Annotated in this window: 120 protein-coding genes, 1 tRNA gene and 7 pseudogenes (2 of these 128 running past the window's edge); 59 read left to right on the forward strand and 69 right to left on the reverse strand. The window is 59.1% G+C overall.

The window, feature by feature from the left end:
- From H0O22_RS07060 to H0O22_RS07075, 4 genes are all read left to right on the forward strand, one after another.
- On the forward strand, positions 1 to 871 hold the 3' portion of the coding sequence (locus tag H0O22_RS07060) for a site-specific integrase (protein WP_185186033.1). It extends 236 nt beyond the left edge of the window; only the last 871 of its 1107 coding nucleotides appear in the window; its start codon lies beyond the left edge, outside the window; the stop codon is at positions 869 to 871.
- A gap of 296 nt (positions 872 to 1167) precedes the next feature.
- Positions 1168 to 1374: a hypothetical protein gene (locus H0O22_RS07065; RefSeq protein WP_185186034.1), complete on the forward strand. Its 207-nt coding sequence runs from the start codon at positions 1168 to 1170 to the stop codon at positions 1372 to 1374.
- A gap of 347 nt (positions 1375 to 1721) precedes the next feature.
- Positions 1722 to 2399 (forward strand): hypothetical protein, encoded by a 678-nt coding sequence (locus tag H0O22_RS07070; protein WP_185186035.1) that lies wholly within the window; start codon positions 1722 to 1724, stop codon positions 2397 to 2399.
- Entirely contained in the window at positions 2396 to 3850 is a 1455-nt protein-coding gene (locus H0O22_RS07075; protein WP_185186036.1) for a VapE domain-containing protein, read from the forward strand. The genes H0O22_RS07070 and H0O22_RS07075 overlap by 4 nt, the downstream gene beginning before the upstream one ends.
- On the opposite strand, the gene H0O22_RS07080 is transcribed toward H0O22_RS07075, so the two are convergent.
- Complete coding sequence (locus H0O22_RS07080) at positions 3847 to 4563, reverse strand: hypothetical protein (protein WP_185186037.1); 717 nt, start codon at positions 4561 to 4563, stop codon at positions 3847 to 3849. The two genes, H0O22_RS07075 and H0O22_RS07080, sit on opposite strands and share 4 nt — an antisense overlap.
- Positions 4564 to 5216: 653 nt before the next feature.
- On the opposite strand from H0O22_RS07080, the gene H0O22_RS07085 reads away from it, so the two are divergent.
- On the forward strand, positions 5217 to 5999 hold the full coding sequence (locus tag H0O22_RS07085; RefSeq protein WP_185186038.1) for a phage major capsid protein: 783 nt from the start codon (positions 5217 to 5219) through the stop codon (positions 5997 to 5999).
- A gap of 114 nt (positions 6000 to 6113) precedes the next feature.
- Positions 6114 to 6317: a hypothetical protein gene (locus tag H0O22_RS07090; protein ID WP_185186039.1), complete on the forward strand. Its 204-nt coding sequence runs from the start codon at positions 6114 to 6116 to the stop codon at positions 6315 to 6317.
- A gap of 159 nt (positions 6318 to 6476) precedes the next feature.
- Here the strand turns inward: H0O22_RS07090 and H0O22_RS07095 are convergent, their stop codons facing one another.
- Positions 6477 to 7022 (reverse strand): hypothetical protein, encoded by a 546-nt coding sequence (locus H0O22_RS07095; RefSeq protein ID WP_185186040.1) that lies wholly within the window; start codon positions 7020 to 7022, stop codon positions 6477 to 6479.
- Between the two features lie 77 nt (positions 7023 to 7099).
- Between H0O22_RS07095 and H0O22_RS07100 the strand changes: the two genes are divergently transcribed.
- From H0O22_RS07100 to H0O22_RS07110, 3 genes are all read left to right on the forward strand, one after another.
- The gene (locus H0O22_RS07100) at positions 7100 to 7489 is read left to right on the forward strand and encodes a thermonuclease family protein (protein ID WP_185186041.1); all 390 of its coding nucleotides are present in this window, start codon (positions 7100 to 7102) and stop codon (positions 7487 to 7489) included.
- A gap of 200 nt (positions 7490 to 7689) precedes the next feature.
- On the forward strand, positions 7690 to 7977 hold the full coding sequence (locus H0O22_RS13425; protein ID WP_370521511.1) for a DUF805 domain-containing protein: 288 nt from the start codon (positions 7690 to 7692) through the stop codon (positions 7975 to 7977).
- A 147-nt stretch (positions 7978 to 8124) separates the two neighbouring features.
- Positions 8125 to 8469: a hypothetical protein gene (locus H0O22_RS07110; protein WP_185186043.1), complete on the forward strand. Its 345-nt coding sequence runs from the start codon at positions 8125 to 8127 to the stop codon at positions 8467 to 8469.
- Positions 8470 to 8593: 124 nt separating this feature from the next.
- Here H0O22_RS07110 and H0O22_RS07115 read toward each other — a convergent pair whose 3' ends face one another.
- The 3 genes from H0O22_RS07115 to H0O22_RS07125 are packed head-to-tail and all read right to left on the reverse strand — an operon-like array spanning position 8594 to position 10213.
- On the reverse strand, positions 8594 to 8863 hold the full coding sequence (locus H0O22_RS07115; protein WP_185186044.1) for a hypothetical protein: 270 nt from the start codon (positions 8861 to 8863) through the stop codon (positions 8594 to 8596).
- A 42-nt stretch (positions 8864 to 8905) separates the two neighbouring features.
- The gene (locus H0O22_RS07120) at positions 8906 to 9145 is read right to left on the reverse strand and encodes a hypothetical protein (protein ID WP_185186045.1); all 240 of its coding nucleotides are present in this window, start codon (positions 9143 to 9145) and stop codon (positions 8906 to 8908) included.
- Between the two features lie 57 nt (positions 9146 to 9202).
- Positions 9203 to 10213 (reverse strand): DnaJ C-terminal domain-containing protein, encoded by a 1011-nt coding sequence (locus H0O22_RS07125; RefSeq protein ID WP_185186046.1) that lies wholly within the window; start codon positions 10211 to 10213, stop codon positions 9203 to 9205.
- A gap of 147 nt (positions 10214 to 10360) precedes the next feature.
- Between H0O22_RS07125 and H0O22_RS07130 the strand changes: the two genes are divergently transcribed.
- Complete coding sequence (locus tag H0O22_RS07130; RefSeq protein WP_185186047.1) at positions 10361 to 10798, forward strand: hypothetical protein; 438 nt, start codon at positions 10361 to 10363, stop codon at positions 10796 to 10798.
- Here H0O22_RS07130 and H0O22_RS07135 read toward each other — a convergent pair.
- Positions 10768 to 11022, reverse strand: a complete 255-nt coding sequence (locus tag H0O22_RS07135; RefSeq protein WP_185186048.1) for a Nif11-like leader peptide family RiPP precursor — start codon at positions 11020 to 11022, stop codon at positions 10768 to 10770. The two genes, H0O22_RS07130 and H0O22_RS07135, sit on opposite strands and share 31 nt — an antisense overlap.
- 63 nt (positions 11023 to 11085) lie before the next feature.
- Between H0O22_RS07135 and H0O22_RS07140 the strand changes: the two genes are divergently transcribed.
- A complete protein-coding gene (locus H0O22_RS07140) occupies positions 11086 to 11271 on the forward strand; it encodes a hypothetical protein (protein ID WP_185186049.1) in 186 nt (61 codons plus the stop codon).
- A gap of 378 nt (positions 11272 to 11649) precedes the next feature.
- Here the strand turns inward: H0O22_RS07140 and H0O22_RS07145 are convergent, their stop codons facing one another.
- Positions 11650 to 12090, reverse strand: a complete 441-nt coding sequence (locus tag H0O22_RS07145) for a VOC family protein (RefSeq protein WP_185186050.1) — start codon at positions 12088 to 12090, stop codon at positions 11650 to 11652.
- 10 nt (positions 12091 to 12100) lie between these two features.
- The gene (locus tag H0O22_RS07150) at positions 12101 to 12259 is read right to left on the reverse strand and encodes a hypothetical protein (protein WP_185186051.1); all 159 of its coding nucleotides are present in this window, start codon (positions 12257 to 12259) and stop codon (positions 12101 to 12103) included.
- A gap of 160 nt (positions 12260 to 12419) precedes the next feature.
- Between H0O22_RS07150 and H0O22_RS07155 the strand changes: the two genes are divergently transcribed.
- The 10 genes from H0O22_RS07155 (at position 12420) to H0O22_RS07200 (ending at position 20154) form a co-directional block, all read left to right on the forward strand.
- A complete protein-coding gene (locus tag H0O22_RS07155; RefSeq protein ID WP_185186052.1) occupies positions 12420 to 12590 on the forward strand; it encodes a hypothetical protein in 171 nt (56 codons plus the stop codon).
- A 57-nt stretch (positions 12591 to 12647) separates the two neighbouring features.
- A complete protein-coding gene (locus tag H0O22_RS07160; protein ID WP_255439196.1) occupies positions 12648 to 12833 on the forward strand; it encodes a hypothetical protein in 186 nt (61 codons plus the stop codon).
- Between the two features lie 52 nt (positions 12834 to 12885).
- Positions 12886 to 13716 carry a VapE domain-containing protein gene (locus H0O22_RS07165; RefSeq protein ID WP_185186054.1) on the forward strand — a complete coding sequence of 277 codons (831 nt, stop codon included), beginning with the start codon at positions 12886 to 12888 and terminating at the stop codon, positions 13714 to 13716.
- A 79-nt stretch (positions 13717 to 13795) separates the two neighbouring features.
- The gene (locus H0O22_RS07170) at positions 13796 to 14221 is read left to right on the forward strand and encodes a hypothetical protein (RefSeq protein WP_185186055.1); all 426 of its coding nucleotides are present in this window, start codon (positions 13796 to 13798) and stop codon (positions 14219 to 14221) included.
- A 265-nt stretch (positions 14222 to 14486) separates the two neighbouring features.
- Complete coding sequence (locus tag H0O22_RS07175; protein WP_185186056.1) at positions 14487 to 14720, forward strand: hypothetical protein; 234 nt, start codon at positions 14487 to 14489, stop codon at positions 14718 to 14720.
- A gap of 1106 nt (positions 14721 to 15826) precedes the next feature.
- Entirely contained in the window at positions 15827 to 16552 is a 726-nt protein-coding gene (locus H0O22_RS07180; protein ID WP_185186057.1) for a VapE domain-containing protein, read from the forward strand.
- Between the two features lie 146 nt (positions 16553 to 16698).
- On the forward strand, positions 16699 to 17478 hold the full coding sequence (locus tag H0O22_RS07185) for a GTP-binding protein (protein ID WP_185186058.1): 780 nt from the start codon (positions 16699 to 16701) through the stop codon (positions 17476 to 17478).
- A 5-nt stretch (positions 17479 to 17483) separates the two neighbouring features.
- Entirely contained in the window at positions 17484 to 18299 is an 816-nt protein-coding gene (locus H0O22_RS07190; RefSeq protein ID WP_185186059.1) for a metallophosphoesterase, read from the forward strand.
- Complete coding sequence (locus tag H0O22_RS07195; RefSeq protein WP_185186060.1) at positions 18299 to 19009, forward strand: phosphoesterase; 711 nt, start codon at positions 18299 to 18301, stop codon at positions 19007 to 19009. Before H0O22_RS07190 ends, H0O22_RS07195 begins: the two co-directional genes overlap by 1 nt.
- Positions 19010 to 19128: 119 nt before the next feature.
- A complete protein-coding gene (locus H0O22_RS07200; RefSeq protein WP_185186061.1) occupies positions 19129 to 20154 on the forward strand; it encodes a GTP-binding protein in 1026 nt (341 codons plus the stop codon).
- Positions 20155 to 20229: 75 nt separating this feature from the next.
- On the opposite strand, the gene H0O22_RS13430 is transcribed toward H0O22_RS07200, so the two are convergent.
- Positions 20230 to 20352, reverse strand: a complete 123-nt coding sequence (locus H0O22_RS13430; protein ID WP_370521415.1) for a hypothetical protein — start codon at positions 20350 to 20352, stop codon at positions 20230 to 20232.
- 173 nt (positions 20353 to 20525) lie between these two features.
- On the reverse strand, positions 20526 to 20738 hold the full coding sequence (locus tag H0O22_RS07210) for a hypothetical protein (protein WP_185188454.1): 213 nt from the start codon (positions 20736 to 20738) through the stop codon (positions 20526 to 20528).
- A 569-nt stretch (positions 20739 to 21307) separates the two neighbouring features.
- Here H0O22_RS07210 and H0O22_RS07215 point away from each other — a divergent pair.
- A complete protein-coding gene (locus tag H0O22_RS07215) occupies positions 21308 to 22918 on the forward strand; it encodes an iron uptake porin (RefSeq protein ID WP_185186062.1) in 1611 nt (536 codons plus the stop codon).
- A gap of 85 nt (positions 22919 to 23003) precedes the next feature.
- Here the strand turns inward: H0O22_RS07215 and H0O22_RS07220 are convergent, their stop codons facing one another.
- Both H0O22_RS07220 and H0O22_RS07225 read right to left on the reverse strand, forming a co-directional pair.
- Positions 23004 to 23234, reverse strand: coding sequence for a hypothetical protein (locus H0O22_RS07220; RefSeq protein ID WP_185186063.1), 231 nt, complete (start codon positions 23232 to 23234; stop codon positions 23004 to 23006).
- Between the two features lie 67 nt (positions 23235 to 23301).
- Complete coding sequence (locus H0O22_RS07225; protein WP_255439199.1) at positions 23302 to 24003, reverse strand: Fe2+-dependent dioxygenase; 702 nt, start codon at positions 24001 to 24003, stop codon at positions 23302 to 23304.
- 86 nt (positions 24004 to 24089) lie between these two features.
- Here H0O22_RS07225 and H0O22_RS07230 point away from each other — a divergent pair, with 86 nt between their 5' ends.
- Positions 24090 to 25091 (forward strand): extracellular solute-binding protein, encoded by a 1002-nt coding sequence (locus H0O22_RS07230; RefSeq protein ID WP_185186064.1) that lies wholly within the window; start codon positions 24090 to 24092, stop codon positions 25089 to 25091.
- Positions 25092 to 25185: 94 nt separating this feature from the next.
- Here the strand turns inward: H0O22_RS07230 and H0O22_RS07235 are convergent, their stop codons facing one another.
- The gene (locus H0O22_RS07235) at positions 25186 to 25476 is read right to left on the reverse strand and encodes a tyrosine-type recombinase/integrase (RefSeq protein WP_370521512.1); all 291 of its coding nucleotides are present in this window, start codon (positions 25474 to 25476) and stop codon (positions 25186 to 25188) included.
- A 221-nt stretch (positions 25477 to 25697) separates the two neighbouring features.
- Between H0O22_RS07235 and H0O22_RS07240 the strand changes: the two genes are divergently transcribed.
- Together H0O22_RS07240 and H0O22_RS07245 are read left to right on the forward strand one after the other, a co-directional pair.
- Positions 25698 to 26357: a glycosyltransferase family 2 protein gene (locus H0O22_RS07240; RefSeq protein WP_185186065.1), complete on the forward strand. Its 660-nt coding sequence runs from the start codon at positions 25698 to 25700 to the stop codon at positions 26355 to 26357.
- 432 nt (positions 26358 to 26789) lie between these two features.
- Positions 26790 to 27572 (forward strand): glycosyltransferase family 2 protein, encoded by a 783-nt coding sequence (locus H0O22_RS07245; protein ID WP_185186066.1) that lies wholly within the window; start codon positions 26790 to 26792, stop codon positions 27570 to 27572.
- Positions 27573 to 27912: 340 nt separating this feature from the next.
- On the opposite strand, the gene H0O22_RS07250 is transcribed toward H0O22_RS07245, so the two are convergent.
- The 3 genes from H0O22_RS07250 to H0O22_RS07260 all read right to left on the reverse strand — a co-directional run bounded on the left by H0O22_RS07250 (position 27913) and on the right by H0O22_RS07260 (position 30582).
- Positions 27913 to 28959 (reverse strand): carbamoyl-phosphate synthase, encoded by a 1047-nt coding sequence (locus H0O22_RS07250; protein WP_255439200.1) that lies wholly within the window; start codon positions 28957 to 28959, stop codon positions 27913 to 27915.
- A gap of 496 nt (positions 28960 to 29455) precedes the next feature.
- Positions 29456 to 29626 carry a hypothetical protein gene (locus H0O22_RS07255; RefSeq protein ID WP_185186067.1) on the reverse strand — a complete coding sequence of 57 codons (171 nt, stop codon included), beginning with the start codon at positions 29624 to 29626 and terminating at the stop codon, positions 29456 to 29458.
- The gene (locus H0O22_RS07260; protein WP_255439202.1) at positions 29626 to 30582 is read right to left on the reverse strand and encodes a tyrosine-type recombinase/integrase; all 957 of its coding nucleotides are present in this window, start codon (positions 30580 to 30582) and stop codon (positions 29626 to 29628) included. The genes H0O22_RS07255 and H0O22_RS07260 overlap by 1 nt, the downstream gene beginning before the upstream one ends.
- Positions 30583 to 31027: 445 nt before the next feature.
- On the opposite strand from H0O22_RS07260, the gene H0O22_RS07270 reads away from it, so the two are divergent.
- Together H0O22_RS07270 and H0O22_RS07275 are read left to right on the forward strand one after the other, a co-directional pair.
- Positions 31028 to 32197, forward strand: coding sequence for a class I SAM-dependent RNA methyltransferase (locus H0O22_RS07270; protein WP_185186069.1), 1170 nt, complete (start codon positions 31028 to 31030; stop codon positions 32195 to 32197).
- A gap of 37 nt (positions 32198 to 32234) precedes the next feature.
- Positions 32235 to 33527, forward strand: coding sequence for a cation:proton antiporter (locus H0O22_RS07275; RefSeq protein ID WP_255439203.1), 1293 nt, complete (start codon positions 32235 to 32237; stop codon positions 33525 to 33527).
- On the opposite strand, the gene H0O22_RS07280 is transcribed toward H0O22_RS07275, so the two are convergent.
- Both H0O22_RS07280 and H0O22_RS07285 read right to left on the reverse strand, forming a co-directional pair.
- On the reverse strand, positions 33493 to 33903 hold the full coding sequence (locus tag H0O22_RS07280) for a phage holin family protein (protein WP_185186071.1): 411 nt from the start codon (positions 33901 to 33903) through the stop codon (positions 33493 to 33495). The genes H0O22_RS07275 and H0O22_RS07280 overlap by 35 nt on opposite strands.
- Complete coding sequence (locus H0O22_RS07285) at positions 33900 to 34421, reverse strand: hypothetical protein (protein WP_255439205.1); 522 nt, start codon at positions 34419 to 34421, stop codon at positions 33900 to 33902. The genes H0O22_RS07280 and H0O22_RS07285 overlap by 4 nt, the downstream gene beginning before the upstream one ends.
- A 91-nt stretch (positions 34422 to 34512) precedes the next feature.
- On the opposite strand from H0O22_RS07285, the gene smc reads away from it, so the two are divergent.
- Positions 34513 to 38118 carry a chromosome segregation protein SMC gene (gene smc / locus H0O22_RS07290; protein ID WP_185186072.1) on the forward strand — a complete coding sequence of 1202 codons (3606 nt, stop codon included), beginning with the start codon at positions 34513 to 34515 and terminating at the stop codon, positions 38116 to 38118.
- 35 nt (positions 38119 to 38153) lie between these two features.
- Positions 38154 to 39077 carry a PRC-barrel domain-containing protein gene (locus tag H0O22_RS07295; RefSeq protein WP_185186073.1) on the forward strand — a complete coding sequence of 308 codons (924 nt, stop codon included), beginning with the start codon at positions 38154 to 38156 and terminating at the stop codon, positions 39075 to 39077.
- A gap of 12 nt (positions 39078 to 39089) precedes the next feature.
- Here H0O22_RS07295 and msrB read toward each other — a convergent pair whose 3' ends face one another.
- The 3 genes from msrB to H0O22_RS07310 all read right to left on the reverse strand — a co-directional run bounded on the left by msrB (position 39090) and on the right by H0O22_RS07310 (position 40911).
- The gene (gene msrB / locus H0O22_RS07300; protein WP_185186074.1) at positions 39090 to 39491 is read right to left on the reverse strand and encodes a peptide-methionine (R)-S-oxide reductase MsrB; all 402 of its coding nucleotides are present in this window, start codon (positions 39489 to 39491) and stop codon (positions 39090 to 39092) included.
- Positions 39492 to 39520: 29 nt separating this feature from the next.
- The gene (locus H0O22_RS07305) at positions 39521 to 40807 is read right to left on the reverse strand and encodes a glycosyl transferase (RefSeq protein WP_185186075.1); all 1287 of its coding nucleotides are present in this window, start codon (positions 40805 to 40807) and stop codon (positions 39521 to 39523) included.
- A gap of 22 nt (positions 40808 to 40829) precedes the next feature.
- Positions 40830 to 40911 (reverse strand) — tRNA-Leu (locus tag H0O22_RS07310).
- Between the two features lie 212 nt (positions 40912 to 41123).
- Between H0O22_RS07310 and accC the strand changes: the two genes are divergently transcribed.
- On the forward strand, positions 41124 to 42476 hold the full coding sequence (gene accC / locus H0O22_RS07315; RefSeq protein WP_185186076.1) for an acetyl-CoA carboxylase biotin carboxylase subunit: 1353 nt from the start codon (positions 41124 to 41126) through the stop codon (positions 42474 to 42476).
- Here the strand turns inward: accC and H0O22_RS07320 are convergent.
- The gene (locus H0O22_RS07320) at positions 42473 to 42757 is read right to left on the reverse strand and encodes a YggT family protein (protein WP_185188357.1); all 285 of its coding nucleotides are present in this window, start codon (positions 42755 to 42757) and stop codon (positions 42473 to 42475) included. The two genes, accC and H0O22_RS07320, sit on opposite strands and share 4 nt — an antisense overlap.
- Before the next feature lie 137 nt (positions 42758 to 42894).
- Between H0O22_RS07320 and psbX the strand changes: the two genes are divergently transcribed.
- The 4 genes from psbX (at position 42895) to H0O22_RS07340 (ending at position 44988) form a co-directional block, all read left to right on the forward strand.
- Positions 42895 to 43017: a photosystem II reaction center X protein gene (psbX, locus tag H0O22_RS07325; protein WP_185186077.1), complete on the forward strand. Its 123-nt coding sequence runs from the start codon at positions 42895 to 42897 to the stop codon at positions 43015 to 43017.
- Between the two features lie 65 nt (positions 43018 to 43082).
- Entirely contained in the window at positions 43083 to 43961 is an 879-nt protein-coding gene (locus H0O22_RS07330; protein WP_185186078.1) for a Ycf66 family protein, read from the forward strand.
- Between the two features lie 5 nt (positions 43962 to 43966).
- Positions 43967 to 44506 carry a Tol biopolymer transporter periplasmic protein gene (locus H0O22_RS07335; RefSeq protein WP_255439206.1) on the forward strand — a complete coding sequence of 180 codons (540 nt, stop codon included), beginning with the start codon at positions 43967 to 43969 and terminating at the stop codon, positions 44504 to 44506.
- Positions 44503 to 44988 (forward strand): hypothetical protein, encoded by a 486-nt coding sequence (locus H0O22_RS07340; RefSeq protein ID WP_185186079.1) that lies wholly within the window; start codon positions 44503 to 44505, stop codon positions 44986 to 44988. Before H0O22_RS07335 ends, H0O22_RS07340 begins: the two co-directional genes overlap by 4 nt.
- Positions 44989 to 44995: 7 nt before the next feature.
- On the opposite strand, the gene H0O22_RS07345 is transcribed toward H0O22_RS07340, so the two are convergent.
- Genes H0O22_RS07345 through H0O22_RS07355 form a run of 3 tightly spaced genes read right to left on the reverse strand, consistent with a single transcriptional unit; the run spans position 44996 to position 47569 of the window.
- A complete protein-coding gene (locus H0O22_RS07345; RefSeq protein ID WP_255439207.1) occupies positions 44996 to 45178 on the reverse strand; it encodes a chlorophyll a/b-binding protein in 183 nt (60 codons plus the stop codon).
- Between the two features lie 7 nt (positions 45179 to 45185).
- The gene (locus tag H0O22_RS07350) at positions 45186 to 47177 is read right to left on the reverse strand and encodes an ABC transporter ATP-binding protein/permease (protein ID WP_185186081.1); all 1992 of its coding nucleotides are present in this window, start codon (positions 47175 to 47177) and stop codon (positions 45186 to 45188) included.
- A 38-nt stretch (positions 47178 to 47215) separates the two neighbouring features.
- Positions 47216 to 47569: a histidine triad nucleotide-binding protein gene (locus H0O22_RS07355; RefSeq protein ID WP_185186082.1), complete on the reverse strand. Its 354-nt coding sequence runs from the start codon at positions 47567 to 47569 to the stop codon at positions 47216 to 47218.
- 60 nt (positions 47570 to 47629) lie between these two features.
- Between H0O22_RS07355 and H0O22_RS07360 the strand changes: the two genes are divergently transcribed.
- A complete protein-coding gene (locus tag H0O22_RS07360; protein WP_185186083.1) occupies positions 47630 to 49159 on the forward strand; it encodes a YifB family Mg chelatase-like AAA ATPase in 1530 nt (509 codons plus the stop codon).
- Here the strand turns inward: H0O22_RS07360 and H0O22_RS07365 are convergent.
- From H0O22_RS07365 to def, 5 genes are all read right to left on the reverse strand, one after another.
- Complete coding sequence (locus H0O22_RS07365; protein ID WP_185186084.1) at positions 49156 to 49299, reverse strand: hypothetical protein; 144 nt, start codon at positions 49297 to 49299, stop codon at positions 49156 to 49158. The genes H0O22_RS07360 and H0O22_RS07365 overlap by 4 nt on opposite strands.
- A gap of 104 nt (positions 49300 to 49403) precedes the next feature.
- The gene (gene rpsU / locus H0O22_RS07370) at positions 49404 to 49574 is read right to left on the reverse strand and encodes a 30S ribosomal protein S21 (RefSeq protein WP_010304532.1); all 171 of its coding nucleotides are present in this window, start codon (positions 49572 to 49574) and stop codon (positions 49404 to 49406) included.
- Between the two features lie 53 nt (positions 49575 to 49627).
- The gene (locus tag H0O22_RS07375) at positions 49628 to 50245 is read right to left on the reverse strand and encodes a DUF3747 domain-containing protein (protein ID WP_185186085.1); all 618 of its coding nucleotides are present in this window, start codon (positions 50243 to 50245) and stop codon (positions 49628 to 49630) included.
- A 59-nt stretch (positions 50246 to 50304) separates the two neighbouring features.
- Positions 50305 to 50502 carry a hypothetical protein gene (locus tag H0O22_RS07380; protein WP_185186086.1) on the reverse strand — a complete coding sequence of 66 codons (198 nt, stop codon included), beginning with the start codon at positions 50500 to 50502 and terminating at the stop codon, positions 50305 to 50307.
- A gap of 10 nt (positions 50503 to 50512) precedes the next feature.
- Positions 50513 to 51115, reverse strand: coding sequence for a peptide deformylase (gene def / locus H0O22_RS07385; RefSeq protein WP_185186087.1), 603 nt, complete (start codon positions 51113 to 51115; stop codon positions 50513 to 50515).
- Between the two features lie 59 nt (positions 51116 to 51174).
- Between def and H0O22_RS07390 the strand changes: the two genes are divergently transcribed.
- Entirely contained in the window at positions 51175 to 53079 is a 1905-nt protein-coding gene (locus H0O22_RS07390) for a prolyl oligopeptidase family serine peptidase (protein WP_185186088.1), read from the forward strand.
- Entirely contained in the window at positions 53079 to 54464 is a 1386-nt protein-coding gene (locus H0O22_RS07395; RefSeq protein ID WP_185186089.1) for a sodium/glutamate symporter, read from the forward strand. The genes H0O22_RS07390 and H0O22_RS07395 overlap by 1 nt, the downstream gene beginning before the upstream one ends.
- Here the strand turns inward: H0O22_RS07395 and H0O22_RS07400 are convergent.
- From H0O22_RS07400 to H0O22_RS07410, 3 genes are read right to left on the reverse strand one after another with little or no spacing between them, the layout of a single operon-like run.
- A complete protein-coding gene (locus tag H0O22_RS07400) occupies positions 54434 to 55111 on the reverse strand; it encodes a class II aldolase/adducin family protein (RefSeq protein WP_185186090.1) in 678 nt (225 codons plus the stop codon). The two genes, H0O22_RS07395 and H0O22_RS07400, sit on opposite strands and share 31 nt — an antisense overlap.
- Positions 55104 to 56192 carry an S-methyl-5-thioribose-1-phosphate isomerase gene (mtnA, locus tag H0O22_RS07405; RefSeq protein ID WP_185188359.1) on the reverse strand — a complete coding sequence of 363 codons (1089 nt, stop codon included), beginning with the start codon at positions 56190 to 56192 and terminating at the stop codon, positions 55104 to 55106. Before mtnA ends, H0O22_RS07400 begins: the two co-directional genes overlap by 8 nt.
- A gap of 48 nt (positions 56193 to 56240) precedes the next feature.
- Positions 56241 to 56786: a DUF1543 domain-containing protein gene (locus H0O22_RS07410; RefSeq protein WP_185186091.1), complete on the reverse strand. Its 546-nt coding sequence runs from the start codon at positions 56784 to 56786 to the stop codon at positions 56241 to 56243.
- Between H0O22_RS07410 and H0O22_RS07415 the strand changes: the two genes are divergently transcribed.
- Positions 56785 to 57474: a trans-aconitate 2-methyltransferase gene (locus H0O22_RS07415; RefSeq protein WP_185186092.1), complete on the forward strand. Its 690-nt coding sequence runs from the start codon at positions 56785 to 56787 to the stop codon at positions 57472 to 57474. The genes H0O22_RS07410 and H0O22_RS07415 overlap by 2 nt on opposite strands.
- Here the strand turns inward: H0O22_RS07415 and H0O22_RS07420 are convergent.
- The 5 genes from H0O22_RS07420 to H0O22_RS07440 all read right to left on the reverse strand — a co-directional run bounded on the left by H0O22_RS07420 (position 57471) and on the right by H0O22_RS07440 (position 62660).
- Positions 57471 to 58748 (reverse strand): SufS family cysteine desulfurase, encoded by a 1278-nt coding sequence (locus tag H0O22_RS07420; RefSeq protein ID WP_185186093.1) that lies wholly within the window; start codon positions 58746 to 58748, stop codon positions 57471 to 57473. The two genes, H0O22_RS07415 and H0O22_RS07420, sit on opposite strands and share 4 nt — an antisense overlap.
- Positions 58745 to 59983, reverse strand: coding sequence for a Fe-S cluster assembly protein SufD (sufD, locus tag H0O22_RS07425; RefSeq protein WP_185186094.1), 1239 nt, complete (start codon positions 59981 to 59983; stop codon positions 58745 to 58747). Before sufD ends, H0O22_RS07420 begins: the two co-directional genes overlap by 4 nt.
- Entirely contained in the window at positions 59983 to 60780 is a 798-nt protein-coding gene (sufC, locus tag H0O22_RS07430; RefSeq protein ID WP_185186095.1) for a Fe-S cluster assembly ATPase SufC, read from the reverse strand. The genes sufD and sufC overlap by 1 nt, the downstream gene beginning before the upstream one ends.
- Positions 60781 to 60854: 74 nt before the next feature.
- Positions 60855 to 62297 (reverse strand): Fe-S cluster assembly protein SufB, encoded by a 1443-nt coding sequence (gene sufB, locus H0O22_RS07435; RefSeq protein WP_185186096.1) that lies wholly within the window; start codon positions 62295 to 62297, stop codon positions 60855 to 60857.
- 9 nt (positions 62298 to 62306) lie between these two features.
- Positions 62307 to 62660 carry a ferredoxin-thioredoxin reductase catalytic domain-containing protein gene (locus H0O22_RS07440; RefSeq protein ID WP_010313046.1) on the reverse strand — a complete coding sequence of 118 codons (354 nt, stop codon included), beginning with the start codon at positions 62658 to 62660 and terminating at the stop codon, positions 62307 to 62309.
- 217 nt (positions 62661 to 62877) lie between these two features.
- Here H0O22_RS07440 and sufR point away from each other — a divergent pair, with 217 nt between their 5' ends.
- Positions 62878 to 63513: an iron-sulfur cluster biosynthesis transcriptional regulator SufR gene (sufR, locus tag H0O22_RS07445; RefSeq protein WP_185186097.1), complete on the forward strand. Its 636-nt coding sequence runs from the start codon at positions 62878 to 62880 to the stop codon at positions 63511 to 63513.
- A gap of 4 nt (positions 63514 to 63517) precedes the next feature.
- On the forward strand, positions 63518 to 63868 hold the full coding sequence (locus H0O22_RS07450) for a hypothetical protein (protein ID WP_185186098.1): 351 nt from the start codon (positions 63518 to 63520) through the stop codon (positions 63866 to 63868).
- Here the strand turns inward: H0O22_RS07450 and H0O22_RS07455 are convergent.
- A complete protein-coding gene (locus H0O22_RS07455) occupies positions 63849 to 64733 on the reverse strand; it encodes a DMT family transporter (protein ID WP_255439209.1) in 885 nt (294 codons plus the stop codon). The genes H0O22_RS07450 and H0O22_RS07455 overlap by 20 nt on opposite strands.
- A gap of 38 nt (positions 64734 to 64771) precedes the next feature.
- Between H0O22_RS07455 and H0O22_RS07460 the strand changes: the two genes are divergently transcribed.
- The 5 genes and pseudogenes from H0O22_RS07460 (at position 64772) to H0O22_RS07480 (ending at position 69104) form a co-directional block, all read left to right on the forward strand.
- Entirely contained in the window at positions 64772 to 65377 is a 606-nt protein-coding gene (locus H0O22_RS07460) for a phycobiliprotein lyase (protein ID WP_185186099.1), read from the forward strand.
- 99 nt (positions 65378 to 65476) lie between these two features.
- Complete coding sequence (locus H0O22_RS07465) at positions 65477 to 66235, forward strand: phycobilisome rod-core linker polypeptide (RefSeq protein WP_185186100.1); 759 nt, start codon at positions 65477 to 65479, stop codon at positions 66233 to 66235.
- Positions 66236 to 66388: 153 nt separating this feature from the next.
- The gene (locus H0O22_RS07470) at positions 66389 to 67453 is read left to right on the forward strand and encodes a DUF4912 domain-containing protein (RefSeq protein WP_185186101.1); all 1065 of its coding nucleotides are present in this window, start codon (positions 66389 to 66391) and stop codon (positions 67451 to 67453) included.
- A 13-nt stretch (positions 67454 to 67466) separates the two neighbouring features.
- Positions 67467 to 67640 carry a hypothetical protein gene (locus tag H0O22_RS07475; RefSeq protein WP_185186102.1) on the forward strand — a complete coding sequence of 58 codons (174 nt, stop codon included), beginning with the start codon at positions 67467 to 67469 and terminating at the stop codon, positions 67638 to 67640.
- A gap of 44 nt (positions 67641 to 67684) precedes the next feature.
- Positions 67685 to 69104: pseudogene (locus tag H0O22_RS07480) on the forward strand (phosphatidylserine/phosphatidylglycerophosphate/cardiolipin synthase family protein).
- A 50-nt stretch (positions 69105 to 69154) separates the two neighbouring features.
- Here the strand turns inward: H0O22_RS07480 and H0O22_RS07485 are convergent.
- Positions 69155 to 69421, reverse strand: a pseudogene (locus H0O22_RS07485) (DNA-3-methyladenine glycosylase); the annotation flags it as partial.
- Between the two features lie 126 nt (positions 69422 to 69547).
- On the opposite strand from H0O22_RS07485, the gene H0O22_RS07490 reads away from it, so the two are divergent.
- Together H0O22_RS07490 and H0O22_RS07495 are read left to right on the forward strand one after the other, a co-directional pair.
- Complete coding sequence (locus tag H0O22_RS07490) at positions 69548 to 70531, forward strand: carbamoyl-phosphate synthase L chain (protein WP_185186103.1); 984 nt, start codon at positions 69548 to 69550, stop codon at positions 70529 to 70531.
- A 745-nt stretch (positions 70532 to 71276) separates the two neighbouring features.
- On the forward strand, positions 71277 to 72266 hold the full coding sequence (locus H0O22_RS07495) for a carbamoyl-phosphate synthase L chain (protein WP_185186104.1): 990 nt from the start codon (positions 71277 to 71279) through the stop codon (positions 72264 to 72266).
- Between the two features lie 812 nt (positions 72267 to 73078).
- Here H0O22_RS07495 and H0O22_RS07500 read toward each other — a convergent pair.
- The 3 genes from H0O22_RS07500 to H0O22_RS13435 form a co-directional block, all read right to left on the reverse strand.
- Positions 73079 to 73591 (reverse strand): hypothetical protein, encoded by a 513-nt coding sequence (locus H0O22_RS07500; protein WP_185186105.1) that lies wholly within the window; start codon positions 73589 to 73591, stop codon positions 73079 to 73081.
- Positions 73592 to 73677: 86 nt separating this feature from the next.
- Positions 73678 to 74043: an AbrB family transcriptional regulator gene (locus H0O22_RS07505; protein WP_185186106.1), complete on the reverse strand. Its 366-nt coding sequence runs from the start codon at positions 74041 to 74043 to the stop codon at positions 73678 to 73680.
- A 79-nt stretch (positions 74044 to 74122) separates the two neighbouring features.
- On the reverse strand, positions 74123 to 74548 hold the full coding sequence (locus H0O22_RS13435) for a DUF805 domain-containing protein (protein ID WP_185186107.1): 426 nt from the start codon (positions 74546 to 74548) through the stop codon (positions 74123 to 74125).
- Between the two features lie 131 nt (positions 74549 to 74679).
- Between H0O22_RS13435 and H0O22_RS07515 the strand changes: the two genes are divergently transcribed.
- Positions 74680 to 76683, forward strand: coding sequence for a tetratricopeptide repeat protein (locus H0O22_RS07515; RefSeq protein ID WP_185186108.1), 2004 nt, complete (start codon positions 74680 to 74682; stop codon positions 76681 to 76683).
- A gap of 631 nt (positions 76684 to 77314) precedes the next feature.
- Here the strand turns inward: H0O22_RS07515 and H0O22_RS07520 are convergent.
- Together H0O22_RS07520 and H0O22_RS07525 are read right to left on the reverse strand one after the other, a co-directional pair.
- A complete protein-coding gene (locus tag H0O22_RS07520) occupies positions 77315 to 78145 on the reverse strand; it encodes a hypothetical protein (RefSeq protein WP_185186109.1) in 831 nt (276 codons plus the stop codon).
- A 41-nt stretch (positions 78146 to 78186) separates the two neighbouring features.
- Complete coding sequence (locus H0O22_RS07525; protein ID WP_185186110.1) at positions 78187 to 78396, reverse strand: hypothetical protein; 210 nt, start codon at positions 78394 to 78396, stop codon at positions 78187 to 78189.
- Positions 78397 to 79396: 1000 nt separating this feature from the next.
- On the opposite strand from H0O22_RS07525, the gene H0O22_RS07530 reads away from it, so the two are divergent.
- Complete coding sequence (locus H0O22_RS07530) at positions 79397 to 79762, forward strand: hypothetical protein (RefSeq protein WP_185186111.1); 366 nt, start codon at positions 79397 to 79399, stop codon at positions 79760 to 79762.
- A gap of 398 nt (positions 79763 to 80160) precedes the next feature.
- On the opposite strand, the gene H0O22_RS07535 is transcribed toward H0O22_RS07530, so the two are convergent.
- The 3 genes from H0O22_RS07535 to H0O22_RS07545 all read right to left on the reverse strand — a co-directional run bounded on the left by H0O22_RS07535 (position 80161) and on the right by H0O22_RS07545 (position 82360).
- Complete coding sequence (locus tag H0O22_RS07535; RefSeq protein WP_185186112.1) at positions 80161 to 80730, reverse strand: hypothetical protein; 570 nt, start codon at positions 80728 to 80730, stop codon at positions 80161 to 80163.
- 52 nt (positions 80731 to 80782) lie between these two features.
- A complete protein-coding gene (locus H0O22_RS07540) occupies positions 80783 to 81019 on the reverse strand; it encodes a hypothetical protein (RefSeq protein WP_185186113.1) in 237 nt (78 codons plus the stop codon).
- A gap of 267 nt (positions 81020 to 81286) precedes the next feature.
- The gene (locus H0O22_RS07545; RefSeq protein ID WP_185188361.1) at positions 81287 to 82360 is read right to left on the reverse strand and encodes a site-specific integrase; all 1074 of its coding nucleotides are present in this window, start codon (positions 82358 to 82360) and stop codon (positions 81287 to 81289) included.
- A 175-nt stretch (positions 82361 to 82535) separates the two neighbouring features.
- On the opposite strand from H0O22_RS07545, the pseudogene H0O22_RS07550 reads away from it, so the two are divergent.
- Positions 82536 to 82781, forward strand: a pseudogene (locus H0O22_RS07550) (phospholipase D-like domain-containing protein); the annotation flags it as partial.
- A 65-nt stretch (positions 82782 to 82846) separates the two neighbouring features.
- On the opposite strand, the pseudogene H0O22_RS13350 reads toward H0O22_RS07550, so the two are convergent.
- Positions 82847 to 83119: pseudogene (locus tag H0O22_RS13350) on the reverse strand (DNA-3-methyladenine glycosylase); the annotation flags it as partial.
- Positions 83120 to 83245: 126 nt separating this feature from the next.
- Here H0O22_RS13350 and H0O22_RS07560 point away from each other — a divergent pair.
- Positions 83246 to 84214: a carbamoyl-phosphate synthase L chain gene (locus H0O22_RS07560; protein WP_185186115.1), complete on the forward strand. Its 969-nt coding sequence runs from the start codon at positions 83246 to 83248 to the stop codon at positions 84212 to 84214.
- 272 nt (positions 84215 to 84486) lie between these two features.
- Here the strand turns inward: H0O22_RS07560 and H0O22_RS07565 are convergent, their stop codons facing one another.
- The 4 genes from H0O22_RS07565 to H0O22_RS07580 form a co-directional block, all read right to left on the reverse strand.
- Complete coding sequence (locus H0O22_RS07565) at positions 84487 to 85272, reverse strand: transposase (RefSeq protein ID WP_185186116.1); 786 nt, start codon at positions 85270 to 85272, stop codon at positions 84487 to 84489.
- A 25-nt stretch (positions 85273 to 85297) separates the two neighbouring features.
- Positions 85298 to 85831 (reverse strand): hypothetical protein, encoded by a 534-nt coding sequence (locus H0O22_RS07570; protein WP_185188455.1) that lies wholly within the window; start codon positions 85829 to 85831, stop codon positions 85298 to 85300.
- Positions 85832 to 86096: 265 nt separating this feature from the next.
- The gene (locus tag H0O22_RS07575) at positions 86097 to 86294 is read right to left on the reverse strand and encodes a hypothetical protein (protein WP_185186117.1); all 198 of its coding nucleotides are present in this window, start codon (positions 86292 to 86294) and stop codon (positions 86097 to 86099) included.
- On the reverse strand, positions 86291 to 86431 hold the full coding sequence (locus H0O22_RS07580) for a site-specific integrase (protein ID WP_255439212.1): 141 nt from the start codon (positions 86429 to 86431) through the stop codon (positions 86291 to 86293). The genes H0O22_RS07575 and H0O22_RS07580 overlap by 4 nt, the downstream gene beginning before the upstream one ends.
- Positions 86432 to 86742: 311 nt before the next feature.
- Between H0O22_RS07580 and H0O22_RS07585 the strand changes: the two genes are divergently transcribed.
- Positions 86743 to 86955: a hypothetical protein gene (locus H0O22_RS07585; RefSeq protein WP_185186118.1), complete on the forward strand. Its 213-nt coding sequence runs from the start codon at positions 86743 to 86745 to the stop codon at positions 86953 to 86955.
- Positions 86956 to 87753: 798 nt separating this feature from the next.
- Here H0O22_RS07585 and H0O22_RS07590 read toward each other — a convergent pair.
- Together H0O22_RS07590 and H0O22_RS07595 are read right to left on the reverse strand one after the other, a co-directional pair.
- The gene (locus H0O22_RS07590; RefSeq protein ID WP_185186119.1) at positions 87754 to 88122 is read right to left on the reverse strand and encodes an AbrB family transcriptional regulator; all 369 of its coding nucleotides are present in this window, start codon (positions 88120 to 88122) and stop codon (positions 87754 to 87756) included.
- A 350-nt stretch (positions 88123 to 88472) separates the two neighbouring features.
- A complete protein-coding gene (locus H0O22_RS07595; RefSeq protein WP_185188363.1) occupies positions 88473 to 89537 on the reverse strand; it encodes a site-specific integrase in 1065 nt (354 codons plus the stop codon).
- A gap of 186 nt (positions 89538 to 89723) precedes the next feature.
- On the opposite strand from H0O22_RS07595, the pseudogene H0O22_RS07600 reads away from it, so the two are divergent.
- A pseudogene (locus tag H0O22_RS07600) lies at positions 89724 to 89960 on the forward strand (phospholipase D-like domain-containing protein); the annotation flags it as partial.
- Between the two features lie 537 nt (positions 89961 to 90497).
- Here H0O22_RS07600 and H0O22_RS07605 read toward each other — a convergent pair.
- Entirely contained in the window at positions 90498 to 92588 is a 2091-nt protein-coding gene (locus H0O22_RS07605) for an acyltransferase family protein (RefSeq protein ID WP_185188364.1), read from the reverse strand.
- A gap of 442 nt (positions 92589 to 93030) precedes the next feature.
- Here H0O22_RS07605 and H0O22_RS07610 point away from each other — a divergent pair.
- Positions 93031 to 93267 (forward strand): annotated as a pseudogene (locus tag H0O22_RS07610) (phospholipase D-like domain-containing protein); the annotation flags it as partial.
- A 116-nt stretch (positions 93268 to 93383) separates the two neighbouring features.
- Here the strand turns inward: H0O22_RS07610 and H0O22_RS07615 are convergent.
- The gene (locus tag H0O22_RS07615) at positions 93384 to 93644 is read right to left on the reverse strand and encodes a Nif11-like leader peptide family natural product precursor (RefSeq protein ID WP_185186120.1); all 261 of its coding nucleotides are present in this window, start codon (positions 93642 to 93644) and stop codon (positions 93384 to 93386) included.
- A gap of 91 nt (positions 93645 to 93735) precedes the next feature.
- Between H0O22_RS07615 and H0O22_RS07620 the strand changes: the two are divergent.
- Positions 93736 to 93948 (forward strand): annotated as a pseudogene (locus tag H0O22_RS07620) (phospholipase D-like domain-containing protein); the annotation flags it as partial.
- Here H0O22_RS07620 and H0O22_RS07625 read toward each other — a convergent pair.
- Both H0O22_RS07625 and H0O22_RS13440 read right to left on the reverse strand, forming a co-directional pair.
- On the reverse strand, positions 93945 to 94286 hold the full coding sequence (locus H0O22_RS07625) for a hypothetical protein (RefSeq protein ID WP_185186121.1): 342 nt from the start codon (positions 94284 to 94286) through the stop codon (positions 93945 to 93947). The pseudogene H0O22_RS07620 and the gene H0O22_RS07625 overlap by 4 nt on opposite strands.
- Positions 94232 to 94441 (reverse strand): hypothetical protein, encoded by a 210-nt coding sequence (locus tag H0O22_RS13440; protein ID WP_370521513.1) that lies wholly within the window; start codon positions 94439 to 94441, stop codon positions 94232 to 94234. Before H0O22_RS13440 ends, H0O22_RS07625 begins: the two co-directional genes overlap by 55 nt.
- Here H0O22_RS13440 and H0O22_RS13355 point away from each other — a divergent pair.
- On the forward strand, positions 94385 to 94546 hold the full coding sequence (locus H0O22_RS13355; RefSeq protein WP_255439215.1) for a hypothetical protein: 162 nt from the start codon (positions 94385 to 94387) through the stop codon (positions 94544 to 94546). The genes H0O22_RS13440 and H0O22_RS13355 overlap by 57 nt on opposite strands.
- 83 nt (positions 94547 to 94629) lie before the next feature.
- On the opposite strand, the gene H0O22_RS07635 is transcribed toward H0O22_RS13355, so the two are convergent.
- From H0O22_RS07635 to H0O22_RS07660, 6 genes are all read right to left on the reverse strand, one after another.
- Positions 94630 to 94821 carry a hypothetical protein gene (locus H0O22_RS07635; protein ID WP_185186123.1) on the reverse strand — a complete coding sequence of 64 codons (192 nt, stop codon included), beginning with the start codon at positions 94819 to 94821 and terminating at the stop codon, positions 94630 to 94632.
- A 7-nt stretch (positions 94822 to 94828) separates the two neighbouring features.
- Positions 94829 to 95698 carry a LysR substrate-binding domain-containing protein gene (locus tag H0O22_RS07640; protein ID WP_185186124.1) on the reverse strand — a complete coding sequence of 290 codons (870 nt, stop codon included), beginning with the start codon at positions 95696 to 95698 and terminating at the stop codon, positions 94829 to 94831.
- A 131-nt stretch (positions 95699 to 95829) separates the two neighbouring features.
- Positions 95830 to 96003, reverse strand: coding sequence for a hypothetical protein (locus H0O22_RS07645; RefSeq protein WP_185188456.1), 174 nt, complete (start codon positions 96001 to 96003; stop codon positions 95830 to 95832).
- 336 nt (positions 96004 to 96339) lie between these two features.
- Positions 96340 to 97971: a hypothetical protein gene (locus H0O22_RS07650; RefSeq protein ID WP_185186125.1), complete on the reverse strand. Its 1632-nt coding sequence runs from the start codon at positions 97969 to 97971 to the stop codon at positions 96340 to 96342.
- Between the two features lie 113 nt (positions 97972 to 98084).
- Positions 98085 to 98459: a hypothetical protein gene (locus tag H0O22_RS07655; protein ID WP_185186126.1), complete on the reverse strand. Its 375-nt coding sequence runs from the start codon at positions 98457 to 98459 to the stop codon at positions 98085 to 98087.
- Positions 98460 to 98508: 49 nt separating this feature from the next.
- The gene (locus H0O22_RS07660) at positions 98509 to 99279 is read right to left on the reverse strand and encodes a hypothetical protein (RefSeq protein WP_185186127.1); all 771 of its coding nucleotides are present in this window, start codon (positions 99277 to 99279) and stop codon (positions 98509 to 98511) included.
- Positions 99280 to 99912: 633 nt separating this feature from the next.
- Between H0O22_RS07660 and H0O22_RS07665 the strand changes: the two genes are divergently transcribed.
- Complete coding sequence (locus H0O22_RS07665) at positions 99913 to 100290, forward strand: hypothetical protein (protein WP_255439219.1); 378 nt, start codon at positions 99913 to 99915, stop codon at positions 100288 to 100290.
- A gap of 65 nt (positions 100291 to 100355) precedes the next feature.
- A complete protein-coding gene (locus H0O22_RS07670) occupies positions 100356 to 101996 on the forward strand; it encodes an alpha-D-glucose phosphate-specific phosphoglucomutase (protein WP_185186129.1) in 1641 nt (546 codons plus the stop codon).
- Between the two features lie 6 nt (positions 101997 to 102002).
- Here H0O22_RS07670 and H0O22_RS07675 read toward each other — a convergent pair whose 3' ends face one another.
- The gene (locus H0O22_RS07675) at positions 102003 to 105266 is read right to left on the reverse strand and encodes an efflux RND transporter permease subunit (RefSeq protein WP_185186130.1); all 3264 of its coding nucleotides are present in this window, start codon (positions 105264 to 105266) and stop codon (positions 102003 to 102005) included.
- A 12-nt stretch (positions 105267 to 105278) separates the two neighbouring features.
- Complete coding sequence (locus H0O22_RS07680; RefSeq protein ID WP_185186131.1) at positions 105279 to 106400, reverse strand: efflux RND transporter periplasmic adaptor subunit; 1122 nt, start codon at positions 106398 to 106400, stop codon at positions 105279 to 105281.
- Positions 106401 to 106485: 85 nt separating this feature from the next.
- Between H0O22_RS07680 and H0O22_RS07685 the strand changes: the two genes are divergently transcribed.
- On the forward strand, positions 106486 to 108669 hold the full coding sequence (locus H0O22_RS07685; protein ID WP_185186132.1) for an AAA family ATPase: 2184 nt from the start codon (positions 106486 to 106488) through the stop codon (positions 108667 to 108669).
- A 59-nt stretch (positions 108670 to 108728) separates the two neighbouring features.
- On the opposite strand, the gene H0O22_RS07690 is transcribed toward H0O22_RS07685, so the two are convergent.
- Positions 108729 to 109409, reverse strand: a complete 681-nt coding sequence (locus H0O22_RS07690; RefSeq protein WP_185186133.1) for an alpha/beta hydrolase — start codon at positions 109407 to 109409, stop codon at positions 108729 to 108731.
- A 102-nt stretch (positions 109410 to 109511) separates the two neighbouring features.
- Positions 109512 to 110032 carry the 3' portion of a 4'-phosphopantetheinyl transferase superfamily protein gene (locus tag H0O22_RS07695; protein WP_185186134.1) on the reverse strand. 115 nt of this gene lie beyond the right edge of the window, so 521 of the gene's 636 nt are visible here — the last part of the coding sequence; its start codon lies off the right edge, out of view — the gene reads right to left on this strand; its stop codon occupies positions 109512 to 109514.

A 110032-nucleotide genomic window follows, 5' to 3' on the forward strand; every position in this document is an offset into this window, starting at 1 on the left:
CCTACAAGCCCTCGTCGACCGACTTGAGGCAAAGGTGGTCAACGAGCGCGTCGTCCCACGAACCTGGAAACGGACCTACGTCCAGTACTTCCGACGCCTGCTGGAAGTCGCCGGAAGCAGAGCCTGGCAGTCAGACACGGACCTACTGACTGAGACGCTGCGCCACTGGAAGCCCAACAGCCGGTCGCGGCAGCAAGCTCACGACCGCTTTCGCACCCTATTTAAGGAAGCCGGCTGGGGATGGCCCGAGAGCGTCCTTGAGATGCGCGGCAACGGAAAGGCAGCCGCACCCGTAGCAGGGGTGAAGGGCTTCACCGCCGCCGAAAGCCTCGAACTACGAGAGCGGATTAAGCGGAGCAAGCTCGGCCCCGAGTCCGCAGTGGCGTGGGACCTCATGGCGGCCTTCGGGATCCGCCCAGCCGAACTAAAAGGAATAACCCTGCGAAAGCACGGCGCCTCTCTGGTTGCAGTGGTGAAGCGCGAGAGGACCACCCTGAGAGGGAAGGAGGCCTACAGGGAAGTTCCCGCCGCTCCCCCAGAAGGGTGGCCCGCCGACTGCTTTGACCTCGCGGCGCGACTCGAAAAACACGGTCTTCCACCGCGATGGATGAACATGCCCGACCCCAGCGATCCGATGGGGCAGCAACTGAAGCGCCTGCACAAGCGGGCCGCCGTCAACGTCGAGATCGACCCCGATCTCACTCCGTACGGGCACCGTCACGCCTTTGCACTTCGGCTGGCGACGCTTGGATGCAGCTACAGGGAAAGCGCGGACCTGATGGGACACAGCCCAGCGACCCACCTACTGATTTATGGCCAAGTGCTTGACACCCCGAAGCTGATCGACAAGGTCCTCGCAGCCCAGGCCTGAGATCCCGAGCGACTAAGCACAGAGAATTAAAGACATACTTAATCGAGTTGTAGTACATCCTATTTCGAGACGATTGAGGCCCCAGAAATAGGTCTCGCCGCTTTGCATTTGCTCTACTTATTGAAGGACTCAGACGGCTTCTGAAGGCCTCTGAAGGTGCTTACTCTTATCGCAGCCACTAGAGCAATCATCTCTGCTCTGAATTACCAGAAGGTGGCGCCCTTCCGAACTGGTTCTTCCAGGGGTTATCGCAAGTTGCTTCACATGCTGCCTCTAGCAACCCTCTCGGAGACTTCATGTCTTTCTCGTCCACAACAGCGGAGTTAATTAGGAAAACCGGCCTAAGTGACTCAACCCTCTATCGCCTCCGTAAAGAAGGCGTACTGCGGCCTGGCCGGGATTACCGCGCTAACGGCTATGGCACCAAACAGCCAAAGCTGGCCTGGGATCCCGAGGCTGTCGATAAGACCCTGACCCTGCGAAGCAAGCGCGTCCTCGCATGAAAAAGCCCCCTATCCCGGGGGCCAATTCGACTCCTTGCCGCCAAGCCGTGGAGTCTGGTGCCCCGAAGGACAAATGCCACCCCAAATCTAGTGGGGTCCTTGATGCTTCATCGACACTATTGAGCCATGAGGGAATCGAAGCCTCAGAACTCGACCGCCTCGATTGCTTGCTTCCATTCGGGCGGGAGCTGCTGCCCCTAGGGGGACATAAGAACCCTGTTGAGACGAACTGGCCAGAACGAGAGGACTACCCACCGGCACGGCTTCGATTCGATAAGCGGACAAGGGCTGTTGGCCTAAAGACAACCGGGCCGTTGCTCTGCTTTGACCTCGATGGTCCAGAGGCCGTGGCTTACGCCCAGCAGGAATTAGGGCTCGGCTGGCCTTGTTGGCACGTCGGTCGAACTGATACGGAGGAACGCTTCAAGCTCGTCTGCGTCCCGAGCCCAGAGCAGTGGGCGCAGTTGCCTGCCCCCGGGCTGATCCTCAAAAAATCAGTTGCAGCGCCGGTGCGCGATGCCGACAACAAGGTCGTCTTTAAGGGGCAAGCCATCGAAGTTTTCTCCGATCGGCGCCGTCAGATCGCTGTATGGGGTGAGCACCCTGATGGTGGTCGTTACTGCTGGCCCACGGGCCGAGGTCCCGAACTAGCGATCAACCCGCCGCCCGCACCTTGGTGGGATTTGGTTCTGGAGCTGCATCGGGAGCGAGCCCAACAGGCCCAGCCCAGTTCCGTACGTTCAGGAACAACCCGCTTAGACCCTTGTCCAATCTGCGGCCGTAACAGCTCCGATACCGGGCTGTGGTGTGAGGAGACGGCAGAAGGCTTGGTTCTCTGTATGCCAGGCCAAACCTTCAATGCCGAGCTGAGTCACGGCCGTCTTGAGCTCGGCTCTGTTGTTGATGGCTGGGCTCTGAAGAAGCGAACTCCGATCGCAGAGGGAGACGTTCTGACCTTCGGGCTGCATCAACCGAGCTTCATCGAAAACCTTCGTCGGCGCATGCGCGCTGCTGCCCGTACATGACCTACCGACATCCTCTTCTTGAGGGCTTCCCTGAAAGTGAGCAGGATCAGACGAACCCGCCTCACCCTTTACAGCCGGGCGAGCTGGCTCAGCACCTGAGAGATACGTTTGGGGAAAGGCTCCGCTTCAACTCTCTCATCGATGGCGTTTGGCTTGATGAGCGCCCAGTTACTGCAATAGAGCTTGACTGCTTTTTCGTCTACCTGAGTGGATTGGGTTTCAAAATTGACCCCAAAAGAGCCTCGTCAACTGTTGTAACTGTTGCTAGAGAACACACCTTTTCCCCAGTTTGTGAGTTTCTCAAGCAGCTCAAAGACGACCCCGGTATCGATCCAATTAACATCGCTACCGTTGCTAAGGACTATTTAGGTCTCGAGGATCCGCTCGACTCTTCAATCCTCCGGACAATGTTGATTGGAGCGGTCGCGAGGGCACTTAATCCAGGTTCCAAGTTCGACACCGTTCTCGTTCTTGTTGGTCGACAGGGCATACGTAAGTCGACATGGCTTCGCAATCTGTTCTCTGATGCGTGGTTCAACGACACTCCACAGCGGGATGACCGCGACATGCGCATGGCGATGCACAGCTGTTGGGCAATGGAGCTGGCAGAGCTTGAAACCGTCACCGGCAAAAGAGCTTCTGGAGAGCTAAAGGCCTTGATCAGTAGTCCTACAGATCGCTTCCGCAAGCCTTATGGCGCTGTGGTTGAGGTCTTCCCACGTCCTTCAATCCTGGTGGCGTCATGCAATCGAAACGACTTCCTTCCCGACACGACAGGTAGCCGTCGATTTCACGTCGTCTCGCTGCCTGACACTCCACTCGATACGGAGAAGGTCGCTCGCGATCGCTGCCGTATCTGGAAGGCAGCACTGTTGGAATACGAAAAAGGCACACAGCCTTATCTTGGATCGGCGGAATCGGCGCTTATCGAGCGTCGCAACTCCAACTTCAGTACAGAGCTGATGTTTGAGAGTCAGCTTTCAGCTTGGCTTGACGGGGTCTATACGATCGCCAGTGGCATCACTCACAAATTCCCCCCAATAACCAAGCCTTTTTCGACCGAACAGGCTTTACAGCGATCAGGTTGTCGCCAATCACCGAGCATTGTCGAGCTCAGGCAGGCTTGTGAGGCGCTCCGGAGTCTTGGCTGCGTTCAAGAGCAGTTTCGTTACCAAGGCGTTAAGGGCAGATGGTGGAAGCGGCCGTCACTCGTCTCCGCTGGCAGCCCTGGGGGTGGGACACCCCAAAACGAAGGCCAAACCAGCAATCTGGGCTTCTTGTCCCACTGTCCCAACACAAATCAAAAAGAGAACTCAAAGAAAGTTCCTGGTACGGAAGAAGGTCGAGAGTTGGCTCCCGCCGGCGGGACACCCGGGACACGGGACATATGGGAGGCATTCAGCCCAGTCGACCCCCCTGCTGATTGGAGGCTTGGCCGAGAGGGCGATTAGCGGCCTAAAGCCTGCTTCAGCCGCTTGCTGAGCATCGTTGGGATGTGATCGGCGGCTTCCTCCTCGATCAGCTTCGCGAACGGGAACTTCGGCGTCACGGTTGGCGGGGTGTCGGCTAAGGCCATCAGCTGGCTGAGGGTCTTTGCTTTGCGGTGATACACGCCGGGTTGGAGGTGTCCGCCCGGCTTTTCACTTGGTACGACAAAGAATTTGTGGGGGCCTTTGCTGGGGCCGGCCATTTCGAGTGCGTTGAGGCTGCCAAGGACGCGGGTGTAGACGCTCGGCCTCAAATTGCCGCGACTGGTCAGCCCCAGCAATTGCGCCGCACGGCTTCGCTCGTTTGGGATAGCTACGCCGCGGGTGATGCCCCGCCGATCCAGTGCGCCACTGAAGCGGCCGATCTTGATCTGCTTCCGTGTCGCACCGCCTTCAGCAACTTGGGGGAACAGATAGGCCGCCGGTGACGTGCCTTTAACCGCAACGTCGTTTACACCGATCGTGACCTCAAGATCGCCCATCTTGAAGTACGGGCTGCGGGTAGTGAATGGGACCGGGTTGTCGAACTCCTTGCGCATCTCCTCCGCGAGGAACCGCTTGGCATAAAAGCCAAAGTCCTTCAGGGCACGGTTCGCAGCGTAGGGCAGCTGAACTTTTTCGAGGACATCAAGTTCGTGCAGGATGCCCTTGAGGTCGAATTCGACATGTTGTCGCATTGTTTCCTATTGTTTCTTCAATACTAGGAACAAATCAATGACGTTCTTTGACGACGACACTCCTATCCAGTCGGGTCCTGTTGATGATTCCTTGCTGAGCCCTCAGGCAAGGCGCTACCTGGCTTCTCTAGCCGCCGACCGCAAGCGCAGTGCGGTGTTTGAGAGCAACTTCAACTGCGCTGGGATTCCACATCAGCGGAGCCTTAGCGCCTGATCCGCGCTTGATAAAGTGAGCGCCGGGCAGCAGGATTCCTGCTTCGCGCATCCTCAGAAGACTGCGAGGGTGACAACCCAGGTGCACACTCATCTCGTCATTGGTCAACCAATCAGTCATCTCTAGTCGCCGATACTGTCATTTCTATTATGGCTCGCTCGCTATAGTAATTGCATTGAAGTCGGCCCACCTGGCTTGATCAATGAAAAACGCATATAACGGCGCATTCGATATCTTCGCTTTGGTCGAGAGTCAGCGTCGTGGTGCTGACCCTTCCCTGGCCAAACGAGAGCGCGGAATTCTCGAAGTATTGGCCCAAAACAACCCTGAGGTGCGCACCCGTGGAGGCGTTCCGCTCCCTACGCAAACTCAGGCTCGTGATTTGCAGCTGTCGACTGCAACTTCTGGCGGCAACCTTGGCAATAGCGCTTTGCTCGATGTGGCTGGCGCTGCTCGCCCCGCGACTGTTCTCGAACGGTTAGGCGCTCCGGTGGTGCAGTTGCGCCAAGCCGCGGAGGGTGCTCTGCCTGTGTTGGCGGGTACGCCCTCCGGGATGTGGATCAGCGCCGAGGGTGGCGCCATTCCACAGTTCGATCCCACCATCAACAGCGCGCTCCTAACGGCGCACGAGGCCAGCGTCCGACTCAGCTACAGCCGCCGACTGGCTGCAATGAGCGAGGACCGAGCTGCTCTGCAGGCTGATTTGCTGCGGGAGCTCGGCCAGATCATGGCTTCCACGCTCGAGGAAGGCTTCATCAAAGGCACGGGCAGCGAGGGGCAGCCCCTCGGCTTGCTGAATGTGACCGGCCGCCAAACCAAGAGTTTTGCTGGCGCGACCCCCACTTGGGCTGAGCTCACCGCGATGCTCGAGCAGCTGGGTGATGCCGATGCCCGGCTTGAGAGTGCGGCGTGGCTCCTGCACCCCTCCACGGCGGCCGACCTGATGGCGACCGAGAAAAGCTCGGGCTCTGGTCAGTACGTCCTGGAATACGACGGTGGCTACCGGATCGCAGGCCGCCCGGTCGGCATCACAAGCACGATCACGGAAGACACAGTCCTCTTGGCCGACATGAGCAAGCTGCGGCTGGTGTTCTTCGCGGCACCCCAGCTTCTGGTGGATCGCTACAGCCACAGCACGACCGGCGCCGTCCAGCTGGTGGTCTCGAACTACACGGATATCGCAGTGACTTCAGGGCCAATGATCGTGGTCGGGTCCATATGACCTGATCACCGCCCGCCAGGCGTGTCGGGTGAGTGCGGCCGATCCATTGCGGGGGTGGGCCAACCGGGGGCTGGTGTCGGCTGGCCCCCACCACACATTCCTTTGGGGCGAACCATGTTTCAACGAGCTGAAACCCTCCGTCAGGGCTGGATTGCCGACCATGTGGCCCGTACTGCCTTTGGGCTGTCCAACGCTGAGTGGAAACGCGCCGCCGAGCTGATGGATGCCGACGGTGCGATCAGGTGCCCAAGGAAGGGGTGGCCCGTTGAAGCGCTCGGCCTCGCAGTCCGTCGGATCAAGTTGGAGCGGGGGCTGTGAATTGGGTCACCGCCTACTGCGATCAGCAGCAGAAGCCAGCTCGTTTCGAGAAGCCCGATCCTGCGGTTGAGCGCCTACAAGAGAACCTCAGCCGGTGGTCAGGCTCAAGGCTCTGGGCAGGGTTCCAAAAAATCGGGCTGATTGCGAGGGTTTGGGAGGTCACTCACCTCTCATGAGTTGTTCGACGTTCGACTTGTCGGTTTCATTCCTTCCGGAATCGACAACGTAACCGCCCGGATCACAGGCTTGGAAAGCAAGTTGATCGGTGTATTCATAACCAGGAATCGTTTCTGTTTGGCAAATGCCCTGCCTGAACCACCTATACCGCTGCAAAAAGCCGTTCTTGTCAGGTGCATTCTGTGTAATGCTGCCACCATTCTTGATCACTTTGCAGCCTCTATCGCTCCAGAAACGACCTTCCTGCCATAGCTTCTTGTCATTCCCTAGGTCAACTACATAACCCTTATTGTTCTTTGAAGTGGCCGTGAGCGTTACGAATTTGCCTCTCAAGGACGTAATGCAGTTTGTAATGCTTTTCTTTTTGCATTCCTTGTAAGCCAGGTCAGGCGAGAGCCCCATCTCGCCGGCCATTTCTGCCATGCACGCCTTAAGCGCAGTCAAATCGGCGGCAAGTACCGGGGTACTTATCGCGGCGGCTGTCACTAGCGGCGTGACAAGCAATGTCAGCTTTCCTCTGGCGCTCATGGTGGATCCAGCTCAGATTTAAACGCTACACAATTAGCTCTGAGCGCCCTAGAGGCCGGCAGGGTCAGGCTGATCTGATGAAGCGTGCTCCTCTCCTTCTGGTTTTGGCCCTGGTGGGGTGCGGAGGCCAAGCCAGCGCTCTGCCCAGCGTCACCATCAGCAGTTGCTACGACGGCGATACCTGCCGCACGACCGAAGGCGAGAAGGTCCGGCTGGCTTGCATCGACACCCCGGAGCTGAGGGGCAGAAATGCTGATCCTTTGCCGGCCAAGGCTGCTCGCGACTATCTCCGCAGCAGGGTGGTCGGCAAGACCGTTCTGATTCGGCGAGTCGACACTGACCGCTACGGCAGGACCGTGGGCGATCTCTACCTGAAGCCCTTTGAGTCAGTTGGGCTTGATCTGGTCCGCAGTGGCCATGCGGCTGTCCTTCAGCGCTACGCCAAGCAGTGCCCGTGGGCTGATTGATCTAGCGCTAGCCACCGTCAAGACTTTTGACGTTCACTGCTGCGTCTTTCGACTGCGAGCTAGATAAACATCACTAGTAACGCTTAGCCATGGGCTTTATTCGCTGGAGCTGGGAAAACTACTGGCTCATGTGGAGGAAATCTTTCGACTTCCGTGGAGTAACGCCTCGGAACCAGTACTGGGCGTTTTTCCTCGTAGAGATGGTTTTGATATTTGGTTGTCTTCTATTGTTCGGCCTCGCGACCTATGTAGTTGGGCAAGGAGAGCCAATAACTGGGACCCCTTGGGAGCCGTTCTTCCAATTCCTCTTTGTGATTTACTTCATCTTTTTTATTGGTTCGTTTGTGCCTTTTCTTTCTTGTCAGGTAAGGCGCATTAGGGATGCGAGTGGCCGCGGACTCTGGATACTGCTTGGCCTCATACCTTATGCCGGAGGCCTTGCCTTGACAGTCATCACGCTTTATCCAACCCGCAAGAGTCTTAAGTAGGGGGAAGTGCTGGCGAATCTGCAGCTACCTTGTAGCCGTAAAACATGCGAGGTATGTCGAGCCGCGCCGTTAAATCAGATATTGCGCCGACAACTACTACAAGTGGCGCCGACTAAGCTATAAAAACCCCTTCCCCAATGTAATTCGGTGCAACTGATCACCATTACTGAGGCTGCTGCAATCCTGGGGCGCGATCCATCGACAATTAGCCGCGCGGTTGCGTCGGGGCGGCTGTCCTTCGCTTCTGGTACTCGGATGCTGGAGCGTGATGGCATCGAGCAGCGCTTCGCGGCCCGCACCCGTCCCCGGATTGACCGTCCCTTGGCCAGAGGCCCTGAAAGGCCCCTCGAAGGGCTCGAGTGGTGGGATGCGTGCGCCGCCAGGCTCAGCGGCTACCTGGACCCTTCCTGCGGCGTGTGGCCTCGCCTGAGCGGCGCTCAGCTGGCTGTCTTTGTGGGCTGCATAGAAATGGCCGCCGATGAAATCCCGTAATTTCACGCAGATTTCACGCAACCGGCTCGACACTCAGTGAGATCCACTGCTCCACAGCGGGTTTGCGCTTAGAGAAGCTGCCTTCTAAGCAGCCGGTCGTTGGTTCGAATCCAACAGGGGGCGTCTAGAGCTCGTATTCCTCCTCGAAGCGCGCCATCAGGCCGTTGTAGAGGGCGAGGGTGCCTTCGGTTTCATCGCAGAAGCCCTTGACGCGGTAAGCCTCAATCAGATGGCTCAACGAGGCATGCACCTGGGCAAAGGCCTGGGCGAATTCGTTCTGAATATCTACGTCGCGGATGTCTCGGATCTTGGCTGTCATCAGCTCAACCTTGCGCTGAGCGACGACCATCTCCGCCTCCATCTCCTTGTTGAGTTTCCGGCGCTTGGCAGCCATCAATCCCGCTCTGGTTGAGCCCCACATCTACACCAGTGGGCACTAGCGGTAGGGGATGCAGTCAAATCCGCGAGATGTCTTGCCATCACTGGGTGCTGCCGCGACCCAACGGCGACCAGCCACGATGCAACCCTTGAGGGTCGGCATCGGGACCTTGGTCACGGCGACGTCCCTGGGGCCGACCCTGTGGGGTTCAAAGGTCGAGCGCACCAGCCAGGCCTCGTAGGCCATCGCGGCCGGCATGGAGGCCCCAACGAACGCGACCAGCAGCAGACGCCTCACAGCTCGACAGGTGCTCCGCGCACCCTGCCATGGGTGCCCGAGACGCGCCCGACGTCGTTACAAACGAGCAGCGCTCATCCAGTCCGCCCGGGGATCCACACTGCGGGCCGCCCGGAGTTGCTCCAGTAGCTGACGTTCCTGGTCGCTGTAGCGGGCGGGTTGCTTGAGGCTGAGGCTGAGCAGCAGGTCCCCGCGGCCGCCCTTGGCCGGCCATCCCTTGCCCTTCAGGCGCAGGCTTCGGCCCACGGCCATCGCCGGGGGCACCGAGACGGTGGCTTCTCCGTCGGGCGTTGCCACCCGCACTTCGCCGCCCAGGGCCAACTCGTCGAGGCTGAGGGGAAGATCCGCCTTGAGCTGATCCCCATCGAGGGTCCAGACCGGGTGCTCCTGGACCTGCAGGGTCAGATAGAGATCGCCGCGGCGGCCGGTTCCAGGCTGCAGATTCCCCTTGCCCTTCAGGCGCAGGCGACTGCCCGGCTTCACGCCAGCGGGGATGCGGACCTGAACGCGTTCGTCATTCACCGCCAGGGTCCGCTCGCAGCCGCGGAAGGCCTCCGAGAACGACAGGGAGATGCTGGCCTCGGCATCGAGGTTGACCGGCGCGGCCTGACGGCCCGGGCCTCCCGCAAAGCCGCCACTGCCAAAACCACCGGGGAAGCCCGAGCCAAAGCCACCGAAGCCGCCCGGGGCTCCAGCAAATCCACCACCAGGGAATCCAGCGCCGCCACCACCGGGGCCGCCAAAGCGACCGAGGAGGTCATTGATGAAGTCGTCGAAGTTGCCATAGCGGCCGAAGTCCACATCGACACCACCGGGGCCAGGGCCCGCACCCGCCTGACTCCAGTACTGGCCGAACTGCTCGTAACGCCGGCGCTTATCAGGATCCGAGAGGACTTCGTAGGCCTCACTGACTTCCTTGAACTTCGCCTCGGCGCCCTTGTCCCCGGGATTCACATCGGGGTGGTATTGGCGGGCGAGCTTGCGGAAGGCCTTCTTGATCGTGTCCGCATCGGCACCACGCTCAACGCCCAGAACTTTGAAATAGTCGCGGTAACCGTTGGCGCTCATCGCAGCAGCGGGGAAGGACCGATCAGCGGCCCCTCAAGTGTCCCAGCCCTGGGGGGAATTGAGCGAGGGGTCAAACAGGCGGAAGGCCGAACGCGTGACCTGCCCCGTCATCGCCCTTAGGGTGCGGCGCACCATTCACAAGCAGCCATGGCCGGCCTTCGCAGCGTCCAACTCCTGGGACGCCTGGCCCTGAGTCTCGGACTGCTGATCTCTGCACCAGCGCTGCTGCCGGCGGCCCAGGCCGCCGAGGAACAACCGGCCGCCGCCAGCCCCTCAACGACGCGGCAGAAAGAACTGGCCGAGCACCTCAAGACCCGGGGATTTCTGGTCTATGGGGCCTGGTGGTGCCCCCACTGCAATACCCAGAACGAGCTCTTTGGCGTTGAAGCCGTTGAGCTCCTGCCCTATGTCGAATGCGACCAAGAAGAGGAGGGCCGCCAACGCTGCATGGCCGCCAAGGTGCGGGCCTACCCAACCTGGGACTACCAGGGAGAGCGCCGCGAAGGCGTGATGAGCTTGGAGGAACTCGAGGTCTGGAGCGGCTTCCCCGCCGCTCAATCCGAGTCGGTGACGCCGAAGCAGTGAATGAGGGCGTCGCCCCAGGTGTTGACCCGCTGAAGCTGAGCATCGTCGGCCTGAGCTAAGGCCTCCCCATGGGCCCGGAGCACGGCCGGCTTGCTCAGGTTGAAACCGTGCTTCTCCGCAATCGTGAGGATGTCGTCCACACCCGTGGCGGCGTGGATGTGGTCGCGAATGGCCTGGTTATTGCCCACCTTGGAGAGGAAGGCCCGGAGATCGGCGGCGGACACGCAGCGCAACGCGAGAGTCCTCTCCATGCTGAAGAGGACGTCGTCTTTTGGCTGCGACTGCCCATGAAATTGCATGTCGCCAATGCGGTCGCGGTGTCGCTGCTGTCGACAGCCGTCTTGGTGCTGGCCTTTAAGGAAGACCGCTGCGAACCCCCAACCCCAACCGCGGCGCCCCAAGCCACGGCCCAACCCACGCCCCAGCCGGCAGCGCAAAGACCAAGAATTCGACGGGAGCTTGGGAAGTTCTAACGACAACAAAGCCGGCACCCAAGGGCACCGGCTTCGGAGAAATGGTGGGGTCGGAGCTTCTGAAGGAGGCACACCTGGGGCCAAAGGTCCAGGTGTCGAGCGGTGGGTCTCCTGGGGCACCTCAGGCGGTGCAGACGGAGTGCCGACAGCTCAGACGTGCAATTGGTGTCCGATCTGACGGCCCGCTCACAAGCGGTAGAAGACTGTTGGAGCAGGGGCCTTCGGTCAGCTCGCTCCTGGTGACTGGTTCGGTGGAGTGTCGGTCAAATCCGCCTCCGAGATCGATGAACCCAGCATCAAGGGAACCGAGGCCAAGGGCAATCGGGGTTCATACCCATTGCGTCCAGCTCCTCTCCGATTGAGAGTGGGCGATTGCCGTCAGCGCAGGTCCTGGTCGCCGACTGAGGCCTCATCGGTGCGGCCCAACACCGCCTCGCCATCGGTGTAGTGCTTGAACTCCAGCCAGTTCGCGCTGGGGTCTTGCACAAAGAAGGTGTGATGCTCCAGCGGCCCTCCGGCGTAGCGGCACTTCGGCATCACCGCGAACGGACATCCCTGCGCGACCAGCTGATCGCGGAGCTGCTCCCAACGGGCCAACGTCGCAAAGACCAATCCGAAATGACGGGGATAAATCCCGACCTGCGGCAGCTCCTCGAGCCCCGGCGTGGATTGCAGGACCAACTGATGACCCTCGAAGTCGAGGATCGCGGCCTGATCACTGCGGCGTCCCGGCCGGCAGCCCAAGGTCCCGACGTACCAGTCGTGGCTGCGTTGCAAATCGACCGCCGGGATCGAAAGGTGAAAGCAAGGGCGCTCCACCGTTCGCGGCCTAGCCCAGCACCGGCTTACAGAAGCGACCGCTGCAGCCCTGCCAGAACTGGGCATAGGGACTCAGGAGCGCGCCATGCAAGCTGCAAAATCCATGGCAGCTCGGATCCCCTTTGAGATAGGGACAACCCGAGCAGTGGAGCTGCAGTTGAGAGCGCATGGAGGCGAGATGAAGATCTCCCTTGGTGCCATGGGCAGGGACGGCGTGGGGAGAGTGGAACACGAACTTGTCCCCTTCAGGTGCGTATCCCCGGTCTAGGAACGCTCTTGGGTTCCGGCCAACGGAAAGGAGGGAATCCAGACGCGAGCCTCCAGCCGGGGTGGCCGCAGTCCGGATCGATGGCTACGACGGAACCAGTCGAAGCGATGCAGTGGAAGACGGACTCTTAGGGCTCGCCGGGCTCGTGATCCTCTTGGCCCTGGCCGGTTTTGGACTGCAGGAACTGGCCGTTGAACTCCGCAATGCCCAGGACCACCCCTCCACGGAATAACGCCGCGGCCGACTGGGGCACCTCGGCGCTAAAGGTGGGATGGATGCCGCCCGATCCATGGCCCTTCAGCGACTGCGCTCGATCAAAAAGCGCCTGATTCAATCAATGGACCGCCTCACCCAGGGGGGCTCCAAACGGGCCAAGACCAAACGGATCATCAGCCAGAAAAGCCAGGAGGCCTACGAGGTGGTCTGCGGTGTGGCCGGTTGCGTCCTCAAAAAACGAGACGCGCCCAAGACGTAAGTCGACCCATCGGACTGTTCACCGCGGCGGGAAGCCGCGGTTTTTTTTGCCGATGACGAAGATCACAGCGGCCTTCTTCAAGCGGTACCTGGTCTCTGCAGTGCAGCGGGTCTACGAACCCGGTTGCCCGCAGAGGATCTTGCCCGTTTTGGTCGGGCCGCAAGCCATCGGGAAAACCAGCTTGGGCACTGCATTATTCGGCGAGTTCTATGGCGATGCCGTCAGCGGCAACGCATCACTCGACGTTGATGACATCACAGCCATGTCTCTGACGTGGTGCACCGAACTGGCCGAGCTAGACGGCCTAACTCGGAAGGCTCAAACGTCTTCGCTGAAAGCCTTCGTCTCTCGCACGCACGACCTCATCAGGAGGAAGTACCACCACAGTTCGGAGCGCATCCCCAGACGAAGCGTGCTCTTTGGAACTTCCAACCTGTGGCCGCTGAATGACCCAACAGGGTCGACGAGGTTCTGCCTGATCTCGCTGGGCAAAAAACCACTCCCCTTCAACGAAGTCGCTCAGCTGCGCGACAACATTTGGGCGAGGGCTTTGGTCCAGTACCGCGACGGCTACCAGCCATTTCCAACCGCTCAAGAGGCCAAGGAAATTGCTGAACGCAATGCCTGTTACGACCCTGAGGATCCGCTTGAAGGCAAGCTCAGGCGCCTAGTCGAGCGAAAGGCGAGCGCGCCATACATCACGTTGGACGAAGTGCTCGATTTCATCGGCGCAGATCCAACAGGCTCGCCACAACTAAGCGCACGGCTCAATGTCGTTATGGCGCAACTGGGCTGGGACAAAAAGCGCCTCAGGTTAAACGGCCAAGGGAAAGTCTCTGCGTACTGGCCTACGGCCAGGGAGGGCAGGGATGAAAGCGCATAACTCCCCTCACTACCTACCCCCTCTCTCTCCAGTTATGGACAAAACCCCTGTCCACCCTGTCCACCAATCAACTAATCCCATGAACTCAGAAGCACCTCTCATCAACCACCACCGCTTCACGGACTGCATCGGATCCCCCAGCCGCTACCGGCCAATCGATTCACGGCATCAGCTCATCGATCTCTACTTGGCGGTGAATAACCCCAACGCCAAATGGGAGACGGAGGAGAAATCAGCAGCCGACGATCGGCTAGACGCCTGGGAGTTCGACCTTGAGGAATACATCAGCAAGCATGACCGACTGCCCTGTGGATGCGAACACCGTCGACCAGGCTGGTTTGAGTACATGGATGAGCTGGTCATTGCGATCGGCCACAAGGGCAACTACCTGTGGAGGGTGGACCTAGATCGCAACGGCAACACCAAGGACAGCGAGGTGTTCACGTCGCTTGAGAATGCCTGCATGTTTATCCAGGGCTTCAAGTACGAGGCTTCTCATTACTAGACATAGGGCCATCTGGCCCTAGTCCCTACCCCCGGGGTTCGACCTCGGGGGCTTTCTTGTGACGTAACCAGCCTTACGGACCAGGCGTCTCAAAACCGCTGGCACAACAGCTCACCGACCCACTGCTCAGTAGCGGGGAGTGTTGAGGTGGGGGAGTTTGGCACTCCCCCGTCTCGGATCACGTAGGAACGACCACCGTGTCCTCAGCGGTTATGGCCTTAGTGTTGCCGTCAGTGCAAGGGGGTGGCACATCCACAATGAAGAGATGACCAAAGTCGCTGCTGCTGTACTGCTTGCTTCGTCTCTCATTGCTACAGGCGTTCGAGCAGAAGAACCGGACGGCAACTACACCTTTGCCACTAAGGCAGAAGCCCTGCAACGGGCAAAGGAGACGGGCTGCGAAGGCGCTTACGAATGGTTTGGTGTCTGGTCACCCTGTGAAGAAGACGGTGGCGAAGACGATCACAGCGGCCATGACCACAGCGGTCACAGCCACTAATCCGCAGATCCCTGCCGGTGGTTCTGAAGACGAGGAGTAGGGCCAAAAAAAGAGGCGGGTTCCACCCCGCCCCAGGTTCTCCCTTGAAACCCATTCGAAGGTCTCGGATCGATAGTGCGGCCAGCACTTAGTTGGTGACGTCTCTTTGGTCACCAATTGAGCGTTGTGTGTGGGACTACGGACTAGGCCTGAGGTTCTCGAAGCAGCCAGTCGTAGGCGACCCGTAGGCGACCAGTCAAGAAAAAACCTCCCTGGGATGACTAGCCACGGAGGTTTGCGCTCACAGCGACTGCGTCAGCGCTGCGTAGGTCTAAGAGCTTCGAGACCGGCGTTGGGTGGGTGGAAACCGTCCCATTGATAAGGGCGGCAGCTGGCTAATGGTTTGATACCGCCGATACGAAGTAAGTCGTGCCCTGATGACTGCACACTCACTTGATAAAACCGGGATGAATGCGCTGCTTGCATGCTCCCAGGTGACTGGTTAATGCTTAAACCTGTTCATTACTTACCTGACATCGACTACAGTAGTCCAAATGCTTGAAAAAGGACATACCATGAACCTACGCCCGCAATCGTGGATAAAGCTATTGTCTGCTAATCATATTCCCACCAACCAATCAGCTTGCTGGTGTAAAAACCGGCCAAAGCGCTAATATTGACTCGCAGGAAAAGTGCAGCCAGTAAAAATAAGACTACTTTCTTGAGTTTCCGCAGGACTGGATCTGCGTGCTCATTCGCAAGCAGGTATACGGCAAAGATGCAGGCGAAGGTAATAGCGATTACCGGAAGCGGGATGCATGTATTCATTTCGAGGAGGCTGCCTTCTGTTTAGTATGAGTTGTATCTGAAGCGAACATCGTTAATTGGTGTCTTCTTGAGATCTGGCATTTCCTGAAGGCGAGATAACGAGAGGCTCCATCAGACTTCTTCCGCTAACACGGGGTTAGCGAACTCGTATCGCATGGCATTAGCTCCTCATCTTCGCCAGGAAAGCGCACACCGAGAAGGGCGGCGTCCCCACCGCCCCCTCGGCACCTAACCCGTCAGAACGAAGGCAGGCTTTGTAGGTGTCGGCCCCCTTGATAGCTCGGTCGCTAGCTACTGCCATGAGCAGAAGCACCTGCAACCGAGACGACTTCCTCAGGGATGCCACCGGCCACCGGCGCTTCCTAGTTATCGAGACCGGCCAAATCGATTGTGATCGGATTGAGGCTGATCGCGACCGCATCTGGAAAAGCGCTGCCCTGGCCTATCAGGCGGGCGAGCGTCCGTTCCTGACAGCGGAAGACCAGCAAGCCAGCAACCAGCGAAACAAAGGCTTCGAACTGGAGAACCCGTTCGAGGCAACCGTCGGTCGTTGGCTCCGGTACGGCACGATCCCGGGTGATCAGTTCACCTTCGATGAGTGCCTGGCGGGCATCGAACGGTGCAACCTTCAGGCGCCCGATCGCCACTACGTCAAAGAGGCATTGAAGGAGCACGGCTGCAAGCCGCCCAAGCAACAGACACGCCGCCACGGCGTGAAGGTCAGGCTGTGGACTCACTACCGTGCCGCCTCGGCAGCCTCACCATCTGCAAGGGGGCGTGAGGCGCCTCAACCAGCAGCGGCAGCAAAGAGTCCGGGCGATTTGTCTCATGCCTCACCTCCTTTTAGTGAAAGGAGTGAAGGACAAGAAACAGGGAGGCATCAACAGTCCCTGCCCGGTTGTGCGGAAAAGGGTGAGGCGGCGAGACAACAGCTCAAACCCCCTGTGGGATCTGGGTTCGACGTTGACTCGGACAACTCCAAGCCCGAGACAATCCCGCCGCTCAACCTCGATTGCTCGTTCTGAGAACTGACCAACTTGCTGAGACAGAACACCTAGCGGAAGATGCAAGCAACGCTCATGGCAAGCGACACCAAACTTCCATGGGGACGAGACAGGGCAGCGACGGAGGCCAATAATAAGAATGATTCTCGGATGTCGAGGAGGTTGCGATGGGCCAGGTGTGCCTGATTTCAGGCCCTCCGGGGTGCGGGAAAACAACTTGGGCGCTCCAAAGGCTTCAGCAGCATCAAGGCCCCTGCGCCTACCTGCGGCTGGAGGGAGAGAAGGCAGCGGGGCTTGAACAGGGGGAAGACAGCGGAATCGACCTGACCTGGCTCAAGGACCAGGTGCCCAGGCTTGAGGAACCGGCAACAGCCAACGCAACGGATCTGAAGCAGGACAACGATGGGCTGACCCTGATCGAAGTGCAGCAGTTCCATCCCCCCAGCAAGGAAGGAGTTGAAGGGCTGGGAGACGACGTTCGCTCCAAGCTGGAGGCCTTGCAGCTGCACCCCGACATACTCCTGCACTTCGGGCGAGACCCTGAATTGCCTGCAAAGGACACCCTGGAGTTCAGCAAGCTCGAGGCCTGGCACACCTCTCTTTCGGGTTGTGTTTGGGATCCCAACAGCCTGAGCAGCTTTTGGTTTGAACTCGTGAACGGTGCCTACGGCGATGTGTACCGCGCCAAAGGCCTGATGAATCTTCCTGACGGGCGGGCGTTTTTCTGCAATTGGATGGTGAGCCAGGAGTCGTCCCAGTTCCTTCCCCTGGAAGCCACAGCACCACCTCAGGGTCGCCCCAGTCGAACCTCAGAGCTCGTTGTTCAGGGCAAGGCACTCAACCCTGAAGCCATTCAAGCCACCATCAACGACTGTCTGCTCGCGGATGACGTGCTCGCCATGCAGCAACAACAGCTCCAGCAACAACAACCCACTTCGCAAGGCTGATTGACATGAACCACGCCGTCATCTCCTGTTTGCACGCCAACCTTGCCGCCGTGGAGGCGGTGCTCGACGACATCGACTCCCAGGGCATCCAAACCATCACTTGCCTTGGCGATCTTGTGGGCTACGGACCCCAGCCCAATGAGGTGGTGGAACTGGTACGTCAGCGCGAGATTCCCACCTGCCAGGGCTGCTGGGACGAGGACATCATTGACGGTCTGAATGCCTGTGAATGCAGCTATCCCTCCCAGCTGGCAGAACGACGAGGTCATCGCGCCCATCACTGGACAGCCGATCTGCTGACGGAGGAGAACAAGGCCTTTCTGGCTGAACTTCCGATGACACTGCGGCGCGACAAGCTGTTGTTTGTGCATGGAAGTCCGAACAGTCAGCACGAATATCTGTTGCCCGACATGAATGCCTTTGCGGCCCTTGAGCGGGTGGAAACAGCAGGGGCGGAAACCTTGTTCTGCGGCCACACCCACCAGCCCTATGTGCGCGAACTACGCCAGGGATCCATTCGGGTGAAGGTGCAACAACGTGATCAAGGCGCACCAACAGAACAGGAGATGGAACTGCCGATGCGGCGGATCGTTAACGCTGGTTCTGTGGGGGAACCGCGTCATGGAAGCACTAAAGCCACTTACGTCATCCATAACGACAACACCGGAGAGGTGACGATTCGTGAGGTCGACTACGACGTCGCCAAAACCTGTCGAGCGATCGTTGATGCGGGTCTACCGGAGGTGTTTGCCTGGAGGCTCAGCCACGGCTTCGAATATGCCGAGCGGGCTGAAGACGCCAGCCACGTGTGTGAGCGCTGATGGAACGCTGGGCCCTGGTGAGTGGTCTCCAAGGAGACCTGGATCTGTACGAACAGATTCAGAGAGAGTTGAAGCAACAACGGGGTGTTGCCAATCTCTTCGTTCTCGGTGATCTGATCGGATCACAACCCAAGTGCAATGCACTGCTCGAGCGTTTGAGGCAGCCGAAACGCGGTGATCTTCAGCCCGACTGCATCTATGGCTGGTGGGAAGAGCAACTTCTGGCGGAGTGTGGTTACCGCGGCGAACGGAAGGCTGAAGGCCTCAGAGCCGAGCAGGGCGAGGCGGCGGTTGGCGAGCTTCTTGCTGCGGTGGACCCCGATCATCTCAACTGGCTGGCATCGCTGCAGTTCGGCTTCATCGAACTCGACTGCGCTTTGATTCATGGCAGCTCTGCTGACGTCGGCGACCGGCTGACGGAAGACACTTCAGCCCTGGTGCTGCTGGATCGGCTGACACGGCTAGACGTGAACCGTCTGTTTACAGCGCGGTGTCGTCGTCAGTTCCGACTGGAGCTTTCCGGTGGGTCCATCCAATCCCACGTCAAAGACCATGCCGGTGAACAGCAAAGTGAGCAGGCTGTTCCCAAGCGAAGCGTGATCGGCATTGGCGGAGGGAAGCACTACACCCTCTATGACCCCGCCACAGATCACATCGAGTTTCGAATTGCGGGAGAACCTTCCAACGCTTCGGGGCGGGGCTTTGGCTGACAGCCATGTCTCGAGATGTTTAGTCGCACCAACTGCTGAGTGAGTTGCTCTCCTGATCACGAAAAAGTCATTTCACAACCTTTGATCTCAGAAATCACCTCTGTATTTTTTCTGACCCAATGACCACTACACCCGCCACTGCCAACGTCCCCGTCACCATTCTCAGCGGCTTTCTCGGAGCGGGAAAGACCACGCTGCTGAATCACATCCTGAGCAATCAGCAGGGGGTGAAGACCGCGGTGCTGGTGAATGAGTTCGGTGAAATCGGAATCGACAACGATCTGGTCGTCACCACCGATGAAGACATGGTGGCGCTGAGCAACGGTTGCATCTGCTGCTCAATCAACGACGAGCTGATGGAGGCGGTGGAACGGGTGATTGAACGCCCAGAACCACTCGATTACATCGTCGTCGAAACCACCGGTCTGGCCGATCCCCTGCCAGTTGCGATGACCTTCCTCGGCAGTGAGCTGCGGGACCAAACCCGCCTGGATTCGATCATCACGTTGATCGATGCAGAAAACTTCGACAACGTCGTGCTCGACACGGAAGTTGGCCGGGCCCAGGTTATTTATGGCGACATCCTGCTGCTGAACAAGTGCGACCTCGTCTCAGAGGAGCGGCTTGAGGCTGTCGAGCAGCAACTCAGGGACGTAAAGAACGACGCTCGGATCCTGCGGTCGGTAAAAGGAGATGTGCCTCTGCCCCTGCTGCTCAGCGTTGGACTGTTCGAATCCGACAAGGTGAGTTCCCCTGCTGACGATCCGAGCCTGGATCACAGCGACTGCGACCACGACCATGGCCACTGCAGCCATGACCATGGGCATGACCACAGCCATGAGCACGGTGACCATCAGGACATCGAGGGATTCACCTCCGTGTCCTTCCAAAGTGATGACCCCTTCTCCCTACGCAAGTTCCAGAACTTCCTCGACAACCAGATGCCCCAGGAGGTGTTCTGGGCCAAGGGAATCCTCTGGTTCAACGAAAGCGAACGCCGCCATGTGTTCCATCTGGCAGGCAAACGCTTTTCCATCGACGACACCGACTGGACCGGTGATCGCAAAAATCAATTGGTGCTGATCGGCCGCGACATCGACCACACCACACTGCGGGAGCAACTCCAAGCGTGTGTGGTGTATTGAGTCAGAGGCGTCGGTACTGGTGGTTCGAGTGACCGCGGAATCCTTTCTGGTCAGCGCCCAGGGCCATCATTCGATTTAGCGCCGTAGGTGGCCGCGGTGGGAGTTGTATCCGGTGCCGGTCATGTGATCGAGCTGCCGGATGCAGGCCACCACAGCGCCCGGGTTCTTCAGCTGCATCGCCTGCCCAGCTGCTGCCATCAACGTTTGGATTGACCAGGACAGCAGCTCCTGCCGGTCGATACCGCTCCCATCGATGTCGTCTTTGATCTGGGCCCAAGCCTTCTTCAGCAGCCGATAGCCCTGGCTTCGTGAGACCCCCCACTGTTGTCGCGCAAAAGAGACACAAGAGGAGTTGGGGTTGCCTTCCAGGATCAGTCGGTGCAGCTCGTCGACTCGGTCTCTGGTGACTGAGGCGGTCGATCGAGTTGTGCCATTTCCAGGTCCAGGACGTAAAGCAGCATTTCCCTGTGGGCCAAGGCCGTCATCCCGACAAACATCGGCACGAGCTTCTGCAGAACGCCCGGGTGGTGGGCTGCTGTTGCCGCAATCGCTTTTGCGACCGCCTGGACTTCGGAACTGATCATTCATTACAGCGCCAAAAGTCAGTCAGCTCTACAAGATTATAATGTTTTCATGCTAGATTTAGTCCGAGCAAGGGTCGGCTTAGCTCTACAGAAGGGATAGCTGGCTATTCACCACTAGCCCGCAAGAAGGGGGGCAGGTATTAACCACCCCCCCCCATTTTTGTTGGCCGTGGACGGCGCAAGAAGATTTAACGCAATAACGATTACGACCGAATGGACTCCAGTGCCACTCAGTCGTCATAGACCCGATCACAGGCCCGCAGATGTTCTGCTTTTCGTACGAAAAAGATTCCGCCGTCAGGCAACGACAGAGCCTCGGCACCTGCCGGCCATGTATTTATGGGACGCTAACGACAGTGCGGTGCGGTGGCCGCTGATCGAGGCGTGGGAAGCATGAACACTGCCTCTGCCTCTTCCTCAGGACAGGAACGGCTGCGAAGGCCATGCTGTCGCGAAGGACAGACAAATACCCGCCAACGTCTCTTTTGATACATCATCTCGCGTCATTGCGACCAACTCGCTTAATTGAAGGCACCAGACTTGCGAGAGCCTCTTTGGTGTGAGGACCAATGAAACTGTTCCAGAAGCTTCTTCTGGCGCCTGCAGCTCTGGGCCTTCTGGCTCCTGTCGCTGCAAACGCCTCTGACGTCAACATTGCTGGCCTGAGCCAGTACGGCACCGAAGAGCAGGTGACTTCGATCACCCAGTTCTCCGACGTGCAGCCCACCGACTGGGCTTATCAGGCACTGAGCAACCTGATCGAGCGCTACGGCTGCGTCGCTGGTTACCCCAACGGCACCTACCGCGGCAACCGTGCGATGACCCGCTATGAAGCGGCCGCACTGCTGAACGCTTGCCTCGACCGGGTCACTGAAGTGACCGATGAGCTCAAGCGCCTGATGAAGGAATTCGAGCGTGAGCTGGCTGTGCTCCGCGGTCGCGTGGACGGCCTCGAGGCCCGCGTCGGCGAGCTGGAAGCAACCAAGTTCTCCACCACCACCAAACTTCGCGGTAAGGCCGATTTTGTCATTGGCGGCGGAGCCTACACAGGGGACACTTCGGGGCTCACGACTTCGAGCGGTGCCTACAACGGTCAGGACACTGTCACCTTTAACTATCGCCTGACGCTAAACCTCGACACCAGCTTCACAGGCAAAGATCTGCTGTACACACGACTGCGTACAGGAAACTTCGGCAAAAACCTCTTCTCGGGTAAGGGTTACACCGGCAATCAGACGATGCTGGATGTTGCGAAGGAGACTGGCAATGTTGTCAAGGTAGATAAGCTTTGGTATCAGTTCCCCGTTGGCAACAACCTAAAGTTTTGGGTTGGTCCGCTAATCGAGAACTATTACATGGTGGGGAGTACGCCTAGCGTCTATCGCCAGATACTTAAGCAATTTAAGCTTGGTGGCTACTACGGCGTATATGGAGCAAGCACGGCACCTGGTGCTGGTGTTAGCTGGAAGCAATCCTACAAAGGCCGCAACACCCCCCGGTTCAGCGTCAGTGCGAATTACACCGCTAAGAACGGGACCAAGGGGGATAGCGGTATTGGTACTGCAGACTCGAAGGGTAAGTTTTTGGCTCAGGCCGGATACGGCACCAGCTCGTGGAACTTGACAGCCGCCTATGCCTACATTCAAAAGGGTGCAACGGTCGGCTATGGAACGCCACTGGGCGCAAACACCACTGTTGTAAGCAGTGGTGATGTTTCTGTTTCTCGTGGGTTCGACTCTGCCAATGCTGTTGCACTAAATGCATGGTGGAGACCTCAGAACCGAGGCTGGATCCCAAGCGTTAGTGCAGGCTGGGGGTTAACTGCATTCGAAAGCTCTGAAACCGAATTCAGCACTGGTGAAAAATTTCAATCTCAAGATTGGATGATTGGCTTGAATTGGGCTGACGCTTTTATCGAAGGAAATCTTCTAGGCTTTGCTATTGGTCAGCCCCAATTCGAAACGGTACGATCTGGCGGCACTACACCTGAAGACGGCAATTATGCCATGGAGCTCTACTACCAATTTGCAGTTTCAGATAACGTCACTGTGACGCCTGCGGTCTTCTATCTTTCTCGTCCCTTCGGTGAGCTGACTGGCACGAATGACACGTACGGTGGAACTGGCGCTAATTCCTTCGGCACTCTTGGAGCTCTGGTAAAAACAACGTTCAAATTCTGAACCTCACAAAATCATTGGCCTCCGAAAGGAGGCCTTTTTTTGGCCACAAAAAAGCCCTCGGCTAGGAGGGCTTCTGAAATAAGAACTACCAACAATTTTCACCTTCTCCAATCGGCACACAAACCTCTTCTTGCTCGGCTTGCTTCTTAAAGGCTTTCAGTTCAGCATCTGGCTTGGCCTCATCATCAACTTCTTGGTCAGTCGTCCACTCTTGAAAACCGCCTTGAGGCGAAGACTGGGAGAATGCAGGAAAAACTGGCTGGGTCGCGAGAGCTGCTGTCGCCGCCAAAAGAATTGCAGCAGGGGATTTTTTCATTGGGGTCATTGGATTGCCATAATTATAGACTTTATTGACTCATATGGAGCCCCTTGATACATCACTATCAGCTTGAAAGTCGTCTCATCGCATTCGTGTAAGCCTGAAACACAAGATCAAGTTCGTCACTCCTCCCATACTTTGCAAGGAGCGCTTTTGCACCCGCATTCAGAGAAAATAAGAGTTGACGGTCTTCGGCTGATTTGACGTAGCTTTCGATCCAGCCAACACAAGCGTACCTGACTCCTTCTTCTACTGTGGTGACCCGATGAATAGATGCACTTGAGTAGACAACTACATCACCCATACTCGGACGATAGCTTTCAGACGATTGAATACCTTGAATCTCCAGGCGCCCACCCTCATAAGCATCAGGATCGCTCAAGAAAACCGTAAACGAAAGATCTCTTCTGCCATAAGAAGTAAATGGGTTGTCCACATGCCAACCATAGCCATCACCAGGCTCATACTTCGAGAGCATCATGCTGTGAATTCGCCTGGGTATTGAAAATGCCTGAACAAGAGGGTTGGTCAGCAGCTTCTCTTTGATCGATAAGCAAATCCTGCGGGAAACCTCGCTCGATGGATCGAGCTGCTGGTTCTTTTTGACGAGTGACGCCTGAGGACCGGCACTCAAGACTCCATCGCGCCAACTGTCAAAGGTCTCAGCAAGTTCTTCATTGAACTTTCTAGACTCACCGCATGAGATCAGCTCTGCAGAAAGGACATCCATACGAGTATTGCCTTTCCTAAAGTTTAGTGCAGTCAAGGTGGAAGATCAGACCCGAGCAGGTGACATAAATCACCAGTACCCAGCCTGCCCTGATCTAAAATGAAGCAAGCAAGGTCTTTCAAGTGAAAAAATACATCATCGCCCTCCTTTCTCTTTGGGTGACTGCTCCAGCCCTGACCCAAGCAGCGGAGGTTCGTGTTTATTCTGGTCGTCACTATAATTCAGACCGAAAAGTCTTCAAGCAGTTCTCTGATCTGACAGGCATCCGTGTTCGCCTTCTTGAGGCAACAGGTGTCTCGTTAGTTGAACGCCTCAAACGCGAAGGAGATCGCGCCAATGCCGATGTGATCATTCTGGTCGATGCTGCACGAATTCAGTCAGCAGCAGATCAGGGCCTTCTACAGCCATCAGCTACCAGCGCCCTGGTTCGTCAGGTCCCAAGTGAGTATCGAGATCCCAAAGGAAGGTGGTTCGGAATGACGCGGCGCATCAGGGGAATTATTGTTAATCCAAGTCGTGTGGATATTGGATTGATTCGAAGCTACGAAGATCTTGCTTCTCCGGAACTTAAAGACAAGCTCTGCTTGAGAAAGAGACAAAATGTCTACAACCAATCGTTGGTAGCAAGCCAAATCGCTCTAAAAGGACCGACCAAAGCCAAGCAATGGCTTAATGGGATGCTCCGAAACGTTTCCGAGCCGTTCTTTTCTAGTGATACAGCATTGATACGGGCAGTCGCCCAAGGCAAATGCGGTGTTGGTGTTGTCAATCACTACTACTTGGCGAGGATGCAAGCTGGTGGGAATGGAAAACGAGATGCTGAATTGACGAAGAATGTCAGACTGATTCTACCCAGACCTGCACATGTCAACATTAGCGCCATCGGAATTGCTACCTCTGCCAAGAACTATAAGGAGTCAATCCAGCTAGCGGAGTTCCTAACCTCAAAACAGGGAAGTTCTGCTCTCGCGAGCTCTACCTATGAATACCCCATAATGGGAAGCAGTTCTTCTAACAAGCTCAGGGAATATGGAGACTTTACATCGGACGGGGTATCGATTAGCAATCTCTCGAAGCAGTTAAAACCAGCACTGGCTTTGATGACTCAAGTCGGCTGGAAGTAACTAAATACGAATTCAATCAACCCAAAGATTGGAGGAGCGATCCTGCGCGGCGCGTGAATCAAAGATTCACGCACTGCAAATCTCTACAGACGCTTCAGCTCAACCGCAGCGACGAACTATCTACAGGGTTAGCGGCAACGTACCCACCAGTCGTCGATGCCGACGACTGGCCCAGCGTGCACTGCAGCGTGAACACGTCGCACCCTCTGCGAATGGCATGGGTCGCGTGGGTGTGCCTGCACCGGTGCGGATGAAGCCGGACCCCAGCCTCTTGGCCCCACTTCGCCATTCGACCGGCGACTGCCTGACGGGTCAGGGGGCCGTCCCGACGGTCAGAAGGAAACAGCCATTCCTCCGCCTCGCCGCGGCCGAGCGACTCGAACAGCGCGAAGGTTTCACGTTATTTAGCGATTGATGTCAGCATGTTCTATTTAAGCATTTGAATGAATGCAGTCAGAGTTCAACGTAAAATCAGTACAGATTTGAAGCAACGACATGCATGTCCACTTCCTCATTCCCTGCTTTGGGGGTCAGATCTCGGAAGCTACCTTCACCAGTTTTGTGAGGTTCATATCCAAAGCACCACTGTGGGACCTGGAGTGGAGTATGGATACTTTGGTTAATGAAAGCCTGATTCCGAGGGGAAGAAATACTCTTGTAGCCAGAGCAATGCACAACACTCGTGCGACTCATCTGATGTTCCTAGATGCCGATATAGGCTTCGATCCAGAGTACATCCAGATGCTCCTTCAGGAGGATGTAGACGTAATTGGAGGTGGCTACCCAAAAAAGAGCCTACCAATCGATTACGTGCTTAATCCAATCAAAGATGGGGAGACTGACGATTCAAAGGCTGAAGTTAAACGCATTGGGACAGGCTTTCTTATGATTAAAAAAGAGGTTTTTTTTCGCATGGCAGAAAGCATGCCAGAACTAAAATATAGCGATGATTGCGGTCTTAACCCTGCAATCAATAAATATCTGTATGCATTTTTTGAATGCGGACTATTTGGGGAAAAAGTTTTCATGAGTGAAGATTGGATATTTTGCAATCGCTGGCGAAAACTTGGAGGGCGCATTTATATCTCGAAGCGATTTGTGTTAACGCACGTAGGAAACTATGCCTTCTCAGAAGCATCTCAGGCCGCTCTGATAACCAAGTTATGTTCTCAGTCTTCGGCTCCTACAATCACAACAGCAAATACCACCCCACAAACTACGCCATCTGCTTCCACCTCAACTTATACAGATTCGAATAATGGATAAACTAAGATCTCGAATACAATCAAAGCTTTAGATATTAAACAGCAAGCAAATCATATGGTAGTCAAAGGGTAAATTCATGCCATGTGTAAAACCACCAGCAAAACCAATATGCAAAGACTTTTACTCATCGCAACCGGAGATCTAAGAGTTCACCGCACTAGCTCATGCAAGATCACCGCAACATTGTCAGATCATTAGCAAGAAGTGTAAGAGCAGATATATCACTAACTCTCAAAGCGCAATGTGTGGATACCTATCCACATAGTAACAAGAATTGAGGAGAGACTATGCCTAATAGGGATACCATATTTTCGCAATCCTGGATGAGGGAAATAGCAAATAAGATTAAATCAATGCCTAGGGGATTTAATTTTGATCTCAGTCTTATAATCGTGGTGAGGATGATACCCTTTAAAGCTCCAATCCACTGAGATGCAGATTCCTAATACCGAGAGTGATGAGAGAATGAAAGGAGAGTGCATCGCCGTGATGGGCCCTAAAGGTGCAGCTGTAATCACGCCTTACCACAAAGAATCAATCCAAGTGCTTTGGAGATGCCACCTCAGCTGTTTACGGCAATATGGAGATTGGAGGTTGCGGCATGTGATGGTGGCTGATGGCCATCCACGTGAAGAAGTTGATGGGTGGGATGTTGATCACATCATCCTCCCCATATCGCACGGAGATAATGGCAACACTCCGCGATGCGTTGGAGCAATTTCCGCTATTAATCAGGGCTATTGGCCAATCCTCCTCCTAGATGCTGATAACTGGTTTCAGCCTTGGCACATCAACACGATAGAAAAACTCAGACAGCAGCACCCCAGTGCAGATGTTTTAGCAATGGGTCGGGTGTGTGCACTACCCGATGGCACACAGATTCCGGGCGTGTCCGAAGAAGATCTAGAACATCGCCATGTAGATACATCCTGTTATGTGTTTTACCCATCGTCGTTTCGTGTATTACCGATCTGGGGAATGATGCCACCATATCTGGGTCCAATTTGTGATCGGTTTATTCGGAAGTCGATCATAGAATTTGGCCTTGTTTTAGCAGGTACACATCACCCCAGCGTTGTCTTTACTGCTCACTACAGCTGGGCATATGAAGCGCTAAGTCGGCAAGCCCCAAATGATGTTCACGACATCGACTGGAAACAACTTCAAAGTGCATATAACGCCGATGAAGTTTATCAGCGCACGGGCTTGCACTAATCACTCACTCATGACTGACTCAAAATCCCTTAGAAGGCCAATCGCTTCGGGCATTAAACAAAGCGGGCGTATTTTGAAGTTATATGAATAGCCAAAAAGCCTCCGACATTGCATGGGTCTCATTTCATTAATCTCACCAATCAGTCAACACTTAAGTCAGGCTGAATCAACTCCATAAGCGCAAACTGCGAACGCTTGATCTTACTGAGGAGAAGCCTGAGGAGAAGCATTGGAGGTGATCACGCCACCTGGCCCGCCGCCGCCGCCGCCAAGGCTTTGCAACAACACCCCATACGAACTAATCCCACCGTTCGAAAAGCTCGAAACGGCATAGCTTTAATTAGGATGATGTTAGATTCCCTCCAGCAGCTGCATTGTTTACGCTCCCGCCTGGCCCGCCGCCGCCGCCAATGCTTTGCAAAAACACAGCCCAAGCGTTATCGGGATCGTCAACGGGACCGTCATGAACTCGTACATCCCTATTGCTTGGTGTTGATGTTAGGGCATTGATTACGGTGTGTCGATGAACATCTTTGCGCTTCACTGTTGTAGATGCACCACCAAAGCGAACCTTAAGATCTGCTGAAACTCTTGTATCAAATGCCTCGTCATAGGAGATATTCACTCCTGCCGTTAAGCCATTACTGATCTCATAAGCCAAGCGACCAAGAACGCCAGCACCATCAACCTCGCCCATATCTCCATTTTGGTAGTAGTAACCAACAGAAGCATTAACGGCTGGAGTGATGAAATAACCAACATCAAGGCCATAGGTATCCAGTGCACCACCTTGATAGAACCAGTTCAGTTTCTGCTCAGTATCACCAACAGTAATCAAGGCATAGGCATTAAAGTTCCAGTCATTAGAAACAGCTTCTGCATTAACAGCCACCTGCTGGAAGAAAGCACTCGTCTCAGCACCGCTGACATTGACGCCTGTATCGGTTCCACCTGTATTCATCGGACGGCTGTCATAGCCACCGTTAATACCAAACATCCAGCTGCGATCACCATTCAGCCAGCGATAACCAAGCCTTGAGGAGGTGCTGATCGTGGTGCCAGCAACATCGGTGTTGATGATGCTGCTCTCACCCTCACGATCAGCGAAGTTGATGTTGGCAAGGGCATCAAGAAACCAGACGCTGTTGTCACCAACAGAAAGCGGCCAAAACCCACCAATACCTGCTTGGTTTGGTGTTCCTGCTCCTTGCAATGCCCCTTGAATCCCAATGGTGGGCTTGACCACATCCTCAAGGCTGATGCTCATCACACCAAGGTCTTCTGCACCACTTGCTTCCTGGGCCGCTGCAGGCAGCAGTCCGCCATTGGAGAGTAACAATGCAGCAACACCACTCAGCGATAACGACAAGTGCAATGAACGCTGCATTGAAAAAGGTTGTTTAATTGCAGAATACCTGGCCTTGATGGCAGATGAGAGCTGAAATAGACGGTGTCAGCTTTGCCCTCACAAACGGACTAAAGGCTCACACCCAGCCGCGGCCATCAGCGTCTGAATTATACAGCTGGACGATCAGTTCGCGGTGGGCGATCAACACGATCCCCGCGAACAACGGCAATGCGTCGGGGTAGCTCCTGTGAATGGTAGAAAGCACTATTGAAACTTGCAGGAGCCGAGAATAAATCATTCATCTAGCAGCAACTTTCTATCCACTAAAACTACAGAGCAATCAGATACTACTGGCAAAATATAGAAGCGAGGAACGCCCTAGCATTCAATGAACAAGGGGCGCTGGCTTCCAAGGCCGCCCCCTTTTTTTAATGCTCGATTGTTACCGCGAGCGACCGCCCGGCGCCGTCAAAAATCAACTAAAGGCAACCAACAACAGCTGTTGATATAATTAGGGTTTTGATTGTTGCGAGAATCAAGCCCGGGCCTGGCGGAATTCCACCCACGCCTCACGATGAATTGCACAGCACTGCATACACATGCAGACGTAATTGGCATCAATGCCGATAAAGCCACCACCTCTCCAGTGGGTGTGCAGGGTGGTGCCCGGGAAAAGCCGAGCCAACTCGTCGTTAGAACGGCCCATCAACCCAGCCGGAGAGATGAACTCTCGCCAGGCTCAGCAAGAACGTAATTAGACGTGGTTCCCGTTGAGCTGTGGCCGAGCGTCGCCGAGAGCGTGAAAACGTCCACCCCCCGCCGAATTGCATGAGTGGCATGGGTGTGACGGCAACGGTGCGGGTACAGGTGCACGTCGGCAGCCTTTCCCCATCTGGCCATGCGAGCGGCCACCCCCTGCCGGGTCAATCGCCCATTCCTTTTATTACTTGGAAAGAGCCAGTCCTCGGGAGCGCCGCGGCCCAGCGACTCGAACAGCTCCAGCGTGGGGGTGCTGATGCGAACGGTGCGGGGCTTGCTGCCCTTGCCGAGGAGGTGAACCTGGCCAGCGCCATCCAGCGGCTCGATGTCCTTCCACTGCAAGCGGCACAGCTCGGACACCCGGCAGCCCAGGAGATAACTGCCCTTCACCATCACGAAGTCACGGCGGGCGGTGGTGCTGGTGGCGGCAGCTCTGGCGATGGTGGCCAGCACCATGCCGAGATCGTCCTCTGACATTGGCTTGGCCAGCTTCGGGACCATGTAGGTGGCGCGGCGCGGCATCGGATTCCGGGGGATGCCGGTCACGGCTGACCGCGTGGGCTCCGAGGCCCAGCGGTAGAGCGAGCTGATGGCAGCGATCCGGCGGTTGTAGGTCCGCGGCTTCATCAGGCCAGCGGCAACTTGTTCCCGCAGGGAGGACACCCAGTCATCCACCAGGGCCGGGTCCAACTCCCGCAGGTGCAGGTGGGGGTGCAGCTCATCTCGCCAGCGAACGAAATGGCGCAGCTCTCGGGCGTAGCCGTTGATGGTCTCCTGGCTCCCGGTGCGGCTGCACTGTTCGAGAAAACGCTTCAAGAGAAGGTCGTCTCCCCAGAGCACGGCCCCGGCCATGGCGGCGTCAAACAGACGCGAGACGTAGGCCAAAGCCTCCGCTTTATCCATGCCGCTGAAGACCGGCGGGATCTTGTCTAGATTTTTGTCTGGAAGCGAATTTGGAGGATCTGGCGTAATACCAAGATCCCCTGCACTGGAATGATTTGAAGGGGCCTCCCAGCCCCCATGGATCATTTGGTTGATAAGGCTGATCTGACCCCATCTCCCTTAATTAGGGTCAGGCAGCCACAGGGGCGGTCTGACGGGAGAAACGAACGATGTTGTTCGCTGTTACGGGTTCGCTCTAACCGAGCAGGCTTCAGTCACCCTCCTCATGCCCCGTCGAAACCATTGCAGCCCCTTGGAGTGGAGCTGAGCGGAATCGAACCGCTGTCCGAAACACTGGTGTGAGCCACCTAGTCCGGTCAAGACCGGACCCCCTCATTCTGCAGGGTGAACGCACAATGAGAGAGACCGCCCGATGGACGGGTGACCGACCGCCTTCATCGATGACATGACAGAGGCCTGGCGCCAGCAGTCCCATCGCCGCAGCGGCCTCATCCAAGGGATTGCGGTGCTCCCCCAGGGCCTCGAGGAGATTGGCGCTGAGGAGCTCATCAAGCTGGGGGCCAAGCAGGTGGAACCCCTGCGGCGTGCCGCGGCCTTCGAAGCGGACATGGCTTGCCTCTATCGGCTGCATCTGCAATGCCGTTACCCCTTCCGCTTCCTCCGGGAAATGGCGCGGTTCCCCTGCCATGACCGCGAGTCGCTCTACTTCGGCATCCAGAACGCCCTCGACTGGGAGCGCTGGCTGCACCCCTCCATGAGCTTCCGCGTCGATGTCAGCGGCAGCAATCCAGGGCTCAGCCATAGCCACTACACGGCCCTGCAGGTCAAAAACGCTGTTGTCGATCTGCAGCGGAACCTCTGGGGTGAGCGCTCCTCCATCGATCTTGAGGAGCCGGACCTCTCCCTCCATGTCCACCTCAACCGCCAGGAAGCCCGGCTCAGCCTGGATGGCTCCGTCGGCAGCCTGCATCGCCGGGGCTACCGCAGCGCCATGGGCCTCGCCCCCCTCAAAGAAAACCTGGCCGCCGGCTTGGTTCGCCTCACTGGCTGGGATGGAACGACTCCCCTGGTGGACCCCCTCTGCGGCTCGGGCACCCTCTTGATCGAAGCCGCCAGCTGGGCCCTCTCCCAAGCCCCCGGCCTGCATCGCCCCTTTGCCCTCGAGGGCTGGGCCGACTTCAACGCCGAGCTCTGGGAGGAGGAACAACGGCGCGCCCAGGCCCGGGAGCAACCCCTCAGCACCCTGCCCGTGCTGCTGGGCTGCGAGCAGAACGCGAGCGTCGCCGATCAGGCCCGCCACAACGCCCAGGCCGCCGGCCTGGACGAGGCGATCACGATCCAAACCGGCGACTTCCGGACGCTGGAGCCCCCCAGCGGCCCCGGGGTCCTGGTCTGCAACCCGCCCTATGGCGAGCGGATCGGCGAACGGGAGGAACTCGAGCAGCTCTACGCCGATCTGGGGGCCATGGTGAAAGAACGCTGCAGCGGCTGGAGCCTCTGGCTGCTGAGCGGCAACCCGGAGCTCACCGGAGCGCTGCGGATGAAAGCCAGCCGGCGCATTCCCGTGAGCAATGGCGGCATCGATTGCCGCTGGCTCCACTACGAGATCCGTTAACACCATGGGGCATGTGCTGGCGAGTACCCAGGGGCTCATGAGCGTCCCGCTTGAGATTCAACTGCTGTTTATCGGCGCGGTGTATCTCGGCACATTGATCATCAGTCGCTTCTCGATTCGGATTGGCCTTCCCGCCGTCCTTGGCGTCCTGCTCTTAGGGCTCCTGATCAATCTCCAGATCCTGGATGTTCATCCCTCGGAGGTGGAGCGTCTCCAGACCTTCTCCCTGGCCCTGCTGCTCTTTTATGCCGGCCTGAAAACAGACATCCAAGCCATCCGGGGCTTCCTGAAGTACGGACTCGTCCTCGCCATTGCCGGGGTCGCCATCTCGACCCTGGTGCTGGGGGCCGCCATCGTCTGGCTGACCTCCCAAAGCGGCAGCGCGATCACCCCGGGACTCGGCAACGCCATCCCCCTGGGGGCCGCACTTCTAGTGGCCGCCTGCCTGGGGTCAACGGATGCCGGCGCGACCCTCGGGGTCCTGCGCCAAGTCCAACGCCATGTCCCTCAAAAGGTGCAGGACCTGATGGAATTCGAGTCCTCGGTGAATGACCCTTCGGCGCTGATTTTGTTCAGCGTTGCCGCCAGTCTCTTCACCGTTGGCGTGCAAGGCCAAGCCTTGCCAGAGGTGATCATCAGCGCCTTCTCCAGCTTGCTGCAAAAGACCGGCTCTGGCGTCTTAGTGGGCCTGGGCTTCGGCTACATCGCCCGCTTGATGATTAACCGCTTAGTGGTCGATCGCGAGCAACTGCTGATCGTGGCGATCTCCATCGCCTTTATGGATTACGGCTGCACCCAGATTCTCGGTGGATCTGGATTTGTCGCGGTCTATATCACCGGTCTCCTAATGACCAACGAGCACTACAACCAACCGGAGATCAATCACCAAAGCATCCAAGACGTATTGCTGCCGTTCAACACGATGACGGAGATCAGCATCTTCTTCATTTTCGGCTTGCTGGTGAATCCGAATCAGCTGCTGCCGGCCCTTCCCGCCGGCCTAGCCACCGCCGCGGTCCTCATGCTCGTCGCCCGCCCCTTGAGCGTCCTGGTCTTCCAACAAATGTCGCCCTTCAGTTTTAAGGAGTCGCTATTGGTGGCCTGGTGCGGCCTGCGCGGTGCGGTGCCCCTGGCGCTCTCCTTCAACGTCATGACGGCCATCCCGATGCTGCGGGGCGTGCCCAGCGACACCAGCGCCGTCCTGCTGGCCCAGAACTGCCAGGCCATCATCTTCATCACGGTGATGCTGAACCTCAGCCTGCAGGGACTGTCCCTACCGAGCCTCTGCCGTTGGCTCAGCGACCGACCAACGCCCGCGTCGTCTTCGTAAGCCCCGCCAGCGTTTCAGGCAGGTAGGGGCCCTTCGTCATCAGGCCGCCGATCCGCAAGAAGAGTCCGCTCAAGAGCAGGTTCATGCCCATCACCCCGAGGGCGGCATGGATCCAGCTCCAAGCCCAGCTCTGATGCAACCAAACCAGGAGCGCCACATCGGCCGCTAACCAGGCCATCAGCAGCGCCGAGAACCCGGCCATCAGCAGGACCACACCGCCGATCAGGCGGCGCTTCTCCCGATCGGCCTCCTTCAGGGCGATGCGGACATGCAGGTCCATCACCGAGGCCACCAGACCGGTGATCCGAGACGCCGCCTTCAGGGGCACCCCACGCCGCGGCGCATCTTGCGGGGAAGAAGAGTCGGAGCTGGTCATGACGAACGGCGGCCGGAGAGCATCAGACCCAACAACAAACCCACTCCAGCAGCCAAACCCAAGGCCATCAAGGGGCGCTCCCGCACGGGTTTCTCGATGCGCGGCCGCAGATTCGTATTGAGGTCGTCGAGTAACTGCTCCAGCTGCTCCTCCAGGGGCCGCAGGGAATCCGCCCATTGCTGGGCCTGGTCCTCGCCGAGGGTCAGCAGATCCAAGAGCTGATCCTTCACACCGTCACTGGTGCGTCCGGTCTGGCGAGCGATCACCTCGACCACGGTGTCCAAGCTGCCGCGGGTGGCCTCCAGGGTGTGACGAGCCACCTCGGGCCACTCCCGCTGAATCGTCGGCAGGAACTGCTCAAACTGCTCGCGGAACAGGGTCGCGACCGGGGAAACGGGCTCGCTCTCAGGCTGCCCGGTTTCAGGCGGCTCGTCTGGTTCCGGCTCGATCTTGGCCCGCCAGGGCTGCTCCGGCATCGGCTCGTGGGGGACACCGTTGCTGGTCGTGCCTGAGTCCATGGGGCCTTGGGACAGCCACCACACCGTAATGACCATGCCTTGAAATCGACAGCGGGTCGGCTACTTTTCTGGTGCTCGACGCTCGGGCCTGTTGGTTCACATCAATCAGGTAGAGCTGACCCACTTCAAGTCCTTTGGCGGATCGATGTCGATCCCACTGGACGAAGGGTTTACGGTGGTCACCGGCCCTAATGGTTCGGGCAAAAGCAACATCCTCGACGGCGTCCTCTTCTGCCTGGGCCTCGCCAGCAGCCGCGGGATGCGGGCTGAGCGACTCCCTGACCTCGTCAACAGCTCCAAGCTGAAGCAGGGCAAGGCCGCCGAAACGGTGGTCTCGGTTCGCTTTGACCTCAGCGACTGGCAGCCCGATGAGGCCGAACAGGGCCTTGAGGCGCCCCAAGAGGGTCCCTGGATCAAACCCGGGCAAACCGAGTGGACGGTGACCCGCCGGCTGCGCATCGCCCCAGGCGGCACCTACGCCAGCACCTACAGCGCCGACGGCGTCCCCTGCAATCTCCAGCAGCTCCAAACCCAACTCCGGCGCCTGCGGGTGGACCCCGAGGGCAGCAACGTCGTCATGCAGGGCGACGTGACCCGCATCGTCTCGATGAGTTCCCGGGACCGCCGCGGAATCATCGATGAGCTGGCCGGGGTGGCCCTCTTTGACTCCCGCATCGAGCAGACTCGCTCCAAGCTCTCCGACGTCCAAGACCGGGAAGAGCGCTGCGCCATCGTCCAGCAGGAACTGCTGGTCTCCCGCCAGAAGCTCGAGCGGGACTGCGCCAAGGCCCGCACCTATCAAGAGCTGCGGGACCGCTTCCAGCGGGGCCGGCTCCAAGAGCAAGTGCTGGGCTTTGAGCAGGCCGAGAGCCAGTTCAAGCAACTGCAAAGCCGCCAGGAGGCGCTGAAACGCCAGCAAAAGAGCGAGCGCCAAAGCGTCAGTGAAGGCCGCACCGCCCTCGAAAGCTCAGCCAAGGCCCTCGAGGCGCTGCAAGCCGAGGTCAAGGCCCTCGGCGAAGACCAGCTGCTGGCGGTGCAATCGGAGCTGGCGGGTCTGGAGGCCAGCGCCCGGGAGCTCAGCCGCCAAGCCGAGAAGCACCAGCAGGGCGCCGAAGAGCTGCAGCGCCAACGGATGGAGCTGGGCCGCCAGCAGGCCGACCTCAAGCAACAGCAGAGCCAGCTGAACAGCGCCGACGACCAAGCCAGCCTCGAGCAGGCCGAAGCCAACTGCCGCAGCGCCGAAGCCGCCGTCGAACTCTCCCGCCGGCGCCTCGGGGAAGTGGCCGGCCGTAGCGGCAGCTGGCTAGAAGAACAGAAACAGCGCAGCCGCCAGCGCCAGGACCTCCAGGCCAAGATCTCCCCGCTCCAGGCCGAGCAACAGCAACTCGTCGAGCGCCTGCGTCAGGAGCAGGAGCGCCTGGGCGAACTCCAGGAGCAACTCCAACAGGACGCCGCCAGCAGCGATGGGGTCTCCAGCTCCCTGACCGCACTCGAGCAGGAGTGGCAACAGCTCCTCGACGACCTCAAGACCCAGCAGACCCGCGCCCAGGAGCTCGCCGAAGCCCTCGCCCTCCAGCAACGCACCCGCCAGCGGCTCGAACAGGAACAGGTCAACCTGGAGCGGGAGATCGCTCGGATGGAATCCCGCCGCGAGACCATCCAGGAAAGCCGCGGCACCGGGGCCCTGCGCCTGCTGCTGGAGGCCGGACTCGAGGGCATCCATGGTCCCGTCGCCCAACTCGGCGACGTGGAGGAAGCCCATCGCCTCGCCCTCGAAGTGGCCGCCGGGGCCCGCCTCGGCCAGGTCGTGGTCGATGACGACCGCATTGCGGCCCGGGCGATCGACCTGCTCAAGAGCCGCCGGGCGGGACGGCTGACCTTCCTGCCCCTCAACAAGATCCGCGGTGGCGGTGGGGCGATGCGCAATGGCGCCGCCTTCGAGCGGGGCGGTGGTGCCGTCGGCGGCGACGGTTTGGTGGGGCGCGCCGTGGAACTGGTGCGCTTCGAGCCCGTCTATGGCGAGGTCTTCCGCTACGTCTTCGGCGACACCCTGGTCTTCCGGGACCTCGCCAGCGCCCGCCGCGAACTGGGCCGCTGCCGCGCCGTCACCCTCGATGGCGAACTGCTCGAGAAGAGCGGGGCCATGACCGGCGGCTGCTTCCAGCAGCGCGGCAACCAGCTGAGCTTTGGCGCGGCCAGCGACGCCGATGAAGCCGAGCCCCTGCGCCGGCGCCTGCTGGAACTCGGTGAAACCCTGCTGGCCTGCAAGCGCAAAGAGGCCGAGCTCGGACGAGCTCTTGAGGAACTGCGCCCGCAGCTCAGCCGCCTCGAGCAGCGCAAAGCCGCCCTGGAGGCCGAACGCACGGCAGCCCAACGGGCCCATGGCCCCCTGCAGGAGCGCCGCGATCAACTGACGGCACGGATCAAGCAGATCGAGACCGACCTCAGCGGCGGTCAGCAGCGCCTGCAGACCATCGCCACGGAACTCAGCCCGCTGCAACAGGCCCTGCAGGAACTGGAGGCCAGCGAAGCCAGCGCCCAGGCCAGCGGCGACAGCGAGCGTTGGCAAGGGCTCCAGCAGGATCTCGAAGCCGCCGATGCCGCCCTGACCCAGGCCCGGCAGGAACGGGACAACTTGCTCGCCGCCCGCCGGGAGCGGGGACTGGCCGCGGAGCGGGTCAGCAGCCAATTGCAGGCCCTCGGCGGCGAAGAACAGCGGCTCGCCCAGGCCGTGAACGCCCTGATCGCCGAGCGCAGCCAATGGAAGGAACAGCACCAGGCCGACCAGCAGAAGCGCAGCGAGCTCGAGGCCAAACAACAGGAGCTGCAAACCCGCTTCGGGGAACGGCGCCGCGCCCGCGATGAAGCGGAGGTGCAACTCGCCAAGCAGCGCCAGGCCCTACAGCAGCAGGAGTGGGAGCTCCAGCGCCTCGGCGAAGAACTCCTGGCCCTGGCCGAGGAGGAGCGCAGCAGCGGCAGCCGACTTGAACAGCTGCAGCGGGAACTGCCTGATCGCTTGCTGGAGATTCCCGATGAGGTGCGCGAGAACGGCCTCGAGGCCCTTCAGGCCGAACTGAAGAGCCTGCAGCAGCGGATGGAAGCCCTCGAGCCGGTCAACATGCTTGCCCTGCAGGAGCTCGAGGAACTGGAGACCCGGCTGGCGGACCTGCAGGAGCGCCTGGATGTCCTCTGCAAGGAGCGCGAGGAATTGCTGCTGCGGATCGAGACCGTGGCGACCCTGCGCCAGGAGGCCTTCATGGAGGCCTTCAACGCCGTCGATGGGCACTTCCGCGACATCTTTGCGGGCCTCTCCGATGGTGAAGGCTTCCTCCAACTCGAGAACCCCGAGGCCCCTCTCGACGGGGGCCTGAACCTCGTGGCCCACCCCAAGGGCAAAGCGGTGCGCCGCCTGGCCTCCATGAGCGGCGGCGAGAAGTCCCTGACCGCCCTGAGCTTCCTCTTTGCGCTGCAGCGCTTCCGTCCCTCCCCCTTCTATGCCCTCGATGAGGTCGACAGCTTCCTCGATGGCGTCAACGTGGAGCGCTTGGCCGCCTTGATCGCCCAGCAGGCCGATGCCGCCCAGTTCCTCGTGGTCAGCCACCGCCGTCCGATGATTGGAGCGGCCACACGCACCATCGGTGTGACCCAGGCCCGCGGTGCCCACACCCAGGTGGTGGGATTACCCCAAGCGGCGTAACCAAGCCCGACCCGCTTTTCGGTCACAATGCGCCCATGACAAGCACCCCACCCGGAAGCGACCCCGCGGCCACCCCGAGCGATCGCCTTTGGCTGCGCTCGGAGCTGATGGGCACCCAGGTGATCACCCGCGACACCGGACGGCGTCTGGGTGTGGTGGGCGAAGTCGTCGTCGATATCGACCGCCGCGAGGTGGTCTCCCTGGGCCTGCGCGACAACCCGCTGACCCGTTTCCTGCCGGGCCTGCCCCGCTGGATGCCCCTGGAGAGCATTCGCCAGGTGGGCGACGTGATCCTGGTGGATTCCGCGGACTCCCTCTCCGAGAACTTCGATCCGGACCGCTACTCCCGGGTGATCAACTGCCAGGTGATCACCGAATCCGGCGAACAGCTCGGCCGGGTGCTGGGCTTCAGCTTTGACATCGAAACCGGCGAGCTCACCACCTTGGTGATCGGGGCCGTCGGCGTCCCCCTGCTCGGGGAAGGGGTGCTCAGCACCTGGGAGCTGACCGTTGAGGAGATCGTCAGCAGCGGACCCGACCGGATCATTGTTTACGAGGGCGCCGAGGAGAAGCTGAAGCAACTCGGCACCGGTCTGCTGGAGAAGCTGGGCGTCGGTGGCCCCAGCTGGGAGCAGGAAGAGCGCGAGCGCTACCGCCTCAACATGGTTCCGGTTGAGAACCAGCTGGCCGCCGGCCAACCCACGGCCCAAGAAGAGCAGCGCCGCATTGAACCGGCCACCAACCGCCGCTTCGAGCCGGAAGAGGATTACGACTACGTCGAGGTCGAGCAGCGCCGCGAACGGGAGCCCCTGCGCCAGCGCCGCTATCTGGACGATGAGCCCGCGCCACGCCGCTACGTGCGCGATGAGTCCCCGCTGGACGTGGAGCCCTATGAGCCCTACGACGAGCGGGCACCCATGCCGCGGCGGCGGGAGCCCTCCGGCGGCGATCCCTGGTAATCGGGGAAGGGCCTAGCCCTTCTCCTCCTCGAAGTTCAGGGACGCCGAGTTCACGCAGTAACGCAGCCCGGTGGGTGTGGGTCCGTCGTTGAAGACGTGGCCCAGGTGGGCGTCGCAGTTGGCGCACTTGATCTCGGTGCGGACCATGCCGTGGCTGGTGTCCGAGTGGGTGCTGATGGCGCCCTCCTTGGCACCATCCCAGAAGCTCGGCCAGCCGGTGCCCGAGTTGAACTTGGTCTCGGAGCTGAAGAGCTCACTGCCGCAGCAGACGCAGCGGTACATGCCCTTCGCTTTGTTGTCCCAATAGACCCCGGTGAAGGCCCGCTCGGTCCCCCCCATCCGGGCCACCTGGAACTGCTCAGGGGTGAGCTTCTCGCGCCATTGCTCGTGGTCGTGCTGGGCGGCGTCAGCCATCGCTGGGGATCCTGCGGATTGCGCTCAAGCTAGGCAGCGTCCCGAGGGGCCGGCGGCAGCAATTCCCGCACCATCCCGGCCAGGGCCGCCACGGCACCGGGCTGCCCGCGCAGGCTGCGCAGGTCCTCTCGCATCCCCTCCAACCGCTGGGGATGGGCCAACCAGTCGGCGGCTTCCGCGGCGATCTCCTCCGGTGTGATCGCCCCTACCCGCTCGGGCACCACCTGACGTCCCGCCGAGATGTTCGGCCAGGCCAAGAAGCCGTGGTTGCGCATTCGCCAGGCGGTCAAGGCCGCCCCGAGCAGCCAGCGCAATAGGGGCAAGCGAGCCAGGATCCCGATGCCCCCATCCCAGGCCTGCATCACATGCAGGTGCTGCGTGGGCACCAGAACGATCATCGGGACCCCCAGGGCCCCCAACTCCGCCGTGTTCGCCCCGACCGTGGTCAGCGCCAATTGGCATTGACTTAGCACCCCATGGGCGGGCTGCTCCTCCACCAAACGAATCCGTGAGCCGGCGGGGGTGACCAGGTCCTCGCCCTCGAGCCGTGGCTCCCCGGAGCCGTAGTGCTGGGCAATCGGATTGGCGGCGCTGCCATAGGCCAGCAACTCTTGAACGCTCGTGGTGGGGGCTACGGGCAGCAGAAAGCGGCAGCCGGGCCGCTGGGCAGCCAGGCGATCGGCGGCCTCCAGCAGAAACGGCATCCCCACCTGGAGCTTTGCCCGCTTGGATCCGGGCATCAACGCCACCCATTCCCCCTGGGGCAGGGGGCGCTCCGAACGGGCGGCGTCCGAGAGGTCGGCCATCAGGTCCCCCACCACTTGGCACCGGGGCTGCCAGCGGCGGGAGAGGCGATCCGCGGCCGCAGGCCCCATCGCCGCAATCCGGTCGTTCCAGCGGGGCCAGCGGGCCACCCATTCGGCATAGGTGATGTGGCGATAGCCCAGGCGGGCCGAGAGCAGCACCGTCCAGAACTGATCACCGCCAAGGAAGACCACGACACCGCGCCGGGGCCAACGCCCCGGGCGCAGCAGCAGGCTCCAGAAGCGTTTGGCGGGGCTGATCCGCTCAAACAAACCCATCCGGTCCGCCACCTGGTGCTCAATGCCCGTGGCGTTCGGGCAGGGAACCAGCACCAGCTGGAGGGCCATCTCCGCCCCAGGTGTCACCGGGCGCAGGGCCAATTCACGGTGCAGGCGCTGGGCCAGCGGGCGCACCCATGTGGCCAGTTCGCCAGGGCCATTGCAGACCAGGACGATGCAGGCAGAATCGCTCCCGCCAGGGAACGAAGGCTGGGGCTCAGCGGCGGCAGGCATCACGCTGCGGAGCTTTCAACAATGCGGATGGCGAGACTTGAACTCGCAAGACCGAAGTCACACGCCCCTCAAACGTGCGTGTCTACCAATTCCACCACATCCGCGTGGTAGTGAACGTCCATGCCAGAACGATGTTCTGGGCTGGATTCTCGGGGGGAGTCCACCACCGCAGAACGGTGGCGTGAGGGGTGCAGCGCTGATGCACTGCCCAGGCAATATACCCATCGCCTGACCCCGCTCAGCAAGGGGAAGGGCTCGGTCATCACTGATACAGTCCCACCGGCCCGCCCTGCCGGATTCGCCGGACTGCCACTGGATGCCCATCGGCAAACTGCTGATCGCCAACCGCGGCGAAATCGCTCTTCGAATCCTGCGCACCTGCCGGGAATTGGGCATTCCCACAGTGGCCGTCTACAGCACGGTTGATCGCAACGCCCTGCACGTTCAGCTGGCCGACGAAGCGGTCTGCATCGGCGATGCACCGAGCAGCAAGAGCTACCTCAATATCCCCAACATCCTCGCGGCAGCGACCTCGAGGGGCGCCGACGCCATCCACCCCGGCTACGGCTTCCTGGCTGAGAACGACAAGTTCGCGGAAATCTGCGCCGACCACGGCTTGACCTTTGTTGGCCCCTCGCCCGAGTCGATCCGCTCGATGGGCGACAAGTCCACGGCCAAGGCCACCATGCAAAAGGTGGGCGTCCCCACCATCCCCGGCAGCGAAGGCCTGCTGGAAAACGTGGAGGAGGCCCGCAGCCTGGCGGAGTCCATGGGTTATCCCGTGATGATCAAGGCGACCGCCGGTGGCGGTGGCCGCGGGATGCGCCTGGTCCCCTCAGCGGACCAACTGGACAACCTCTTCAAGGCGGCCCAAGGGGAAGCGGAAGCCGCCTTTGGCAACCCCGGCCTCTACATGGAGAAGTTCATCGACCGGCCCCGGCACGTTGAGGTGCAGGTGCTGGCCGACCGCCACGGAAACGTGGTCCATGTCGGGGAGCGGGACTGCTCCATTCAGCGGCGTCACCAAAAGCTGCTCGAGGAAGCCCCGAGCGTGGCCATCGACGCCGAACTGCGTCGGCGCATGGGCGAGGCCGCCGTCGCCGCAGCCCGCACCATCGGCTACGAGGGCGCCGGCACCGTGGAGTTCCTGGTGGATCGCACCGGCAACTTCTATTTCATGGAGATGAACACCCGGATTCAGGTCGAGCATCCCGTCACCGAGATGGTCAGCGGTGTGGACCTGATTGCCGAGCAACTGCGCATCGCCGGCGGTGAGCCCATCTCGGTCAGCCAGGACCAGATCAAACTCACCGGCCATGCCATCGAGGTCCGGATCAACGCCGAGGACCCCCGCCAAAACTTCCGGCCTGCGCCCGGCAAGATCACCGGCTGGCTTCCCCCCGGCGGTCCCGGTGTGCGCTTCGACAGCCACGTCTACACGGGCTATGAGATCCCGCCCTTCTACGACTCCTTGATCGGCAAGCTGATCGTCTGGGGCAACGACCGCGATCACGCCCTCAAGCGCCTGCGCCGCGCCCTGGCGGAATGCGCCGTCACCGGGATTCCCACCACGATTGATTTCCACCTGCAACTGCTGGAGCGTCCGGAGTTCATCTCCGGTGACGTGCACACCAAGTTCGTGGAGCAGGAGATGCTGCCGAACGGCTAGGCCGGCAGCACGCTCAAGCGCATCACCATCTGGGTGAGCAGCCCCTGCTGACCCACCAACAGCTCTCGAATCAGGCTGACCAGCCCCACCCAGATCACCGGGGTGACGTCCACGCCGCCGATCGGAGCGATCAACTTGCGGCTGACGCCGAGGACAGGCTCGGTCGGAATCGCCACCAGCTTCCAAACCCCCTGGCTGAGATCCACCTGCGGATACCAGGTCAGAACGATCCGGAACAGGAACAGCAGGGTCCAGGCCGACAGCAGCAAACCCAGGCCCATCGCAAAGGGCGGCAGCACCAGACGGAGCAGTTCCAAGCTGGAGCCATCAGTTCCCGTCACAAAGCCCTAAGCAGCGGCTTCTCAATCGTAGGAAGTTGCCATCACTGCCTAGGATTGCCGGCGGATTCGGCACTGTCATGACCCCTTCCCTCGCCAATTTTCTGAGCAGCCTTCTCTGGGGCGCCGTGATCGTGGTCATCCCTGTGGCAGCTGCCGTGGTCCTGATCAGCCAGAACGACCGGGTCGACCGCAAGCTCTGATTCCCCTTCAGCTAGGGGCCGGTCTCGACGCCCGCCCTAAAGTGGCCTGAAAGGGCAATCGATCTGTGGTTAACGCCAGCCTGAATTGGGCCAGCATTGTCGGGATCGTGCTGGCCGTCGGCGGGGCTCTCCTCTATTTCATGAGGAGCTTCAAGCCGGCTCTGGCTCGCGACTACGACGTGTTTTTTGCCGCCGTCGGCCTGCTCTGCGGCGGCATTCTCTTTTTCCAGGGCTGGCGCCTGGATCCGATCCTTCAGTTCGGTCAGTTCCTGCTGGCCGCCACCACCGTCTTCTTCGGCTACGAGAGCGTGCGGCTCCGGGGTGTGACGACAGAACAGGCCCGCCGCTCCTCCTACTTCGACGACGACGACGAACCCAGTCCGAGACCGCGCATGGGTGGCGGACGGGACTTCCGCGACGACGCCGACCGCTTTGACGATCCCCAGCCCCTGCGCCGGCGGATCCGCTCCCGCGAGGACAGTTACGGCGAACGGGAGGAAGATGATTTTTACCGTCCCCGTCGCCCCGCCCGTGCCGCCATCCCTGAGCGCGCCGCGTCCCGTGATGACTGGCAAGGCCAAGGTGGCCGCTCCGAGCGGGACCCCGAGCCCTCCAGCCGCTTCCGCGCTGGCGGCGCCCCAGCCTCCTCTCCTTCGGAATTTGGCAGCCGCCGCCAAGGCCGCGAGGAGATGCGCCGCGGCAGCCGTCCGGCGAGCCGCCCGGACGACATGCCCCGCTCCAGCCGTCGCGGCAGCCCCATGGGCGCAGCCCCCTCTACTGAGAATCCGGGAGTGCCCCAAGGGGCTCCCTATCAAGCCAACGCCAAACCCGAAGCGGACACGGGCGTGAGTGATGCCGAGTTCCGGCCGGTCCGGCCGGCCCCGGGTGGCAGCGCCAACGGATCGCCCCGTCCCCGCGACAACAGCTCCCGCTTCGACGACTGAGGCCGTTGCACGCCCGAGCACTGGTGATGGCTGGCGTCCTGCTGGCCATCGGTGGATGTGGACTGCGCCGGCAGACGGCCAGTCCGATCGGCCTCAACGGTGCTGAGAACCGCGAGCAGCCTGCTCTGAGTGGCGATGGTCGTTTGCTGGCTTCCCTCGTCGAGCGCGGCGGCCGCACCACCGTCCTGCTGCAGGAGCGCCGCAGCGGCAAGGTGCTCCCCCTGCGGCACCTGCGGAGGCATCAACCCCACAGTTCCCCCTCCCTGAGTTGGAACGGCCGCTACCTGGCCCTCTTGATCCAACGGGGGGCCCGCCGGGAGGCCGTCATTGAAGATCGGGCCAGCGGCGCCCTGCAGCCCCTCTTTCTACCCGGGAATGCCGAGCCCAGGCGGCTCAGCCTGGCGCCGGATGCCCGACAACTGGCGGTGGAGCTCACCAGCCAGGGCAGCACGCGGCTGCAGCTCTACGACCTCAGCGGCCTGCTGGAGCCGGACCTGGCCCCGGGTCTGCGCGAGAGCGGCGGCGGACCGGGGGGGCCGCCGTGACGCGGCGTTACTTGCTCACGGCCAGCGCGGCACTGCTGCTGCTCAGTGGCTGCGGCGGTGGACGCCTGCGGCCCCTCCCGGGGCTCAACCAGCAACTCAATCAACTCGGCCAAGGCCGGAGCCCTTCCCTCTCCGGCGGCTGGCTGGCTTTGATCGCCGCCCGCGGCAGCGGCCGCGTCCAGGTGCAGCTGATCGACGTCAACCGCCGCAACCCCGTCCCCTTGCCCGGGCTGAATCGGCCGGATGCCCTACCGATCAGCGTGGCCGTGGACCAAAACGCGGAACGCCTCGCCGTCGTGCGCCAACGGGAGGACCGCACCGAGTTGGTGCTCTACAAGCGCAGCCTGCAGGCCACGCAACTGCTACCCATGGAGCCCGCCGGTGTGCCGCGCCAGGTGAGCTTCAGCGCCGATGGGCGCGTGCTGGCGGTGGAGGTCAGCCGCGGCGGGCTCTGGCAGATCGATCTCCTGGAGATCCCCTAGACGGGCCTCAGCCGACGAAGCCGGCCCAACGCAGGAAGGTCTCCCCGCTGATGGCTTCCACCACCAGGATCGCCACGAAGCCGACCATCGCGAAGCGACCGTTGACCCGCTCGGCATAACCGCTCCAACCGAAGGCCGGAGCGTCATTGGTGGTGGCACTGGTGGCGGGGACGTCGGGCGTCTCGGACATCGTGGGATCAGGCTCCTGAGCTGAAGTCATAGCTGGTGGCGGGAATCAGCTTCCATCCCCCCTGGCCGTCGAGCTCGAGCACCAGGTCGTGGAAGCTCTTGAGGCTAGGGCGGTGGCCCACGCTCACAAAGGCCATCTCCCGTTGGGAGAGCAGCTCATAGAGGTGTTTCTCCGTGCCCACATCCAGCGCACTGGTGGCCTCATCCAGCACCACAAAGCGCGGGGAATTCAGCAGCAGACGGGCAAAGGCCAAGCGCTGCTGCTCACCCAGCGAGAGCAGCCGCGGCCAGTCCTGCTTGATGTCGAAATCGGGGTAGCGCTGCACCAGGGCCGACAGACGCACTTCGTTCAACACGCTGCGCAGATGCTCATCGCTGAAGCGCTGGGGCTCCTGGGGATAACAGAGCTGCTCCCGCAGGCTGCCCAAAATCATGTAGGGCTTCTGGGGAATGAACAGCAGCTCGGAGAGGGGCGGACGCTGAACCTCACCGCGGGCGGCCGGCCAGAGGCCGCTGACCAGACGCAGGAAGGAGGTCTTGCCGCAGCCGCTGGGGCCAACCACCAACACCCGCTGCCCGGGACCCACGTCAAGGCTCAAATCCTGGATCAAGCGCCGCTCGCTGTTGGGGGGCACCAGATCGACATGGCGCACCAACAGTGAACCGGAGGCCCCGGTGCTGGATTGCACCTCGCTCAAGCGCTGCTGCTCGGCGTTGACCTCACTGATGGCTTCGACCTTGCCCTGGAAGCCCTCCAGTCGGCTGATCGATGCGGAGAAGGCCGCCAGGCGGTCGATGTTGTTGACGATGAAACTCACCGAGAACAGCACCTGGGAGAAGGCAATCCCGGCCTGGGCGAAGACCCCGAAATCCACCTCCTTGGCGAAGTAGATCGGAGCGATCACCAGCCAGGGCAAAAAGCGGGAGAAATAGTCATAGGAGCGCTGAATCACGCTGATCAGCGCCTCCCAAATGATCAGCTTGTTGTAATTCTGAATCGCCCCACCCAGGCGCCGCTCCGCCTCCCGTGATTCCTGCTGCTCACCGCGATAGAAGGCGATCGATTCGGCGTTATCGCGGATGTGCACTAGGCCGTAACGGAAGTCGGCCTCCAGGCGCAACTGGTCGTAGTTCAGGGCCACCAGCTTGCGGCTGGCGAACACGATCACGGCCGTTCCACCCAGGGAATAGATCAGCAGCCAGAGGGCCAGGGTCGAGCTGATCGTCCACAGCACCACGATGAAGCTGAGGAAGGTCAAGACGGCCGACACCACCTCGACACTGACGCTCAGGCTGGTGCCCGTGAAGCTGGCGGTGTCCTGGGAGATCCGTTGATCCGGGTTATCGATTTCTTCGGCCGCCTCATCGTTGGGATTGAGGACGTAGTAGGCGCGATTGGTCAGATAGCGGCGCAAGAGGCGGCCACTGAGCCATTCCCGCCACAACAAACCCAAGCGGGGAATCAAGTAGCTCTGCAGGGCCCGGATCGGCAACGCCAGCACCAAGCAGAAGGCGTAGATCGCGACGATCTGCCAGAACTCTTCGACCTTGTAGGTGACGAGCGCGTTTTCAACGTTGCGGGCGACGTAGCTGATGCCGACGTTGATCCCGTTGATCACCAGGATCAGCAGGGTGATCACCCCAAGCATCACCCAAGGGAGCCAACGCCCCTGCCGCAACTTGCTGCGCAGGGAGACAAAACTGCCGACACCCGCGGCAAACAGGACCATCACGATCGGGCCGGCCGGACTGGCCCAAATCGAGGCCACCTGCTCGGGAACCCCCGGCAGGAAACGGGCCTGGAACTCAGGAACCAGTGCACCACTCAGGGCGATGACCCCACTGAGCAGCAGCAGGGTGCTGCCGGCTACGACCGCCAACAGGGCCAGGATCAGCAGCAGGAACTGCCAACCACTGGTCTCCTCAACGGGGAGGAAGTAGGGCTGCGCCAGCCGCTGCAGCTTGATGAGCTGACGGCGGAAGGCCTGCAGGGGATTCATGACGGCGCTCGGATGCCGTCATTCTCGCCGCTCGCAACTCAGCCTGGAGGCCAAGCCAAGGGACGGCCACCAATCACGTGCACATGCAGGTGGAAGACGGTCTGCCCGGCCTCCTCGCCGCTGTTGATCACCGTGCGGAAGCCCGTCAGACCCTCCTGCTTGGCGACCTTGGCCGCCACCAGCAGGAGATGACCCAGCAGTGACGCCTGGCTGGCCTCCGCCTCCGCCAGGTTCACCACGTGCTCGCGGGGGATCACCAGGATGTGGACCGGGGCCTGGGGAGCCACGTCGCGAAAGGCCAGGCACTGCTCATCGGCATAGACCTGATCGCAGGGAATCTCCCCCCGCAGGATCCGGCCAAAGATCGTGTCGTTGTTGGCGGCGTCGGCCATGGGTTCAGGCGGCTGGTGAAACAGCGGTGGAACTAATCAACCAGCGCTGTCCTTAAGCCGATGCTGGCACGATCAAGCACCGCGGCCCTGGCGGGGATCAAGGCCTATCCCGTCCAAGTGGAGGTGGATCTCGCCCCCGGCCTGCCGGCCCTGGTCATCGTCGGCCTGGCCGATGCAGCGGTCCAGGAATCCCGGGAACGGGTGCGCTCCGCCCTGCGCAACAGCGGCCTGCGGCTGCCGCTTTCGCGGGTGGTCGTCAGCCTGGCGCCGGCCGACCGCCGCAAGCAGGGACCCAGCTTTGATCTCCCCATCGCATTGGCCCTGGCCTGCGCCAGCGGACAACTCCAACCCGAGCAACTGGAGGGGATCTGGTGCTGCGGCGAACTCGGCCTCGATGGCCAGTTGCGGCCCATCCGCGGCGCCCTCTCGATCGCCTTAGCCGCCCACCAGGCCCGGGCCCGGGCCCTCCTGGTCCCCGAGGGCAATAGGGCGGAAGCCGCCTTGGTGGAGGGGCTTGAGGTCAGGCCGGCCGGCAGCTTGAAGCAAGCCCTCGAGGCGCTGCAGCCGAACTACACCCCCAAGCCGCTCCCACCTCAAGCTCCCCCGCCAAAGCCCAGGGACAGGTCCGTCGATCTGCAGGAGGTGCAGGGCCAAGCCCACGGCCGCCGTGCCTTGGAAATCGCCGCGGCCGGCGGCCATCACCTCCTGCTCGTGGGCCCGCCCAGCAGCGGCAAAACCCTGCTCGCCCAGAGCCTGGCCGGTCTGCTGCCACCCCTCAGCCCGCCGGAGCAACTGGAGATCACCCAGCTCTATTCCGTGGCCGGAGAACTCGAGCAGCAGAGCGGATTGGTCAGCGCACGCCCCTTCCGCAGCCCGCACCACAGCTGCTCCAGCGCCGCCCTCTTGGGGGGCGGCCGCGCACCGCGACCGGGGGAACTGGCCCTGGCCCACCGCGGCGTGCTCTTCCTCGATGAGCTGGGGGAATTCGGCCGGGATGTCCTCAACCAACTGCGGCAACCGCTCGAGCAGGGCGCGCTCAGGCTCGGCCGGGCGCAACAACCGTTGCACTACCCCTGTTGCATCTGCCTGGTGGCGGCCACCAACCCCTGCCCCTGCGGCTGGTACGGCGACCTGGAGCACGACTGCAGCTGCACCAGCTCCGAGCGCCAGCGCTACTGGGGGCGCCTTTCCGGACCCTTGCTCGATCGCATTGACCTGCAGGTGGTCATGCAACGGGTTCCGGCGGAGATCCTGCGGCAGGGTTCTGGGGAAGGCGGCCGTGACGCACCGCCAGAATCCACGGCCCACGTCGCCCAGCGCATCCAGCGGGCACGGGCGCGGATGGTCCAGCGCAATCCCCCAGGGACCAACAACCACAAGCTGAGCACCCGCGATCTGCGCGAGCGCGCTCAGCTGAGCCAAGACGCCCTCAGCCTCTGGGAGCAAGTCATGGCGGCCCGGGCCCTCTCCGCCCGCAGCGGTCAACAGCTGCTGGGCGTGGCCAGAACCATTGCCGATCTCGATGGCGACGCTGAGGTCGGGACCTCAGCGGTGGCCGAAGCCCTCACCTACCGCAGCTTTGCGCCCTAGTGCTTGTGGGGCGGTATATCCCGGTAGGGCTGCACACCCACGTTCGGGGGCTGGTGCTGGCGCTCTTCGAGGGGATTGCCAAAGGCATTGCCCACGCTCTTGCCAAACCAGCGGTTAATGGCACTGATTAACTCCTTCACAGCGCACCTCGACGGAGACCTTCTCCATCATTGGTAGCCATGAAAAAAGCGGAAATCGGTGTTTCTACCGATTCCCGCTGAAGGGATTGCGCTGAAGCCGAAGCTCAGCGGCGGCGGCGGCGCTGCTGGGCCTTGCGCTTGTACTTCTCGACGGGGGTCTCGTGGTGACGGAGACGCTTGAGATCGGCAAAGATCCCGGCCTTGGAGACCTGGCGCTTGAAGCGGCGTAGTGCCGACTCAATGCCCTCGTTCTCGCCGACGGTGACCTGGGTCATAAAACCGATCTAGGAATTTTGCAGTTTGAAGATGGTAGCAAGGGGGGAGCAGGTCACCAGAGACCAGGGACCGCGGGATCCGTAGCCGGCTGATCACCGGTGGCAGCGGGCTGCTCCGCCACCGGCCAGCTGTCCCGATAGATGTAGACGTGGCCGAGGTTCCGTCCACCGAACTGGCGGCGCATCAGCTTCCAGCCGGGTTCGGGCTGCAGCAGGAGGTAGTCGGTGTTTTGGCTGTGGCCGCCGGTGCGGGCGATCACCATCTCCGGGCCAGCGCTGGGCTTGGAGGGGAAGGCCATCAGCACGTTGTCGCCCTTCTCGCGCACCACGCTGATGCGGTAGGTGCTGGCCAGGTCGTCCTCGCCAACCCGAAGGGAATAGCCGTTGCCGTCGATGTAGCGGCTGCAGATCCCCGTGAAGTCAAAGCTCGAGAGCAGGGGGTCGACCTTCACCGGCCCCTCCTCCACCAAGGCGAAACAAGGACGGGTGTCCTTGCGTTGCTCGTAGATATTCAGCTGGGCCCGCTCGCCCGTCCCAATCGGGGCGGCGACGATGACGAACTTGGTCTGGTCGACCTCCACGGCGTCAAACAACGCTTTGGCCTGCACGGGCGCAGCCATCAGGCTGGCGACCGGAAGCAGGGCAGCCAGGGTTCGGACCAGAGAAAACACAGAGTCGCTTCGGTTGGCAGGGGCTGATCGTAAAAGTGATCGGCAGCGGCGCCAGTCCCTCAGGCCGGCTTGTTGATCCGGATCGCCACCAACAGGCTGATCAATGTGCCGGGCAGGGAGAGCCCCAGGATCGTGCCGGTGGCGGTCACCCCCAGCTCGGGGTCGCCGTAGGCCAACTCGAACACCGATCCGGTGGCGGCAATCCCCAAAACGCAGGCCAGGGCAAGGAAGAGTCCCGCCAGGGGTTTCATCGGCATAACAAGTGGCTCAGGCGATGGTGTGGACGTCGGAGCGGTCAAACCCCTTTTCCTTTAAACCCTCGAGGAGCTTCTCCTCGTCGGTGACTCGATCCACGAAGAGAACCCCGTTGAGGTGGTCCATCTCGTGCTGGATGCAGCGGGCCATCAGGCCATCGGCCTTCATCCGCTTCGGGCGACCGAAGGCATCCCGGTAGCTCACATCCACCACGCTGGGGCGCACCACATCGAGGTAGACGCCGGGGATGCTCAGGCAACCCTCTTCATAGGTGCACAGCCCACCACCCACGGAGGTGATTTCAGGGTTGATCAGCACCAGGGGAGGGCTATTGGGGTCGTCCAGCTCCAGGTCGATCACCAACAGCTGTTGGTTCACCCCAATCTGCGGAGCGGCCAGGCCAATGCCTTTAGCGGCGTACATGCTCACAAGCATGTCGGTGGCCAGCTTGCGGACCGCGTCATCCACCTTGCCGATGCGCCGCGCCGGCTCCCGCAGGGCCTCATCACCCAGCTTGTGGATGTCGTAAGGAGGATTCTCGATGGGCTCCTTGGACACCTGCAGGCGTCCCGAGAGCTCAGCCGAGCGCGCCAACTTGGCGAAGCTATTGGCCAAGACGTGTCCTCAACGGCGTTGCGAACAGCGATTCTAGGAGGCCTGATCGGCCTGTTCCGTTGAGCCTGACCCCTCCAGCCACGCTCACCCCCCTCTCCGCCCAACTGGTGCTGGGGAAAACCCCCAGCCTCAAGGAGCCCGTGCTGTTGGCTGGGGCGCTCTATTGGCTGGAGCAGCGGCCGCACGAACAGGGACGCACCACCTTGATGGGGCGATCGGCCCCCGGGCAGGAGGCCCGCGAATACACCCCCGGGAGCTGGAATCTGCGCTGCCGGGTCCATGAGTACGGCGGCGGCGCCTGCGCGATCGGCCGCCGGGCCAGCGGGGAGGCCGTGGCGGTCTTCTGCCATGACGTGGACCGCAGCCTCTGGCGCCTGGATCTGGGTCAAGCCGGGGCCGAACCGCAGCGGCTGCTCCAGCCCCAGGGGGATCGCTTCGAGGGAGCCCTGGGGGGCGGCCTGATCGACCCGCACCAGGACCGCTGGATTGGTGTCCTTGAGCGCGACGGGATCGACCAGTTGGTGGCCCTGCCCCTGGCCGGCGGGGAACTCGAGCTGCTGCATCAAGCGGCCGACTTCTGCGGCTACCCCGCCCTGAACCCCGACGGAGCGCGGCTGGCCTGGGTGGAGTGGCAGCAACCGGCCATGCCCTGGGACCGCAGCAGCCTCTGGCTGGCGGAGGTCGAGGGTTCCGGTCCGCTCAAGCGGGCCCAACGGGTGGCCGGCGCCTCCCCCGAGGACGCCCAAGCGATTTCGGTCTTTCAGCCCATCTGGGCGGGGCAGGACCTCGTGGTCGCCAATGACCGCAGCGGCTTTTGGAATCTGGAGGGCTGGTCCGGCGCCGACCAAGCCCCCCTGGAGACGCCCCACTGGGCCCCGCTGCTGACGCTGGAGGCGGAGTTCGCGATGCCCCAGTGGGTGTTTGGCATGAGCACCCACGCCTGGGATGGCGAGCGGCTGCTGGCCATCGCCTGCCGACAGGGCCGTTGGGAACTCGGGGAGGTCACCGGCGGAACTTGGCGACCGATTGAGCAACCCTGCAGCGACCTGGCGGGACTGTGCGCTGAAGCCGGACAGCTGGCCTGCATCGCCAGCAGCCCAACCCATCCCTCGGGTCTGCTGGAGGTCGCACTGGAGGGCGGCCAGTGGAACCATCGCGCCGCGGCCCCCTGCCCGATCGCCCCGGAGGCCATCAGCCAACCCGAAGAACTGTGGTTTGACGGCCATGGCGGCCAGCCCACCCAGGCCTGGTACTACCCCCCTGCCGGAGGCGGCCACGGCGAAGCACCGCTGCTCGTGAAGAGCCACAGCGGCCCCACCGCGATGGCCCGCACCGGCCTGAATCTGGCGATCCAGTTCTGGACCAGCCGCGGCTGGGGGGTGGTCGATGTGAACTACGGCGGATCCACGGGCTTCGGCCGGGCCTACCGCGAACGACTCAACGGCCAGTGGGGCGTGGTCGATGTCGCCGACTGTGCCGCCGCGGCCCAGGCCGTGATCGACCAGGGGCAGGCCCACCCCAAGCGGGTCGCGATCGAGGGGGGCAGCGCCGGCGGCTTCACGACCCTGGCGGCCCTCTGTTTCACGGACCGCTTCAGCGCTGGAGCGAGCCGCTACGGCGTCGCCGACCTGAGCGCCCTCGCCGAGGACACCCACCGCTTTGAGGCCCGCTACCTCGATGGCCTCGTGGGCCCGTGGCCGGAGGCGCGCGCGACCTACGCAGCCCGCTCCCCCCTCAACCACGCCGAGCGAATGGGCTGCCCGGTGATCTTTTTCCAGGGGCTCGAGGACGTCGTGGTGCCCCCCGAGCAAACCGAGCGGATGGCCGCCGCCCTGCGCGAGAAGGGCATCCCGGTGGAGGTGCGCCTCTTTCCAGAGGAGGGCCACGGGTTCCGCAAGGGCAGCACCCAGATCGAGGTGCTGGAGGCCACGGAAGCCTTCTTCCGGATGCACTTCGCCCTCTGATGGACGGGCTTCTGCCAGGACTCTGGGGCCCTGATCTCTTCGATGGGATCAGCTGGCTTGTCCTGGCCGGAGGCGTTCTGGCCGCAATCCTGGCGACCGGTCGGGCCATCGGCCGGCGGCTGCAGCTGCAGCTCTGGGGCATTCCTGAGGCCTTGGTGGCCGGTGTTTTGGGCCTGCTGGTGGCCCCCAAGGGACCCTTCCCGCTGCTGCCCGAGCACCTGATGGAGCTCTGGGCGCAGCTGCCCTTGGTGCTGCTGACCTTGGTCTTCGGCTCCTTGATGCTCGGCAAACCCCTGCCCAAGCTCGCGGGGGTGCTCAAGCCGGTGGGCGGCCACGTCACCCTGGCCTTGGTCCTGGCCTTCGGCCAGTACGTCGTGGCGGGGTTGGTGGTGCTGCTGGTGCTGCAACCGCTGCTGGGCTTCAGCCCGGTGATGGCCTGCCTGATCGAGGTGGCCTTTGAAGGCGGCCATGGCTCCGCCGCGGCCATGGGGGCGAGCTATGCCGCCCTGGGATTCGAGAGCGGCCAAGACCTCGGGCTCGCCCTGGCGACGGTGGGACTGCTCTCCTCGACCTTGATCGGCGGCTTGGTGGTGGTGCTCGGGCGCTCCCGGGGGTGGCTCGTGGCGGACCTCGCCCCCGAGGCGATCCAGCCCCCCGCGACACCCACCGAGGCCAGCGACGGCCCTGGACATCCGCTGGCCGCGTGGCTCTGCAACCTCGGCCTGGTGGGCGTCGCCGTTGGCGTGGGCTGGCTCCTGCAACTGCTGCTGCGGCAGCTGACAGGCTGGATCGGGGGCGGGGTAGCCACAGTGGGACAGGCCCTACCGGTGTTTCCCCTGGCGATCCTTGGGTCCCTGCTGGTGCGCTGGCTGCTGCAGCGCAGCGGGCGGAGCCAATGGGCGTCGGCGCCCATCCAAAGCGAAGTCAGCACCCTGGCGGCCGATCTACTGATCGCCTCGGCCACCGCCGGTCTCAACCTGCAACTGCTGCAGGCGAACTGGCTACCGATCAGCCTGCTGGCCGGGGCCGGCTTGGCCTGGAACCTCCTGATCAGTCTCTGGCTCGCCCCCAAGCTGCTGCCCAAGGACTGGTTTGAGCGGGCCCTGGTGGAATTCGGCCAGGCCACCGGCGTGGCCGCGTCGGGCCTGCTGCTGCTGCGCATGGCGGACCCGGAGGACCACAGCGACGCCCTCCCGGCTTTCTCGCTGAAGCAGCTGCTGCTGCAACCCCTGCTGTCGGGCGGGGTGATCACCGTGGTGGCCCCCCTGGCCGTGACGGGCTGGGGGCTGCCCCTCTGGACCCTGGTCTGCGCCGGCGTGATGCTGCTGGCCGCGGGCGCGGGCCTCTGGATCGCTCAGCTGCCGGAGCTCGAGGAGGCCCGGTAGAGGAGGGTGCGGAACTGATGGCGCACCTGCTCCATCTGCTCAGCACTCAGCAGCGGCGGCTCGCCAAGGGCGAGGGCCTGCAGGTAGATCCGCGCCAGGGTTTCCACCTCGACGGCCAGGGCGAGAGCCTTGTCGAGGGTGGGGCCCACCGAGACCTGACCGTGCTGGGCCATCAGGCAGGCCAGCCGTCCCTCAAGGGCTTGGACCACACCGTCGGAGAGCTCCTGGGTTCCAAAGGTGGCGTAGGGGGCACAGCGGATGTCGTGACCGCCGGCCACCGCCGTCATGTAGTGGAAAGGAGGAATGTCCCGGCCATGGCAGGCCAGGGCGGTGGCGTGGATGGAGTGGCAGTGCAGCACCGCCTGCACCTCCGGGCGGCTGGCCAGGACGTCGGCATGCAGACGCCACTCCGAGGAGGGCCGGCGTTGGGGACGGCCATCGGCGGGGATGAAGAGGGGCTCACCCTTGAGATCCAGCGCCACCAAGTCGTTGGGCTGCATCTGCTCATAGGGCAGGGAGCTGGGGGTAATCAGCATCCCGCCGGGGATGCGTACCGAGAGGTTGCCGGAGGTGCCCTGGTTGATCCCGCTGGCCTGCATGCGCCGGGCGCAGTCGACGAGTTGCTCGCGCAGATCCAGATCAGACATCGGCGTAGAGCTCCTGGAGACCTTCGGCGCTGGCGGCGACGACGCCGCGCTCGGTGATCAAGGCCGTCACCAGGCGGGCCGGGGTGACATCAAAGGCGGGGTTAAAGCCAGGGCTGCCATCGGGGCTGAGCTGCACGCTGGTGATCTGCCCATCGGGGCTGCGGCCCTGGATGTGGGTGACCTCCTCAGGGCTGCGGGCCTCGATGGGAATCTCGGCGACCCCGTCATCGATCTGCCAGTCGATCGTGGAGGCCGGCAGGGCGACATAGAAGGGGACGTTGTTGTCGCGCGCCGCCAGGGCCTTCAGGTAGGTCCCGATCTTGTTGCAGACATCGCCGCGGCGGGTGGTGCGGTCGGTGCCGACGATCACGGCATCCACCTGGCCGTGCTGCATGAGGTGCCCGCCGGCGTTGTCGACGATGACGGTGTGGGGAACCCCTTCGCGGCCGAGCTCATAGGCGGTCAGCGAGGCGCCCTGGTTGCGGGGGCGGGTCTCATCGACCCAGACGTGAATATCGAGGCCAGCGCGGTGGGCCTTGTAGATCGGCGCGAGGGCCGTGCCCCAATCGACGGTGGCCAGCCAACCGGCATTGCAGTGGGTCAGGACGTTGAAGGTCTTACCCGGCCGAGCCGCGGCCAGCTCCTGGAAGATCGCGAGGCCGTGGTCGCCGATGGCCTCACACATCGCCACGTCCTCATCGGCGATGGCCGCTGCCTCGGATTGCGCCGCCTCCGCCCGCTGCTCAGGGGCCAGCGGCGCGACACGATCCCGGACCCGCTCGAGGGCCCAGCGCAGGTTCACGGCCGTGGGGCGGGTGGCATTGAGTTGCTCGAAGGCGGCCGCCAGGGCGGCATCGCTGGGGTCCACCTGCAGAGCGAGCATCAGGCCGTAGGCCCCGGTGACCCCGATCAGGGGGGCGCCGCGCACCACCATCGTGCGGATGGCCTCGGCGGCCTCATCGCAGCTGCTCAGGCGGCGGGTGGTGAAGCGGTGGGGCAGCAGGGTCTGATCGATGACCCCAACCGAGCGACCACCCTCTTCGAGCCAGATGGTGCGCCAGGCCTGGCCGTCGATCTTCATGGGTGCTGCCCGCGCAAAGGACTGCACCGATCATCTCCTCCAGCCCCCTCAGATCGGGCGATAGCCCTGCCAATCGGGCACCTGGGGCTGACTGACGCCCGCCGGGTCGGGGCTGAGCTGCACATGCCAGCGCTCGCCTCCGAGCAGGTCCAACTGCTCGAGGGCCAAGCAGTCATCGACCGCACAGAGGTCGTCCTTGTGTTGCTGCAGGGAGCCCTGGAGCCACTGGCGTTTCGCCGCGGCCTTGGCCGCCTGGGGGCTGCGGGCCACCACGAGACCGAACTGGTGCAGTTCCGCGAGGGAGTCCGGGCGGTAGGCGCCCAGGTTGACGAACCAGAGCTTCTCGGGCCGGGGCGCGGCGGGCTCGCGCCCCAAGCGCACCGTCCAGCCATCGATCGCGCGCACCGCCATGTAGGCATCCAGGTGCAGACCCTCACGCCTCCCGAACCACTGGCGCTTCAGCTCCGGGATGGTGGCCTCGAGGGTCGATCCAGCCACAAAGCGGACGTCATGGAGCTCGATCAGGCTGGAGGCAGTGCGCCCACCTAGGACCACCAGAAATAGGGTTGGGGCGCTGGGGGATGGCGGCGTCATGGACCTGTTTCAGCAGCAGTGGGCCACCTACCGGGCCGTGCTCGATCACGACCTGATGGAGCACCAAGCCATGAGCGCGGCCTGCGGGCAGCAGCTGCGGCAGTGCTGCGCGGAAGCCGAGGCCCCCAGCCTGGTGGATTTGGGCTGTGGCGATCTTGCCTTGCTGGCGCCGCTGCTGCGGGAGCTGCCCTTAGCGAACTACACCGGCTTGGATCTCTGCGCCGAAGTGCTGCCCCTGGCGCAGGCGGCCCTGGAGGGGGCGGCCTATCCCCGCCGCTGGATCGCCGGCGACCTACTGGGCTGGGCCTGCGATCCAGGCGGGGCCGCCGTGGACGTCATCCACAGCAGCTACGCGGTGCACCACCTCCAGGACGCCGAGAAGGAGGAGTGGCTCGCCGGCTGCCGGCGGCGCATCGCCCCGGGCGGGTGCTTGATCTGGATCGATGTCTTCCGCGAGGCCGGGGAGAGCCGGTCGGACTACCTGGCCCACTACGGGGCCCGGGTGGGGAGCTGGAGCGACCTCAGCCCGCAGCAACGCCAAGCGGTCCTGGGACACATCCAGCGCTTTGACTACCCCGCCGAGCGGGGTGCCATTGAATCTATGGCGGCGGCCGCCGGCTGGTCATGGCAATGGGCCTGGCAAGGGCGCCACGGCGCCGAGGCCATGGCCGTGCTCAGCCCCGTTTAGCTGTGCTCGCGCAGGAAGCTGATCGTTCCCTGGAGTTCATCGGCGAACCGATCGATCTCCTCGAGCGTCGTCGTAAAGCTGAGGCTGGCCCGCGCTGAAGCGCTGAGGCCGTAATGGCGGTGCAGGGGCTGGGTGCAGTGGTGGCCGCTGCGAATGCAGATGCCCGCGGAGTCGAGCAGGGCCGAGATGTCGTTGGCATGGACACCCTCCACGTGGAAGGCCGCCAGCGCCGCCCGATCCGGCTGTTGCTCGGGTGTTGGCCCGAGCACGGTCAGGCCATCAATGGTCTGCAGCCGTGTAAAGAGATGGGCTGTGAGCTGCTGCTCCCAGGCGTGGATGCGATCAAGGCCCAAGGCCTGGAGGTAATCCAGGGCTGCCCCCATGCCGATCGCCTCGCCGATGGCGGGGGTCCCGGCTTCGAACTTGTGGGGCAGGCCGGCCCAGCTGCTGTGGTCCAGGTAGACGTCCTGAATCATCTCGCCGCCGCCGAGGAAGGGCGGCATCGCCTCGAGCAGGGCCTCTTGGCCCCAGAGGAAGCCCATGCCCGTCGGGCCGCAGAGCTTGTGGGAGCTGCCGACCAGGAAGTCAGCGCCCAAGTCTTTGACGTTGACCGGCAGGTGCGGAAGGCTCTGGCAGGCATCCACCAGCACCAGGGCACCAGCGGCATGGGCGAGGTCGGCCACCGCACGGATCGGGTTGAGGCAGCCCAGGGTGTTGCTGACGTGTACCAGGCTCACCAGCCGGGTGCGCTCGTTGATCTTGCTGCGCAGGTCCTCGAGATCCAGTTCACCGCTGCCTGTCAGTCCGGCGTGGCGCAGGACGCAGCCGGTGCGGTCCGCCAGCAGCTGCCAGGGCACGAGGTTGCTGTGGTGCTCCATCACCGTCAGCAGCACCTCATCGCCAGGGCGAAGGTTCGCTTCCCCCCAGCTGCGGGCCACAAGATTGATGGCCTCACTCGCATTGCGGGTGAAAACGATTTCGTTCGGGGTCGAGGCGTCCACAAAGGCAGCAGCTTTGGCCCGCGCACCCTCAAAGCCCTCGGTGGCCCGGGCACTCAGCTGGTGGGCGCCGCGATGGACGTTGGCGTTGTCGTGGTCGTAGTAGTGCTGCAGCGCCTCAAGCACCTGGCGGGGCTTTTGGCTGGTGGCGGCGTGATCGAGGTAGATCAAGGGCTGGCCCAGGCAGGCCTTCTGCGCCAGCAGGGGGAAGTCCTGGCGGGTCTGGGCCGCCAGATCCACCGCGGGAACGCTCATCAGGCCGGCGGAGCTGCTCATGCCGACTCCAGCTCCAACTGATCCAGGGGGCACCACTGGCGAGCGGGCTCCGGCAGGGTGCGCAGGACCTCTTCGCAGAAGGCGCGCTTCAGCAGGCCGGCGGCTTGCTCGGCCCAAATGCCGCGGCTCTGGAGGTAAAATAGCTCGTCGGGGTGCAGGCTGCTGACCGTGGCGCCGTGGGCGCACTTCACGTCATCGGCCACGATCTCGAGCTCGGGCTTGGTATCGATCCGCGCCCGGTCCGAGAGCAGCAGGTTGCGGCTCAACTGGGCCGCATTGGTCCGCTGGGCTTCACGGGGAACCCGCACCGCACCGTTGAAGACGCTCCGGCCTTGGCCGGCCGCCACGGCCTTGTGCACCTGATCGAGCTCCCCTTCCGGGCCCGAGAACTGCACGAAGCTGTGGGTGTCAGCGATCTGCTGCCCCCCGACCAATTGCAAGCCCCGCAGGGTGGAGTGGGCCTGGCCGTCCACCTGCACCAGCCGGGGTTCATGGCGGGCCAGTCCCCAGCCCGCTGCGACGTTGCTCAGGGCCGCTTGACTCTCCGGCTCTTGCTCAACCGCAATGTGGCTGAAAAGGGCGGCATCGCTGTTGCCCAAGGCCACCAGGCCATGGCGCAGCTGGGCGCTGCGGGCCAGATGGGCTTCGATCACCACGCTGACCAGCCCCGCCCCCTGGGCCTCAATCAGCTGGGAGAGGTCCAGCTCGGCCTTCTCCTCCAGCACCAGGAGGATGCGCAGCGGGAGCATCCCGCCGGCGCAGGCACTGACCAATTCCAGGGCAACCGACGTGCGGCTTTTGACCCGCAGGGCGAGCAGCTGTGTGGCGCTGGCGTGGTTCAACTCCACCGGCCAGTGCTGCTCGCAGCTGGTGGCCGCCAGGGTGTGGCCCAACCCTTGGGCCACCTCGGAGGCGCTCAGGGGCTCCAACCCCTCCGGCAGGGTCGCGCCAGCGAGGGGATCGCTGGACCCATCCAGCTGGAGCTGAAGACCTGAGCCGCTCGCGCCAGCGCTCGGCTGGGCCGCCTGTGGGGCACCCAGGGGAAGCCCCTTCAAGAGGCTGAGGTCGGTGAAGCGCCAGTCCTCCATGCGCGAGGAGGGCACACCCTGCTGGGCCAAGGCATCACGGCCGCGCTGCTGCACGGCAGCCAAGGAACCCGAGGCTGGGGGGAGCTCGGAGAGCCAATGCTCCAGCCAAGCTGACCGCTGGGTGGGGGCGCTGAGGCTGGCGGTCATCAGGCCACCTCCGCTGCGGCCAAGGCGGCCAGCTCCTGGTCGACCCAGTCGTAACCGCGCTCTTCCAGTTCCAAGGCCAGCTCTTTGCCGCCCGTGCGCAGCATCCGGCCCGCGGCCATCACGTGGACGTAGTCCGGGGTGATCGCATCGAGCAGCCGCTGGTAGTGGGTGATCAGCAGGGTCGCGTTGTCGGGGCTCGCCAGCTGATTGACGCCACCGGCCACGATCCGCAGGGCATCGATGTCCAGGCCGGAATCGGTCTCATCGAGGATCGCCACCATGGGATCCAGCAGAGCCATCTGCAGAATCTCGTTGCGCTTTTTCTCGCCGCCGCTGAAGCCCTCGTTGACGGAGCGATCCAGGAAGGCGGGATCCATCTGAACCACCTGGAGGCGCTCGCGAACGAGGTCCTCAAAGGCAAAGGTGTCGAGCTCCTCGTCGCCCTTCTCGGCGCGGCGGGCATTGGTGGCGACCCGCAGGAACTCCAGATTGCTCACGCCTGGGATTTCGACCGGGTACTGGAAACCCAGGAAGACCCCTGTGCGCGCCCGTTGTTCGGGGTCCAGCTCCAGCAGGTTCTCGCCGCGGTAGGTGACGCTGCCGCCGGTGACGGTGTAGGCGGGATGACCCGCCAGCACCTTGGAGAGGGTGCTCTTACCGCTGCCGTTGCGGCCCATCACCGCGTGGATTTCGCCGGCACGAATCGTCAGATTGACGCCCTTGAGGATCTCCTTGTCCTCGACGCGAGCGTGGAGATCCCGGATCTCAAGCAGCACTGGAGCGTCAGGGCGAATCACGGAGGAAGGGAGACGAAGGGAAACAGAGAAAGGAATGGGAGCGGCCGAACCGGGGCCGCCCTCAGCGTTGGGATCTAGCCGACCGAGCCCTCAAGCTTCAGGGCTAGAAGCTTGTCCGCCTCGGCGGCGAACTCCATGGGCAGCTGATTGAAGACATCGCGGCAGAAACCGCTGACCATCATCGAAACCGCCTCTTCAAAACCGATGCCTCGGCTTTGGAGATAGAAGAGCTGGTCCTCGGAGATGCGACAGGTGCTGGCCTCATGCTCAACCGCGGCCTGGGGCTGTTGGGAGCGGATATAGGGATAGGTATTGGCGGCGGCCTGATCGCCGATCAGCATCGAGTCGCACTGGCTGTAGTTCTTGGCGCCCGTGGCCTTCGGACCGATCTGAACCAAGCCGCGGTAGCTGTTCGAGGAGCGTCCGGCGCTGATGCCCTTGCTGACAATCGTCGAGCGGGTGCGCGGCCCTACGTGAATCATCTTGGTGCCGGTGTCGGCCTGCTGCATGTTGTTGGTCAGGGCCACCGAGTAGAACTCGCCGACCGAATCGGCACCCTGCAGCACGCAGCTGGGGTACTTCCAGGTGATGGACGAGCCGGTTTCCACCTGGGTCCAGCTGATCTTGCTGCGCTCACCACGGCACTGGCCGCGCTTGGTCACGAAGTTGTAGATGCCACCGACCCCGTTCTCATCCCCGGCGTACCAGTTCTGAACCGTCGAGTACTTGATCGACGCGTCATCGAGAACCACCAGTTCAACCACCGCGGCATGCAGTTGGTTGGTGTCAAACATCGGGGCCGTGCAGCCCTCGAGGTAGCTGACCGAGGCGCCCTCTTCGGCCACGATCAGGGTGCGCTCGAACTGGCCGGTGTCCCCGGAATTGATTCGGAAGTAGGTGGAGAGCTCCATCGGGCACTCCACGCCCTTGGGAATGAAGACGAACGAGCCGTCGCTGAAGACCGCTGAATTCAGGGCGGCGAAGTAGTTGTCATTGCTGGGAACCACGGTGCCCAGGTAGCGCTCAATCAGCTCGGGGTACTCCTTGACCGCTTCGCTGATCGAGCAGAAGACAACTCCGTGCTCAGCAAGCTTTTCCTTGTAGGTCGTAGCGATCGAAACGCTGTCAAAGACGGCATCCACGGCCACATTCGAGAGCCGCTTTTGCTCACTCAGGGGGATCCCGAGCTTGTCAAAGGTCTCCAGCAGCTTCGGATCCACCTCATCGAGGCTGGCCTTTTTGTCCTGCTGCTTGGGAGCCGCGTAATAAATGATGTCCTGGTAGTCGATGGGCGGGAAGCCCAGTGCGGCCCAGTCCGGCTCCTCCATCTGGAGCCACTGGCGGTAAGCCCGCAGGCGGAAGTCCAGCAGGAACGACGGTTCGTCCTTCTTGCTGGAGATCAGACGCACCACGTCCTCGCTGAGGCCCTTGGCGATCTTTTCGGTTTCGATGTCCGTGACGAAGCCGTACTTGTACGGCTGACTCACTAAGTCACCAACAGCCTGCGCGTTACTCATTGGCGAGCCTCAACCACCGGTGTGGGCTTTGACGTCTTCCATGGAGATGGTCTGGTTCTCGCCGCGGAAGGGGTTGTCCTCGGTCAGGAACAGCATGCAATGGCACTCCTTGCGCTCACGCATGGGCACACAGGGGCAGTTCCAGAAGGCTTGGGCGACTTCGGCTTCCTTGTCTTCGTAGTGGCGGCAAGGGCAGAGAGCGCCGCCCAATTCATCCTTGTGACGGGCCAGCCCCTCGAGCACAACAGCGGTGACGCTGGGATCGCTGCAGAAGTAGGTCCCCGTGCGCTGCGCGTAGGTCTCCGCAAACTTGCGGATCACCTCAAGGCTGTCGCTGGCTGACGGGGAGGGGGCTGCAGACATGAGCGCAGGGACGAAGCTTGAACGTGCGGACCGGCGACCCGTCCACCACCAACTTACGAAACACCACGGTTTCGTAATTCGACGATAGAGACCAAGGGCGTCGCCAGTGAAAGGCCATTGTTGCGCGTTGCCGGCGCCAATCGGGGCCTGGAGCCGTCAGCCCACACTCGCCAGTGCCCGTTGGGCCGTGGCATGGTGTGGTTGACCGCCTCAAACCATGAGCGTCTCCGCCCAGGCACCTACCCGCGAAGCCGCTCTGAGCCTGATGTTGCGGCAGGGTGAGCTCACGGCAGCCCAGCTCGCCGAGACCCTGCAGGTGTCCGTCCAGGTCATGCGGCGCCATTTGCGCTCCTTAGAAGAAGAGGGATTGGTCGAGGCCAGTCCATCCAGCGAAGGCCAGGGCCGGCCCAGCAACCGCTGGCGACTCACCACCCGTGGCCGCGGGCATTTCCCCAACGGCAGCGAGCACTTCGCCTTGGGTCTCCTCAGCTCGATGACCGCCAATCTGCCCAGCGGCATGGTGGAAGAGCTGCTCGAGCGGCAGGCCAGCGAGAAGGCCGAGGACTACCGCCAGCAAATCGGAGAGGGCACGGTTCCCGAACGGCTGGAGCGGCTGGTGGAGCTGCGGCGGGGCGAGGGTTACGTCGCCGAATTCCACGCCGAACCCGGGCAGAACAGCTGGGTGCTCAGCGAGTTCCACTGCTCGGTCCAATCCATTGCCCAGCAATTCCCCTGCGTCTGCGAGCAGGAACTGGAACTGATTCGCCACACCTTCCCGGACTGCCAGGTCGATCGGGTGCACTGGTTACTCGAAGGCAACCAGGCCTGCGGCTTCCGGCTCGCGCCGAGCTGACGCCGTGCTGAGCGAACAGGACCTGAGCGAGCTGGAGAGCACCCTGCTGCCCGCCCTCGAGCGCCACCACCTGCGCCTGCTGGCCCACAGCCTGCGCTGCCTCCAGCAGGCTTCTGCCCAAGCGGGTGAGCAGCCCGAGGGCGAGCGACTCAGGGCCTGGGCGGAACGTCAGCCGAACCTGGCGGTGGATCCCACCTTTATTCCGGTCTTGGTGGAGCAGCTCGGCAAAGCCTCCGCCCAGCTCGAGAGCATCGGCCAGGCCATCGGCAAACCCTCCCTGGAGCTGGACATCGCCGACCTTGTGCGCTGGGGGCAACAACAAGCCGACGAGCGGCTCAAACCACCACACAACTGACACCCGCCAGGCCCATCAGGGCCGCGCAGACCCCGCGCCAGCCAGGGTGATCCCCCTCGAGGGAGGCCAGCGGAAGGGCCATGACCGGAGCCGTGGCCAAGAGGGCAACGGCGAGCGCGCCCGGCAGATGCAGCAGCGCCGTCTGCTGGAGGGCGATCCCGGCCGTTGTTCCCAGCAGGGTGGCGAGCAGGCCGAGGGGCCAGCGCCGCTCAAGCGGCCGAGGGCCCTGGGGTCGATGCAGGAGTGAGGGCAGCAGCGGGAGCAACACCAGGGCTGCGGCCACCAGGCGCAGGGCGGCCGCATCCAGCGGAGCGATGGCACCGGAACGCAGCGCCGCCCGGGCGAGCACGGCCCCGCCGCTCCCGCAGGCCAAGGCCCCAAGGGCGAGGGCGATCCCGAGACCCCAATCCCTAGAGCGCGGCCCCTCCACATCGCGTCCCGCCACCAGCCAGAGGGCGGCCGTGATCAGGGCAATGCCAAGCCATTGCAGCGGGCTGGGGCGCTCCGAGAGGGCCGCCATCCCGAGCAGCGCCGTGACGGCTGGACCGCCGGCGTCCAGGGTCAAAGTGCGGCGGGTGCCAATCCGGCGGAGCGCCGCGAAGAAGAGGCTGTCGCCGAGCGCAATCCCCAGAACCCCACTGGCGGCCAACAGCAGCAAGGCCCGGGGCTCCTGACCCCAGGCCGCCTCACCGGAGCGCCCGACGAGCGGGAGCAGGAACAGGAGGGCTAAGCCGTTTTTGAGCAGGTTGAGCTGGCTGGCGCTCAGGGCCGTGGGCAGGCGCCGCCAAAGGCTGCTGGCCAGGGTCCAACAGAGGGCACCCGCCAAGGCCGCCAGGACTCCGCTGAGCACCGCTGCAGGGAACATCTACGGCTTGCGATCATCGCTGCAACTGCTCCGGCGCCGTGACCCTTGCGATTGAGAATGCCCTCAGCTTTTTCCAGCTGAGCTGCGGTCGCTGGCGCTCCCAGCGCAGCGTCCATCACCTGCTGCACCGTCGCGCCGAAGCCGGTGGATCGCTGATCGTGGTCGAGGAACTGGAGCGCAGCGACAAGCGCCTAGCTGACATTGCGGCACTCCACGGTCAAGATCCCGCTCGCCTCGTGGGGGGCTGCTGGGTGCGCTGGAGCGCCTCGATGGCTTGGGACAAGGCCGGCGAAGACCACACCGGAGAAAGCCTCTTTGGCCTGATCCCCACCGATGAACGGGGACGCTCAGGGATCCTGCTGCGCGATCAGGGCTACGCCGAAAAGGCTCCAGCCAGCTCGGAGTTCTCGATGGATGAACGGGACGGGCTGCTGCTAATCACCGGCTACGAAACCATGAGCGTTTGGGAACGCTTCTCGTTCTCCGGCCCTAACGTCCGGGTTCGCAGTAGCACCGTCGAGGGCCTCTCGAATAACGCGTCCTTCTGCGTCGAGATCCGATGCGACGACGAGACGGTGGCCCCGCCAGATTCGAACCCCAGTGAACAGAGGCCTTTCGAGGCCATCTCCCCCCTGGGCTGGTGAGCCCTCAGAAACGTTACGGACTGTGATCCCTCGCTCAGCGCAAGCGGTATCTGAAACGACACCCCGCTTAGGGTCGCATCGTTGGATTGCGAAGCTCGAGTGGCCATCCCTCTTCTGGAGTACGCCCCCACTACTCAAAACAACAGGGTTGCTCCCATCCGAGTGAATTCGGATGAGACAGCGCGTGCGAATTCAATGGAATTCGCCAGCGATAGCGAGAACTGCAAGACCGTTATCTACAGCGCCTATCGCCAGGTCTTCTTCCACGCCTTCAAGTCGGACCGCAATCCATACCTGGAATCCCAGCTCAAGAACGGTCAGATCACCGTTCGCGACTTCATCCGTGGCCTGTGTCTCTCCGACACCTTCAAGCGCAGCTTCTACGGGATGAACAGCAACTACAAGGTGGTTCAGCACCTTGTTGAGAAGTTGCTGGGCCGCAAAACCCATGGCAAGTCCGAGGAAATCGCCTGGTCCATCGTGATCGCCACCCGTGGCGTCGAAGGCCTAGTCGACACCATCCTCGACAGCGAGGAATACCTCGACAACTTCGGCTACCACACCGTTCCTTATCAGCGCGCCCGGGTTCTGCCCGGCCGCGACCTGGGCGAAACCCCCTTCAACATCACGAGCCCCCGGTACGACGAGTACTACCGCGGCATCCTGGGCTTCCCCCAAATCGTCTACACCGGCACCGCCAAGAGCGTTCCCGCACGCGCCAAGCAGCGCCGTGGTGGCTACATCCAGGACTACACCGATTGGGTGCGTTCCATGCCCGCAGCACGCGGAGCCAGCCCCCGTGGCAACAGCGACATGGATTACCTCTCGAAGGTCCCTTACCGCAGCATCGGCCGCTGATTCGCGGACCCAGAGCTCTAAAGCGGCGGTTCATCCGCCGCTTTTTTTGTGTTTCAACAGCAGAAGCAGTCACGGGATCCTGACCCCGACTGCCGATTGCCTTTGGGATCGGGGAGAGTGAGCCCATTGATCCCGAAAGGAATCCGAAGAGCTGTGACGCAAGCCCTGTCTTCACTGGCCCGCATGACCCTGCGCCAACTGCGGCAGGTGGCCAGCGAACTCGGGGTGACGCTCTACAGCCGCAAGACCAAGGCGGAATTGATGAACGCCATCGGCGAGCGCCAGGCGGACATCAGCAGCGTCGAGCAGGAGCACAGCCCCCCGCCCAAAAGCATCGACAGCACCCGCGTGGTGTTTCTGCCGCGTGATCCCCAGTGGGCCTACGTGTTCTGGGAAATCTCAGAAACGGATCGCCAGAAGGCGTTCAAGGACGGTGCCAACCAGCTCTGCCTGCGCGTGGCCGACGTCACCGGCGTGAGCGACGGTGGCGTGCACCCGCACACCCTGCAGGAAGTGCCGGTCGATAGCCATGCCACCGAGTGGTACCTGCCGGTGCCCCTCAGCGATCGGGACTACCGCGTCGAACTCGGCTACCGGGTCAACGCCGGTGGCTGGATCTCCCTGGCCTACTCCTCGGTGGCCCGCGTTCCGGCGCTCCATCCCAGCGAGCAGATCCTGGATCAGTTCGTTCCCTTCTCCCTCGATGCCCCCCTGGGCTCGAGCGACGCTGCCGGGATCACGACCCAACCGAGCAGCGGTCCCGACAGCGGGCTCCACGAGCGGCTCTACCAGACCGCAACGAGCTTCGGGCGCACCATGGGGCGCGGCTCGGAGGCCTTCCACGAACTGGATAGCGATAGCAGCGCCGGCCTGAATGCCTCGGGTGCCGGCCTCTGGGCCAGCGGCCGCAACGAATCCGGCAGCGGCATGGTTGGTCAACGCAAGCGCGCCTTCTGGCTCGTCGCTGATGCCGAGTTGATCGTCTACGGCGCCACCGACCCGTCGGCTCGCCTGAGCATTGGCGGCGAGGACGTGCCCCTCTCCAGCGACGGCACCTTCCGCGTCCAGGTGCCCTTCCGCGACGGCGAGCAGGTCTACGCGATTGAGGCGATTGCGGCCGACGGCGAGCAGAAGCGCAACATCACCTTGAATTTCGATCGCAGCACACCGGAAGACAACAGCAACCCCAGCGACCAAGCTGTGGCCGAGTGGTTCTGATCACCGATCCGCGATGAAAGCCGTTGTCGCCTTCACCCCGCTTGCAGGAGCCGTTCTCCTTCCCATCGCCGTCCCCCTGTTGATGGTCAAGGTGAGCATCGGCGCCGGGGTGTTGGCGGCGGTGGTCCTCAGCAGCCTTTGGTTTGGCTCGATGCTGCTCACCTCGGAGATGCCGGAGCACGGCTGAGCCCGACCGGGAACACTGGTCCTGAACCCGTCTTGGCATCCCCCATGGCGCCGTGGCCCAGGTTGAACGGGATACTCGCCCTGGCGGCCCTCCTCCAGGGATGCAGCACGGCGGGCCAACTGATCGGTGCCGAGCGTGTCCCCTCCCTCCACCAGCACCCGCAGATCCAGGTCGTCTTTAACCAACGGGAAGACAGCCATTACCGCAGCCCCATTAGCGGCCAATGGCGAGCAGGGGACAACCTCGAGGCCCTGATCCTCGAGGCGATTGGCGCCGCTCGATCCGAAATTCTGGTGGCGGTTCAGGAGCTCTCCTTGCCCGCCATCGCCCAAGCCTTGGCCCAACAACACCAGCGGGGCGTCCAGGTGAAGGTGGTGCTGGAGCACCTCTACAGCCAACCCTGGAGTGGGGAGCATGATGCGGCGCTCACGCCCCATCAACGCCAACGCAAACGACAGCTGATGGCACTCGCGGACCGCAACGGCGACGGCCAGCTCTCCGAGGACGAGCGCCAGCAGGGGGATGCCATCGCGATCCTTCAGCGGGCAGGGGTGCCGCTGCTGGATGACACCGCCGATGGCAGCAAGGGCAGCGGGCTCATGCACAGCAAGTACGTGGTCGTGGATGGCCGCACCGTCATCACGGGATCGGCCAACTTCACGGCCTGCGGGATCCATGGCGACCCCGGAGCGCCGCAAACCCGGGGCAACGCCAACCATCTACTGCGGATCGAGAGCCCGGAGCTGGCCGCACGCTTCCGAGAGGACTTCGAGCAGATGTGGGGCGACGGCCCAGGCGGGCGAAGCGACAGTCGCTTTGGCCTCGCCAAGGGCCAGGGCGGAGCCGAAAGCCTGCGCGTCGACGACACCCCGGTTCAACTGCTCTTTGCCCCCCCATCGCCGCAGTGACCCCGGCAACGGCCTCGCCCTGATCGCCTCGGTCTTGGCGGAGGCGCAAGAGCAGATCGATCTGGCGCTCTTTGTATTCTCCGCCCAATCGCTCACCAACCAGCTGGCCGAGCGCTTGAACCACCAGGTCAGGCTGCGACTGGTGGCGGATCCGGGCTTCGCCAGCCGACCCTTCTCGGAAGTTCTCGACCTGCTGGGGGTGGCAATGGCCGATCGCGACTGCAGGATCGAGCGGGACAACCAACCGCTGCAACGCGGAGCCGAAGGAGTTGGCACGCCGCAGCTGGCCCGCGGCGACAAGCTCCACCACAAGTTCGCTGTGATCGATCGCAAGACCGTGATCACCGGCAGCTTCAACTGGAGCCCAAGTGCTGCCCATCAAAACGACGAGGTGCTGCTCGTGATCCGCTCAGCGCAGGTCGCTGCCCACTTCAGCCGCGAGATGGATCGCCTCTGGCGCAGTGCCGATCTGGGCATCACCGAACGGTTGCGGCGCAAGCTGGAACGCAACCGCCAGCGCTGCGGCAATGGGATTGAGCCAGGGCAGAGAAGCTGAGTGGCTTGGGGAGTGGCTTCGGTGGGCATCACCAAAGACTTATCCACTCTTTTCACGCAGTGGTGAATGCCATAGCTCACATAGACGTAAAAACGCCCTGGCTCACCAAAGAGCGTTTCGTTGCTGGGGGAGCGGCGGCGGTAGCCGTGGCAGGCGGGGTCGTCCTGGGAATACGCCTCCGTTTCCACCACCACACCCCAGAGCAGGCTGCCGCCTGTTTGGCGTTTCACCAACTTGCAGCCAATCAGCTCAGGGGCAACAACCTCCGCTGGACGGCAGAAGAAGGCGTGGGGCAGGGCTGGGAAGTCCTTTGTGATGGGCTGGGTGGCTACGGGAGTGGCTTGTCTTCTCCCAGCTTGCCGCCGCAAACCGAAGTGCTCTAAGCCCAGTTGCAATGGCGGATTTCCTGGCGAAACTCCCGCCAGAAGTTGAGCGTGTCTGTGATGCGGCAGTCCCTTCGTTTATCGCTGGCGGCACTCGGCACCGCAGCTCTCTCAATCGCCTCACTGCCTGCGGTCAGCGCCAAACCTGCTCAAGTCGCCCAAGGGTCTGCCAGTGACCTGGGCGTGATGAGCATTCAGCTCAAGGACATCGTCACACCACAAGTTGGTGTCCAGGCTCAAACCCAAGCGGCTGGCACCCCCAACCAAGCAGGTCTGGGTGGCTTCCTTCCCCTGGTCATCGGCAGCAACAGCGTCTTCTATGCCGATGTCCTGGCGAATGCCAACTTCTCGGACTGGGGTAACAGCAGCAGCATCATCAACACCACCGTTGCTGGCACCACCATCTCCACCTCATCCCGCCTGGGCTATCGCTGGCTCAATGGTGACCGCAGTTGGATGTATGGACTGAATGCGGGCTATGACACCCGACCAATGAGCACGGGTCCCTCTGACACAGGTATCCCTGTTTATGCCTCACGCACGGCTTTCTTCCAGCAGGCGGCTGTCAATGCAGAAGCTGTTGGCGAGAAGTGGCGTTTTAACGCTTACGGGCTCATTCCAACTGGCGAAGTCGACCAACAGCTCAACTCCGTCTACAAGGGAGGCGTGCTGACAACTGTTGGTTTAGACGCTGGCTACAACGTCACTCCGTCACTGTTGGCATCACTCGGTGGCTACTACCAAAACGGAGACGTTGATGACGATGGCAATCCAGAGGTGGACAACGTCGGCATCCTGGGACGCCTGGCTTACGCCATCAACAACGAGGTCTCTATTGGTGCCAACCTCTCCTACGACGCATCGTTTGACACTCGCTTCTCAGCTGACATCAAGTGGCGCTTTAATACCAATGGTGGTCCTGGCAAAGAAACACCGAAATCCAATGCTGCAATTGCTGCCCTAACATCAACACCGAGCAATCGGGATGTGCGGGTGCACGATTATAGACGCCTCATTAGAGGTAGACACACGAAGCGAGGTTAACTTCTGTTTACAAAACTACTTATTAGTGTTGTCTAGGCTAACCACACAAAGCCCCTGCAGCCGCAGGGGCTTTTTATTTCTTCAATCAACCTCAACCAGCCCCAAAACTCCATCCAATACCTGGCACCACCTCCCACCTCCACCGCAGGCATTGAGCCGCTTTCTCCGCCAAAGTAAATCCCAAATATTTCAACCCACAGCAAAGCCAGGCGTCTCCATCTCTTATCACTACTGATACACCTATCTCCTTAACACCACTACTAGATACTTCGCTCTCTATCACCATCACGGATGCCATTGGCGCGTCTAAATCTCACTGCTATCTGGTGCCACTCGTCAGGGATTTGGTTGAGCCGCACATCAAACGCAAACGGTAGTTGCTGCTGCCCAGGCGATACACGCTTTTTCTTGCTTCTTTGATGACCTCTTGCCTCAACCAATCGCTGCAGCATCCTTGAGCCCCAGTGGCACTTGGCTGCTCCTTTGGCGTGATGGCGATACCGCTGGCAAAACCGCTCATAACGCTTGGAGCATCCCTGCCGCCAATCAGCTCAGGGGCAACGACCTCCGCTGGACGGCAGAAGAAGGCGTGGGGCAGGGCTGGGAAGTCCTTGGTAATGGGTTGGGTGGCTATGGGAGTGGCTTGTCTTCTCCCAGCTTGCCGCCGCAAACCGAAGTGCTCTAAGCCCAGTTGCAATGGCAGATTTCCTGGCGAAACTCCCGCCAGAAGTTGAGCGTGTCTGTGATGCGGCAGTCCCTTCGTTTATCGCTGGCGGCACTCGGCACCGCAGCTCTCTCAATCGCCTCACTGCCTGCGGTCAGCGCCAAACCTGCTCAAGTCGCCCAAGGGTCTGCCAGTGACCTGGGCGTGATGAGCATTCAGCTCAAGGACATCGTCACACCACAAGTTGGTGTCCAGGCTCAAACCCAAGCGGCTGGCACCCCCAACCAAGCAGGTCTGGGTGGCTTCCTTCCCCTGGTCATCGGCAGCAACAGCGTCTTCTATGCCGATGTCCTGGCGAATGCCAACTTCTCGGACTGGGGTAACAGCAGCAGCATCATCAACACCACCGTTGCTGGCACCACCATCTCCACCTCATCCCGCCTGGGCTATCGCTGGCTCAATGGTGACCGCAGTTGGATGTATGGACTGAATGCGGGCTATGACACCCGACCAATGAGCACGGGTCCCTCTGACACAGGCATTCCTGTTTATGCCTCACGCACCGCTTTCTTCCAGCAGGCTGCCGTCAATGCAGAAGCAGTGAGCGATAAGTGGAACTTCAATGCCTATGCACTCATTCCCACTGGCACCACCAACGCCCAACTCAACACCGTGTATCAAGGCGGCTCGCTTGATACCTATGGCTTGGATGCGGGCTACAACCTCACGAAAGCTCTAAAAGCTTCTGTTGGTTACTACTACCAAAACGGCGATGCAGGCGATGCCGATGGCTCTGGTGTCTTGGCTCGCCTTGCTTATGCCATCAACAACGGACTAACGGTTGGCACCAACCTGTCTTATGACAGTGCCTTCAAGTCACGCTTCTCGGCAGACATCAAGTGGCGTTTCAATACGAATGGCGGTCCTGGCAAAGAAACACCGAAAACCAATGCTGCCGCTACTGCCCTAACATCAACGCCAAGCAATAGGGACGTGCGGGTGCACGACAACGTATGCCAAACAGACAATTGGCGGTGCGGACACCGGAGATCCATAAACGTAGTTAGGTAGCCTAACCACCCAAAGCCCCTGCAACCGCAGGGGCTTTTTATTTCTTTATTCACACCAGTAAGCCAACAAATCAGCCTCCAATACCTGGCACCATCGCCCTCGGCTTAGCCCAATGGCAGGTCACTCACGGCATTCTTTACCTCATCGCAAGACCGCAAGACACACCAAAGCCTCCCTAGCCTCCCTCAATATCTCTTCTCCCTACTTCTATCCTTATTGCCTCAACGCATTCACCAGCCACTTCGCTCTCTATCGCCATCACGGATGCCATTGGCTCGTCTAAATCTCACTGCTATCTGGTGCCACTCGTCAGGGATTGGGTTGAGCCGCATATCAAACGCAAACGGTAGTTTCTGCTGCCCAGGCGATACACGCTTTTTCTTGCTTCTTTGATGACCTCTTGCCTCAACCAAAGTGCAGGGGCAACAATAAGAAGCCATTTATCAATCAGCATTGATCGCCTCCAGCGCAGTGTCGATCTAGGCATCACTGAACGGTGGCGGCGAAAACCCGAGAGCACCCGCTAGCACTGCGGCATTGGAATTGATTGTGAGTAAGCCGGAAGGGTCTCGAGCTCCGGGCAGGCTTAAACTATGGCTATGCCATAGAATATCCGAACGAATAAGTCCCTTCCATGAAAAACAAGAGACTATGGAGGAGATTTTCATACTCGCAAATGACGGCGTCCACCCACTGAGCTTGGGTATAGGCGTTAGCCATGAGTTTTTTCGCCGCATCAGAGTAGGACAACTACAGTAGCGAACAATCATTCAAAGTCAGAGAATGATAGGACTACCGAACCTTCGCGATTATCAGCCATCAGCCCAACTAGCCACACAAACGTCAACACTTGATTCATCTAGGAGTTCGACAGGGAAGTCACACCACCAAGCAACAAAGCCTTTATCTCCGATTTGACCATGCGGAGTCATACTGTGATAGCCACTATTGCTGCGATCACTTGTCAGCGAATATCCAGTACAGTGATCGATGATTATCACCTGAGACCACTTAGACTTCATTTCTTCTAGATACTTGAGCTGCTCTTCATCGTCCTCATACTCAATCTGCTCCTCATACCATTTTTCGATAGGGGTATGGTCAAGAGAGTACTTGTCTACCATTCTTTGAGAGACGAAAACCGTTCCAAAGTGCTCTGTATCTTCAAAGTAATAGCCACTTTCGTGACGTCGATACACATCAGTGAATTCGAGAACCTCGTCGATTCCACCATCCCAAACCACTACTTCAACAGGCTTTCCTGTGAGGTTATTAGATGAACGATCATCATCGGATAAGCCGAGTCGATCAGCGGCAGCCGCCATTCGCTTGATTAAGTCACTCAAACCACAAACCTCTCAAGAAGAACTGATACATCTTGCTCAGTGAGTTCATGCAGTAGCGATTCGAATCAAGCCTCATCACCGGAAGAGCCCACCGGAATCAGTCGGATTGACTTCCTGCCCAATTTGATTTCAAAGTCGTCGCCTGGTTTCAGATCAAGCATGGCGGTGTATGCCTTGCCGACCATGAGGTTGCCGTTGAACTGAACTTTTGATGTGTAGGAAAGCTTCCTGCCACCCTTCCCAACACCCTTGCCTCCAGCACCGAGGTCGATGCCCTTCGCATTCAGGAGTGCCTCATAGAAGGCAGTGAAATTCACACGGTCAGAACCGTCCTTCTTCTTGGAGACGTATCCACATGCGGTTGCCAGCTCCGTCTTTGGAGCATCACCCATCTCCTTGACCTTGGCGAGCAGCTCTTGTCCGGTCAGCATGGGCTTGGGTCATTTATGACCACAACATATCAAAGATACTGTGGGGGATCAAGAAAGAGTGAGGGGTTAGAAGATATTCCTACTTATAAGACGACATCCCAGCATAGTTAACATCTCTGGTCGGTCCCATGAACCAGATCCACAGCACCAGTGAACCAAAAGGTACGAATACAAGGAGAAGCCAGACTGTAGAGCGTGCGGTATCCCTTAGCCTTCTAACAGCCAGTGCAATCCTGGGAAGCATTGTAAGAAGCAAGAGAATGACGAACAGAAAGGATGAACTCTTCTCCATCAAAGAAGCAACATCTGTAAAGAGCGCGAGATTCGGATTGGCTCCTTCAGCTTTCAAGGAAGAAAGGGATAGATGATCAAATGCAGATACCGACAATAGAAGAATCAGCAGAATCAAGCAGTCCCAAAAGACGAACCACCAGAACTGGTTTCTTCCGCTTCGTCCTTTGAAGTCAAAAGACTTACGCCATCCTTCAAAGTAATACCTAATCATGCGCTCGGATTTTCTAAGTTGCAGTATCGCAAGACCCTTGTGTTGATTCAACCAAAAGAAAGAACTCGCTACAAAGCAGGGCAAGAATATCGCACACGTGATAAGATTAGCTCTCAAGAGTAGTCGCACGCATGAAAGCACCGGCACTTATAAGGCTGGCTTGTATAGCTTGTGCTGGCATGTTGACTGCTAGCCCTGCGTATTCAACAGCTTCAAGCCCAAAGGCGACAATCAAGACAGAAGATGTTGGTAAAACACGAAAGAAGTCAACTGAAGAGGAGACCAAGAAGGCGAAAAGCTATGTAAGTGATGTCAATATGATGATCCTCTTTCTTTGGAAGAATTCGCGCTTTAAGGATCAGCCAATTCCTCGTGGAGTCATGAGTGACAACGAAGATGGTCGCTACAACTTTTCTTATTATGGGAAGTCTGCATCATCCTTTTATACGGTAGACAGCAAAGGGAGGCTTACGACAAAAGGGACGACGGAAACAAGCGATCTTACAAACACCTCGGAGAAGTATGCTGTCGCTATCAATATATTATGTGAGATCACTCAGGCAGACTGCGCTGAACTTACAAAAGAAATCACCTCTTCATTTCAGGATATAGTCTCAGAATCCATAGCCGAGCATAATAAAGACCAATGGCGAGAGGCTATTGAACAAAACTCAGCACTCTCTGCACTAGTAGGAGAAGCACGAAGACTAGAAAAGTCAGGGAAGCTGGTCGAGGCAATAACCAACTACACCAAGGCATTAGAGATAGATCCAGATAATCCTTACAACCTCAATAGCAGAGGGGTTGTTCTTTCACGGAGTGGTGATCCAAAGAATGCAATAAAAGACTTCAATAAAGCACTTGAGATTGCTCCAGGGGACACCCTTATCTTGATGAATAGAGCGTTGGCTTGGGATAGGTTATTCAACTATAGAGAGGCGATTAGGGATTTAGACAAGCTCTTAGAGGTCAACCCTGAAGATGCACAAGCTTTGGCATATCGAGCCTCTCTGTACCTAAAGGTTGGCGAGATAGATAGAGCTTTTTTAGACTTTAAGAGGGCGAGACGGCTTGAGAATGTAGAGGCATACTATAAGTTGTATGACTACATTGATTCCCTTACAGACACCTCTCAAAAGCAAAGACTCTTATCCAAGATAATTCGTGATTCACCAGAGGAAACCCCTGCCTACTTTGACAGAGGGAATCTCCATTACCAAAAAGGTGACTATAAGAGTGCTCATAGAGACTTTAAGCAGGTCACTCTGGCTGCGTCAAAGTTTGCCCCTGGATTCATGATGCTTGGGATGGCTTCGCACAGTCTTGGAGACACAAAGAACGCACTGGTTAACCTTGCCAAAGCCGTAAGGATCAAGCCAGACTATGCAGACGCGATCAACAATAAAGGCATTGTATATATGGCTCTTGGCGATTACAAGGCTGCAATCTTAGAGTTCACAACTGCAATTGAAATCAATCCTGATGACAGCGCATACTACCGAAACCGTTGTGATACCTACCTTTTAATATCAGAGCATGAGAAGTCTATTGCTGACTGCTCGAAAGCAATCTCTATCGATGGCGATCAGTCTGGTCCGTATCTTGCCAGAGGTAGGGCGCAGCTTGCCCTTGGTAATCATAGAGATGCCAAAAAGGATATAGACAGATCTATAGAGAATGGCAATGAGACGCTGGAAGTATTCTACTGGAGTGGAATAACTGAATACCAATTAAAAGACTATAAGAAAGCTATCCGACGCATGCATCAAGTCCTTCGTCTTAACCCACGTGCTGATGGTGCATTAGTTGCTCGTGCTCAGTCCTGGCTCCAGCTTAAAAAGCTTGATTATGCACTAGAGGACCTAAGACAGGCGATAAAGGTGAATCCTCAGAGTCATTACGCTTATGCAAATGAAGGGTATATACTAAAACAACTGAATAGATTCGAAGATTCAATCCTCTCTTACGACAAAGCCATCAAGATTGCTCCCCGGCATGCAGATTCCTACACTGGCAGGGGCGCTTCAAAATATGAACTCAGTCAAACAGAGTCAGCCTGCAAAGATTGGCAGATTGCCAATAGTCTTGGCAGCAACGAGGCTAGCGGATTATACGAGAAGTACTGCTCTAAGTAGATCACAACCACGCACTGTCTGTGCTCAAAGCAATGTACACGGTTAACTTAAGAAACCGGATCTGCTCTCGTGCATTTCTTGGGTTAGCCTTACTCTTCTCAGTAACGTCATTACCACCATCTTCTATAGCATCTCTTCCCCCTCTCATCCTCGACTCATTATCCTGGCGTGATCTGCCTATCGGATGTAGCCTTTACTTCTACCAGAAAAGCCTCAACAGCCCACTTCTTTGGACATACTATTCCCCTAGCACCAAAGGCAATACTTTATTACTTCTCAATGTAAATGGTATCCCCACACAAGCAGACATCTTTTCTTATTCGAATCTTCAGCTTAAAGCACGTTTTGACGACTATTCTCTTGTTTTGTCCACTCCTCAATGGGTTCGGATAGGGTATGAGTTGCAGAAGTCAAAAGGTCGTCTATCGATCTTTGATAAGACAGGGAAGATGATTCTCTCTCTTGCTGGTTCCGCAGAGCGGGGATGCTAGTACTTGTTAAGCAGATACTTCCTCTAGAATTAGAATATCAACTTATTTCGTAGAACCTAAGTCTGCAACGTCATTGGCTCAAGCAAGCTGATGTTCAAATGTACCCTACAATAGAACGAATCAATGCTTGGATAGCATTTCTATTGTTGCGTGTCAGCTCTCTTTTCTTTTACAGCCTGTTCAATATTCCACTTGTCGAACAACTCTGACTCTTCGCGTTTCCCTCTTGGGATAGAAAAGACAGTCTGGTAGTAGACCACGCAAAGACTAATCCCAAGCAGGAAATACCACCAAGGTGCAGCCGCTATCGTTAGTAATACGCCAATAGTAATCGTGGGCAAGTAAACCAGTAAACCGCCTCCCCTAACGGCAAACCCCATGGAGAATACAGATATAGGAAAGAGCAATAAGAGTAAAAGCTTCAGTGGATCACCTAGCACCATCGCATAGTAAAGCGGTAGAGCAATTGAAGCTAAAGCCAACAGTGTACTTGATATATTGACTATAAGTTCTCGCCTTGACGTCCGTATCTTTAGACGAAGTAGATATTCCACCTTGGCATCAAGGGGCGAATCCTGTCCAGGGGGATGCTCCTCTGCATTAGCCCCCTTATGTGTTCCCTTAATTGCTGCTAGTAATCCCGTAATCCAGGCAATGTTGGAGAACGCAAGTGAAACCGCATCTCCCGTACCTGCATCCCCAACTGTGATTGAGACCAATCCTCCTTTGTCGATGATCCAGTTGCCCAGCAGAAGAAGTCCTATCCCTACCAGTGATGTAAACACCTTTGTAAGAAGTTGCCGATGCTCCTTTCCAGGATTTCCCCACACGCCAATGATGACTCCTATTGAAGTCATCGAGAGTAAATACCCTAAAAAACTAACCAGCCCAAATGGAAATCCTGAAAAAGAAAGGAGAATAGAGACAGTCAGCAGCGCCAGGTTTATTAAAGAAAAAGCAGCTTCAATCATAGTTTTCAGGCGTGATTGACCATGGGTTGACCATTTACCTCTTAGTCTTCACCTTTCCAATTCTCAATGAACTCTTTTAGGTCCTCGTCGTCATCCCATCCTGTTTCTTCAATCAGTTGTTCAATAGTAAGAGTGTTAAACCATGCTCTGCGTTCTTCGACCGTCATATCTCCCGGCTCTTCTCCATCATGGAGCAAATGCTCATACTCATTTGTCAAGCATTTAACAAGTAGTTCCTTGCTGTAGTTCATGCATCACACCATATAACAAGAATAAGCTAAGGCTTCGCTTCTCTGTTGGCAACCCCATTGGAATCCTTGTGGCTTCAGAGCTGATCAGTAGATCTATAACCACTCTTCAATAAACTCTGATAGCGCTCGAGGATCTGTAACGCCAGCTTCCCTCCATAAATCAGCGTTGCCTAGCTTCTGAAGGTTCGCGCTGTATCCAGCTTTTATTATTTCAGCCTCATGTTCCCAGGATGCGTCCTCCTCTGGCAGAGGGGCACCCATATCCTCGTCACCTCGCTGATTAACCAACGCTCTGATCAAGTGCTCTCGTTGGATGCTGTCCACATCTACTCAACAACTCCTTGTAATACTAGATTGGTCATGCCAGCAATAAACAGAGACATTTACATAAGCCGATCACAAGCGAAACTACATAGACCACAATACTCATAAAAACAATCCAGAAAATAGCCTTTCTCGCTGCAGCAATCGCAAGCTAAGCCTTCACTAGGTCAACAGATGACATCGGAGCCATCAAGCTATATATTTTATAAATAATAACTGAAACCAACTTCAAGTCTCTAGCAGAGGCAAGAGATGCGAGCTTGTCATTAATCCCTCACCCCCCAATGCCATCAAGGCAAACAAGGGACTCGGTGTACCAAGAGATACTTCTTAAATCTCGAAAAGACCGCATAAAAAACCAGTGATATCAATGAGTTACCCCAAATTAGCTAAGACGAATCACCAGATCGGAACCGAGCGAGAAGGAGTTCATTCACGACCAACGGGAGTGAATCGTTCTGATCACTCAAGGACACTCCTGAACCAGAGACTCCAGAGGATCCATCAGAAGACCAGATCACAACCAAAGGTCTTCAAGGAACTCATCAGAGACCAATGGGAGAACAACTTCCAACCCATGTGGTTCATCACTTTGCTTTGGAACGATCTACCAACTCGATCTGAGACTGTCATCAGTCACTCCAAACACTTCAGGAACGTGTTCTTGACCTCGCTCTTGAAGCAACGCCTCAAGAAACTTCCAGAACCACCCTTAAGACCTCAGCTGGTGTTCTTCCATGAACGCAAACCAGTGGTCCGTCATGGTCGTCAGATCCTTGCCTTCCATACTCATCTCCATCTGGGTGCTTTACCTGACCCTCTGAACGACCTCTGGTACATCGACAACCTGGTCCACCAAAAGGTCCGTCCAAGGGTCCAGAAACTCCTCAAGACCACCTCAGAGGAGAACAGGGGTGTGGTGATCAAACCCTGGGTCTGGGAGCATCACGCGTCCTACAACCTGAAGGACTACTACTCCTACAGACACCATCAGGATCCAGACCTCGTTCTTGATTACCAGAATTCAGACCTGTTGTTCTAAAGAGGATAAATAGAACTATCAAGCAACAGGAATCCTCGTACAAGTAAATGCCAGAAACGAACCAGAGGTGTATCAGCTTATTCTTCGGTAAACGCAATCAGAGTACACTCAGAAAACTAGACTCTTTATCAATAAAGCTAAGGAGGTCGAGAACAGGAACTATAGACTTCCTAATTACTCATTACGAGTGGTTCCGGCACAACCATAGCGAGGTAGTCGAATGAATATTTCGATACAACTAGGGAGAGTCGAATATGAGATGCTCAAAGAGTTGCAGCTGAAGGACAGTCGGTACAGAAAAGGGCTATCAAAAAAGATAGCCCTAGACATCAACAGCGACTACAGCTCATTCAAGCTAAGAAAGGGAAAGCGAGAATGACTAAATGAAATTACACTTATCAGAGATCTTCAAGTGACTTATCCATAAAGGCAACAAATTCACTCTGTCTGCCAGAAGCCGCCAGTTGCAATGCTTCCCTAAATTGTCGCTGTTCAATAAGATTGCGGCAGTCTTGAACCTTAGCTACGCTCTTGATCAAGCCTTGGCAAGCTTCCACAATCTCTTCAATACAATTGAAATAGCCGAGCGGATCAAATACTCCTCTGACATCACTAGAGATTGCGCGCTGAGTGCTATAAGGCTTTCTAAAGCAACACTGCTTTTCAAGGCGATCGATAAAACCGCTTACCCTATTGGTTACGGTATTCTCATTAAATTTACTAAATTTTCCAAGGGAACAAGAAAACTCTCTTGAATCCAAGAAAGCCTGCTTAGCAACAGCATATGCCGTCTCATATTCTTTTCTTCGATTCGAGGCTACATAGGTTCGAATCATCTGAATGGCAAGGTCAAAATCACGACTTTCCAGGCAAACAAAGTCTTCCAGGATCGCCTGTTTTTGAGACCAACTTGCAGGATTATCGATAATGTCAGCAAAGACATTCTGAGCATTGTCAACTAGGTACATAAGCAGTTTTCGGGTAATTTGGCAGACACATCAAGAGTCGAGAAGCGGAGACTCAGCTCTCTTTCCATTCAAGATAATCATCGAAATCAATTCCAGCGCGGTGAAGGATAGACTCCTCAAATGCATTAATGTCGTCATCACGCAAAAGGTTCATGTCCATTAAGCGGTACATCGCCTTACGCGTTTCAACAATTGCGAAGAAAAGCTTTTCTTGGTTCACGATGAAAGAAGTAATTAGCTCTAGAAGGGCAGGGAGAAAATCCCGCTTGACTTGATCCCTTTCGGGCAAGATGTATTAGGTAGATTTCGCAGAGAGGGTTGCTCAATTCACCCCGTTTCGATGAGACAATTATAAGGCTGCACAAGCACCCCAGAAGCGCCTCTGTGCCAGTTCTTTTGTGCCCGAATGGCGCCAGGATTTAACCCCTAAGAACGCAGGCTGTACAGGGGTTTTCAGCGGTCATTTCTGGGCAACGTAAAACCTAGAAAAATTGGCACAAGGGGCGTCTCAAGCGCACGAACATGAACGAAGCCGATGAACTCTGAATATCAGCATTTAGCTCTCCTCCCAGTACGGCAAAACCACTCGACCTGTTGGCTTGGCATAGGTATTCAGTAGCTGCTCGGTCCTGTGCCCTGCCACTGCCGCCAGATCAGCAGGACTATTACCCATTGCCAGGGCATGGCTCAGAAATGAATGCCTCTGGGCATACAAACGCCTAGGCGCCAATCCAACCCGCCTTTGACTGCGCTTCCACACGAGCTCCAGTCCTGAGTCATACAAGTGCCCATAGGTCTTAGGGGTGACAAACACCAGTCCCTTATGGGTGTCCAGACCAAGTGCCGCCATCTGGTCCTTGTGATCCTTCAGCAGTGCCACCAGATCCCCACGTAATGGCACAACCCGACTCTTCCCCGTCTTGGTACCAGCCCAGTGCCTTTTGTGCGTGTAGACGCCGTCGCGCCTCAAGGTCTTGGTGATCAACAGCTCACCTGCCTCCAAGCGAACACAATCCCAAGTCAGCCCTATGAGCTCAGCGTTCCTGAGTCCTGTGCCTAGCCAGACGGCAAAGCAGGCATAAAACCACTCCTCATTGGTCCTGATCTCCTCCAGCACCATCTGGATCTCCCCTTTGCTCAGGACTTCCTCCTGAACGCTGCGGTGAGGAACTTTGATGAATGCGACAGAGAGAGCCTTGTTGTTGGGTTGAACGGTCCTGATCGTGCTCAAGATCGTGGAGCGGGTGGAGGCTGCAAGTCCTTCAGCTTCCATCCACCGCAAGAACTCCCTGACCTCTCTTTCAGTCCGCAAAGCACCGCCATACCGCTTGAGCACCCGATAGGCATGGGTGGTCCTGCCTTGACGCTTCCGCAGCATCAGCTCCTCCATTGCCTTCAGGAGGTCGGGGTCTTTCCCCTCCACAAGCGGCTTGTATCGGGAGAGGCTCCAGTCCAGATTCCCCTCCCGATAGTCCCTCCAGATCTCCGCAGAGATCGCCTGAGCTCGTGCCCTCGCAATCGGATCCTCGAACCTGCCCAAACGGTTGATGAAATGGTCTTTGCCATCCAGGCGGACCCGAACCTGTAGGGCACCGTTGTTATTCCGCAGGGTTGGTGCTTTCCTCAAGATCCAGCTCTTTGACTGGAATCTGGCTTAAAGCCGCCCCTAACCAAGAGCCAAGTTCACTTAGCCATTCGTAGCCGCGTCCGAACTCAGGGGAGTAATGGATAGGAGTGGCTCAGCTACTGGCTCAAAGACCCTGAGCATCCCTGAGAATCCAAGCTGGGAGACCCATCTCAAGGACCTGCATCACAAGTTCGCCGTGATCGATCGCAAGACCGTCATCACCGGCAGCTTCAACTGGAGCCCGAGTGCTGCCCATCAAAACGATGAGGTGCTGCTGGTGATCCGCTCACCGCAGGTCGCTGCCCACTTCACCCAAGAGATGGATCGTCTCTGGCGCAGTGCCGATCTGGGCATCACCGAACGATTGCGGCGCAAGCTCGAACGCAACCGCCAGCGCTGCGGCAGTGGGATTGAGCGGGATTAAGCGAGGGCGCAGAAGGACTGAGTGGCTCAGGGAGTGGCTTCGGTGGGCATCACCAAAGACTTATCCACTCTTTTCACGCAGTGGTGAATGCCATAGCTCACATAGACGTAAAAACGCCCTGGCTCACCAAAGAGCGTTTCGTTGCTGGGGGAGCGGCGGCGGTAGCCGCGTGTGGCGGGGTCGTCCTGGGAATACGCCTCCGTTTCCACCACCACACCCCAGAGCAGGCTGCCGCCTGTTTGGCGTTTCACCAACTTGCAGCCAATCAGCTCAGGGGCAACAACCTCCGCTGGACGGCAGAAGAAGGCGTGGGGCAGGGCTGGGAAGTCCTTGGTAATGGGTTGGGTGGCTACGGGAGTGGCTTGTCTTCTCCCAGCTTGCCGCCGCAAACCGAAGTGCTCTAAGCCCAGTTGCAATGGCGGATTTCCTGGCGAAACTCCCGCCAGAAGTTGAGCGTGTCTGTGATGCGGCAGTCCCTTCATTTATCGCTGGCGGCACTGAGCACCGCTGCTCTCTCCATCGCCTCACTGCCTGCAGTCAGCGCCAAGCCTGCTCAAGTCGCCCAAGGGTCTGCCAGTGACCTGGGTGTGATGAGCATTCAGCTCAAGGACATCGTTAAACCGCAGGTCGGCATCCAGGCTCAAACCCAAGCGGCTGGCACCCCCAACCAAGCAGGTCTGGGTGGCTTCCTTCCCCTGGTGGTCGGCAGCAACAGCGTCTTCTATGCCGATGTCCTGGCGAATGCCAACTTCTCGGACTGGGGTAACAGCAGCAGCATCATCAACACCACCGTTGCTGGCACCACCATCTCCACCTCATCCCGCCTGGGCTATCGCTGGCTCAATGGTGACCGCAGTTGGATGTATGGACTGAATGCGGGCTATGACACCCGACCAATGAGCACGGGTCCCTCTGACACGGGTATCCCTGTTTATGCCTCACGCACCGCTTTCTTCCAGCAGGCGGCTGTCAATGCAGAAGCGGTGAGCGATAAGTGGGCATTCAATGCTTATGCGCTCATTCCAACGGGTGACACCGAGCAACAGCTCAACACCGTCTATCAAGGCGGTGCACTGGACACCTATGGCTTAGATGCTGGTTACAACCTGACGCCAGGACTAAGAGCCTCTGTTGGTTACTACTACCAAAACGGTGACCTCAATACAGCAGATGGCTCTGGTGTCTTGGGTCGCCTCGCCTATGCCATCAACAACGGACTAACGGTTGGCACCAACCTCTCTTATGACAGTGCCTTCAAGTCACGGTTTTCGGCTGACATCAAGTGGCGTTTCAATACGAATGGCGGTCCTGGCAAAGGTGCTGCCGTTACTGCCCTAACATCAACTCCAAGCAAGAGGGATGTGCGGGTGCACGATTGTAATTGCGATTTATCTGGTGCTACGAATTCATGTTGCTACTATCAACCGTGGTAGTAGAGAATGTGTGATTGAGTGTAGATTGATTGATAAGTGATAGGCTAACCACCCAAAGCCCCTGCAACCGCAGGGGCTTTTTATTTCTTTATTCACACCAGTAAGCCAACAAATCAGCCTCCAATACCTGGCACCATCGCCCTCGGCTTAGCCCAATGGCAGGTCACTCACGGCATTCTTTGCCTCATCTCAAGACCGCAAGACACACCAAAGCCTCCCTAGCCTCCCTCAATATGTTTCTCCCTACTTCTATCCTTATTGCCTCAACACATTCACCAATAACTTCGCTCCCTTTCGCCATCACGGATGCCATTGGCTCGTCTAAATCTCACTGCTATCTGGTGCCACTCGTTAGGGATTTGGTTGAGCCGCATATCAAACGCAAACGGTAGTTGCTGCTGCCCAGGCGATAAACGCTTTTTCTTGCTTCTTTGATGACCTCTTGCCTCAACCAATCGCTTCAGCATCCTTGAGCCCCAGTGGCACTTGGCTGCTCCTTTGGCGTGATGGCGATACCGCTGACAAAACCGCTCATAACGCTTGGAGCATCCCTCCAATGTTGGCGCCAGTTGCAGGAAACTTGGGTGCCATTCGCTGATGCCATCACTCGCCAACCTCCCGTAGTGCCCGTAGTTGCTGTAGGGGTCATAAAACCCCTTTCGCACTCCAGCTGCTTTGGGGTTGGCGTGGATATACCGCAAGGTATTGAGCACTCGTCTGTGGTCTTTAGGCGCAATGGCAGTGGCGTAATACCTGGCTTCCCAAAAGTGCCCGCAGCGACCCGTTAGGCGATTGAGTGCCATTGCTGAATACCAGCCAAACCAGTGCATCAGCCTTGGCAGTTGGCGTGCATCATCAGGTTTGATGAGCAGGTGCAGGTGATTTGCCATCAAACAAACGGCATACAACCTGTGAGGGACCTTGGCTTGTGCCTTGGCGAGCACTGCTAAAAGCACATCCCGCCTCAATCCCTTAGCAATCAAAAACTGACGGCTGTTGCACCGCAGCGTGATGTGGAAGGAATAGCCCTGTGGCAGGCAGCGTGGTGAGCGTGACATTTGGAATGTGAGGGCATCTTGGCTTTCACCTTGATGCTCTGCCCTTAGGGGTCTTGGCGTATTCCTGTTGGATTTGACTGATAAGAAGACCCTGCCGGTCTCTATAAGCCCGATTGACCTTCTGCACCTCAACCAGCATCGCTGCCTCTACATCAGGCAGCCGTATGGCAAGCGTTTTCATTTGTTTTTCTCCAGTCGCTCCAACTTCTCCACAATCGCTGCACGACAGAATGCCGACACATTGAGATGCTGGCTTCTTTTCAGCAGGAGCAATGCCTGGTGGAGTTGTTGGGCGTCGCCTTCTGGGTAGGTGATGGTGAGTCTCTGCCACTTCCTTCAGGCGGCATCGGCAGTTGAACCCTTGGGCACGGGATGACACATTCAGGTACTCCAGAGCGATCTTGCGGATGTAGTCATGGGCATGGGAAATCCAGAACGGTTCCTGTTCAGGAAACCCGTGAACCTGATTAGCCGTCCTTGCACCAGATCGTCCAGTCAGATCAGGATTGAAAGAGAAAAATCGTGGGTGGTACAAGAATGACGAAGGCGTGGTCGCCATTGACCTCAACAACCTTGAGAAGGACTGACCAATAACGGAATAACAAAATAACAAAAGGCTCTGTGATTCTGAAAGCGTTTTTTGGGGAGTTTGTGCCTCTAAGGATCGATTAAGTCCAGAAGGGCACCGTCATCACTAATGAGTCGATGCCTCTTGCCAGTGCTTGGTGCTCGACGTAAGGCAACACGGAAGGCATCTGCTTCATTGTGCTTGGTCTGCCGATGTAACCACTGACCCCATTAGTTCTGATATTGGATGTGGACCTTCATTGGTTCCCCCATTGCTGAAAGTGCTGCAAACACAGGACTTCAACGTCGTCACAGTCGTTGCTGAACCAACCCTGGAATTCCCGCCTGAGTGCCTTCCTGTCACCTTTGGAGACCTTCTTCATGCGTCGGTGGATGTCGTTGAGGGTCTTGTCGAACACAAGTTCCAGACGGCGTTCTGATGCCCAGGAGGTCATGACGCCACCTCCATCCGTTGCCTGAATTTGTCGACAACCTTTTCCTTGTCGATGTCCAGGTAATCCTGCAGGGACTGAAGAGAACGGTGTCCAGAGATGTGCTGGATTTCTCTGAGGGACCAACCATCCCGATACAACTCCGTCAGTTGGGTATGGCGGAAGGAGTGGGAAGAGACACTGGATACAGCGTTCCGCCTCTCTGGCGAGTCTGCTCAGTCCAGTGGCAAGACATGACCAGTGGTCGCTTCCCGTGAGGACAGGTGCTTGTACTGATGCCTTCTGTATCCCGAGGAACTAGAACAGGGTCAGATGCCACTTGCTGAGTTGCGTCTAGGGGAGGAAGGCGGTGTTGGCGCACCGCCTTTTTATGTTCCTTGTCAGCACTTGAGGAACAGACTCCCGACAGAACGGGGGTTCGGTTTATGTTCGCCACGATTCACTGCTTTTGATGGCGACATATCTGCTGAGAGACGGAAGTAAAGTCACTGCCGACATCATCCTCCCCCAGATGGATGTCTTCGTTTATGAAACCGATGGAGGGAAGACCGTTCAGGTTGTCCTAAGTGTTGAGGCGGAGCAGTTCTTGCTTAACTCACTCTCCTCAAAGGTTGTTCCCCTTCGCAGAAGAATGGAAACTGCCTACAAGAAGTGCTCTGCCTGACCTGAGGGCATTCCCATAAGTTGAGTGCTTTTGCTGGTGTCGTCTGCCTGCTGGGCGACCTATCAAGGGTTTAGACACCAACAGACCCACTGCTGTTCTGACGGGTCGGGTGCCAAGGGCGGCGTAACTGCCGCCCTTCTCAATGGGCGGTTTCCTGGGGTGAGTGTTCTTGACCGAACCCCCAGTGACGGTTGTCCTACTCCTGTGGATACAAGACCCCGAATAGAACTGTTGGGCGTCGTCTGAGGAGACCGCAAACCTCCGTGGTCAGTCATCCCACGGAGGTTTTTTTCTTGCCTCACCTGACCCAGCGAAAGTCCCTGTCAGCAGAACCCCCACTGACAGGGACTGGAGTGTCGAAGGAGTGACCATCGGTCACTTGAACACTGTCAAATGACCCGATCTCAAGCGATACCCCCAGATGGGAACAAAGCATCCAGACCTGCTCTTCTTCAGCAAATCTTCCAGGAGCGCTGCCACGACACGCGTTACCACGCTTCTAAATTCAAAAAAATGCGACCAAGAGACCTATGTGCCCCCCAGAGTTATCCAGTCTCAAGTGGGGTGATGACGGTGAACTCTCTTCGCAAGACACCTGGAATCTGGTCAAACGATTAACCAAGGTCGAGGAGGAGACCAAGGCGTCTGACCTACTGCACCTCTCCTCAAAGCACTCACACGGGAAGCAAAGGAAGAATCCTCAAGGGACACAACTCAACCCGAGTCCTGCCTCACTAGAACATTCCTGATCAAGGTTCATGCAGCATTGAGGGGGCGTGTGCCCCCTCTTTTTTGCGCCTATTCCTCCTCGTCAGAACCACCGACAGGGACCAGGCGAATTGACTTCCTGCCCAACTTGATTTCGAACTCCATGCCAGGTTCAAGACCAAGCATGGCGGTGTATGCCTTGCCGACCATCAGGTTGCCGTTGAACTGAACCTTTGCCGTGTAGGAGAGTTTCCTGCCGCCCTTACCGACTCCTTTGCCACCACCACTGCCAAGGTCAATTCCCTTGGCATTCAGAAGTGCCTCATAGAAGGCAGTGAAGTTCACGCGGTCTGATCCGTCCTTCTTCTTGGACACATATCCACAGGCGGTTGCCAGTTCGGTCTTAGGAGCATCACCCATCTCCTTGACCTTAGACAGCAGTTCTTGACCAGTCAGCACGAGTCTTGGGAGTAACGACTCAGTCAGTTCTAGCGAATCAACCACACTCCCAACAAGTCCAAATCAGATATTGGTTGTCAAAAGTATGGACTCAATCAAGTCGTGCTGAATCCCATTGAGAACCCATGCCTTGGTCTTATTTGGAATATGACGCAAGCGCATTGCCCCAAGAAGACCCCGTAGTTCCTCCTCCAGGCGATCGGTACTAGTGGGATAGTTGCCCATTCGATCGGAATACCCCGAAAGATTGCCTCTCATTCTCGAAAACCGTTTGTTATTTTGTGATTCTGTTACGCCTCTCCCGCCAAGAGAGTCCTCCCCCTCCTAAATGCATCGTTGCCCCTAAGCCCTCACCACTGGGGCATGACTACTCTGCCTGTTGGTTTCGCATAAGTATTGAGGAGCTGCTCAGTCCGATGTCCTGCCACTGCAGCTAGATCAGCAGGACTATTACCCATTGCCAGGGCATGGCTCAGAAATGAATGCCGCTGGGCATACAACCGCCTAGGCACCAAGCCCACTCGCCTCTGACTGCGCTTCCAGACGAGCTCTAGACCGCTGTCATACAGATGCCCATGTGTTTTGGGAGTGACAAACACCAGTCCCCTGTGGGTGTCCAGACCAAGTACCGCCATCTGCTCCTTGTGCTCCTGGAGCAGAAGCACCAGGTCATCACGCAGGGGCACCACCCGACTCTTCCCCGTCTTGGTGCCTGCCCACTGCCTCTTGTGTGTGTAGACGCCGTCACGCCTCAAGGTCTTGGTGATCAGCAGCTCTCCGTCCTCCAGCCTCACGCAATCCCAGGTCAAACCAATCAGTTCTGCGTTCCTCAGCCCTGTACCCAGCCAGACGGCAAAGCAGGGATAGAACCATTCCTCATTGATCCTTAAGTCCTCAAGAACCTTCTGGATATCGCCTCTACTCAGGACCTCCGCCTGGACGCTGCGGTGAGGCACCTTGATCGCCGCGTCCGATAGAGCCTTGTTGTTGGGTTGAACGACACGGATGGTGCTCAGGATCGTGGCTTGCGTGGATGCAGCCAAGCCTTCCGCATCCATCCAGCGCAGAAATGCCTGAACTTCCGCGTTGTTGCGCAGTGCCCCGCCGTATCTGCGGACCACTCGATACGTGTGCGTGGTTCTGCCCTGGCGCTTGCGCTCCATCAGCGCCTCCAGTGCTTTGAGCAGATCAGGGTCTTTGCCCTCAACCAAAGGCTTGTAGCGACACAAGCTCCAATCCAATTGCCCCTGCTGGTAGTCCCTCCAGATCTCCGCAGAGATCGCCTGAGCTCGTGCCCTCGCAACAGGGTCATCGAACCTGCCTAAGCGGTTGATGAAATGGTCTTTGCCATCCAGGCGGACCCGAACCTGAAGGGCACCGTTGTTATTCCGCAGGGTTGGTGCTTTCCTCAAGATCCATCTCCCTGACTGGGATCCTGACTAAGGCTGACCATCTCCAGAAGCCAAGCTGACTTAGCCGTTCGTAGCCGCCTTCCGTCTCAAACAAGCCTCAATCGCGGGACTGGCTTACCCAACGGCTCAGCTGCACTAGGGGCGTCTCAGAACCATGGCTGGGCTTGTCCTTCTCAAGTTCAGCCAGCTCAGTTCGCTGTGATCGATCGCAAGACCGTGATCACGGGGTCCTTTAACTGGAGCCCGAGTGCCGCCCATCAAAACGACGAGGTACTGCTCGTGATCCACTCGCCGCAGGTCGCTGCCCACTTCAGCCGCGAGATGGATCGTCTGTGGCGCAGTGCCGATCTGGGCATCACTGAACGGCTGCGGCGCAAGCTGGAACGCAACCGCCAACGCTGCGGCAGTGGGATTGAGCGGGATTAAACGCGCGTTAAGAAGGACTGAGCGGCTGAAATACTGGCTTGCAAAGAGATGCACAGGCGAATAGGCAGCTCCGCACTTTCCTGATAATCAAAGAGCATGAACACACGTACGGACAAGCTGTCTGCCGACATCGCCAACGCAGTCACATCAGCAAGAACCTAGAATCATAAAATCAAAACTCTGGATTGTCGCTCTTGTCTTTTACGCGATTGGTGGCGTTGATTCGCTGATGTCAGCAGTCAGGAGAAGATAGGGATGAGGGGCGCTGGCGCCATGCATACAGTACTCCCATCACGAGGAATTCGTTGACAATTTCTTGATGAGCCCAGGAATTAGATACTTTCCTGAACAACTATTTAAGGCGTCGAGAATTAATAGCGATAGACCTTGGCTGATTCCACATTGCACCTTCTTCAATCACTTCCAGTCATAGCATACGATGATCCAGATGTCCCGTCGCATTAATCGACAACCAGCAAAGAGACAAGCGTCTAACCTTGTTTTTTGCGAAGCTTTGACCCCAAAAATGCCGATAAGCTACTTCTTTTTAGCATTAATACTGGCGATCATTGAGAGCAGATCTCCTGAAATCAACAGGGAACCGTCTTTGCTCAGGTGATTATCATCGCTATACAGAAAGACGCCTCCTTTCGCTACGTAGCAATATTCAGAACTGCAGAACCTCTCAAAAGGGTCGAATACATAAATATTCTTAGTTTTTTCCGCTGCTAATTCTAATTTTGAAATTATGTGTTTTCGTTCCCTCTCGAGAAAACTCTTCTCGGTTTTCTGGCAGGCGGCTGATGGTGAAGGTCTAAACCACTGACGCGAACAAAGCTCAGGAGTGAACCCAGGATGCCGAGGGAGTGGCGCAACCAAAATCAATGAAGCATCAATCGTTTCTAGTTTGCTTGCAAGCTCATTAGATGAAGTAATAAAGTCATCCAAGTTTTTATTCACAGCACTTCTTGAACCATTTGCATGCTTCTTAAATTGTTTTCGATGTACGCCACCATATCCAAAGTGCGAATTCAAATACGACGTCGCCACAAAAATTGAACCATGCTTTCTCTTGCTCATCTCATCAATGATTGTTTCAGCAACAGATGATTGAACCTCGAAACAACCCTTCCTAAAAGTTTCGCCTTGGGAAGGGAATGCACAACCATCTCTGCTGTGCGAGAAAACATCAAATTCAGACGTAGATGCAATCACCTCGCTGATTGGAAATAATGAAAGAGTATGACTGTCTCCACTAAACGCTACTAGAGGTTTGTGGGTTGATGCAGATAAACAGTTATCCAAGAATTGTTCTGTCATTGCCATGGCACCTGAAATGGCATCATCATTCTTGACATCAGAACTGTGGCAGTACTTCGCAGAACGCCTGGTGAATTCTCCTTGAAAATCCATTGGCTTGTTGATAACATTGCTGAAATCTTCGCTTGCTTCACCACTATAAAGTTTTCCTGCGAGTGGCGCGCCAAGAGCAACTAGTCCACTAGAAAGAGTAACCAATACACCTCCACCAACTACCAAGGTCTTCCATCGCTTTCCAAACCAGTTCCCCATACGCAGTGGTGTTTCAATCCAGCGATAGGAAGCAACTGCTAGACCAAGCATTATGGCGATCTGGAAGGGCACTGACCACCAGTGGATACCAATAGTCCAACGACTGATTGATAGCACCCCCCAGTGCCATAGATACAGCGAGTAGGAGATCAAACCGATATAGACGACACTGGGATTGGTGAACACATTGAATGCTGCTGTCTTCTTCTTTAGGCAGGCAATCAGGATGGATGACAAAACAACAATTGCAATGGTGGATGCAGCTGCCATCGACATCGGCAGATACATCACACTAACAATCAGTGCCATCACCAGAAGAGGTGGCACCTTCTCCAGCAATTGTTCAACTGATGCTCGCTTCTGAAATCCAATAAAGATCAGACATCCTGCTGCCATCTCCCAAAATCGGGACGGCATCATGAAATATGCTGCTGGTTGATTTGTTGGGTAGAGACAGATAAATCCAACCAGCGAAGCAATTGTCAGTAATCCAACTACAAAGAAAAGATTTCTGGCACCGTTCTTTGTCTGTCGCCCAAATCCTGAAATCCAAATCAGGAATGGGAATAATATGTAGAATTGCTCTTCAACTCCCAAGGACCATGTGTGAGTGAAAACATTTAGCTCTGTTGATTGCGCAAAGTAGTCTGTCGATTGCTTGAGAAGGTAGAGATTTGAAAGCCCAAATAGTGATGCCAGACCAGTCAGCAAAGACAATCTTGGCAATGGATTAAATAAGCAGATCGCAATACTTGCTATCAGCACAAAAACCGATAGCGCTGGGACTAGTCGCTTGATCCTTCGCTCATAGAACCCGCTGATGAAGTCCTTGAAATCTTTGCTGGGTCGCCCAAACAACGATGAAGTAATGACATATCCAGATATGACAAAGAAAATATCAACACCCAGATACCCGCCTGGCAGGATGTCTTTATTAAAATGATTGATGATGACCGCGACTACGGCAAATGCTCTTAGCCCATCAATCTCTGGTCGATAGCGACTGATTTTTGATGCGCTGTTCGCCTGGACGGTGCTTTGACTTACTAGCGCCATTTCTGACACCAAATCCTACAAGGGTGGACCTACTTTACCATGAGAGCAAATAGATCTTGGCAAAGATATTCCGAGTCAATATCGCGAAAGTTTCTCTGGGCATCCCAGGCGCCCCTAAAGCGTCCTCTTTAGCTCGAGTTGCAGCAGTGTGAAATTAATTCTTTGACCGCCTGAGGGCGCTGAAGAGAGCTTTCCATAGAACCTCCTTCTGGTCACAAACGAAACATCATCGAACCTCAGACCCCGCTGCTGTCTGATGCTGCTTGCCTTGGTCTTTGCCTAATCAAATCCTCTTGCTGTTCCAAGAGCTCACTTAGCCGTTCGCAGCCACATCCGGTCTCAAACCTGCCTCAATCACGGGACTGGCTTCCTCAACGGCTCCGGTGCACTAGGGGCGTCTCAGAACCATGGCTGGGCTTGTCCTTCTCAAGGTCAGCCAGCTCAGTTCGCCGTGATCGATCGCAAGACCGTGATCACCGGCAGCTTCAACTGGAGCCCGAGTGCTGCCCATCAAAACGACGAGGTGCTGCTGGTGATCCGCTCACCGCAGGTCGCTGCCCACTTCAGCCGCGAGATGGATCGTCTCTGGCGCAATGCCAATCTGGGCATCACCGAACGGCTGCGGCGCAAGCTGCAACGCAACCGCCAGCGCTGCGGCAGTGGGATTGCGCGGGATTAAGCCGACGATCAGAAGAACTGAGCGGCTCAGGGAGTGGCTTGCAGTGCCACTCACATCCACCTCACGACGAGCGCCCCTCTGAACGGCTGACTTGTTCAGTTGATCGCCCTGAGGGATCAGAGCCTAAAAACCCGTTGGAGATGAACAATCGGGTTGTCATGATCCTCTCCACGCACCTCCCAGTGCTCGGTGCTACCGCTTCTCAGCAGGGCACGAAAGTCATCAGCATCAATCAGGATCCCTGCATCTACCGCCAGAGCGACCATCTCTTCAGGAGTGCTAGCGGCATAGAAATCTCTGGCGAACTCAGGGTCACCATCCGCCTGAGTGCAGAAATGATCCAAGGCGTCAAGCAAGGGTTGCGAGGCAGAATCCACGCTGGACCGCAAGTGATGAAGGAACGCTATCAAGGCACCTTCACCTCAGTGCCCCGACAAGGTTCAGCCTGGACAAGAGGTTGTTGACGCCGTTGTCGTTACCGGCAGCTTCAACTGGAGCCCGAGTGCTGCCCATCAAAACGATGAGGTGCTGCTCGTGATCCGCTCGCCGCAGGTTGCTGCCCACTTCAGCCGCGAAATGGATCGTTTCTGGCGCAGTGCCGATCTGGGCATCACTGAACGGTTGCGGCGCAAGCTGGAACGCAACCGCCAGCGCTGCGGGAGTGGGATTGAGCGGGATTAAGCCGGCAGGATCTCCAGCTCCAGGCAGGCCGGAGCCATCTCCACCAGCCGCTGGCGCAGGTGAGCCACCAGGGCAAGAAAACGCGGGTGCTCGGCAAAGCGACGCGGCACCACCAGACTGTCCCCCACGGTGAGCGGGATCTCAATCGGCAAGATCACTTTCTCGGTGGGATACCACCCAATCGAGAAGGCCGAGGCATAGGCCACCGTGACCTCGTCATCGGTGCGTCCTTCCCAGGCGTCGTAGGAGTAACGGCGCACAGCTGACTCGGAATTCCACAGCCCTAATCCCTCGAGCGCCGCCTGGCATTTCGGGAAGGCGCCATCGGGCAGGGCCAACGCCGGGAATTGATGGACTCCTCCAGGGTGATCGCATCACCCAAGCGCGTCAAAGGGTGCCCCGGAGAAACCACCAGATGGGTCGGCAATCGATCCAAATGGACGACGGCAAAGTCGTCATCATCGTCATCCGGCACATCCGGGTATCCAGCAATCCAGACATCAAGAACACCACGCCGCAACAGACTCAATGGAGTCGCGAGATTGAGGACGCCAAAAGCACCGCAGAGCCACCCTTGTGGTGGCTGCTTGAGCAATAACGGACCGGAATAATATTGCGCGTCAATCCGTAGAGGAAGGTCCCGCTTCCAGCGGCAGTCTTGATGCACCTGCCGCTCCATATTCAGCAGGCTGAGATCACCCTCGACGTCCCATTCACCGGATGCTTCTTGACGTCAAGCCCGAAGGCCGTCACCGCGCGCCGCGCTTTGCGGGAGACCGAGGCCTGATCCATGTTCAGCCGCTTGGCTACTCGATCCCCGGTGCGCAACCAGATCAAGTAGTCGAGGCAGTCCAGTTCATCGAGACCAATCATGGACGTCTCAGCAGCACTCCAACGCTGACCGCGATTCGGACAGGAACTGCGCCCGCCCGCGCAACTGAGTGACGAGCTGCTGAAAGACCTCGCTTTCAGCAAAACGGCGCTTCACCACCAGGGAATCCCCCAAGGTCAGTCCCGTGGAGAGGGGCAAAGGGACCTTGGCACCGCCAAAGCACGCCACGGTGTGGGGGCTGCCGTAGCTGATGGTGAGTTGATCCTCGGTGCGCCCCTCCCAACGCCTGGGCTCATGGCGTGTGGCACCCACCGGCGCGCGCTCAAGCCCCAGGCCCTTCAAATGCACTTGCATCTTGGGGAAGGCACCCTCGGGGAGTGCGAGCACCGGGAACCCCCGCAAATCCTCGAGCTCAAGAGCCTCGGGATGCTCCAACAGGGGGTGGGCCCGGTCCACCAGGAAAAACGCCGGATAGCGGCTGAGGTGGATCACGGCAAAGTCGGGGTCCTCCTCGGGAAGATCTGGATAGCAACCGATCCAGACATCCAGGATGGAGTGCCGGAGCAACGCCAGGGGGTAGGTGATCCCCATGAAGTCGGAGCGCCCGCCAACCCAGGGCGCAGCCAACCCCTCGAGATAGGGGGCACCCACGCCATAGATGGCATCAATCCGCAGTGCTTCGCCCTTGGTCCAGCGGTAGAGCTGATGTACCTCCCGCTCGGCATTGAGCAAAGAGAGATCACCACCCAAGGTCCACTCGCCCTCGAGCTTGCGGGCATCGAGCTCGAGGAAATCAGCGACGGACTTGGCGTTGCGCGAAACCGTGGCCTGGTTGCAGGCCAAGCGGTTGGTTGCCTCCTGGCCAGAACGCAGCCAGATCAAGTAATCCAGGCAGGACAGGCGGAATGGATCAAACATGACTTGCCATCCCTGGCGCTAATCGATGGCGCCAGTCCGCTTAGATCGAAGGCGGTCAAGCTACGGATGGGCCCAGCACTTTTGGGATTCCCGCAACAAAGCGATGGAGCCCCAGTCAGCACCAGCCGCTGCTAACGCCGCGTCCAGCTCCAAAGCCCCCAGGCCACCAGAACCAAGACCATCCAAGGCAGCAGAGTCCGCAGCAACAACGCCACCAGCACCAAGGCAACGGCCGACACAGCAACCCGCTTGGTCAGGGCCTTGGCCTCGTCGGTCATAAAGCGCCAGCGCGGCAGAAGAGACATCGCTCCCACGGCTATGGAGTCCCACTTCTAGCGAGCCGCCATGAAGAAGGGCAACTTGTTGATGTCTGACGCTGTTCTAGGCGCCAGCGAAAGCGAAGCCGACCGACATGGATGGGTCGGCGAAGGTACTGGAAGATACACAAGCTAAAGCAGAGGGTCTAGAAAAAGCGAGCAAAGAAAACCCGTTAAAATAGGACCAAGAAATAATTACAAACTCGACAATCACACCACACAACATCAACTCCTGCACGACTTCAATTAGTGACGACCAGAACCTTAGGGAAAAGGACGAACTTTAATCATTAAGCTGGAGGGGAGGATTTACAGATCCAATATCTATAGCCTATCAAGCTGTAGCTCAGCGGCAGGATTCTCTACTCCCTCAGCAGCAGATGTTCCTTCGCTCTCAATAACCTCGTCTTCCTTCACCTCTACCTCAACTTCAGGATTCTCCGCACCCTCAGGGGCAGATGTTCCTTCGCTCTCAATAACCTCGTCTTCCTTCACCTCTACCTCAACTTCAGGATTCTCCGCACCCTCAGGGGCAGATGTTCCTTCGCTCTCAATAGCCTCGTCTTCCTTCACCTCTACCTCAACTTCAGGATTCTCCGAACCCTCAGGGGCAGATGTTCCTTCGCTCTCAATAGCCTCGTCTTCCTTCACCTCTACCTCAACTTCAGGATTCTCCGAACCCTCAGGGGCAGATGTTCCTTCGCTCTCAATAACCTCGTCTTCCTTCACCTCTACCTCAACTTCAGGATTCTCCGCACCCTCAGGGGCAGATGTTCCTTCGCTCTCAATGACCTCTGCTTCTTTGACCTCTACCTCAGCCGCAGGATTCTCCAATCCCTCAGGGGCAGATGTACCTTCACTCTCAATGACCTCTGCTTCCTTAACCTTTTTGTCATATCCTTGCCGCGTCTGGACCACAATTTCATCAAGGTCACCTACGATGCAAGAACCATCATAAACAGTGCTCTCCACCCAATCAGTAAGGCCAGGAGTACGTGAGCTCACGCTGAGAGATGCCAACCCCGCAGAAGAGACCGTTACAGCTCGCTTTAGCTCAATAGAAAATATATTTTCAGTGAACACCGCAAACAGCATTCCACCAGAAGAATAACCGGTAGCAGAGACCGGACGAGGAGGAATACGCCCCGAAGACGACTGATAACGGACCGCCAGAGGAGTGGAGCCAAAACTAGAGCCGTCTATATACACATAACTGGACAATCCTTCCTTCTCTTGGAAAGAGCACCTCAACCACTGTTGTGTCTGCAATATTGAATTAATGGGGACAACTGGAGCAACCCCAGGAGACGAAGATCCCGCATCTTGCTCAGGCGAAGGATTCACTACTCCCTCAGGAGCAGATGTTCCTTCGCTCTCAATAACCTCTGCTTCCTTAACCTCTACCTCAGCCACAGGATTCTCCACTCCATCAGGGGCAGATATTTCTTCGCTCTCAATAACCTCTGCTTCCTTAACCTCTACCTCAGCCGCAGGATTCTCCACTCCATCAGGGGCAGATGTTCCTTCACTCTCAATGACCTCTGCTTCTTTGACCTCTACCTCAGCCGCAGGATTCTCCACTCCATCAGGGGCAGATATTTCTTCGCTCTCAATGACCTCTGCTTCTTTGACCTCTACCTCAGCCGCAGGATTCTCCACTCCATCAGGGGCAGATGTTCCTTCGCTCTCAATAACCTCGTCTTCCTTAACCTCTACCTCAGCGGCAGGATTCTCCACTCCATCAGGGGCAGATGTTTCTTCAATCTGGACAACTTCAAATTCGCTAGAATTCACCGCGACAGCAAGTAAGCCATGCTGGACCGGGTCGTGAATAACATCCTCAATGCCAGTCCCAAATACATCAAATCGAGCATCTTCGGACAAAGCAGCTGCCGGACTGACAGCCACAGAGCGAGCCAACGAAGCGAAGACGAGAAGCAGACCCAGGCGTTTCACGAAAACAATGACCGCTTAGTGAATATTTCGCAGGATCTTAACGCAAGAGGCCCAAACACGCAATCCAGCATTACACACGATCAAGGATCAAGCTCCCAGCTCGAGGAAGCCGCTCAAGGATACTGCTCCAGCGATATGTTTTGAAGAACAACCAATTCCTCACTGTCAAAGTTTTCTGGCCGAGAAGCGAGATTAGAATCACGCCTAAAATGCAGGTACCAATAACGGCCACATTGGTGAGTTAAGTAATGACTCCACCCCCTTTTACCGTATATCGTCAATAACCGCTGAATTTGCAACGCTGGATTAGAAGACGGTTTGGGCAAGTCAGAAAACTGCTTCTCAAGACTACCCAGACTTTTTTTTAATTCTTCGGAAGATTCCAACATTTGCGCGCCTGCAGTGCTGGCAGGGGTTTCATCAAAGAAATACATCGCAATCACACGATAGTCAAAATTGCCCTCAGAAATAAGTTCACCGTGCTCCATCATTCAAGCAGCCCGCACGTCAAAGCGAGGTTTGCATCTGTCATAGAGATTAAAAATCAACCCTCTGAAGACGAGTATCGATACAATCATCCCTAAAAAAGAAGGCCTCATAGATACAGCCGCTTTCGCTTACTTGATCTGGCAAAATATCTATCACAAATCCCTGTGACTCGAGGAGCTCTCGGATGCAAGCGGGAGGATTCTTGTGAAGAAGTATCCGCTTCATAGCAATATCGACCCTGGACGCCGGGGAAATCAATACAGGACCCGAGAGCCTGAAGCCTTCTCTTTCTAGAAAAGAGACCACTACACAAATATCGGAAGACCAGTTGTGCGTTTCGAAATCAGCAACTTTGACGCGGATAGAGCTAAACTTACGCAAAAATTCACCGCAGCCCTGCAATATCTCCAGCGTATTGCCAAGGGCCGAAATAACCAAGCACGTATTTGACTGCACATCAAATCCGCGCTCCCGCAAGACATCTGGAAGAACTCGCTTTTGAACAGATTCAATTTTGGATACAGAGACACCCGGATACAGCTTGGGAATATCAGCCAAATCGTAGGTAGAAGAAAAACGGCCTCCAGTATTACAATAGAAAAACCAATCCCTCGAAGACTTACTTCCCAAGACAGCACATACAGAGGCCTGCTTCTCCGAAGCTGTCAACTTATCATTCAAAGATTCGCACACATCCTCTCGAGCGTCTATCCATAAGACCTCCAACCCAAGACAGTCATACAGAGCAGTTTCGAGCGCGCCTCCGACTCCAACATGCACAACCGAGTCGATGAGGACTGGCGCAAAACCTGAGGCCACGCTAAGCAATTACAATCTTTACCACTCTACCAGAACTGCAACATTCCTGCCATCGTCTGCGTGAGAAATGAGCCGAAGTTCCGCATAAGTACGCTATGCGATTTGCTGCATAGGTGCCAACAAGCCTCTCTCCCGTAAGAAAGCCTGACAAACGCCCTAGACCGCAGCGCTCAAAGGGAATCCATAGAGCGCGAGCGTCTAAGGACAATCGACGCAAAAATCGCAAAACTGCCATTTAGGCAACGGTCTGAGCTCCAGCCTGGCATTCATTTCTTAATAAAACTCTCCTTTCAAGCCTCTTAAAACTCTCTTCCGCCGAAAAGTCGCAAGGATTAGAAATAGTCCTGGCGGGCATATTAATGCTGAAAAGGACATCCTCCACTGCGACTTGCCTTAATCATCCCACCTCGGTGATCACAACATGTCTTCCAGGCGAAATTACTACAAAATCACTCCCCACACAGGAAGGATTGAGCAGCCGAAACAACCTCGTCTTCGAACATGTTAACAGCAGCGAGCACGGGACTATTTTCCGCTACCACAGTACAAAAGGTGTTGAAATAAAGTCAAGGTTTCACTATTGTCTTACCTATGATCCGTCCTCTAACAACCTTGCTTTCGGTTGCTTCAGCCTTGGTTTCGGCAGCAGGACTGGCAGCCGATCTCTACGTCCCCTTCCCCAGTGAAGAGAGCCTGAAGGATCTCCAGCTGATCACCATCGCCTGCGCCCGCGACAACACCGCCGAGAGCTGCGCGAAGTCCCGGGGGCTGGCCGATCCGCTGATGGATCACCCCCGTCTTCCCGCCAGCTGCAAAGACCTGATTTGGAGCATCGTCCAGGACGCCAAGCCCGCCAGCATCAATAGCTATCAGCGCCGCGAAGCCCTCAGCGATCCCGCGCAACGCTTGCTGCTGGTCTGCCGCAGCATGGAACGGGCCAAACCGGAGACCCAGCAGCCCCAAGCCCCGAACAATCCCAAGAAGGGTGGCTTTGGCTTTGGCGGCAGCTAGGCGCCCCGCGAAACCTCTGGAATCCGGAACATCGGTCTAACTTGGTGCCCCCTCGGCTCTCACCGATGACCAGCGGCGTGCGGCAGATCGCTCTCGAGACTCCCTTCACCGATCAAAAACCGGGGACCTCAGGTCTGCGCAAGAGCAGCCGTCACTTCGCCACGCCCCACTACCTCGAGAGCTTCATCGAGGCGATCCTGCGCACAGTCCCCGGGGTGCAAGGCGGCACCCTCGTCGTCGGTGGCGATGGCCGCTTCGGCAACCGTAAAGCCATCGCCGTGATCACCCGCATGGCGGCCGCCCACGGCGTGGGCCGCATCATCACAACCAGCGGCGGCATCCTCTCCACCCCGGCCGCCTCCAACCTGATCCGCCAGCACCAGGCCACAGCCGGGATCATCCTCTCGGCCAGCCACAACCCCGGTGGCCCCGACGGTGATTTCGGGGTCAAGGTGAATGGCGCCAACGGCGGTCCCGCCCCGGAATCCCTGACGGACGCGATCTACGCCTGCACCCAGACCCTGGACGGCTACAGCATCCTCGAGTCCGCGCCGGTCGACCTCGATGCCGTCGGTGAGCAGAGCGTGGGCGGCCTCAGCCTGCAGGTGATTGATGGGGTCGATGACTACATCGCCCTGATGCAGAAGCTGTTCGACTTCGATCAGATCAAGGCCCTGATCCAAGACGACTTCACGATCGCCTTCGACGCGATGCATGCCGTCACGGGCCCCTATGCCACCCGGCTGCTGGAGGGCCTACTGGGGGCACCGGCTGGAACCGTCCGCAACGGCAAGCCCCTGGAGGATTTCGGCGGGGGGCACCCCGACCCGAACCTCACCTATGCCCACGATCTGGCCGAGCTGCTCATGGACAGCGACGCCTATCGCTTCGGCGCCGCCTGCGATGGCGATGGCGACCGGAACATGATCCTGGGCAACCGCTGTTTCGTGAACCCCAGCGACAGCCTGGCGGTGCTGACGGCCAACGCCACCCTCGCTCCCGGCTATGCCGAGGGGCTCTCGGGCGTGGCCCGTTCGATGCCCACCAGCGCCGCCGTCGACGTCGTGGCCAAAGAGCTCGGCATCGAGTGCTTTGAAACCCCCACCGGCTGGAAGTTCTTCGGCAACCTGCTCGACGCGGGGCGCATCACCCTCTGCGGCGAGGAGAGCTTCGGCACCGGCAGCAACCACATCCGCGAGAAAGACGGGCTCTGGGCCGTTCTCTTCTGGCTACAGATCCTGGCGCGCAAGCGCTGCTCGGTCGCCGAGATCATGGCCGACCACTGGAAGCGCTTCGGACGCCACTACTACTCGCGCCACGACTACGAGGCGATCGCCAGCGAGAAGGCCCATGGCCTCTACGACCGCCTCAAGGGCATGCTGCCCTCCCTGGTGGGCCAGGACTTCGCCGGTCGCCGCATCAGCACGGCCGATAACTTCAGCTACAGCGACCCCGTCGATGGCTCCTTGACCAGCGGCCAGGGCCTGCGGATCCTGCTCGATGACGGCAGCCGCGTCGTCTTCCGCCTCTCCGGCACCGGCACCCAAGGAGCAACCCTGAGGCTCTACCTCGAGAGCTATGTGCCGAGCAGCGGCGATCTTGGCCAAGACCCGCAGGCCGCCCTCGCGGAGCTGATCTCAGCGGCGGATGCCCTCGCGGAAATCAAGACCCGCACGGGCATGGATCGCCCCACCGTGATCACCTGATCGGCGTTAGCCCCGAGCCGTAGGAGCGCCAAACCAGCGCTCCTCCAGGTTTTTGATCGCGACGTAGAACGGCGGCACAACGCCGAGGGAAAGCACTGTGGCGACCAAGAGGCCGCCAAAGATGACGGTTCCCAGGGACTGCTGGCTGTTAGCGCCTGCTGTGGTCGCCACCACCAACGGGAAGAAGCCCGCAAGTGAGGCGATCGCCGTCATCAGGATCGGCCGCATCCGCGACTCAGCCGCAGCGATCGCCGCCTCGCCGTAGGACATGCCTGATTCGAGGTGCTGCTCAGCGACCTCGACAATCAGGATCCCGTTTTTGGCCGCCAAACCAATCAAGGTCACCAAGCCCACTTGGGCATAGATGTTGAGATCAATCGAGCGCAGCGAGAGGAAGGCCAACGCACCCAACATCGCCAAGGGGACGGTCATCAAGATGATCACCGGGGTGACATAGCTCTCGTACTGCGCCGACAGCACGAGATAGACAAACAACACCCCGAGGCCAAAGACCAACACGCTGGCACTGCCGGCCGAAAGCTGGAGTGCCGCAATCCCCGTGAAGGCATAGCCGATGTTGTTGAAATCCATCGCCTTGAATTGCTGTTGGATCGCACTCAGGGCCTGCCCCGAACTCTTGCCCAAGGCCTGAACACCCTGAATCAAGACCGTTCGGTAGAGGTTGTAGTGGCTGATGACCGGCGGAGCACTGGACAGTTCAGAAGAGGCAAACTCCGAGACCTGGACCAACTTGTTGTCGCGGTTGCGGACGTAGTAGCTCAGGATGTTCTCCAGCCCCTGGCGACCAGCCGGCTCGGCCTGGACATAAATGTTGCGGACCTGACCGCTCTCGTAGGTCAGACCTGAATAATTACCGCCGGCTAAGACGGCGATCGTTTGCATCGCCTGCTGAAAGTCGACGTTCAAGGTGCCCAGAATCGATCGATCGATCTTCAGGCCAAAGGCAGGGGCACTCGGAACGAACTGGGTATAGAGGTTGGCGTAGGCACCACTGGCCTGCCCCTGGCTCACCAGCTGTTCCGCCAGCTGATCCAACTGGGTGAAGGTGTAAGCGCCGTTACTGAGGTCGTTGAACTGGAAATAGAAACCCCCTTGCGCCGAGAAACCGGGAATGGCCGGGGGCTGGGAGGCAGCCGCTAAGCCAGTGCTGAACCGCGACAACTTGGCGTTCAGCCGATCAACGATGGCGGGGGCTTTGTTTTCGGAGCCCGAGCGCTCATCCAACGGCTTCAGACCAAAAAAGAAGAGGCCCTGATCGGGGCTGTTGCCGTTGAAGCCTGCACCGCTAATCACACTGGCGGCGGTGATGTTCTTCTCCTGCTTGAGCACCTCCGCGATCTGCATCCCCACCTGTTGGGTCTGCGAGAGCGAGGCTCCGTTCTGCAGCTGGAAGATCCCCAAGCCGTAGCCCTGGTCCTCCTCAGGGATGAAGGCCGTAGGCAGCGCATTAAAGGCGATCGCGGTGGTGACAATCCCTGTCCCCAAGCCCATCAAGATCCAACGCCGGCGATCAATCAGCCAATGGAGCAGACGGCCGTAGCCCTGCTCCAAGCGCGCAAAGAAGGCGTTGAAGCGATCAAAGATCAACGCCAGGCGACTGCCTGCAAAACCGAAGCCCGCAATGCCAACGACATAGGCCAGGGGGCCAAAGGAGGCGGCGCTGAATTTGCCAAACCCCAGGCCAATCACGAGCCCAGCCACCGTCCAACGCCAACCTTCCGGGCGGGGTGGCTTCTCGGTCTTGAGAATCAGCCCCGCCATCATCGGCGAGAACGTCAAAGCATTAAACGTCGAGATCGCGATCGAAAACGCAATCGTCAAGGCGAACTGCCGGTAGATGATGCCGATCCCACCGGGATAAAACGCCACCGGCACAAACACCGCCATCAGGACCAGCGATGAAGCGATGATCGCGCCGATTAATTCGCCCATGCATTCCAGGGCCGCCTGCCGCGGCTTCATACCCTGTTCGAGGTTTTTGGCGACCGCTTCGATCACGACAATCGCGTCATCAACAACCAAGCCCGTGGCCAAGACCAAACCCAGCAAGGTGAGCTGATTGATCGAGAAACCAAAGGCCTTCATGAAGGCAAAGGTCCCCACCAAGGAAATCGGAATCGCCAGGCTGGGCACCACCGTGGCGCGCCAGTCCTGCAAAAACAGGAACAGGATGACGAGCACCAGGACAATTGCCAAGCCCAGGGCATCGGTGACGCCACCGACGGCTGATTCAATGAACTGGCCAACGTTGTAGATCTGCTGAACCGTCACCCCCGGGGGAACCTGAGCACGGAACTGCTCCATCAGGTTCACGACGGCCTCGCTCACCTGCAAGGCGTTGCTTTCTGGGGTCTGATACACCCCAACGGTGATCGCGGGGTAGCCATGGATATCGCTCCCTTCGGTCGCAAACGTGTTGAAGCCATAGGTGGCCTCACCGACATCCTGTAGGCGCAGCAGATTGCCCTGGGGAGAGCGACCGACGATCAACTGGTTGAGCTGATCAACCGAGACCAAGTTGCCGTTGTTCTCCACCAAGATCGGATAGGTGAAGCGCTGGTTGCCGCCGGCCGGTGGGCCGCCGACTAAACCACCAATCGCCACCGCGTTCTGACTGCGCACGGCACTGACCACCTGATCAGCCGTCAACTGATTGGCGGTGAGCTTGTTGGGGTCAACAAACAGCCAAAACGCAGGATTGCTGCCGCCGAAGAGCGTGGCCTGGGCCACCCCTGGGATGCGCTCGAGCTGGTAGTACAGCTGCTCGTAGATCAGGCCATTGAGATAGGAACGGTCGAACTGACCCGCAGACGAAGAGACCTGGTAGGCCAGCAAGATCGAAGGGGTGGTTTGAATGACCGAAACGCCGGTGCTGCTCACCTGTGAGGGCAGCTGGGGCATCGCCAACGACACCCGGTTCTGCACATTGACCTGGTCAATATTGATGTCCGTGCCCTCGTCAAAAAACACGTTGACCGTGCTGGCACCGGTGTTGGTGGTCAGCGAGGAGATGTAGGCCGCCCCAGGCACCCCGTTGATCTGCTGTTCCAGAACATTGGTGACGGCCTGCTCCGTCACCAGGGAGTTCGCACCGCTGTAGTTGGCACTCACCTGAATCTGAGGCGGCGCAATGTTGGGCAGGTTTTCAATCGGCAGGGTGGGAATCGCAATGACGCCCACCAGCACGATCAAGATGCTGCACACCGTGGTGAGTACCGGGCGCTTGATAAACCGATCCGAGAGCGACATCGCGAACGCTCCCTAGGGCTGGCTGGCTGGAGCGATGGTCACGGGCAAACCGGTCCGCAACAGTGCCGTATTGCTCACCACCACCTGATCCCCGGCCTTCAAGCCAGAGCGCACGGGGTAGCGGTTGTGTTGGAGATTGCCGAGTTGAACCGACGTCTGAACCACGATCGGCGTCGAGCCGGGCATGGAGGCCAATCGTTTCTTTTGTTTTTCGGGGACGGTCTTGGAAGCCTTGATCTTGGGCAACGCCTCCGAGAGGCGAACAATCCGATAGACGAAGGGCTGCTGGGCTTGCATCAACACCGCCGAGACCGGCACCGAGAGGGCCTGCTGGCTCCCGGTGATTATCCGGTTCAAGACGTACTGCCCTGTCTTGAGCTTGCCGGTCAGGTTGGGGAACGCCGCTTTGACGAGGACCGTGTTGGGTGAGGAGCTGCTCCCACTGACGCCGAAATAGGGGGAAATAAACACCACCTTCCCGCTCCCCTCAACAGGTGGATTGCCCTGGGTACGAAGCAGAACTTCCTGGTTGAGTGCCACGCGCGAGGCTTCGGTCGCGGGGACATCCATCAACGTCCAAAGGGTGGAGTTGTCGACGATCCCGGTAATCGCCTGCCCCTTGCGGACGTAATCACCAAGCTTCACCGTATCGAGGTCGCCAATCTCCCCATCAATGGGTGAGGTGACGTACTTGTATCCCAAGGTGGCGGCATCGGAGCGCACCCGATCGGCGCTTTGAATCGCCTGGGTGACATAGGCATCGCGCTGTTTGGTGGACACAGCGCCCTGTTCGTTCAAAAAGATGTAGCGCTCGGCATTGAGCCGGTCCTTGCGCGCTTCTGCCTTGGCGGAGTCCAGCGCCGCGGTCTGTTGCACGTTGTCGAGCACCAAGATCGGCTCGCCCGCTTTCACCGTCTGGCCCTGCTTCACCAGGATCTTCACGACCCGTCCATCCGCCTCCGGCCTCAAGGAGACATCCGTGGTGGAGCTCAGGCGACTGATGACGTCAATCGAGGGATTGAATTCAGCGCTGCCAATCGTTTGGACCTGCACCGCGGTGGGCTGACGCTGGGGTTGCTTGGGGCCACAGCCCAGCAAGAACAGCAACGGCAGGGGTGCCAGCAGGCGCCGCACGACGGTGACTCGGAGATCCGCAAGCTAGGGAGGTCGAGACGGTTTGGCCCGAGGATGATGGGGATCGAGACCCATCCGGCGCGGCGTGAGCGATCTCTTCAGTCATCACGGTGAGCAGCTGCGCCAGCTCCACGCTCCTCTGGCCGATCGTCTCCGGCCCCGAAGCCTCGATGACTTTCAAGGCCAAGAAGAGATCCTTGGCCCCGGTCGACTCCTGCGGCGCGCCATCACGGCCGATCGGGTCGGCAACCTGATTTTCTACGGTCCGCCGGGGGTCGGCAAAACCACCCTGGCCCGGATCATTGCGGCCACCACCCGGGCCCACTTCAGCAGCCTCAATGCCGTCCTCGCCGGCGTGAAGGACCTACGCCACGAGGTCGATGAAGCCAAGCGCCGGCTCGATCAGCACGGCCTGCGCAGCCTGCTCTTCATCGATGAGGTCCATCGCTTCAACAGCGCCCAGCAGGATGCCCTGCTGCCTTGGGTCGAGAACGGAACGGTAACCCTGATCGGGGCCACCACCGAAAACCCGTTCTTTGAAGTCAACAAGGCCCTCGTCAGCCGCTCCCGGCTGTTTCGGCTGCAGCCTCTACAAACCAAACATCTGCACCAACTGCTCGATCGGGCCCTGCGGGACCGCGAGCGGGGCTATGGCGATCGGCTGGTCCAGATCACGCCGGAGGCCGCGGCGCATCTGGTGGACGTCGCAGGCGGCGATGCTCGCAGCCTGCTCAATGCCCTCGAGTTGGCCGTGGAGACGACGGAGCCCAATGGCGACGGGCAGATCGTCATCAGCCTGGCGATCGCCGAAGAGTCCATTCAGCAACGGGCCGTCCTCTACGACAAACAGGGGGATGCCCATTTCGACACCATCAGTGCCTTCATCAAGTCCCTCCGCGGCAGTGATCCCGATGCCGCCCTGTTCTGGCTGGCCAAGATGATCGAGGCGGGGGAGAACCCCCGCTTCATCTTCCGGCGGATGCTGATTTCAGCCGGGGAAGACATCGGTCTGGCGGACCCCCAGGCCGTCGTCGTGGTGGAGGCCTGCGCGGCGGCCTTCGAGCGAGTCGGCTTGCCTGAAGGCCTCTATCCCTTGGCCCAGGCCGCGCTCTACCTGGCTTCCACGGAGAAGAGCAACAGCCTGCTCGGCTTTTTTGATGCCCTCAAAAACGTCAAGGCCAGCAACCGCCAGGCGGTCCCCTCCCACCTGCGCGACGCCAACCGCGATGGCAAGGCCTTCGGCGATGGCGTCGGCTACCGCTACCCCCATGCCTACGCCGAGCACTGGGTCGCCCAGCAGTACCTGCCCAGCGATCTGCAGGGGCAAGTCTTCTGGCAACCCGGAACCCTGGGTTGGGAAGGGGAACGGCGCCAACGGCTCCAGCAACGGCGGGCCGCCCAGCTCGCCGCGGCCGTCGAGCATCAGCAGGAACTTGGCGAGATGCTCAGCAGCGGGCCCGATGACCCCGAGCTGGAACGCTGGATCCAGCGGCAATCCGGCAGCGAAGGGGAGCGGCTTGATCGCCTGCGCCAGGAGCTCTGGGCGGAGGCCAACTGGCAGCGGCATGACCGGGTCCTCATCCTCGAGGCCCGCTCCTTGCTCTGGGCCCTCGATCCCCTGCAGCGCTGCCCCGAAGGCGGGGTCGTCATCCAAGCAGCCAGCACGGCCGATCAAAGCAGGCTCACCACCCAACTGGCGGTGCTCGACAGCCTCGATCGCCCCCAACTGATCCCCGAGCTGAACGCGCTTGAGGGCAGCGGCCAACGTTTCGAATGGATCGCCAGCCGGCATCCCTGGAAGCATTGCAGCCAGCCGGATCTGGAGGCCGCGGTGGCCAGCCTCACGGGCTTGGCCGCCCCCAAAGCCCAACTGCGCCTGCTCTTCAGCCAGCCGCGCCTTGGCCCGGCCGCCGCCTTAAGGCAAGGGAACACCGCCCAAGAAGAGCTCGGTCCACTGCTTGAGCAAGCGGTCGCGATCGAGACCGAGATGCTCGCGCCCGATCCCGACCCCACCAGCCTCGAGGCAGCCCTCAAGCAGCAGGGTTGGGCGCTGGCGTGGCGCAGCTGGGAGGAGCGGCTGGAGCTACCGATCAACGACGGCCTGATCAACCGTTGGTTTGCGGCGGAAGCCCCCTACCGCGAAAGGCTCAGCAACCAACTGAGCGCGAAGGAGATCGAGTGTCTGGCGGCCGCGCTGCAACAACGCCGCAAGGGACAGCTGCCGCAGTTGCTGCAGCATCAACTCCTTGTTGCTCGTCGTTCGACCTAAGACGACAAAAAAGCCCCGGCGATGCCGGGGCTTTGGCGTGGATCAAGCGATCGATTGGATCACCAGAGGCCGCGAACGGGCTGCTTGACCGGCTCGGGAGCTTCGGCGGTGTAGGCCGCGATGCAAGCCGGGGTGTTCATGTACCAGCTGAGCAGCGAGGTGGCCTGCTGGCTGTTCTCGATGCTGTTCACATCACAGACCTTCATCGAGCCTTGGAGGCGCTGGTCGGTGGGGAGCTGCTTCATCATCCCGTAGCTCGACAGCTTGCCGTCGGCGGAGTCGAGGATGATGGCGCTACGCACGGCCTGCAGGCTGTTCTGCTGGCTGTAGAAGGGGGTGTAGTTGTTCTCCTGAATGCTCTCTTTCAGGAACTGCTCACCCTTGGGGGAATACAGGAAGCGAGCCACAGCGGCCACATCCACGCTGTACTCCTGCTGGAGACCAGCCTGGAGCTGCTCGTGGGACCAACCGGAGAGGTCGGAGAGATTGCGAGGAACGGGGTTGTCGATCACCTCATTACCGCCCAGGGGCAGCAGGGTGTTGGAGCGGACGAAACCGTTGCTCACCGTCCGGGCGGTTTGCGTGGGCAGACCGGAGGGCTGAATGAAAGTCGGAGCGCCAAAGCCGACGCCGGACTGGTCCGAATTGATGGTGGTCGGGCCGTTCTGAGGGATAGCCTGCGCAGACAGACCTGCCATCAGGAAACCAACGCCAGCCAAGGGAAGGAGTGCCTTGCGCATGGGTTTGCAGAGGAAGACATCCCCGGTATGGCGAGTCCACCGAGACGCGACACGGCAACTGTGGTTTGTTTTAAGAATCGGCTGCGCAAAAAAAAAACAAATTCAGTGGTGCTCGCCCCACTGCACCGCAGCGGCACCCTCCCCCACGAGGCCGCAGAACCAGCCGGCGGACTCCAGACAGAGCGAGGGGGGCTTCAGCCCCTGCTGCAGGTGGCTCAACTCCTGCCGGGTGGCATCCCAAAACCAATGGCGCAAGTCCTGAGCGATGGAGGAGCCCATCCACTTAATGGCCGCCTCCTTGCGCACCCAACTGCACAAAACCGCGAGGCGGCGTTCCTCGGCAGGCAGGGCCAACAACGCCTCACTCTCCTGGGCCGGGAAGAAACGCTCGGCCAAGAGATCCGCCTGCAGCACGCGGTCACGGCGCTCGAGATCCACACCCACCGCCCACGGGGACCAGGCCAGCAGCAGTTGCTCGCCGCTATGGCTGATGCTGACGAACCCCCAGCCCTGCTCCAGACGGGGCGGCTGGGCCGGCGGGCTGTGGAGCGGAACGGTCGCCGGCGGCACCGCAAACAAGGAGGCCAGGCGCGCCCGCAACTGCTGGCGGGTAGCCCGGTAGC

The sequence above is a fragment of the Synechococcus sp. LTW-R genome, assembly GCF_014217875.1.
Classification (GTDB): Bacteria; Cyanobacteriota; Cyanobacteriia; order PCC-6307; family Cyanobiaceae; genus Vulcanococcus.

What these genes read in the sequence shown, in the direction of transcription:
- H0O22_RS07065 (WP_185186034.1), top strand. Translation starts at nt 1,168, where the DNA reads ATGTCTTTCTCGTCCACAACAGCGGAGTTAATTAGGAAAACCGGCCTA.
- H0O22_RS07075 (WP_185186036.1), top strand. Translation starts at nt 2,396, where the DNA reads ATGACCTACCGACATCCTCTTCTTGAGGGCTTCCCTGAAAGTGAGCAG.
- H0O22_RS07080 (WP_185186037.1), bottom strand. Translation starts at nt 4,563, where the DNA reads ATGCGACAACATGTCGAATTCGACCTCAAGGGCATCCTGCACGAACTT.
- H0O22_RS07090 (WP_185186039.1), top strand. Translation starts at nt 6,114, where the DNA reads ATGTTTCAACGAGCTGAAACCCTCCGTCAGGGCTGGATTGCCGACCAT.
- H0O22_RS07095 (WP_185186040.1), bottom strand. Translation starts at nt 7,022, where the DNA reads ATGAGCGCCAGAGGAAAGCTGACATTGCTTGTCACGCCGCTAGTGACA.
- H0O22_RS07100 (WP_185186041.1), top strand. Translation starts at nt 7,100, where the DNA reads ATGAAGCGTGCTCCTCTCCTTCTGGTTTTGGCCCTGGTGGGGTGCGGA.
- H0O22_RS13425 (WP_370521511.1), top strand. Translation starts at nt 7,690, where the DNA reads ATGGTTTTGATATTTGGTTGTCTTCTATTGTTCGGCCTCGCGACCTAT.
- H0O22_RS07115 (WP_185186044.1), bottom strand. Translation starts at nt 8,863, where the DNA reads ATGGCTGCCAAGCGCCGGAAACTCAACAAGGAGATGGAGGCGGAGATG.
- H0O22_RS07125 (WP_185186046.1), bottom strand. Translation starts at nt 10,213, where the DNA reads ATGAGCGCCAACGGTTACCGCGACTATTTCAAAGTTCTGGGCGTTGAG.
- H0O22_RS07130 (WP_185186047.1), top strand. Translation starts at nt 10,361, where the DNA reads ATGGCCGGCCTTCGCAGCGTCCAACTCCTGGGACGCCTGGCCCTGAGT.
- H0O22_RS07140 (WP_185186049.1), top strand. Translation starts at nt 11,086, where the DNA reads ATGAAATTGCATGTCGCCAATGCGGTCGCGGTGTCGCTGCTGTCGACA.
- H0O22_RS07150 (WP_185186051.1), bottom strand. Translation starts at nt 12,259, where the DNA reads ATGCGCTCTCAACTGCAGCTCCACTGCTCGGGTTGTCCCTATCTCAAA.
- H0O22_RS07160 (WP_255439196.1), top strand. Translation starts at nt 12,648, where the DNA reads ATGGCCCTTCAGCGACTGCGCTCGATCAAAAAGCGCCTGATTCAATCA.
- H0O22_RS07165 (WP_185186054.1), top strand. Translation starts at nt 12,886, where the DNA reads ATGACGAAGATCACAGCGGCCTTCTTCAAGCGGTACCTGGTCTCTGCA.
- H0O22_RS07170 (WP_185186055.1), top strand. Translation starts at nt 13,796, where the DNA reads ATGAACTCAGAAGCACCTCTCATCAACCACCACCGCTTCACGGACTGC.
- H0O22_RS07175 (WP_185186056.1), top strand. Translation starts at nt 14,487, where the DNA reads ATGACCAAAGTCGCTGCTGCTGTACTGCTTGCTTCGTCTCTCATTGCT.
- H0O22_RS07180 (WP_185186057.1), top strand. Translation starts at nt 15,827, where the DNA reads ATGAGCAGAAGCACCTGCAACCGAGACGACTTCCTCAGGGATGCCACC.
- H0O22_RS07185 (WP_185186058.1), top strand. Translation starts at nt 16,699, where the DNA reads ATGGGCCAGGTGTGCCTGATTTCAGGCCCTCCGGGGTGCGGGAAAACA.
- H0O22_RS07190 (WP_185186059.1), top strand. Translation starts at nt 17,484, where the DNA reads ATGAACCACGCCGTCATCTCCTGTTTGCACGCCAACCTTGCCGCCGTG.
- H0O22_RS07195 (WP_185186060.1), top strand. Translation starts at nt 18,299, where the DNA reads ATGGAACGCTGGGCCCTGGTGAGTGGTCTCCAAGGAGACCTGGATCTG.
- H0O22_RS07200 (WP_185186061.1), top strand. Translation starts at nt 19,129, where the DNA reads ATGACCACTACACCCGCCACTGCCAACGTCCCCGTCACCATTCTCAGC.
- H0O22_RS13430 (WP_370521415.1), bottom strand. Translation starts at nt 20,352, where the DNA reads ATGGCAGCAGCTGGGCAGGCGATGCAGCTGAAGAACCCGGGCGCTGTG.
- H0O22_RS07210 (WP_185188454.1), bottom strand. Translation starts at nt 20,738, where the DNA reads ATGATCAGTTCCGAAGTCCAGGCGGTCGCAAAAGCGATTGCGGCAACA.
- H0O22_RS07215 (WP_185186062.1), top strand. Translation starts at nt 21,308, where the DNA reads ATGAAACTGTTCCAGAAGCTTCTTCTGGCGCCTGCAGCTCTGGGCCTT.
- H0O22_RS07220 (WP_185186063.1), bottom strand. Translation starts at nt 23,234, where the DNA reads ATGAAAAAATCCCCTGCTGCAATTCTTTTGGCGGCGACAGCAGCTCTC.
- H0O22_RS07240 (WP_185186065.1), top strand. Translation starts at nt 25,698, where the DNA reads ATGGATACTTTGGTTAATGAAAGCCTGATTCCGAGGGGAAGAAATACT.
- H0O22_RS07245 (WP_185186066.1), top strand. Translation starts at nt 26,790, where the DNA reads ATGCAGATTCCTAATACCGAGAGTGATGAGAGAATGAAAGGAGAGTGC.
- H0O22_RS07250 (WP_255439200.1), bottom strand. Translation starts at nt 28,959, where the DNA reads ATGCAGCGTTCATTGCACTTGTCGTTATCGCTGAGTGGTGTTGCTGCA.
- H0O22_RS07255 (WP_185186067.1), bottom strand. Translation starts at nt 29,626, where the DNA reads ATGGGCCGTTCTAACGACGAGTTGGCTCGGCTTTTCCCGGGCACCACC.
- H0O22_RS07260 (WP_255439202.1), bottom strand. Translation starts at nt 30,582, where the DNA reads ATGGATAAAGCGGAGGCTTTGGCCTACGTCTCGCGTCTGTTTGACGCC.
- H0O22_RS07270 (WP_185186069.1), top strand. Translation starts at nt 31,028, where the DNA reads ATGACAGAGGCCTGGCGCCAGCAGTCCCATCGCCGCAGCGGCCTCATC.
- H0O22_RS07275 (WP_255439203.1), top strand. Translation starts at nt 32,235, where the DNA reads ATGAGCGTCCCGCTTGAGATTCAACTGCTGTTTATCGGCGCGGTGTAT.
- H0O22_RS07280 (WP_185186071.1), bottom strand. Translation starts at nt 33,903, where the DNA reads ATGACCAGCTCCGACTCTTCTTCCCCGCAAGATGCGCCGCGGCGTGGG.
- H0O22_RS07285 (WP_255439205.1), bottom strand. Translation starts at nt 34,421, where the DNA reads ATGGACTCAGGCACGACCAGCAACGGTGTCCCCCACGAGCCGATGCCG.
- H0O22_RS07295 (WP_185186073.1), top strand. Translation starts at nt 38,154, where the DNA reads ATGACAAGCACCCCACCCGGAAGCGACCCCGCGGCCACCCCGAGCGAT.
- msrB (WP_185186074.1), bottom strand. Translation starts at nt 39,491, where the DNA reads ATGGCTGACGCCGCCCAGCACGACCACGAGCAATGGCGCGAGAAGCTC.
- H0O22_RS07305 (WP_185186075.1), bottom strand. Translation starts at nt 40,807, where the DNA reads ATGCCTGCCGCCGCTGAGCCCCAGCCTTCGTTCCCTGGCGGGAGCGAT.
- accC (WP_185186076.1), top strand. Translation starts at nt 41,124, where the DNA reads ATGCCCATCGGCAAACTGCTGATCGCCAACCGCGGCGAAATCGCTCTT.
- H0O22_RS07320 (WP_185188357.1), bottom strand. Translation starts at nt 42,757, where the DNA reads ATGGGCCTGGGTTTGCTGCTGTCGGCCTGGACCCTGCTGTTCCTGTTC.
- psbX (WP_185186077.1), top strand. Translation starts at nt 42,895, where the DNA reads ATGACCCCTTCCCTCGCCAATTTTCTGAGCAGCCTTCTCTGGGGCGCC.
- H0O22_RS07345 (WP_255439207.1), bottom strand. Translation starts at nt 45,178, where the DNA reads ATGTCCGAGACGCCCGACGTCCCCGCCACCAGTGCCACCACCAATGAC.
- H0O22_RS07350 (WP_185186081.1), bottom strand. Translation starts at nt 47,177, where the DNA reads ATGAATCCCCTGCAGGCCTTCCGCCGTCAGCTCATCAAGCTGCAGCGG.
- H0O22_RS07355 (WP_185186082.1), bottom strand. Translation starts at nt 47,569, where the DNA reads ATGGCCGACGCCGCCAACAACGACACGATCTTTGGCCGGATCCTGCGG.
- H0O22_RS07360 (WP_185186083.1), top strand. Translation starts at nt 47,630, where the DNA reads ATGCTGGCACGATCAAGCACCGCGGCCCTGGCGGGGATCAAGGCCTAT.
- rpsU (WP_010304532.1), bottom strand. Translation starts at nt 49,574, where the DNA reads ATGACCCAGGTCACCGTCGGCGAGAACGAGGGCATTGAGTCGGCACTA.
- H0O22_RS07380 (WP_185186086.1), bottom strand. Translation starts at nt 50,502, where the DNA reads ATGCCGATGAAACCCCTGGCGGGACTCTTCCTTGCCCTGGCCTGCGTT.
- H0O22_RS07395 (WP_185186089.1), top strand. Translation starts at nt 53,079, where the DNA reads ATGGACGGGCTTCTGCCAGGACTCTGGGGCCCTGATCTCTTCGATGGG.
- H0O22_RS07400 (WP_185186090.1), bottom strand. Translation starts at nt 55,111, where the DNA reads ATGTCTGATCTGGATCTGCGCGAGCAACTCGTCGACTGCGCCCGGCGC.
- mtnA (WP_185188359.1), bottom strand. Translation starts at nt 56,192, where the DNA reads ATGAAGATCGACGGCCAGGCCTGGCGCACCATCTGGCTCGAAGAGGGT.
- H0O22_RS07415 (WP_185186092.1), top strand. Translation starts at nt 56,785, where the DNA reads ATGGACCTGTTTCAGCAGCAGTGGGCCACCTACCGGGCCGTGCTCGAT.
- H0O22_RS07410 (WP_185186091.1), bottom strand. Translation starts at nt 56,786, where the DNA reads ATGACGCCGCCATCCCCCAGCGCCCCAACCCTATTTCTGGTGGTCCTA.
- H0O22_RS07420 (WP_185186093.1), bottom strand. Translation starts at nt 58,748, where the DNA reads ATGAGCAGCTCCGCCGGCCTGATGAGCGTTCCCGCGGTGGATCTGGCG.
- sufD (WP_185186094.1), bottom strand. Translation starts at nt 59,983, where the DNA reads ATGACCGCCAGCCTCAGCGCCCCCACCCAGCGGTCAGCTTGGCTGGAG.
- sufB (WP_185186096.1), bottom strand. Translation starts at nt 62,297, where the DNA reads ATGAGTAACGCGCAGGCTGTTGGTGACTTAGTGAGTCAGCCGTACAAG.
- H0O22_RS07440 (WP_010313046.1), bottom strand. Translation starts at nt 62,660, where the DNA reads ATGTCTGCAGCCCCCTCCCCGTCAGCCAGCGACAGCCTTGAGGTGATC.
- sufR (WP_185186097.1), top strand. Translation starts at nt 62,878, where the DNA reads ATGAGCGTCTCCGCCCAGGCACCTACCCGCGAAGCCGCTCTGAGCCTG.
- H0O22_RS07455 (WP_255439209.1), bottom strand. Translation starts at nt 64,733, where the DNA reads ATGTTCCCTGCAGCGGTGCTCAGCGGAGTCCTGGCGGCCTTGGCGGGT.
- H0O22_RS07475 (WP_185186102.1), top strand. Translation starts at nt 67,467, where the DNA reads ATGAAAGCCGTTGTCGCCTTCACCCCGCTTGCAGGAGCCGTTCTCCTT.
- H0O22_RS07490 (WP_185186103.1), top strand. Translation starts at nt 69,548, where the DNA reads ATGCGGCAGTCCCTTCGTTTATCGCTGGCGGCACTCGGCACCGCAGCT.
- H0O22_RS07495 (WP_185186104.1), top strand. Translation starts at nt 71,277, where the DNA reads ATGCGGCAGTCCCTTCGTTTATCGCTGGCGGCACTCGGCACCGCAGCT.
- H0O22_RS07500 (WP_185186105.1), bottom strand. Translation starts at nt 73,591, where the DNA reads ATGGCGGCTGCCGCTGATCGACTCGGCTTATCCGATGATGATCGTTCA.
- H0O22_RS07505 (WP_185186106.1), bottom strand. Translation starts at nt 74,043, where the DNA reads ATGCTGACCGGACAAGAGCTGCTCGCCAAGGTCAAGGAGATGGGTGAT.
- H0O22_RS13435 (WP_185186107.1), bottom strand. Translation starts at nt 74,548, where the DNA reads ATGATTAGGTATTACTTTGAAGGATGGCGTAAGTCTTTTGACTTCAAA.
- H0O22_RS07515 (WP_185186108.1), top strand. Translation starts at nt 74,680, where the DNA reads ATGAAAGCACCGGCACTTATAAGGCTGGCTTGTATAGCTTGTGCTGGC.
- H0O22_RS07520 (WP_185186109.1), bottom strand. Translation starts at nt 78,145, where the DNA reads ATGATTGAAGCTGCTTTTTCTTTAATAAACCTGGCGCTGCTGACTGTC.
- H0O22_RS07525 (WP_185186110.1), bottom strand. Translation starts at nt 78,396, where the DNA reads ATGAACTACAGCAAGGAACTACTTGTTAAATGCTTGACAAATGAGTAT.
- H0O22_RS07535 (WP_185186112.1), bottom strand. Translation starts at nt 80,730, where the DNA reads ATGTACCTAGTTGACAATGCTCAGAATGTCTTTGCTGACATTATCGAT.
- H0O22_RS07560 (WP_185186115.1), top strand. Translation starts at nt 83,246, where the DNA reads ATGCGGCAGTCCCTTCATTTATCGCTGGCGGCACTGAGCACCGCTGCT.
- H0O22_RS07565 (WP_185186116.1), bottom strand. Translation starts at nt 85,272, where the DNA reads ATGTCACGCTCACCACGCTGCCTGCCACAGGGCTATTCCTTCCACATC.
- H0O22_RS07570 (WP_185188455.1), bottom strand. Translation starts at nt 85,831, where the DNA reads ATGGCGACCACGCCTTCGTCATTCTTGTACCACCCACGATTTTTCTCT.
- H0O22_RS07575 (WP_185186117.1), bottom strand. Translation starts at nt 86,294, where the DNA reads ATGACCTCCTGGGCATCAGAACGCCGTCTGGAACTTGTGTTCGACAAG.
- H0O22_RS07585 (WP_185186118.1), top strand. Translation starts at nt 86,743, where the DNA reads ATGGCGACATATCTGCTGAGAGACGGAAGTAAAGTCACTGCCGACATC.
- H0O22_RS07605 (WP_185188364.1), bottom strand. Translation starts at nt 92,588, where the DNA reads ATGGCGCTAGTAAGTCAAAGCACCGTCCAGGCGAACAGCGCATCAAAA.
- H0O22_RS13355 (WP_255439215.1), top strand. Translation starts at nt 94,385, where the DNA reads ATGGACGACGGCAAAGTCGTCATCATCGTCATCCGGCACATCCGGGTA.
- H0O22_RS07635 (WP_185186123.1), bottom strand. Translation starts at nt 94,821, where the DNA reads ATGATTGGTCTCGATGAACTGGACTGCCTCGACTACTTGATCTGGTTG.
- H0O22_RS07640 (WP_185186124.1), bottom strand. Translation starts at nt 95,698, where the DNA reads ATGTTTGATCCATTCCGCCTGTCCTGCCTGGATTACTTGATCTGGCTG.
- H0O22_RS07645 (WP_185188456.1), bottom strand. Translation starts at nt 96,003, where the DNA reads ATGTCTCTTCTGCCGCGCTGGCGCTTTATGACCGACGAGGCCAAGGCC.
- H0O22_RS07655 (WP_185186126.1), bottom strand. Translation starts at nt 98,459, where the DNA reads ATGGAGCACGGTGAACTTATTTCTGAGGGCAATTTTGACTATCGTGTG.
- H0O22_RS07670 (WP_185186129.1), top strand. Translation starts at nt 100,356, where the DNA reads ATGACCAGCGGCGTGCGGCAGATCGCTCTCGAGACTCCCTTCACCGAT.
- H0O22_RS07675 (WP_185186130.1), bottom strand. Translation starts at nt 105,266, where the DNA reads ATGTCGCTCTCGGATCGGTTTATCAAGCGCCCGGTACTCACCACGGTG.
- H0O22_RS07690 (WP_185186133.1), bottom strand. Translation starts at nt 109,409, where the DNA reads ATGCGCAAGGCACTCCTTCCCTTGGCTGGCGTTGGTTTCCTGATGGCA.